This window comes from Sphingobacterium sp. KH_072 (assembly GCF_057837975.1).
This window is the reverse complement of sequence record NZ_CM174457.1, coordinates 3,881,234-3,962,962: the sequence shown is the minus strand read 5'-3', so window position 1 is coordinate 3,962,962 and position 81,729 is coordinate 3,881,234. Positions and strand designations below refer to the sequence as shown.

Annotated in this window: 73 protein-coding genes (1 of these 73 running past the window's edge); 33 read left to right on the top strand and 40 right to left on the bottom strand. The window is 42.1% G+C overall.

The genetic code is table 11. From position 1 onward, the window contains the following. Positions 1–354: 354 nt before the first annotated feature. From dxs to AC3IRT_RS17630, 4 genes are all read right to left on the bottom strand, one after another. Positions 355–2,283 carry a 1-deoxy-D-xylulose-5-phosphate synthase gene (gene dxs / locus AC3IRT_RS17645; protein ID WP_489394511.1) on the bottom strand — a complete coding sequence of 643 codons (1,929 nt, stop codon included), beginning with the start codon at positions 2,281–2,283 and terminating at the stop codon, positions 355–357. A gap of 170 nt (positions 2,284–2,453) precedes the next feature. Beyond that, positions 2,454–3,158 (bottom strand): enoyl-CoA hydratase/isomerase family protein, encoded by a 705-nt coding sequence (locus AC3IRT_RS17640; RefSeq protein WP_489394510.1) that lies wholly within the window; start codon positions 3,156–3,158, stop codon positions 2,454–2,456. Positions 3,159–3,162: 4 nt separating this feature from the next. After that, positions 3,163–4,023 (bottom strand): beta/alpha barrel domain-containing protein, encoded by an 861-nt coding sequence (locus AC3IRT_RS17635; protein WP_489394509.1) that lies wholly within the window; start codon positions 4,021–4,023, stop codon positions 3,163–3,165. After that, positions 4,013–5,164 (bottom strand): acyl-CoA dehydrogenase family protein, encoded by a 1,152-nt coding sequence (locus tag AC3IRT_RS17630; protein ID WP_489396149.1) that lies wholly within the window; start codon positions 5,162–5,164, stop codon positions 4,013–4,015. The genes AC3IRT_RS17635 and AC3IRT_RS17630 overlap by 11 nt, the downstream gene beginning before the upstream one ends. A 141-nt stretch (positions 5,165–5,305) precedes the next feature. On the opposite strand from AC3IRT_RS17630, the gene AC3IRT_RS17625 reads away from it, so the two are divergent. Beyond that, positions 5,306–6,913, top strand: coding sequence for an acyl-CoA carboxylase subunit beta (locus AC3IRT_RS17625; protein WP_489394508.1), 1,608 nt, complete (start codon positions 5,306–5,308; stop codon positions 6,911–6,913). Positions 6,914–7,176: 263 nt separating this feature from the next. On the opposite strand, the gene thiL is transcribed toward AC3IRT_RS17625, so the two are convergent. Together thiL and nadA are read right to left on the bottom strand one after the other, a co-directional pair. After that, positions 7,177–8,214, bottom strand: coding sequence for a thiamine-phosphate kinase (thiL, locus tag AC3IRT_RS17620; protein WP_489394507.1), 1,038 nt, complete (start codon positions 8,212–8,214; stop codon positions 7,177–7,179). A 21-nt stretch (positions 8,215–8,235) separates the two neighbouring features. Continuing rightward, positions 8,236–9,234 (bottom strand): quinolinate synthase NadA, encoded by a 999-nt coding sequence (nadA, locus tag AC3IRT_RS17615; RefSeq protein ID WP_489394506.1) that lies wholly within the window; start codon positions 9,232–9,234, stop codon positions 8,236–8,238. 480 nt (positions 9,235–9,714) lie between these two features. On the opposite strand from nadA, the gene nadB reads away from it, so the two are divergent. Both nadB and AC3IRT_RS17605 read left to right on the top strand, forming a co-directional pair. After that, positions 9,715–11,307 (top strand): L-aspartate oxidase, encoded by a 1,593-nt coding sequence (gene nadB, locus AC3IRT_RS17610; protein ID WP_489394505.1) that lies wholly within the window; start codon positions 9,715–9,717, stop codon positions 11,305–11,307. Positions 11,308–11,317: 10 nt separating this feature from the next. Beyond that, positions 11,318–11,845 (top strand): gamma carbonic anhydrase family protein, encoded by a 528-nt coding sequence (locus AC3IRT_RS17605; protein ID WP_489394504.1) that lies wholly within the window; start codon positions 11,318–11,320, stop codon positions 11,843–11,845. Here the strand turns inward: AC3IRT_RS17605 and AC3IRT_RS17600 are convergent. The 11 genes from AC3IRT_RS17600 to AC3IRT_RS17550 all read right to left on the bottom strand — a co-directional run bounded on the left by AC3IRT_RS17600 (position 11,842) and on the right by AC3IRT_RS17550 (position 22,224). Next, on the bottom strand, positions 11,842–13,404 hold the full coding sequence (locus AC3IRT_RS17600; RefSeq protein WP_489394503.1) for an Ig-like domain-containing domain: 1,563 nt from the start codon (positions 13,402–13,404) through the stop codon (positions 11,842–11,844). The two genes, AC3IRT_RS17605 and AC3IRT_RS17600, sit on opposite strands and share 4 nt — an antisense overlap. Before the next feature lie 204 nt (positions 13,405–13,608). Beyond that, positions 13,609–15,465, bottom strand: a complete 1,857-nt coding sequence (mnmG, locus tag AC3IRT_RS17595; protein WP_489394502.1) for a tRNA uridine-5-carboxymethylaminomethyl(34) synthesis enzyme MnmG — start codon at positions 15,463–15,465, stop codon at positions 13,609–13,611. 55 nt (positions 15,466–15,520) lie between these two features. Beyond that, a complete protein-coding gene (locus AC3IRT_RS17590) occupies positions 15,521–17,386 on the bottom strand; it encodes an ABC-F family ATP-binding cassette domain-containing protein (RefSeq protein WP_489394501.1) in 1,866 nt (621 codons plus the stop codon). Continuing rightward, positions 17,383–18,048: an NAD-dependent epimerase/dehydratase family protein gene (locus tag AC3IRT_RS17585; RefSeq protein ID WP_489394500.1), complete on the bottom strand. Its 666-nt coding sequence runs from the start codon at positions 18,046–18,048 to the stop codon at positions 17,383–17,385. Before AC3IRT_RS17585 ends, AC3IRT_RS17590 begins: the two co-directional genes overlap by 4 nt. A gap of 101 nt (positions 18,049–18,149) precedes the next feature. Then, complete coding sequence (apaG, locus tag AC3IRT_RS17580) at positions 18,150–18,536, bottom strand: Co2+/Mg2+ efflux protein ApaG (RefSeq protein ID WP_489394499.1); 387 nt, start codon at positions 18,534–18,536, stop codon at positions 18,150–18,152. Positions 18,537–18,570: 34 nt separating this feature from the next. Continuing rightward, positions 18,571–18,777, bottom strand: a complete 207-nt coding sequence (locus AC3IRT_RS17575; RefSeq protein WP_489394498.1) for a hypothetical protein — start codon at positions 18,775–18,777, stop codon at positions 18,571–18,573. Continuing rightward, entirely contained in the window at positions 18,771–18,944 is a 174-nt protein-coding gene (locus AC3IRT_RS17570) for a hypothetical protein (RefSeq protein WP_489394497.1), read from the bottom strand. Before AC3IRT_RS17570 ends, AC3IRT_RS17575 begins: the two co-directional genes overlap by 7 nt. Before the next feature lie 190 nt (positions 18,945–19,134). Further along, positions 19,135–19,872 carry a zinc ribbon domain-containing protein gene (locus AC3IRT_RS17565; RefSeq protein ID WP_489394496.1) on the bottom strand — a complete coding sequence of 246 codons (738 nt, stop codon included), beginning with the start codon at positions 19,870–19,872 and terminating at the stop codon, positions 19,135–19,137. Next, positions 19,872–20,969, bottom strand: a complete 1,098-nt coding sequence (locus AC3IRT_RS17560; protein WP_489394495.1) for a Nif3-like dinuclear metal center hexameric protein — start codon at positions 20,967–20,969, stop codon at positions 19,872–19,874. The genes AC3IRT_RS17565 and AC3IRT_RS17560 overlap by 1 nt, the downstream gene beginning before the upstream one ends. Then, entirely contained in the window at positions 20,959–21,447 is a 489-nt protein-coding gene (locus AC3IRT_RS17555; protein ID WP_489394494.1) for a hypothetical protein, read from the bottom strand. The genes AC3IRT_RS17560 and AC3IRT_RS17555 overlap by 11 nt, the downstream gene beginning before the upstream one ends. Positions 21,448–21,507: 60 nt before the next feature. Beyond that, positions 21,508–22,224 (bottom strand): SAM-dependent methyltransferase, encoded by a 717-nt coding sequence (locus tag AC3IRT_RS17550; RefSeq protein WP_489394493.1) that lies wholly within the window; start codon positions 22,222–22,224, stop codon positions 21,508–21,510. A 110-nt stretch (positions 22,225–22,334) separates the two neighbouring features. Here AC3IRT_RS17550 and AC3IRT_RS17545 point away from each other — a divergent pair, with 110 nt between their 5' ends. Further along, positions 22,335–22,940: a porin family protein gene (locus tag AC3IRT_RS17545; protein WP_489394492.1), complete on the top strand. Its 606-nt coding sequence runs from the start codon at positions 22,335–22,337 to the stop codon at positions 22,938–22,940. A gap of 88 nt (positions 22,941–23,028) precedes the next feature. On the opposite strand, the gene gcvP is transcribed toward AC3IRT_RS17545, so the two are convergent. Together gcvP and AC3IRT_RS17535 are read right to left on the bottom strand one after the other, a co-directional pair. After that, positions 23,029–25,902, bottom strand: a complete 2,874-nt coding sequence (gene gcvP / locus AC3IRT_RS17540) for an aminomethyl-transferring glycine dehydrogenase (RefSeq protein WP_489394491.1) — start codon at positions 25,900–25,902, stop codon at positions 23,029–23,031. 210 nt (positions 25,903–26,112) lie between these two features. After that, positions 26,113–26,541, bottom strand: coding sequence for a hypothetical protein (locus tag AC3IRT_RS17535; RefSeq protein ID WP_489394490.1), 429 nt, complete (start codon positions 26,539–26,541; stop codon positions 26,113–26,115). A gap of 117 nt (positions 26,542–26,658) precedes the next feature. On the opposite strand from AC3IRT_RS17535, the gene AC3IRT_RS17530 reads away from it, so the two are divergent. From AC3IRT_RS17530 to AC3IRT_RS17520, 3 genes are read left to right on the top strand one after another with little or no spacing between them, the layout of a single operon-like run. After that, on the top strand, positions 26,659–27,573 hold the full coding sequence (locus AC3IRT_RS17530) for a dimethylarginine dimethylaminohydrolase family protein (RefSeq protein ID WP_489394489.1): 915 nt from the start codon (positions 26,659–26,661) through the stop codon (positions 27,571–27,573). A gap of 3 nt (positions 27,574–27,576) precedes the next feature. Beyond that, positions 27,577–28,500 carry a citrulline utilization hydrolase CtlX gene (gene ctlX, locus AC3IRT_RS17525; RefSeq protein WP_489394488.1) on the top strand — a complete coding sequence of 308 codons (924 nt, stop codon included), beginning with the start codon at positions 27,577–27,579 and terminating at the stop codon, positions 28,498–28,500. A 45-nt stretch (positions 28,501–28,545) separates the two neighbouring features. Continuing rightward, positions 28,546–29,847 (top strand): UDP-N-acetylmuramoyl-tripeptide--D-alanyl-D-alanine ligase, encoded by a 1,302-nt coding sequence (locus tag AC3IRT_RS17520; RefSeq protein ID WP_489394487.1) that lies wholly within the window; start codon positions 28,546–28,548, stop codon positions 29,845–29,847. Positions 29,848–29,871: 24 nt separating this feature from the next. On the opposite strand, the gene AC3IRT_RS17515 is transcribed toward AC3IRT_RS17520, so the two are convergent. The 4 genes from AC3IRT_RS17515 to xseA all read right to left on the bottom strand — a co-directional run bounded on the left by AC3IRT_RS17515 (position 29,872) and on the right by xseA (position 34,714). Continuing rightward, positions 29,872–30,324: an RrF2 family transcriptional regulator gene (locus tag AC3IRT_RS17515; protein ID WP_166332774.1), complete on the bottom strand. Its 453-nt coding sequence runs from the start codon at positions 30,322–30,324 to the stop codon at positions 29,872–29,874. 68 nt (positions 30,325–30,392) lie between these two features. After that, complete coding sequence (gene uvrA, locus AC3IRT_RS17510; RefSeq protein WP_489394486.1) at positions 30,393–33,197, bottom strand: excinuclease ABC subunit UvrA; 2,805 nt, start codon at positions 33,195–33,197, stop codon at positions 30,393–30,395. Positions 33,198–33,237: 40 nt separating this feature from the next. Beyond that, positions 33,238–33,459 (bottom strand): exodeoxyribonuclease VII small subunit, encoded by a 222-nt coding sequence (xseB, locus tag AC3IRT_RS17505; protein WP_489394485.1) that lies wholly within the window; start codon positions 33,457–33,459, stop codon positions 33,238–33,240. Beyond that, entirely contained in the window at positions 33,449–34,714 is a 1,266-nt protein-coding gene (gene xseA, locus AC3IRT_RS17500; protein WP_489394484.1) for an exodeoxyribonuclease VII large subunit, read from the bottom strand. Before xseA ends, xseB begins: the two co-directional genes overlap by 11 nt. Positions 34,715–34,809: 95 nt before the next feature. Between xseA and AC3IRT_RS17495 the strand changes: the two genes are divergently transcribed. Further along, positions 34,810–36,561: a serine hydrolase domain-containing protein gene (locus AC3IRT_RS17495; protein ID WP_489394483.1), complete on the top strand. Its 1,752-nt coding sequence runs from the start codon at positions 34,810–34,812 to the stop codon at positions 36,559–36,561. On the opposite strand, the gene AC3IRT_RS17490 is transcribed toward AC3IRT_RS17495, so the two are convergent. Beyond that, on the bottom strand, positions 36,554–36,946 hold the full coding sequence (locus AC3IRT_RS17490) for an SRPBCC domain-containing protein (protein ID WP_489394482.1): 393 nt from the start codon (positions 36,944–36,946) through the stop codon (positions 36,554–36,556). The genes AC3IRT_RS17495 and AC3IRT_RS17490 overlap by 8 nt on opposite strands. Before the next feature lie 55 nt (positions 36,947–37,001). Between AC3IRT_RS17490 and AC3IRT_RS17485 the strand changes: the two genes are divergently transcribed. Further along, complete coding sequence (locus AC3IRT_RS17485; RefSeq protein WP_489394481.1) at positions 37,002–38,366, top strand: methyltransferase RsmF C-terminal domain-like protein; 1,365 nt, start codon at positions 37,002–37,004, stop codon at positions 38,364–38,366. Here AC3IRT_RS17485 and coaBC read toward each other — a convergent pair. The 3 genes from coaBC to AC3IRT_RS17470 are packed head-to-tail and all read right to left on the bottom strand — an operon-like array spanning position 38,361 to position 40,864. Further along, positions 38,361–39,584, bottom strand: a complete 1,224-nt coding sequence (gene coaBC / locus AC3IRT_RS17480; protein ID WP_489394480.1) for a bifunctional phosphopantothenoylcysteine decarboxylase/phosphopantothenate--cysteine ligase CoaBC — start codon at positions 39,582–39,584, stop codon at positions 38,361–38,363. The two genes, AC3IRT_RS17485 and coaBC, sit on opposite strands and share 6 nt — an antisense overlap. A 4-nt stretch (positions 39,585–39,588) precedes the next feature. Further along, positions 39,589–39,915 carry a DNA-directed RNA polymerase subunit omega gene (locus tag AC3IRT_RS17475; RefSeq protein WP_489394479.1) on the bottom strand — a complete coding sequence of 109 codons (327 nt, stop codon included), beginning with the start codon at positions 39,913–39,915 and terminating at the stop codon, positions 39,589–39,591. A gap of 31 nt (positions 39,916–39,946) precedes the next feature. Further along, positions 39,947–40,864 carry an outer membrane protein assembly factor BamD gene (locus tag AC3IRT_RS17470; RefSeq protein WP_489394478.1) on the bottom strand — a complete coding sequence of 306 codons (918 nt, stop codon included), beginning with the start codon at positions 40,862–40,864 and terminating at the stop codon, positions 39,947–39,949. A 216-nt stretch (positions 40,865–41,080) separates the two neighbouring features. Here AC3IRT_RS17470 and AC3IRT_RS17465 point away from each other — a divergent pair, with 216 nt between their 5' ends. Both AC3IRT_RS17465 and AC3IRT_RS17460 read left to right on the top strand, forming a co-directional pair. Next, the gene (locus AC3IRT_RS17465) at positions 41,081–41,350 is read left to right on the top strand and encodes a NifU family protein (RefSeq protein WP_489394477.1); all 270 of its coding nucleotides are present in this window, start codon (positions 41,081–41,083) and stop codon (positions 41,348–41,350) included. A 76-nt stretch (positions 41,351–41,426) separates the two neighbouring features. Further along, positions 41,427–42,086: a hypothetical protein gene (locus AC3IRT_RS17460; RefSeq protein WP_489394476.1), complete on the top strand. Its 660-nt coding sequence runs from the start codon at positions 41,427–41,429 to the stop codon at positions 42,084–42,086. Here the strand turns inward: AC3IRT_RS17460 and AC3IRT_RS17455 are convergent, their stop codons facing one another. The 11 genes from AC3IRT_RS17455 to polA form a co-directional block, all read right to left on the bottom strand. Further along, positions 42,087–43,322, bottom strand: a complete 1,236-nt coding sequence (locus tag AC3IRT_RS17455) for an FtsX-like permease family protein (protein ID WP_489394475.1) — start codon at positions 43,320–43,322, stop codon at positions 42,087–42,089. A gap of 3 nt (positions 43,323–43,325) precedes the next feature. Next, positions 43,326–43,967, bottom strand: coding sequence for an MBL fold metallo-hydrolase (locus AC3IRT_RS17450; protein ID WP_489396148.1), 642 nt, complete (start codon positions 43,965–43,967; stop codon positions 43,326–43,328). A 15-nt stretch (positions 43,968–43,982) separates the two neighbouring features. Beyond that, positions 43,983–44,741 (bottom strand): shikimate dehydrogenase family protein, encoded by a 759-nt coding sequence (locus AC3IRT_RS17445; RefSeq protein ID WP_489394474.1) that lies wholly within the window; start codon positions 44,739–44,741, stop codon positions 43,983–43,985. Between the two features lie 13 nt (positions 44,742–44,754). Continuing rightward, positions 44,755–46,158 (bottom strand): tetratricopeptide repeat protein, encoded by a 1,404-nt coding sequence (locus AC3IRT_RS17440; RefSeq protein WP_489394473.1) that lies wholly within the window; start codon positions 46,156–46,158, stop codon positions 44,755–44,757. Positions 46,159–46,373: 215 nt separating this feature from the next. Then, positions 46,374–47,756, bottom strand: a complete 1,383-nt coding sequence (locus AC3IRT_RS17435) for an OmpA family protein (protein WP_489394472.1) — start codon at positions 47,754–47,756, stop codon at positions 46,374–46,376. A 221-nt stretch (positions 47,757–47,977) separates the two neighbouring features. Continuing rightward, positions 47,978–48,988, bottom strand: coding sequence for an inorganic phosphate transporter (locus AC3IRT_RS17430; RefSeq protein WP_489394471.1), 1,011 nt, complete (start codon positions 48,986–48,988; stop codon positions 47,978–47,980). A 37-nt stretch (positions 48,989–49,025) separates the two neighbouring features. Then, positions 49,026–49,673, bottom strand: a complete 648-nt coding sequence (locus AC3IRT_RS17425; protein WP_489394470.1) for a DUF47 domain-containing protein — start codon at positions 49,671–49,673, stop codon at positions 49,026–49,028. A 67-nt stretch (positions 49,674–49,740) separates the two neighbouring features. Then, positions 49,741–50,781 carry a sensor histidine kinase gene (locus AC3IRT_RS17420; protein WP_489394469.1) on the bottom strand — a complete coding sequence of 347 codons (1,041 nt, stop codon included), beginning with the start codon at positions 50,779–50,781 and terminating at the stop codon, positions 49,741–49,743. A 56-nt stretch (positions 50,782–50,837) separates the two neighbouring features. Beyond that, positions 50,838–51,491 (bottom strand): phosphatidylserine decarboxylase family protein, encoded by a 654-nt coding sequence (locus AC3IRT_RS17415; protein WP_489394468.1) that lies wholly within the window; start codon positions 51,489–51,491, stop codon positions 50,838–50,840. A 44-nt stretch (positions 51,492–51,535) separates the two neighbouring features. Continuing rightward, positions 51,536–52,663: a toxin-antitoxin system YwqK family antitoxin gene (locus AC3IRT_RS17410; RefSeq protein WP_489394467.1), complete on the bottom strand. Its 1,128-nt coding sequence runs from the start codon at positions 52,661–52,663 to the stop codon at positions 51,536–51,538. Between the two features lie 16 nt (positions 52,664–52,679). Next, positions 52,680–55,499 (bottom strand): DNA polymerase I, encoded by a 2,820-nt coding sequence (polA, locus tag AC3IRT_RS17405; protein ID WP_489394466.1) that lies wholly within the window; start codon positions 55,497–55,499, stop codon positions 52,680–52,682. Between the two features lie 258 nt (positions 55,500–55,757). Between polA and rsgA the strand changes: the two genes are divergently transcribed. From rsgA to AC3IRT_RS17375, 6 genes are all read left to right on the top strand, one after another. Next, positions 55,758–56,696, top strand: a complete 939-nt coding sequence (gene rsgA, locus AC3IRT_RS17400) for a ribosome small subunit-dependent GTPase A (RefSeq protein ID WP_489394465.1) — start codon at positions 55,758–55,760, stop codon at positions 56,694–56,696. 93 nt (positions 56,697–56,789) lie between these two features. Further along, the gene (locus AC3IRT_RS17395) at positions 56,790–58,619 is read left to right on the top strand and encodes a hypothetical protein (RefSeq protein WP_489394464.1); all 1,830 of its coding nucleotides are present in this window, start codon (positions 56,790–56,792) and stop codon (positions 58,617–58,619) included. Between the two features lie 6 nt (positions 58,620–58,625). Further along, on the top strand, positions 58,626–59,384 hold the full coding sequence (gene map, locus AC3IRT_RS17390; RefSeq protein ID WP_489394463.1) for a type I methionyl aminopeptidase: 759 nt from the start codon (positions 58,626–58,628) through the stop codon (positions 59,382–59,384). A 26-nt stretch (positions 59,385–59,410) separates the two neighbouring features. After that, positions 59,411–61,189 carry a TrkH family potassium uptake protein gene (locus AC3IRT_RS17385; protein ID WP_489394462.1) on the top strand — a complete coding sequence of 593 codons (1,779 nt, stop codon included), beginning with the start codon at positions 59,411–59,413 and terminating at the stop codon, positions 61,187–61,189. Further along, entirely contained in the window at positions 61,189–61,875 is a 687-nt protein-coding gene (locus AC3IRT_RS17380) for a potassium channel family protein (RefSeq protein ID WP_489394461.1), read from the top strand. The genes AC3IRT_RS17385 and AC3IRT_RS17380 overlap by 1 nt, the downstream gene beginning before the upstream one ends. A gap of 75 nt (positions 61,876–61,950) precedes the next feature. Then, positions 61,951–64,440: a YfhO family protein gene (locus AC3IRT_RS17375; RefSeq protein ID WP_489394460.1), complete on the top strand. Its 2,490-nt coding sequence runs from the start codon at positions 61,951–61,953 to the stop codon at positions 64,438–64,440. Positions 64,441–64,486: 46 nt separating this feature from the next. On the opposite strand, the gene rnhB is transcribed toward AC3IRT_RS17375, so the two are convergent. Then, entirely contained in the window at positions 64,487–65,098 is a 612-nt protein-coding gene (gene rnhB, locus AC3IRT_RS17370) for a ribonuclease HII (protein WP_489394459.1), read from the bottom strand. Between the two features lie 146 nt (positions 65,099–65,244). Here rnhB and AC3IRT_RS17365 point away from each other — a divergent pair, with 146 nt between their 5' ends. The 4 genes from AC3IRT_RS17365 to fabD all read left to right on the top strand — a co-directional run bounded on the left by AC3IRT_RS17365 (position 65,245) and on the right by fabD (position 71,047). Beyond that, positions 65,245–65,985, top strand: coding sequence for a hypothetical protein (locus tag AC3IRT_RS17365; RefSeq protein ID WP_489394458.1), 741 nt, complete (start codon positions 65,245–65,247; stop codon positions 65,983–65,985). A 15-nt stretch (positions 65,986–66,000) separates the two neighbouring features. Next, positions 66,001–68,811 (top strand): TonB-dependent receptor, encoded by a 2,811-nt coding sequence (locus AC3IRT_RS17360; RefSeq protein ID WP_489394457.1) that lies wholly within the window; start codon positions 66,001–66,003, stop codon positions 68,809–68,811. A gap of 61 nt (positions 68,812–68,872) precedes the next feature. Then, positions 68,873–70,102, top strand: a complete 1,230-nt coding sequence (locus AC3IRT_RS17355; protein ID WP_489394456.1) for a M16 family metallopeptidase — start codon at positions 68,873–68,875, stop codon at positions 70,100–70,102. Positions 70,103–70,156: 54 nt separating this feature from the next. Continuing rightward, positions 70,157–71,047 (top strand): ACP S-malonyltransferase, encoded by an 891-nt coding sequence (fabD, locus tag AC3IRT_RS17350; RefSeq protein ID WP_489394455.1) that lies wholly within the window; start codon positions 70,157–70,159, stop codon positions 71,045–71,047. Between the two features lie 93 nt (positions 71,048–71,140). On the opposite strand, the gene metK is transcribed toward fabD, so the two are convergent. Further along, the gene (gene metK / locus AC3IRT_RS17345) at positions 71,141–72,397 is read right to left on the bottom strand and encodes a methionine adenosyltransferase (RefSeq protein ID WP_489394454.1); all 1,257 of its coding nucleotides are present in this window, start codon (positions 72,395–72,397) and stop codon (positions 71,141–71,143) included. Between the two features lie 272 nt (positions 72,398–72,669). Here metK and AC3IRT_RS17340 point away from each other — a divergent pair, with 272 nt between their 5' ends. The 12 genes from AC3IRT_RS17340 to AC3IRT_RS17285 form a co-directional block, all read left to right on the top strand. Then, on the top strand, positions 72,670–73,548 hold the full coding sequence (locus AC3IRT_RS17340; RefSeq protein ID WP_489394453.1) for a diacylglycerol/lipid kinase family protein: 879 nt from the start codon (positions 72,670–72,672) through the stop codon (positions 73,546–73,548). 13 nt (positions 73,549–73,561) lie between these two features. After that, complete coding sequence (locus tag AC3IRT_RS17335; protein WP_489394452.1) at positions 73,562–73,912, top strand: translation initiation factor; 351 nt, start codon at positions 73,562–73,564, stop codon at positions 73,910–73,912. A 397-nt stretch (positions 73,913–74,309) separates the two neighbouring features. Continuing rightward, on the top strand, positions 74,310–75,140 hold the full coding sequence (locus AC3IRT_RS17330) for a MotA/TolQ/ExbB proton channel family protein (RefSeq protein ID WP_489394451.1): 831 nt from the start codon (positions 74,310–74,312) through the stop codon (positions 75,138–75,140). Between the two features lie 101 nt (positions 75,141–75,241). After that, positions 75,242–75,895 (top strand): ExbD/TolR family protein, encoded by a 654-nt coding sequence (locus AC3IRT_RS17325; RefSeq protein ID WP_489394450.1) that lies wholly within the window; start codon positions 75,242–75,244, stop codon positions 75,893–75,895. Positions 75,896–75,907: 12 nt separating this feature from the next. Next, complete coding sequence (locus tag AC3IRT_RS17320) at positions 75,908–76,468, top strand: ExbD/TolR family protein (RefSeq protein WP_489394449.1); 561 nt, start codon at positions 75,908–75,910, stop codon at positions 76,466–76,468. Between the two features lie 20 nt (positions 76,469–76,488). Beyond that, a complete protein-coding gene (locus AC3IRT_RS17315) occupies positions 76,489–77,370 on the top strand; it encodes an energy transducer TonB (RefSeq protein WP_489394448.1) in 882 nt (293 codons plus the stop codon). A gap of 10 nt (positions 77,371–77,380) precedes the next feature. Beyond that, a complete protein-coding gene (locus AC3IRT_RS17310; RefSeq protein WP_489394447.1) occupies positions 77,381–77,617 on the top strand; it encodes a hypothetical protein in 237 nt (78 codons plus the stop codon). A gap of 37 nt (positions 77,618–77,654) precedes the next feature. Beyond that, positions 77,655–78,599 carry a PstS family phosphate ABC transporter substrate-binding protein gene (locus AC3IRT_RS17305; RefSeq protein ID WP_489394446.1) on the top strand — a complete coding sequence of 315 codons (945 nt, stop codon included), beginning with the start codon at positions 77,655–77,657 and terminating at the stop codon, positions 78,597–78,599. A gap of 23 nt (positions 78,600–78,622) precedes the next feature. Continuing rightward, the gene (locus AC3IRT_RS17300) at positions 78,623–80,356 is read left to right on the top strand and encodes a tetratricopeptide repeat protein (RefSeq protein WP_489394445.1); all 1,734 of its coding nucleotides are present in this window, start codon (positions 78,623–78,625) and stop codon (positions 80,354–80,356) included. 130 nt (positions 80,357–80,486) lie between these two features. Then, positions 80,487–80,852, top strand: a complete 366-nt coding sequence (locus AC3IRT_RS17295; protein ID WP_489394444.1) for an NADH-quinone oxidoreductase subunit A — start codon at positions 80,487–80,489, stop codon at positions 80,850–80,852. Between the two features lie 61 nt (positions 80,853–80,913). Next, positions 80,914–81,468, top strand: a complete 555-nt coding sequence (locus AC3IRT_RS17290) for an NADH-quinone oxidoreductase subunit B (RefSeq protein ID WP_489394443.1) — start codon at positions 80,914–80,916, stop codon at positions 81,466–81,468. Next, a protein-coding gene (locus AC3IRT_RS17285) for an NADH-quinone oxidoreductase subunit C (RefSeq protein ID WP_489394442.1) crosses the window boundary here: on the top strand, positions 81,461–81,729 show its 5' portion. It continues 229 nt past the right edge of the window; the window shows 269 of its 498 coding nt (coding positions 1–269); its start codon is at positions 81,461–81,463; its stop codon lies beyond the right edge, outside the window. Before AC3IRT_RS17290 ends, AC3IRT_RS17285 begins: the two co-directional genes overlap by 8 nt.

Sequence of the window (81,729 nt, the reverse complement as noted above, 5' to 3'; positions counted from 1 at the left end):
TCGTAAATTGTTAATAACTTGAAAACCAATGATTGACAAAAAAGCTGTTAAAAACTTTCTCTTACAACGAAGATGACAATTTTTTCTGAGCTATAAAACTAAAAATATAAAAAAAGATTAATGTCTTAATAATCAGATTATTACACATTAAAATGAGCGTTATAACTACAATTTTTGTAGTCAATATTTTTTTATTAACATCGATTTTGTATAGCTAATTTTTCTCTAAATAATTCGGCATTTCTTAGATGTTCGAAAGGCTTTGTGGAAAACTTTGGTAGTTAATAACGCGTATTTTAACCCAGAGATAGAAATTACCTCTAGGGCACTCATATTGAAAGAATTATCAAGCAATTATCCGACCAAAGTTTGGGTTTTGCGGCCAGCTGTTAGTTTATTTATTTCTTCTGCTATCGCAGTCGCATCGTAGCGGCATATCTGCCATAGTTCTTCTTGATCACCATGCTCTACAATATCATCTGGGATACCCAATCGCACCACTTGTGCTTGATAATTGTGCTCTGCCATAAATTCTAGGATTGCAGATCCAAATCCGCCCATCAAGCAACCATCTTCTACGGTGATTACTTTCTGAAATTTAGCAAAGATTTGATGCAACAGCTCTTCATCCAATGGTTTGACGAAGCGCATATCATAATGTGCGGGATGAATCCCTTCTTCGCTGATCTGTTTAAAGGCTTTGATGACTTCATTACCTATATGACCGAAACTTAGAACCGCTACTTCTTCGCCATCACAGATTTTGTGTCCCTTACCAATAGCAAGTTCTCTAAATGGTTTTCTCCAATCGGGCATCACGCCAGATCCTCGTGGATAACGAATGCTGAATGGCCCTTTATTTGGCAATTGTGCCGTAAACATCATATTGCGGAGCTCTTCTTCATTCATGGGTGAAGCAACTACCATATTTGGAATACAGCGCATGTACGCAATATCGTACGCGCCATGATGTGTTGGTCCATCTGCGCCAACCAAACCGGCTCTATCTAGACAGAATACGACATTTAAATTCTGTAACGCGACATCATGGATCACTTGATCGAATGCGCGCTGCATGAACGAAGAATATATATTACAAAATGGTACTAATCCTTGCGTGGCTAATCCGGCACTGAAGGTAACGGCATGTTGCTCTGCTATGCCGACATCAAATGCGCGATTTGGCATCGCCTTCATCATGATATTCATGGATGAACCACTTGGCATTGCTGGGGTGATTCCCATAATTGCCTCGTTAGATTCAGCCAATTCCACTAAAGTATGTCCGAATACATCTTGGTATTTCGGCGCTTGCGGCTTTTCGTAAATCGTTTTCTTGATCTCACCCGTGATCTTGTCGAACAAACCGGGCGCATGCCACTTGGTTTGGTCTTTCTCCGCTAGTGCATATCCTTTTCCTTTTACGGTCATGGCATGCAATAGCTTCGGTCCAGGGATATGTTTCAGATCTTCAATAGTCTTAGCCAATTGATTGACATCGTGCCCGTCTACTGGACCAAAATACCTGAAGTTAAGTGATTCAAAAAGATTAGCATTCTCCCACAACGTTCCTTTGATGGTTTGTTGCAATTTCTTTGCCCAGCCATATGCATTTGGTCCATTCTTAGAAATCTTCGCTAAAACGTTAACCAAATCGTCTCTAAATCGATTGTAACTTTTAGAAGTGGTAATATTGGTGAGGTAATCCTTCAAAGCTCCAACATTGGGGTCGATGGACATGCAATTGTCATTCAAAATAACCAAAATATTGGATTTTTCAATCCCTGCATGGTTGAGTGCTTCGAATGCCATCCCGCCCGTTAGTGCGCCATCGCCAATAATGGCTACGTGCTGACGATCGTGTTCTCCTTTGTAAGCAGAAGCCACCGCCATACCCAAGGCAGCAGAAATAGAGGTGGACGAATGTCCGACACCGAATGCGTCGTATTCACTTTCGGATCGTTTTGGAAATCCAGACAGTCCGCCTATAATGCGATTCGTATGAAAATTTTCTCTTCTCCCTGTTAGAATTTTATGACCATAAGCTTGGTGACCAACATCAAACACGATTTGGTCATACGGTGTATTGAGCACATAATGTAGCGCTACAGTCAGCTCGACCACACCCAAACTAGCTGCAAAGTGCCCACCATTTACCGAAACTATGTCAATAATATATTGCCGCAAATCAGAACAAACTTCCTCTAGGTCAGTCTCTTTCAATTTTCGTAAATCGGATGGGAATATAATATTCTTTAGTTTGGATCCAATCTCTATGCTCATAAGGGAGAAATGTTCAAAATAGATTACAAAGTAACAAACTTATTAACAATATACATAACTAAATGTTTCTGCTACTCAAGATGGTTCGTGGTGTTGGGGAGGTTTTAATGTATAAAGATGATGTGTAGTTTCTCTTACAAGAAACTACCTTTTTTAATTCGTTTGGCAGTTTATTTCAGCTTATCCAGCACTTGCTTTAAATATCTATAATGCTCATCCGAATGCAAATATCTCAATTTAAGAATGGATTCATATCCTGTTTTTAGTACAGATACATTGGCGTTGGCGAATTTTTCCAGCAAGTTTTGCAAGGTATCTTCCTCCAAATATCCATCGACAATACCTAATGATGCCGCTTCTTCAGCAGAAAAATAATCAGTATTCAAACACAATTGTAACACTTTCTTTTCTGGTACGACGCGAAGCAAACTTGCCATTACTTGAAACGGAAATATGCCAAGATCCAATTCAGGAAGCCTAAAACGTACTTCTGGTTTGGCCAATACATAGGTACATCCGAGTACATACAAAAATCCGCCAGCAATCACATCTCCTTCTACTACGGCGATGGAAGGTTTATACAATTTTGTTAACACTTCTCCTAAGGAGATATCTATAGGAGGAATGGCTTCATTTCTGACATCCAGACTTTCATCGCGAAATGTCTTGAGATCCATTCCGGCACAAAAAACTGGTCCTTCTGCAGAAAGCACGACGACCGTGATCTCATCATCCTGATTGATCTGCTCCACCACATGTGCTATTTCGCTAATCGTAGCAGGTGTAAATGCATTCCGCTTCGCAGGACGCGCCAAGATCAAGTGAAAAATGTGTCCTTCTTTACGGGTTTTGATGTAATGGTACGGTGTTTCCATGGCCTCAATGATGACTTATAGTTGGCTTCACTAATTCTTGAAACGCTGTAATAATAGGTTGCAATTCTTCGATCGAACTTTTCTCGAAACGTCGTAACAGCAATTCGGTCGGCATATTTCCCACCAAATTATCCTGCGCAAACGGGCATCCTCCATAACCTAAAATAGCGCCTTCGAATTTACGGCATCCGGCTTCGTATGCGGCATCTATCTTCGCTAACGCATTTTCTGGTCTGCTATGCAGATGAATACTAGGCTTTAGATCTGGAAAATGTTGGTTTACTAGATTTAACACGTCTGTAATACTGCTTGTCGTCGCTTCTGCTGTGGTATCTGCTATGGAGAAATTGGTTATGCCTATATCCTGCAATTGTTGTATCCAATGCACTACTAAATTTGCATGCCAAGGATCATCATAAGGATTTCCGAATGCCATGGAGATATAGATCAGCATTTCTTTATTACTTGCTGCTGTTAACTCCTGCATTAACTTCACGCGATCGAAGGATTCTGCTATACTACTGTGTGTATTTCGCTGTTGAAAGGTCTCGGATATAGAAAATGGATAACCCAAATAATCAATCTGATCATGTTCTAGCGCTTCTCTCACTCCGCGTTCGTTAGCGACGATGACGGATAGTTTGGTATCATTTGTTTTCTGCAAACCTGCAATTACGGCTGCCGTATCTGCCATTTGTGGTACCGCTTTCGGTGATACAAAACTGCCTACATCGAGGCATGCAAACGCATTACTAGAAAGCAGAAGATTGATATAATCGATCTTCTGCTGCACCGGAATGTGTTGTTCTAATGCCTGAATGGCATCGCGTACACAATCTATTATTTGAATATCCTTATACGACATCTTTCTTTATTTCTCGCGCGATGACCATTTTCTGAATAGCACTCGTGCCTTCTCCAATAGTACATAGCTTCGCGTCTCTAAAATACTTCTCAGCAGCAAAATCTTTGGTAAAGCCATAGCCACCATGGATCTGCACACTTTCATTAGATACTCGGACCGCCGTTTCTGATGCATACAATTTGGCCATCGCTCCTGCTTTGGTTACTTTCTCGCCTTGATCTTTCAATATAGCAGCGTGTCTAACTAGTAATTCCGATGCTTCAATCTCGGTAGCCATATCTGCTAATTTAAACGATACATCTTGAAATTCGAAAATTGGTTTGTTGAATTGCTCTCGCTCTTGTGCATATTTCAATGCACACTCGTAAGCACCACGCGCTATGCCTAATGATAATGCGGCAATGGAAATACGTCCTCCATCCAACAATTTCAACGCTTGTACGAATCCTGTGCCTATATCGCCAATCATCTGACTTTTGTGTACGCGACAATTATCGAAAAATAAACTGGCCGTTTCGGATGCACGCATACCTAGTTTATCCATCTTCTGACCGGCAGTGAATCCAGGCGTACCTTTTTCTATGATAAAAGCTGAAACGCCGTGTTTGTCTCCCTTTTCTCCTGTTCTCACCATGACGACAGCTACATCGCCCGATATGGCATGCGTGATAAAGGTTTTGTTACCATTAATCACATAATGATCGCCATCTAAGACCCCAACAGTAGACAAACCGCCAGCATCGGAACCAGATCCTGTTTCGGTAAGGCCCCAAGCGCCAATCCATTCGCCTGTGGCGAGCTTAGGAAGATATTTTTGCTTTTGCTCTTCGTTGGCAAAGGAAAGAATATGATTTGTACACAAAGAATTGTGCGCAGCAACGGACAGGCCAATAGAGCCACATACTTTGGATATTTCATCAAGAATAGCAATATATTCTTGATAGCTTAGTCCTGCACCGCCATATTCTTCTGGCACGAGAATACCCATAAAGCCGTATTCACCCAATTTTTTGAATAAATCCACGGGAAATTTTTGGGGTTCATCCCAAGCCATGATATGCGGTTTGATATGCGCCAGCGCAAAATCTCTTGCACTCTGCCTTACCATTTGTAATTGTTCTGTATCAACTGAATTTTTCATCATAAAATTTTGCTTAGGCTCACATAGGGCGTGATAAATACTTTACAAATATTATAAAAAACAAATTAAATTTTATGATATTTATACAAATTTAACAATACAACCAGTTGTAAATTAGTATTTCAGTAGATCGCATATTGTATGGAAAACTTATTGTCTGAACTCCAAAAAAAAACAGAAACACTACGTTTGGGTGGCGGTCTCAAAAAGATCGAAAAGCACCAAGCCAAAGGTAAGATGACCGCGTGGGAACGTGTAAGCTATGTATTGGATGACGATAGTGACTATGTAGAAATTGGGAGTTTTGCGGGAGAAGATTTGTATCCAGAACATGGTGGCTGCCCGAATGGTGGCGTGGTCATCGTATTGGGTTATATACAGCAAAGATTGTGCGTCGTGGTATCTAATGATGCCACAGTAAAAGCGGGCGCTTGGTTTCCCATTAGTGCTAAGAAAAATCTGCGCGCACAAGAAATCGCCATGGAAAATCATTTGCCCATTATCTACTTGGTGGATTCGGCCGGTGTGTATCTACCGATGCAAGACGAAATATTTCCAGATAAAGAACATTTTGGACGAATTTTCAGGAATAATGCGAAGATATCGTCTATGGGGATTCCGCAAATATCGGCTATCATGGGTTCCTGCGTAGCAGGCGGCGCTTATTTACCGATCATGTCAGATTATGCACTCATTGTAGAAGGTACCGGATCGGTATTTTTAGCAGGTTCGTATTTAGTAAAATCTTCCATCGGAGAAGTGATTGGTAATGAATCTTTGGGTGGCGCGACAACGCATTGCGAAATCTCAGGCGTTACAGATAATAAATATCCTGATGACAAAAGTTGCCTTGATGCTATTCGTGGTATTGTGGATAAGTTTGGTCATCAAGATAAGGCACATTTCTCGCGTATTGCGGCAGCAGCACCAGTGCATGATGCTAACTATTTGTATGATTACTTTCCGCAGGATCGGTTAAAGCCTTATGATATGCATGAGGTGTTGAAATGTATTGTGGATAAAGGTAGTCTGGAGGAATATAAAAAGGATTACGGAAAGACGATTATCTGTGCGCTAGCGCGCGTGGATGGTTGGGCAGTAGGAATTGTAGCCAATCAGCGGCAGGTTGTAAAAGCCAAAAAGCCCGGAAATGCGACGGAAATGCAGATGGGTGGCGTGATTTATTCGGATTCTGCGGATAAATCGGCTCGCTTTATCATGAATTGCAATCAGCAAAAAATTCCGCTAGTATTCTTGCAGGATGTGACGGGTTTTATGGTAGGATCACGATCGGAACAGGGCGGAATCATAAAAGATGGCGCAAAAATGGTGAATGCTATGGCGAATTCTGTGGTGCCTAAATTCACATTTATTGTGGGTAATAGCTATGGTGCGGGCAACTACGCCATGTGTGGAAAAGCGTATGATCCACGATTGATTTATGCTTGGCCAACTGCTCAAATGGCGGTGATGAGCGGCGCTTCGGCTGGAAAAACCTTGTTACAAATTCAGGAAGCTACGCTGAAAGCGCAAAATAAAGAGCTGACTGAGCAGGAAAAAGAAGCGTTATTAGAAAAGATCAATGCAACCTATCAAAAGCAGTTGAGCCCGTATTATGCAGCAGCTCGTTTGTGGGTAGATGGTGTGATTGATCCAAAGGATACGCGTAAAATCATCTCGATGGGGATAGAAGCAGCGAATCAAAATCCGACGATGGAACGTTATAATGTAGGTGTGATACAGACGTAGGGATTGTCTTCATAAAAATCAAAAAGCGGTATAATACCGCCTTTTGATTTCTATTATTATGCCTGTTACATAGACTTCAACTCAAAATGATATAGATCAGGTCGTCGTTCCTCCTCGTAATGACGAAACTTCCGTCAGCACGAACTAGTAAGGGATCGTCTTTGCGAAACCGAGGTACGAGGTTGTGGCAATCTAAAGCATTATAATAATTTATCAATCAGAAAAAGATCGCATTGCCGTGCCTCCGCGCGATGACGTGTTACCTACTTAAACGCGTTCCATCCCTGCGCTTGCAAAGGATGTACTTTTCCGGATTTAGAGATCATCTGACAACCTGCTGATGCTTCGGTCATATGGCCAATCACGGTGATATCCAACTGGTTTTTCACTTTGTCGTAATCTGCTTGCGGAATAGTGAATAACAACTCGTAATCCTCGCCTCCACTCAAGGCACAGATCGTAGGATCTAAGCCAAATTCACGTGCCGTATCGTAAGTCATTGGATCCAATGGAATTTTATCTTCATAGATCGTACAACCGACATTAGACGCTTTTGCAATATGCAAAATCTCCGATGCCAAACCATCCGATACATCGATCATTGCATTGGGTTTGATATCCAGCTGTCTCAATAATTCGACCACGTCGCCGCGCGCATCAGGTTTCAATTGACGTTCTATAATGTAATCTTTTCCTTCCAGATCGGGCTGAATATTAGGATTTTCTAAGAAAATCTGTTTCTCGCGTTCTAACAATTGCAGACCGACATACGCTCCACCCAAATCTCCAGAAACACATAATAAATCGCCTTCTTTAGCACCCGAACGGTACGTAATATCAGCCTCATCTGCGTAGCCAATGCTCGTGACAGACAGTACCAATCCTTGCTGACTGGAGGAGGTATCGCCACCAATCAGATCGATATTGTACTTGTTGCAAGCTAATAGCGCGCCCTCATAAATCTCTTCGACGGCTTCCAATGGAAACTTGGAAGACATTCCGATCGAGAAGGTGATCTGAGAAGCCGTGCCATTCATGGCATATATATCACTCAAATTGACTTGTACGGCTTTGTATCCCAGATGTTTTAGGGGCACATAGCGCAAATCAAAATGTACGTTTTCTAATAATAAATCGGTGGAAATAAGGGTTTTCTTTCCTTCGAAATTAAGCACGGCCGCATCGTCTCCAATACCTTTAATGGAGGAAGCTTGTGTTAATGTTACCGACTGCGTCAAGTGGGCAATCAATCCAAATTCTCCTAATTCCTTGATATCTGTTTTTTCGCTATTGTCAAACATAGTATTCGTGTAAAAAGTGAATTATAATCCCAGTCGTTCCGAGATTTCCAGCATGCGTTCAATGGGTTTTTGAGCACGTTGAATCACATCTGCTGGAAGTACCACTTCAGGCAATTCGTAGTATAAGCAGTTGTACAATTTCTCCAAGGTATTCAGCTTCATGTGCGGACAATCGTTGCAAGCGCACAGATTATTCGGCGGAGCCGGAATGAATGTTTTACTTGGATTTGCTTTTTGCATTTGATGCAGAATACCCGATTCGGTGGCTACGATAAATGTATCTGCCGAATTTTCAATCGTGTATTTAAGCATTCCTGATGTGGATCCGATGTAATCGGCCTGCGCTAAAATGTGATCTTCACATTCTGGATGTGCGATGAATTTGGCGGCTGGATAATCGACTCTTAAGCCATTGATTCTATCCTGCGAAAAAATTTCATGCACCATACAAGCACCATTCCACAGCACCAAATCTCTACCGGTTTTCTTTTGTACATATGCTCCCAGATTGCGATCTGGTCCAAAGATTATTTTCTGGTCTTTGGGTAAGCTTTCTACAATTTGCACCGCGTTGCTGGAGGTACATACAATGTCGGATAAAGCTTTGAGCTCTGCCGTACAATTCACATAGGTGATCACCAAATGATCAGGATATTGCTCCTTGAATTTTGCAAATAAGTGCGGTGGACAACTATCTGATAATGAACACCCTGCTTTTAAATCTGGTAATAATACTTTTTTCGCCGGTGATAAGATTTTCGCCGTTTCGGCCATGAAATGCACACCGGCGAAAAGAATTACATCTGCCTCTGTTTTAGCGGCTTGCTGCGACAATCCCAAGCTGTCGCCAATGTAATCTGCAATATCTTGAATTTCGCTTTCCTGGTAATAATGAGCCAAGATCACGGCATTTTTTTCTTTTTTCAGACGCTCGATTTCTGCGATCAAATCTATCGATGGATCGATAGGATGATCAATATATCCTTTAGCTTCCAAAACAGTATCAAACCTATTATCCATTTTCTCTTCTATGCGCTGGTGGTAATGTTTCCTATGACAGAGGAACAGGACAAAAGTAAAGAAACAATTTCAAACGAAATCCACATTCCTTTTTTTCAATAATTAATAAATAGATTTATATAAAATGATCTTATTGTTTATTAGTGTGTGGATAATGGGGATAAGTGTTTCTATTTTCATAGTGCCGGTATACTTTTTTTGGTTTATCCACACCTTATCCACAATTTCAAATATAGATTTAAGCTGATTATCAGATATCTAGTTTTAGGTCTTTTATTTTTTCCATGTGGTAATGTGAAATCTTTGTTGTTTACATTTTGTTAATATTGGATTGATGATGTGGTAATATGTTTTCACAAATAATTGATTTTGGTATAATATTGTGGAATAAAATAAAGTTTTGCTTTTCACTCCACTGTTTATAGACATGTTTTCCACATTATTTGTTAATTTGTTGGTCTATTATTACTTCGTTTACCCATGTCTGAAAAGTGTACTGATTTCTTAATTGTTGGTTCTGGAATAGCTGGTTTAAGTTTTGCATTGAAGGCCGCTACCCTGGGTAAAGTCTTAATCGTAACCAAATCTAATGAAGATGAATCCAATACAAAATATGCGCAGGGTGGCGTAGCAGTCGTTATTGATGCATCAGATAGCTTTGCAGATCATATTGCTGATACGCATATTGCGGGCGATGGTTTGTGTGATCCTGCTGTAGTAGAGCATGTTATCAAAGAGGGACCAGATCGTATTGCCGAATTGATTGCGTACGGTACTAGCTTTGACAAAGAAGCATCAGGTAGTTATGATTTAGCCAAGGAAGGTGGACATTCAGCGCACCGTATATTACATTATAAAGATATCACTGGTTATGAAATTGAACGCGCTTTGTTAGAACGTGTACATGCTCATCCTAATATAGAGATCTTCACGCATTATTTTGCGGTAGATTTGATTACGCAGCATCATGTAGGTATACATGTGGATAAACGATCTGAAGATATCTCTTGTTATGGTATTTATGCGTTGAATACAGCAACAGGTCGTGTGGAAAAGTTCCTTTCTAAAGTGACTTTGATGGCGACTGGCGGTGCGGGACATGTCTATTCTAGTACCACAAATCCTACGATTGCAACTGGTGATGGTATTGCGATGGTATATCGTGCAAAGGGTAAGGTACGTAATATGGAATTCATTCAATTCCACCCAACAGCATTGTTTAATCCAGCAGAATATCCAGCTTTTCTGATTTCGGAAGCAGTTCGTGGTTTTGGGGGTATTCTTCGTCGTGCGGATGGTAGCTCTTTTATGGAGGAGTATGATGCGCGTGGATCGTTGGCACCTAGAGATATCGTAGCTCGTGCAATAGATTTAGAAATGAAGAAATCGGGTTTGGATTATGTTTATTTAGATATTACCCATCGTAATAAAGATGCTATTTTAGAACACTTTCCAAACATTTATGAACAATGTATGCGTATTGGTGTGGATATGTGTACGGATTTCATACCGGTATCACCAGCTGCTCATTATTTATGTGGGGGAATTATGGTAGATGGCAACGGAGCAACGAGTATTCAACATTTGTACGCTTGTGGAGAATGTGCTTCAACTGGTTTGCATGGAGCTAATCGATTGGCTTCCAATTCATTGTTAGAAGCGGCAGTTTATGCACATCGTATTTTTAAAGATGTGGAAAACCTATTCGATTCTCTTTCTCATAGAACCGGTATTCCTGAATGGGATGATGCAGATACGAGTTTATCCAACGAGGATATCCTAGTAACGCACAATTTACGTGAAACGCAAAAGCTGATGAGTGATTATGTAGGTATTGTACGTTCTGATTTTCGCTTAGAACGCGCCATGCGTCGATTGGGTTTATTATATGACGAGACTGAATCCTTCTATAAGAATACCCGTTTGTCCGTAAAACTATGTGAGCTACGAAACGTTATACAAGTAGCTTATCTGGTCGTAAAATCAGCCATGGCGCGCAAAGAAAGTCGGGGTCTACATTATACAACGGATTACCCTAATCACGCCGCCGAATTACAAGATACTGTTTACTAATTTTTAGTTTATGTCAGCTATTATTTTGCCCGTAGGCGAACATGTTCCACAGATTGCATTAGACGCTTATCTAGCCCCTAATTGTACGATTGTAGGCAATGTTACTATTGGTTCACATTGCTCCATCTGGTTTAATGCCGTTATTCGTGGAGATGTTAATTATATTAAAATAGGGCGTTACACGAATATTCAAGATAATGTAACCATTCATGGAACTTACGAAAGGAATGGTACCGATATTGGATCGTATGTCAACATTGGCCATAATGCGATTGTACATGGTTGTGTCATACATTCACACGTGTTAGTAGGTATGGGTGCGATTGTGATGGATCTTGCTGTGGTGCAAAGTCACGTGATTATTGCTGCTGGTGCAGTTGTATTAGAAAACACAGTTTGCGAATCAGGCTATCTTTATGCTGGTGTACCAGCGAAGAAAATTAAGCCATTGACTGACGAGCAGTTGTCCCTGATCGATAAACTGCCACATAATTATGTAAAGTATAGTTCGTGGTTTAAAGATGAAGGTGCTATTTAACGTATATTAAATAGCACATCTATCGTCTCATTTTGTTCCCAGTTGGCTCGGATGGTAAAAGTTCTGTCTAAGTACCAAATCGGCTCTTGATTAGTCAATGTCCATACGTCAGCCGGATCCCATTTGCCATTTCTATTGCGATCCCAAATCACACGAATACTGTATTTTCCAGTTGGATATTTCCGGTAAGCCAATTGATGATTTGTTGGTAATATCTGTGATTCAAAGATCTTCTCTTTATTTTCTGAAATCAATTCGATCACGTACTGTTGAGCCGTGTCTAGTCCATTGAATGTCAAAGCAATATCTCCGTAGCTTTCGGCTTCATTCATCGTAAATTGGATTTTTTCTTCCTTATTTACTTCTTCAAAATAGCCTTGCATCGCGCCTTCCTCGAGCGTTAATTCGTAATTTCTTTTCGGTCGCCAATTGAATCTGATGTGGTACCTTTCTGGATTGATACTGTCTACTTGCAATTGAAAATTGCGGCGTGGAATAGAATCTTCTACCAGAATAATTTTCGATTTGTCTATCTGCTTTAGGGGCGTTCCAGCTGATAACTGTATGTGTTTGACACGATCTACTTTGTTGGTGATACTAAATCTTGGCGTTATGGATCTTTCTAATTTTAGATTTCTAGGTTTACGGATAACACTTGTATCCAGTACACCTGTGATATCGGACAATTCAAATTTGACAGAATCAAAATCCAAATGTGGTAAATATACACGTACTGAGTCGTTGGTTGGTGCAAATATTGGAATTGCGTCATCGTTTATAACTGCGGGATCTAAGACTCGAACGCTTGGTTGTTCTAATATTTTATTAAAGACTAGTAGTGCCATACCAGTGCTTTCTAGTTTACGTTCTAACATCCTGAAATTTTGGATAGGCCCTTTGCTTAATTCAAGATGAATTCCGCTAGTATCACGGCGAAGTACGATACTATCCTGTAGAAAACCAATCCATTCATCTGGTGAATTGTATGTTCGGTCATTGTTTTGCTCTTTAATGGCATAAATGCGATACGTATCCTCTTTTAAGTTTTGAAGTCGAAATGTGCCGGAGGTATCTACTGTTGTAAATATGGAAGCTTTTTTCTTACCAAAAATTGAATCGCGACTGGTGGGAATCAATATGACATTGATATCTTTATCTTTCTCGGGATCGAATGATTGTGTATAACCATTGCTAACGCTCCCTTCTATGGATAGGGAATCTAATTCCGGCCCCGTTGAGAAAACGTAGGTGTAATTTAGAATTGGGTTTCCTTCATTGAAATCTACTAATCCCTTACCGAGGTTGATGGTATAGGTTGTATTTTCTTCGAGACTATCAGGTAATTGAATGTGTAGATCACGTTTGCGTATTTTGTATATAGCAGGTACATCCAAATCTGGGGAAATACTAAATTCTTTCTGCTGGTTGGTGGTTTTTACAAACTCATCAAATGTAATCTGAATTTTGCGCGCCGTAAAATTGGTGGAGAAATTTGCCGGAAGTTCTGCGAGTACATTCGGCGGGATCGAGTCTTTTGGGCCACCAGTTGGTCTCGACATGTTCGCACATTGTTGAAATGCTAGCAAAATGATGCTAGCAAGTAATAGTAAAACTATGTTCTTATTTAACGTTATTATTAGATGATTTAAGAGACTTTTACGTCTTTTGGATACACTGTCCATATTTTCTAAAATATTACTTCCAGTAAGCTTTAAATACGTTGTTATAAATATTATAATAACTACCTGTAAATAAGGTAGTTATTATATATGTACCATTAAAATACTAATATCTGCTGGTGACACACCTGAAATGCGAGAAGCTTGACCTAAAGTGCGCGGCTTGACAACAGATAGTTTTTGCCTAGCTTCTGTTGAAAGTGAATTAATGGCACTATAATCAAAATCTAGATGGATCTCCTTATCTTCCATCTTCTTCATTTTATTCACGAGCTCCATTTCTTTCTCGAAGTAGCTATCGTATTTCACTTTTATTTCTGCTTGTTCAATAGTTTCTTCATCAAAATTGTTCAAAAATGCACCTAAGTTTTTGTCCGCTAAAGCTAGGGATTTGATGTCGACTTGAGGTCTGCTTAAAATATGGAATAATCTTGTTTTCTGGTTAATTGCTGTAGAACCCCAGTTTGTTAGGTGTGAATTTACTTCTAATGGTTCTGTGCTGGTGTTTCGAAGGTGTTGGACAATCTTATCCGATTTACTGATTTTCTCCTCTACCCTACTCATTCTATCATCTCCTACCAATCCTAATTTATATGCAATTGGAGTTAATCTGATATCAGCGTTATCTTGTCGCAATAATAATCTGTGTTCAGCGCGTGAGGTAAACATACGGTATGGTTCGTCTGTACCTTTAGTTACCAAATCATCAATTAGCACACCGATATAAGATTCCGATCTTTTTAAAATTAGTTCGTGTTGATCGTTGATCCTTTGGTGCGCATTGATACCGGCTATGAAGCCTTGAGCTGCAGCTTCTTCATAGCCGGTAGTACCATTGATTTGTCCGGCAAAGAATAAATGTTTTATGCGTTGTGTTTCCAATGTTAAATCTAATTGCATTGGTGGAAAGTAATCGTACTCTATTGCATATCCAGGTCTATACATTTTAGCTGTTTCAAATCCTGGAATATATCGTAATGCTTTTAATTGTACGTCTTCTGGAAGTGATGTAGAAAAACCATTAACATATATTTCTACTGTTCTAAAACCTTCTGGTTCTACAAAGATTTGATGTCTATCACGTTCTGCAAATCGATTTATTTTATCTTCGATAGAGGGACAATAGCGTGGTCCTAATCCTTTGATACGTCCTGTAAACATGGGTGATTGTTCGAATCCTGTTTTCAAGACTTCGTGAACATCAGGATTTGTGTATGTAATCCAGCAGCACCGCTTTTGTAGCGGACGTTCTACTTCGGTGTAAGAAAAGCGACCAGGGTTATCGTCTCCCCATTGTTCATCCATTTTTGTATAATCAAGACTTCGTCCATCAATACGTGGTGGAGTTCCCGTTTTCATGCGCCCGGCTTCAAATCCTAAAGAAATCAACTGTTCAGTTAATCCTGTCGCCGCTTTTTCTCCTGTTCTACCGCCGCCAAATGTTTTTTCGCCGACATGTATAACACCATTAAGAAAAGTACCGTTAGTCAATACCACAGCATCAGCGGCAATACGAATACCAAGTGATGTAATGACACCACGAACGATGTTATCCTCTACGATTAGTTCTTTAACGGTATCTTGCCATATGTCTAAATTAGGAATATCCTCCAGTTGCCAACGCCATTCTTCTGCAAAACGCATGCGATCATTTTGTGCTCGTGGGCTCCACATAGCTGGTCCTTTAGATCTATTCAACATGCGAAATTGTATAGTAGATTTATCAGCAATTATGCCGGTGTATCCACCCATTGCATCTATTTCACGTACAATTTGGCCTTTTGCAACCCCACCAATTGCTGGATTACAGCTCATCTGGGCTATTACACCCATATTCATCGTTATTAGGAGTGTTTTTGAACCTAAATTTGCAGCAACAGCTGCCGCTTCACAACCAGCATGTCCTGCGCCTACTACAATGACATTATATTTATCAAACATAATATTCTTACCTGTGTTCCACGTGAAACATTTAACTAATGTTTCACGTGGAACGTTATATTAATTCTGCTAATTCAAGCCAGCGAGAAGATTTGTTATCTAACTCTACTTTTAGATTATCTATTTTTTGAGCAATTTCGCTCAATTCTAGGTGATCTGTGACTTGTGTCAATTTGTCTGAAAGATCAGATATTTCAATTTCGGTCTTTTCAATTTCCGATTCCAGATTATTATATTCTATCTGTTCCTTATATGATATCTTGGATTTTAAAGGCTTTGACTCAACCGGTGCTACTAATTCAGGAATTTTATTTTTATTATTCTTTTCTGCTTTCAACTTTTCATCGTTCTCAAATTTGAAATCCGCATAATTTCCATTATACGTGTTAACAAATCCAGTACCATCGAATATGAATAGTTGATCGGTGAGTTTATCTAATAAATATCTATCGTGAGTTACTAATAAAAGCACGCCTGGAAAACGCTCCAAGAAATCTTCGAGTATGTTCAATGTGTCCATATCCAGATCGTTGGAGGGCTCATCAAGAATTAAGAAATTAGGATTAAGCATCAGAACACGCATTAACTGTAATCGCTTACGCTCGCCTCCACTTAATTTGGAAACCATACCAAATTGTTTTTCTGGAGGAAAAAGGAATTGAGTAAGAAGTTGTGACGCGGTAATAATACCATCTTTCCCCATATCAATATGTTCTGCCACGTCTTTAACGACATCTATCACACGCTGATTTTCGCGGAAATCCAGTCCTCCCTGCTTATAGTATCCAATGACCGTAGTTTCACCCGTAGAGATATTTCCCGTGTCGGGCTCCAGTGCTTTTGTGATTAAGTTTAGAAAGGTAGATTTACCACTTCCGTTTCTTCCCGCTAGACCAATACGATCGCCTTTCTTAAAGGTGTAAGTGAAATCTTCAATAATGGGTAACTTTTTGAATGATTTGCTAACTGAATCGATCTCCATAATTTTGGAACCTTGACGCGAAGTCTGCATTTTTAACTGCACTTTATCATGCTCCGTTGGTGCCTTAGATTTATCTTGCAAATCATAAAAGGCCTCAATTCTAGATTTAGATTTAGTTCCGCGAGCTTTAGGTTGACGACGCATCCATTCCAATTCTTTTTTCCAAAGGTTTCGTGCTTTATCTGCACTAGCAACTTGAGATAAATGTCGCTCCGCCTTCTTCTCCACGAAGTTGGCATAATCTCCTTTATATTGAAATATTTCTCCCTTATCCAACTCACGAATCTCTTGACATACATGATCTAAAAAATAACGATCGTGCGATACAATGAGTACAGTTTTATTTCCTGAAGTCAACAGTTTTTCTAACCATTCAATCGTTTCAATGTCCAAATGGTTGGTAGGCTCATCCAAAATGTAAACGTCTGGTTCATCAATCAACAACTTGGCTAAAGCCAGTCTTTTTTGTTGGCCACCGGACATCGACGAAATCTTTTTGTCGAAATCAGATATTTGTAAACGATTTAAGATAGTTTTGATCTGATGTTCATATTCCCAAGCATTTAGTGCGGTTAGCTCATCAGAGATACGGCCTAACTCATCTACATCATAGTGTTCTGATTCTATCAATCGCTCATAATCTTTAATAAGCTGCTGCTGTTTATTATCTGCACTATAAATAAAATCTTCGATCGTATTCAAATGTGCAAAGTCAGGTTCTTGCGGTAAATAGCCAATTCGAATGCCGCGCTCACTAACCACAGTACCGCTATCTGGTTGCATTATACCGGCCATAATCTTCAACAAAGTCGACTTTCCGGTACCATTGATACCTACTAAAGCTACACGATCTCCGGCTTGCATTCCGAAATGTAAATCACGAAAAAGCCAGCGATCGTGAAATGAATGACTTAATTTTTCTGTACTTAATATGCTCACGAGAGTTGTTTAATTTGTTCTGTATTATATATGTGCACACCGGGATGGTTGATCCCAGATGTTTTCACTAGGGCTTGTGCTATCGTTTGTCCTTCGACACTTCTGTATTTTTTTAACTTACCTACTAATAGCGGATTTATCAATTTGAAAATCATCGTAGCAAAGTTCTCGGCTAGTCTTCTCTCTTTGCGGTCACCTGTGATGAGAGCTGGTCGCATGATGTGTAATTCATTATAATTGAGTTCTTGGATATCCTTTTCGGTTTCTCCCTTCATTCGCATATAAAATGTAGCAGAATTAGAATCTGCCCCCAAAGCGGAGACAAAAGAAAACTTTTTAGCACCATTTGATTGACCTATCTTAGCTACTTTAAGAGGATAATCGTGGTCAATTTTGACGTAGTCTTTTTTATTGGGAGTTTTCTTCTGAGTAGATCCTAAACAGCTGAAAATGTGATGTATAGGTAGATTATTAATATGAAGATCTATGCTATCGAAATCTGCATGAATTTGGACTAAACGCTCATGTTCTAGTGGAATTCCACGACGGCTCACCGCATAGATTACATCATACGTATTTTGCTGCAATAGCATTTTAGTAGTGTGCAGACCGACGAGTCCGCTAGCGCCTAATACTAAGGCATGTGACTTTGTAGTTGACATAATATTTCAAATGTCAAAAGTACACAATAATTCGACAAGAGATTGTTAAATCCCTTTAACGATAACGCAGAAATACGTAAGATGACATTGAATTGTACTTATCAATTCATCCTGAAATCAGCGATGAGATTGAAGCGAGGAATGGCGACGGCCAAGAGTTCGTCATCGGATAATCGCCGCATCTCATAAAATCCCTGCATATAACCCATATCACTTCGCAAATTGCAACCGGAAGCATACTGATGAACTTGTCCCGGTTCAAGTATAGGTTGTTCACCAACCACACCTTCTCCATCAACTTGTTTGTGATCTCCTATCGCATCAAAAATATCCCAGTGACGTCTGATTAATTGGATCGTGTCTAGTCCTTGATTCTCTATTGTAATACGATATGCAAACATGAAATGGAGATTATCTGGATTGGAATATTCTGGCTGATAAAGAGCCTCCACCGAAATCCTTACATCTGAGGTTATTTGACTAATCATATTTTGAGGAATTAAGATGTTGCTAATGTACTAATTATTTCTTTGCACCGTACCCATAGCCGTACCCATAACCGTAGCCATATCCAGCTACACCTTTACGGATACCATTCAACACAATACCCATATTGTTTAATGTGCCTTGCTGATAGATATTCTCTATTTCAGGTAATTGTCTTCTTGTAAGTAAAGATATGGTTTGGTTTTCATGATGTTTGGTTCTAATAAGGATAGTTCTTACCAATAAATCTCGCGATCATCCGCAATATTAGATTCCCATACATGATTTACATCTTGATCTGGAGACTGAACAACGACTTGTGCCGAGCCCGCTGCAATACTATTCTCCAATTCTACAATAAAGATATCCAGGGTTGGCGCAACATAGGTGCGACGTATTTTTGTATTCATGTTCTTTATTTTTTGTTTTTCATAATACCCATACATACCATGAGGATCTCTATAGACTGAGGCAAAACTAAAACAATATTTAGTGTTTGAACACAAATTTTCCCATCCAATTTTTATTTGTAGTTTCTTGTCTACAAACGAAAAAACCCTCCAAGATTGTCTTGGAGGGCGGAAATTTTCTCATTGTATGTTACGCTTCTTCTGAGGCGATTTCTTCGTCTACAAGTATGCGTCCACAGTGTTCACATACCAAAATCTTTTTACGTTGTCTGATTTCCGACTGCATCTGTGCAGGGATTTTGTTGTGGCAGCCAGAGCAGCTGTCTCGTTCGATAGAAACAATAGCTAGCCCATTGCGAAATGAATTTCGCAACTTGCTCGAAACTTTTAAAAGACGTTCTTCGATCTTATCTTCAGAAGACTGAGCTTCTTTCAAAAGTCCGTCTTCTTCTTTTTGAGTTTCAGAAGTGATGTTTTCCAGCTCTTGTTTTTTCAAGTCCAACTCACCTTTATTGTAGTTAAGATTTCCTTCGGTAGTCTCGTACAGTTCAGTTTTATTGGTGATCTCGAATTCCGATTCGCGAATACGCTTCTCACATACTTGAATCTCTAAGCCTTGCAGCTCGATCTCTTTGGTAATAGCATCGTATTCCCGATTATTTTTTACTTCGTTTAGTTGAGTTTCGTATTTCTTGATAGCCGCTTGCGCGTCTTTAATCATGTTTTTACGTGATACGATGGAATCTTCCAATTCGTCAAGCTCACTACGGATCTTCTCATTGCGAGTTTCCAATCCCGCGATCTCGTCTTCTAGATCAGCTACCTCAATAGGCAGTTCTCCCCTTACCTGGCGAATTTTGTCAACTTTGGTATGGATCGATTGCCATGCCCATAAAGCTTTTAGTTTTTGTTCTACAGTTTGTTCCATTAAATAAAGTACTTTATCGGATTTGTCTCTGTTTCAGTCAACAGGACAGCAAAGTTAACAAATTTTTTCTGAATTAATTCCAACAATAATTCTTGCGTAAATTGTTCACTTTCATAGTGTCCTACGTCGGCTATCAAGATTTTATTTTCGGCATCGAAGAACTCATGGTATTTATAATCTGACGTGATAAACACGTCTGCACCAGAGCGTATAGCATCTTGCAACAAAAATCCGCCAGCACCTCCACAGACCGCTACGCGACTGATCGATTGATCGGGTAGTGCCGTATGCCGAATCACAGAAAGCTGTAAAGAATCTTTCAAAAACCGTAAGAAGTCTTTAGCAGGTAACGGCTCCTGTAAGTTCCCAATAGCACCTGATCCTACTTTTTGTACGGCATTATCCAGATTCAGGATATCGTAAGCCACCTCTTCGTAAGGATGAGCGGCAAACATAGTCACCAATACTTGGCGCTCGATGTGAGCGGGATACACGACTTCAATTTTCGTTTCTTCTACACGCTCTTGTTCACCCCGCGATCCTATAGTAGGATTTGCATCGTCTAACGGTCTAAACGTGCCGTATCCGGCTGTATTGAAGCTAGCTTGATCGTATTCGCCAATGTGCCCAGCACCAGCACCAAAGAGTGCTTCACGTACTTCTTCTACATGGGTGCGCGGTACGAACACAGCAAGCTTTTTCAATATATTTTTTTTCGGAGCTAATATAGAAACGGCCTCTAACTGCAGCTTTTCGGCAATTTTGGAGTTTACGCCGCCCAACACATTATCTAGGTTGGTATGTATCGCATAGAGCGCAATGCCATTCTTTATCGCTTTTATAACAGTTCTTTCCACATAATTTTGCCCCGTAAACCGTTTCAATCCTTTGAAAACAATGGGATGATGTGAAATAATGATATCGCATCCCTCGGCAATTGCTTCCTCGACCACAGCTTCTGTGCAATCTAGTGATATCAATGCACGATGTATCTCGTCATTTGGATTCCCAACGATTAAGCCCGAATTATCATAAGACTCTTGATAGCTTAATGGAGCAAGTTGTTCTAGATAGTTTGTTAATTCTTTAATCTTCATCGGGTTGTTGTTTTTGTTTCCAAGCTTCATGTTCCTGGATCAATGACTTGAACTGTACAATCTTATACCAATACGATATAAAATAGGTGATGCAAAGTATGAATGCCAGAAGTCGGATAAAGTCTGGGAAAAATGGAATGTTATAAATAAGAAACGACCACGCATAGCGATTTCCTATTTGCAAAGTGGGCATATCTTCTACAGCAACTTTACGGTCAAAAAACTCATTGTTGAAGGAATAGGCCAATCGTTTTGATACCTCGAAATTCCAAAAGATATTGAATAGCGGGACTGCCAAAAACCAAGCTTGGTTGGGTAAGATGATTTGGTTCTCTGGCTTAATTAATAATAATGTCTTGCGGACGTTGTATGCGAATAGGATCCACACCAAAAGGATGACGATCAAGACATAAATCGTCAACTGCTGCAATTCGGCAATTAATTCTGGTGATAATTCGGACATCTGTGTTTCGTTCATGTAAGTGCTGACCTCATTTCTGGAATGCAGTCGAGATCAATTCAGCTAAAATTACGGATATTATGAAGCAAAAAGGAGGAATATGGCAGGTTTTTTATAGAGGTCAATTCCTTCTAGTGTTTTCCACCGCGAGATCGGCTGCGAGATGATCTTTTCGTCCTCGCCGGTAAGATTCCAAGCGATGCACAATCGGGTTTTCGGTTGGCAGGTGCGCAATAACTCGCTCAACAACTGTTCATTACGAAATGGTGTTTCGATAAAAATCTGCGTGATGCGCTCTCGCGCAGATTCGGCTTCCAAATCCTTGATCTTACGACTACGTGCCGACTTATCAATTGGCAAATATCCTTGAAAACTAAATTGCTGCCCATTGAAACCAGAACCCATCAAAGCGAGCAAGATAGAGCTGGGGCCAACTAATGGATGAACGTATATGCCACGTTTATGCGCTTCAGCCACGATTAATGCACCCGGATCTGCTACGCCGGGACACCCAGCATCAGACATTAATCCTACATCTTTGCCAGACATCAGTCCTTTAAATAAAGCATTATAATCAACCTTATCACGCACATGCTTGCCATAATCGTGAATAATCAATTCGCTCTGCGGAATTTTAAGTCCAGCATGTTTCAAAAACTTACGTGCCGTTTTTTCGCTCTCCACGATGTACTCGTCGATCGATTGAATGACTTCCTGATGTAGTATTGTATATGAAGCTTTTTCTGCGCCTTCTGCTAGCGGCACAGGTATAAGATAAAGTTTTCCAAACGCCATGCTGCAAACTTAGTCATTTCGCGGGTAGTTTTTTTGCGTCGAGATCTGTTTCATGGAAATCTGATTGTTGTACTTGCTCATTTTTGTTATCTTCGATCAAAATTACTAATATGAAGAAAATACTACTAACGATCATTGCTAGTACTGGTTTAGCATTTTGTGCCGTATCTCAAGTTTCTTATGGCATCAAAGCAGGGCTGAATGTGCCAACATTAACTTTCTCCGCGAACAACATTAGTTACACGACAGGTGCGAGCACCAATTTTCATGTCTCTGGATTTGTCGACGCACCGATTGCTACAAATCTATCTATCCAGCCTGGTCTTTCCGTGCAAGGTAAAGGAGGGAAGTTTGATGATGAGTTAACCGCTTTTGGAGACGTTAAACTCAACTTATTGTATGTTGAAGTGCCCGTCAATTTTGTGTACTACATCCCGACTGGAGAAAGTGGTGATGTCTTCGTTGGTGCCGGGCCTTATGCCGCTTATGGTATACGTGCTTTTGGTCGTGCTGGCGGCGAATCGGATAGTGGAACCTTTAATGACGTAGGTGTTAAAAATTTCGATGCAGGATTAAACTTGCTAGCTGGCTACAGATTCAGTAATGGATTGTTGTTCAATGTTGGTTACGGATTGGGACTAGCTAACATCAGTGATGAACGTGAAGTTACAATTAAGAACAAATTCTGGCAATTTGGATTGGGTTTCCAATTTTAAATATTCTAACAGAATTTCTTTTTACATCATTACAAAAAAGGATCTGACCGTGCGGTCAGATCCTTTTTTCGTATTGGCTGAAAGTTGCTTACGCTTCAAGCTCAGCGTAGGCTTCGATCGGAGGACATGAACAGATCAAGGTACGGTCACCTTGAGACTCATTCACTCGGCCAACAGTAGGCCAAAACTTATTGTTGCGTAAATAGGCTAACGGATAAGCAGCTTGTTGACGGCTATATGGCCGATCCCAAGCATCATCAATCACTACCTGTGCCGTGTGAGGAGCGTTTTTCAACACGTTTGTTTTAGCATCCACTTCGCCAGATTCTACCAAAGCAATCTCCGCGCGAATGGCGATCAAGGCATCGCAAAAGCGATCTAATTCTGCCTTCGATTCAGATTCTGTTGGCTCTACCATCAAGGTGCCTGCTACAGGGAATGAAACAGTTGGTGCGTGGAAACTATAATCCATCAAACGTTTCGCGATGTCAGCTACCTCGATACCCACGTTTTTGAAATTACGACAATCCAAAATCATCTCGTGCGCACAACGGCCGTTTGCGCCAGCATACAATACCGGATAATGTCCTTCTAAACGTGCTTTGATATAATTCGCATTTAAGATGGCGATTTTAGTTGCGTTGGTAAGACCTTCGCTTCCCATCATCGCAATGTATGCGTGTGGAATCACCAAAATAGAAGTAGATCCATAAGGTGCTGCCGATACCGCCGTGATTCCTTCTTTTCCAGAAACGGGTACGACACGGTGATTTGGTAAGAATGGTGCCAAATGCTCGGCTACGCCGATTGGTCCCATGCCTGGGCCACCACCACCATGTGGAATACAGAATGTTTTGTGCAAGTTTAGGTGACAAACATCCGCGCCAATGAAGCCCGGACTGGTCAAACCAACCTGTGCATTCATATTGGCGCCATCCATATATACTTGGCCGCCATGTTCGTGAATCGTGTTGCAGATCTCAATGATTGGCTCTTCGAACACGCCATGTGTAGATGGATAAGTCACCATCAAAGAATGTAGGTTCTCACTGTGCTCTTCCGCTCTGGCTTTTAGATCGGCTACGTCAATATTACCTCGCTCATCGCATTTTACAACCACCACTTTTAAGCCTGCCATCGAAGCAGAAGCTGGGTTGGTACCGTGCGCAGAAGCTGGAATTAAACAAATATTGCGGTGTCCTTGTCCTTTGCTTTCTAAATAAGCTTGGATTACCATTAGACCAGCGTATTCACCTTGAGCACCAGAGTTTGGTTGGAAAGACATTTTGGCAAAACCCGTAATCTCGGCTAGCCATTGGTTCAATTCATCCAACAATTGCATATAACCCGAAGTCTGATCGACTGGTGCGAATGGATGCAAACTGCCAAAACGTGCCCAGGTTACCGGAATCATTTCCGAAGTCGCATTCAACTTCATCGTACATGATCCTAACGGAATCATGGAGTGGCACAAAGAAAGATCTTTAGCTTCCAACGATTTGATATAACGAAGCATCTCACTCTCGGAGTGGTAGCTATTGAACACAGGGTGTGTCAGGTATTCCGATTCACGCGTTAAAGCAGTTGGAATTGCTTGCTCCAATTGCTCTGTGATTGCTTCAACATCTACATCATTTGCATTTTTGCCTTTTATTCTAGCAAATACTTTTACGATAGTTTTGATGTCTTCAAATGTCGTAGTCTCGTCGATAGAGATACCCACAAACTGATCTTGGTAGAAGAAATTGATGTTGTGATCTAGCGCTTCACCTTTCAAGGTGCCTGCTTCACTAACTTCAAAACGCAACGTGTCAAAATAGTTTTTGTTAAGCTGTTTGTATCCTAAGGTTTGAATAGCTTGGTCGGCCAAACGCGTTAGGTCATGGATTCTTGAAGCAATATTTTTGATGCCTTGCGGTCCGTGGTATACGGCGTAAAAAGAAGCCATGATCGCCAACAAAGCTTGCGCAGTACAGATATTGGAGGAAGCTTTATCACGGCGGATATGTTGCTCGCGTGTTTGCAAAGCCATACGAAGTGCATAATTACCAGCAGAATCAGAAGTTACTCCGATGATCCGACCAGGAATAGAACGTTTGTACGTGTCTTTTGTAGCAAAGTAAGCCGCGTGCGGACCGCCAAAACCCATTGGTACACCAAAACGTTGGCTATTGCCTACAACGACATCAGCGCCCCATTCGCCCGGAGGCGTCAAAAGAGCCAGCGACATCAAATCTGCTGCTACCGCCGTGGTAATGCCTTTTTCGCTAGCCGCGCTAACTAGTTCGCGGTAATCAGAAACAGAACCACTAGCTGCGGGATATTGTAAAAATATAGCAAATACATCTTCTTTCAGGTCGTTTTCAGATACGTCAGTTGTTCTGATCTCGACGCCAAACGGTAAAGCACGGGTGTGTAAGACGTCTAATGTTTGTGGAAAAATGTCTGAGCTTACCAAGAAAGTACGCGCCTCTTTATTCTTGCGTGCATTGAACAACATAAACATCGCTTCTGCAGCCGCAGTCGCCTCGTCTAACAAAGAAGCATTTACGATTTCTAAACCGGTCAAGTCAGAAACCATCGTCTGGAAATTTAACAATGCCTGCAAACGCCCTTGTGCGATCTCCGCTTGGTAGGGCGTGTATTGCGTGTACCATCCTGGATTTTCAAACACATTACGCTGAATAACTCCTGGAAGCACGACATTGTAATAACCCTGTCCGATAAATGATTTGAAAACCTTGTTTTTTTCGGCGATCTGATTGACGCGTTCTAGATAAGCGACTTCACTTAATGGAGCAGGCAAACGCAGCTCTTTTCTCCGAATAGGAGCAGGCACGGTTTGCTCGATTAGCTCGTCTAAAGACGATACCCCTAGAAAGTTTAACATCTCGTCTACCTCAGAGGCCCGGGGACCATTGTGACGATCTTCAAATTTTTCGCTGTAAAATATGTTGCTCATTATTGCCCTTAACTTTTTCATTTACACTGTTCTAGCATCTATTTCGCTTGCTTGTAGCGCGATGCTATTTTATGAACCTTTTGATGGGGCAAAATTACGATTTTTATCGACGAAAAAAGAGCCTTGTAATTCATTTATTATGAACAGTATATTAGTCTACTTAAAACATATTTAAGTACCACGTACCAAACAGCTCAAAGACAAAAAACACTACAAGGATTCTAAAAATTCGATGAATTCGCGGCGAACTTTATCGTCGGTGTTTAATGAGATGCTGTGTTCTATACTATTCGACCCATTTCGGAGCTTCAAGATGTAATCGGCTCCATCGACGCAACGCCAACATTCCTGAATAGGAGTTTTCTGAAGATCAAGTTTTTTTACAAAAGAGTTCAGTTTCTCGAAAACTACTTCATCCGTTTGTTGTACTTTTTCTGCCTGCAGAGTCACACAGCTATTTTGGGGTACAGATTTACTGGTGCGATCTTTATTTATCTTTATAAGTTTAGTCGTACCGCACATACCCGCAGCCAAACTGATCTCTGCTTCTAAACCTTCTGGATTGCTGATCCATTCATCTTTAGAACATGAAAGTAGGAGGATCACACACGAAAACAAAATGATTTTACTTCTCTTCATAATTTTGATTTTTTGGGAGTTAACTGTTTTTGAAACGTAAACTGTTCAGGTATCGCTACCCAAAGGCTCAAAATAATTGCGTAAATTTAAGCGAGATGGATCCCCTAACTAGAAAGTATGTTAAAGCTTGCTATACACAATGAAACGAACCGATTGCGCTCGGTAATTTTGGGTCGAACGGATTCTAATGGGCCGACACCTACAGAAGCCGAAGCTTATGATCCCAAATCGCTGGAACATATTCGCGCAGGAACTTATCCCGCAGAAGCCGATATGGTGCACGAGCTCAGTGCCTTTCAACGTGTGCTGGAAAAATACGATGTCGAAGTTCTACGTCCTAATCTGGTAGAAAATATGAATCAGATTTTTACCAGAGATATCGGTTTTGTGGTGGATGACGTGTTCGTGAAAGCGAACATACTGCCCGATCGGGCAGATGAATGGAAAGCGATTCAAGGAATTGTGGAACAGATTAATCCGCAGAACTTGGTTTTTCCGCCAGAAGATGTACATATTGAGGGTGGTGACGTCTTAGTGTGGAATGATTATCTCCTGATTGGAACCTATACCGGTGAAGATTATAGTCAGTACAATACCGCACGAACCAATACGGCAGCGATCGCTTTTATGCAAGATCTTTTCCCGCAGAAGAAAGTAAAAGCTTTTGATTTGGTGAAGTCGATGACTGATGCGCGTGGCAATGCGCTGCACTTGGATTGTTGCTTTCAACCGGTCGGTAAGGATATGGCTATCATTTATGAAGGTGGATTTCGGAATCCCGCAGAATATCAGTTTTTGGTTGATCTATTTGGCCTAGAAAATATTTTCCAGATCACGGCTGATGAGATGTATCAGATGTTTTCCAATGTGTTTTCTATCTCGCCGGAGGTGGTAGTTTCCGAAAGACAATTCACGCGGCTAAACCATTGGTTGCGCTTACAAGGACTGCACGTAGAAGAAATACCTTATCACGAAATTGGCAAACAAGAAGGTTTGCTCCGCTGTTCTACCTTACCACTTTATAGAGATTAAAGGATGAAACAAACTACCGATACGATCTTGATGGTGCGACCATCTCAATTTCGCAAAAATGAAGATACCGCGGTCAATAATTATTTTCAGACCGCAGAAGACACGAGAGATAATACGCAAGCATTGGCTTTGACGGAGTTCAATGCGATGGTGCAGCTATTGCAAAATAATGATGTGCGCGTCGTTGTCGTTGAAGATAGCGGTAAATGGGATACGCCGGACAGCATCTTTCCCAACAATGTGATTTCCTTTCATGGGAGCAAAGCTGTGTTGTACCCCATGTATGCCGAAAATCGTCGGCTGGAACGTAACCTTAATGTACTCGGGACATTGCAAAAAGAAGGCTTGCCCTACGATCAGATTATCGATTATTCCATTTATGAAGATCAGCATTACTATTTAGAAAGCACCGGCGTTTTGGTCTTAGATCGGATCAATAGCGTAGCTTATTGTTCCTTATCACCACGGGCTAATCCCGCTTTAGTAGATCGCTTTTGCGAAGATCTTCATTATACGGCGGTAGTATTTGAAGCATTTCAACAGGTGGATGGCGATCCATTGCCGATCTATCACACCAATGTGATGATGACAGTTGGTACCACGTTTGCCGTGATTTGTCTGGATTCGATTAGAGATACTGCTCAGCGTAAAACAGTACGCCAATCGCTGGAGGAAAGCGGTCGGGAAATTATTGAAATTAGCGAGGAGCAGATGAATCATTTTTGTGGCAACATTTTAGAATTGCGTACTAAAACAGACGCTGATCCGTTGATCGTGATGAGTGAGCAAGCGTATAAGCATTTTACCGATGCACAAAAGGAAAAACTGGCCGCACAGGGTGAGTTAGTGCAGACGCCATTGTACACGATTGAGAAGTATGGCGGTGGCAGCGCGCGATGTATGATTGCAGAGATATTCCATGCATAGAACGCATCGGTTTTTTAGTTATTTTTGTTCCAAATGAACCGAGTCATGCAGATCGAACAACTCTACCAGATATATCAGCAATTTCCTCAAGTCAGTATCGATACACGGCAGATTAGCCAAGATTCCATATTTTTCGCCTTAAAAGGGGGGAACTTCAATGGCAATACTTTTGCCAAGCAGGCACTAGCCAGCGGCGCCAAATATGTCGTGATCGATGAAGTCGCTTATCAAGAAAACGATACGCAGTATATTCTGGTGGATGACGTGCTCACGACATTACAACATCTGGCCAAGCATCATCGTCAACAGCTGGATATCCCAGTGATCGGTATTACAGGCACCAATGGTAAGACCACGACCAAGGAACTAATCTACGCGGTGCTCAGCGAGAAATACCAGACATTGGCCACAAAAGGCAACTTAAATAATCATATTGGTGTGCCGTTAACGCTTTTGAGTATCGGCTCTGAGGTCGAAGTCGCGATTATTGAAATGGGCGCGAATCATGTTGGAGAGATTGCTCTGTTATCCGGATTAGCGCAACCTACGATGGGTTTAATTACCAATGTCGGGAAAGCACATTTGGAAGGATTCGGTTCTTTCGAAGGTGTGAAAACGGCCAAAGGAGAACTGTATACTTATTTGGCAGATCATCAAGGCACCTTGTTTATTCAGGCAGACAATACACATTTGCTGAGCATGGCCAATGGCAAGCATTTTAATCAAGTAATTCGATACGGCGCATCGGAAGAGTATGATGTATCTGGCAAGCTATCAACCGCAGATCCTTATTTGCAGATCGAATGGAGGGTGAATCGCGGTACTTACCAGTCTATCTCTACGAAGTTGACCGGTTCGTATAATACCGAGAATATCCTCGCGGCTATCGCGATCGGCCTCAGCCTTGGTTTGTCTGCCGATCAAATCAATGCAGGTGTGGAAAAATATACGCCACAAAACAATCGTTCGCAAGTCACCAAAACAGCACGCAATACCGTGATCGCTGATTTTTACAACGCGAATGCCAGCAGTATGGCGGCAGCGTTAGAGAATATGAAAGTCGTGACGGCCGATCGAAAAGTAATTATTCTGGGTGATATGTTTGAGATGGGAGCGGAGAGTGCTACAGAGCATCTTACTGTGATTCGACAAGCCGAAACCATCCTAGCAGATTTGAGAATTTTTGTAGGGAAAGCATTCTTTCAACAAGACAATAGGACAGATCATTTCTTCGCCACGACCGAGGAAGCGGCGGTATTTCTGCGCGAGCAACAATTAGCTGAAAGCTTTATTCTGTTGAAAGGTTCGCGCGGAATGGCTTTCGAGAAACTAATGGAAGTATTGTAGGTTGCTCTTTCGTGAGGCTCTGTATTATTGCTTTTCTTCGGGAACGTGAAGGTCTAATTCTTTTTCTTTGTTAATCAGGGCGGCAATGCTGGTATCATTCAAAATCTGTAGCATGGCATTGCGCACATCGGTGAATGTATCGCGAATGCCACAAACGCGCTCTTCCATACATTCGTCGCAAGAACGATAAAAGTTAAGACTAACACAAGGTAGCAAAGCGATCGGTCCGTCAATCAAACGCATGACTTGAGATAAGTAAATATCTTCTGGAGACTTATTCAAGCTATAGCCACCACCAGCACCCTTTTTGGAATACAACATGCCCGCATTACGCATCTCCAATAAGATTTGCTCTAGGAATTTTTTAGGAATACGTTCCTCATCAGCAATCTTGACGATTTGCATTGGATCCTTCCCGTAATTTCTTCCTAAAAGCATGAGTGCCTTAATAGCGTATTTTGTTTTCTTCGATAGCATAGCAGCTCAGATAATCTAATATTTGTCCAAAATTACGAAAAAATATCCGTTTGCATCGTGTTATCCACTTATGCCTTCGGCAAATGATCCTTTAGGAATTGACCTGTGTACGATTTTTTGCAATTCACCAATTGTTCGGGCGTACCTGCAAAAACCAATTCTCCACCTAGCTGACCACCTTCTGGGCCGATGTCTATCACCCAATCGGCTGATTTGATCATGTCCATATTGTGCTCAATCACTAAGATACTATTGCCCAGCGCAATTAGCGCATCAAAGGATTTTAATAATTTCAGAATATCGTGGAAGTGCAAACCAGTGGTTGGCTCATCAAAGATAAATAAGGTCTTCTTGCTATTGTTGCCCTTGATCAGGAACGACGCTAGCTTGATCCGCTGTGCCTCGCCGCCCGAAAGTGTACTCGAAGATTGCCCTAGTTTTACATAACCCAAACCCACATCTTGTAATGGTTGCAGTTTAGCAATCACTTTGGGTTGATCAGCAAAAAACACCAAGGCTTCATCGACGCTCAGTTCCAATACCTCCGATACATCTTTCTCCTGATAGCGCACATCCAATACATGTTGCTTGAAGCGTTTACCACTACAAGCTTCGCAAGGCAAAACGATATCGGCCATGAATTGCATTTCGATCTTTACTTCTCCATCTCCTTGGCAGACATCACATCGGCCACCTTCTACGTTGAAGGAGAAAGCTGCTGGTTTCAGACCGCCCGCTTTTGCTGCTGGAAGACCAGCATACAAAGCGCGTACTTCGTCCCAAGCTTTTACATACGTCACCGGATTAGAGCGTGAAGATCGGCCAATTGGATTTTGGTCTACCATTTCCACTTGCTCGATACGTTCGATATCGCCTTCAATGGCGTCAAATAAACCAGTCTGATCTCCAGAATAATTTCCTAAGTTTTTTTGTAAAGCAGGGTATAGGATACGCTTTACCAAAGACGTTTTACCCGAGCCTGATACGCCGGTTACTACCGTAAATACATGCAATGGAAATTCGACGTTAATACCTTGTAAATTATTCTCGCGCGCACCCAAAATGCGGATAGCATCATTCCATTTGCGGCGTGCCGCAGGAACTGGAATAGCCATGCTGCCACTCAGGTATTGTCCTGTCAGACTTTTCTTATCGCTGATAATCTGGTCATAATTACCGGCAAATACCAGTTCGCCACCATTTATTCCGGCTTCCGGACCAATATCGATCAGGTAATCCGCTGCTTCCATCATTTCCTGCTCGTGTTCTACGACGATCACGGTATTTCCGACATCGCGCAGCGATTTCAAGACGCTGATTAGACGTTGCGTATCGCGCGGGTGTAAACCGATACTCGGCTCATCCAACACGTAAATAGATCCTACAAGCGAACTCCCTAAGGAAGTAGCCAAGTTAATGCGCTGTGATTCTCCACCAGACAAGCTATTGCTCAATCGGTTCAACGTGAGGTATCTTAAACCTACATCGCACAAAAATTTGATGCGGTTACCGATCTCTTCCAGCAAGCGTTTCGCGATCTTTTGTTCCTGATCGGAAAGGGAAAGCCGATCAAAAAATACTAAGGCCTCATCGATCGGTAGCAACACGATATCGGTAATGGATCTGTCTGCGATCTTCACGTAGGTTGCGTCTTTGCGCAGGCGCGAACCGTGGCATTCTGGGCAATCTGTCTTTCCGCGGTAGCGCGAAAGCATGACCCGATATTGAATTTTATACGTCTGCTCTTCGAGTTCTTTGAAGAAATCGTTTAATCCTCGAAAATGCTTATTCCCCGTCCAGAGCACTTCTTGCTGCGCTTTGGTAAGCTCGTTGTACGAGCGGTGAATCGGGAAATCGAATTTTAAGGCTGTTTTTACCAAGGCATCGAGCCACACGCTCATTTTTTCGCCGCGCCAAGGGGCAATAGCACCGTCGTAGACCGATTTACTTTTGTCGGGAACGACTAGGTCTGGATCAATGCCAATGACTTTCCCGTAACCCTCACATCGCTTACAAGCTCCATACGGATTATTGAAACTGAAGAAGTTTGGCGAAGGCTCTTCGAAGGTAATGCCGTCCAGTTCGAATTTGTCTGAATAGGTTTGGCGCGTGCCATCAATATCTACAATACAATTGCCCTTTCCTTCAAAAAAAGCCGTTTGTATCGAATCTGCCATCCGGTTTACCGTATCTTCTTCGCCATCCCAGCGGATGCGATCGATCACGATTTCTACATCTTCCGAGCCAAAGGCAGCATTGCGGATGCTGCTATCTTCCAGTAGCGCTTCGATCTTGTGCATGGCGTCTTTGTAAAAGACACGTACAAAACCTTTTTGAAGTAAGACGGATAATTCCTCCTTTAGCTTACGGCCATTTAGGGGAATGAGCGGACAAAAAATGGTAAAGGTGCTGTCATTAGCACGGCTCGTCAAATCAGAAACAATGGAAGTCACCGAATCTTTAGTCACTTCGCGGCCAGATACCGGCGAAAAAGTGTGTCCGATCCGAGCAAACAATAATTTTAGGTAATCGTATATTTCTGTGGACGTACCTACCGTAGATCTCGGATTGCTGGTGATGACTTTTTGCTCAATGGCGATCGCTGGTGCAATGCCTTTGATGTAATCTACCTCCGGCTTATTCATCCGACCCATAAATTGGCGCGCGTAAGACGAAAGACTTTCGACATAACGTCTTTGCCCATCTGCGTACAGCGTATCAAAAGCTAGCGAGGATTTACCAGAACCAGACATTCCAGTAATGACAACCAGCTTATTTTTCGGGATATCGACATCAATATTTTTTAAGTTATTGACCCGGGCTCCCTTGATTAAAATGTGTGATTTCGCATCGTGCGCAGACTTCTTTTGCATAGATCGCAAAATTACACAAAAACTAAGTAATATCCACTAGTTAGTCCTCTTGGCTTTCCGTTTGGTCATCGGCCAATTTGGCGATCAATTGCTGTACTTCGTCCTCGCTACGAGTGAGTTTCGCTCTACATACCGCAATCAGTTCAGAAGCGCGTCTGATCTTTTCGGAAAGGCTGTCGATATCAATATCGCCAGATTCCATATCTACCACGATCTGTTGCAACTCCGCAAAAGCATCTTCATACGTATAGTTATTCTCCATGAGTCATGTCGTTTATGGTACTCGTAAAATGTCCGTCCAGCACTTGGGTTGCGATCACATCGCCAACTTGCAGATCTTTTGTGCTTTGTACCGCTTTGCCATTAATCCGCGTAATGCTAAATCCACGTTGGAGCAGGCGCTTTGGATCCGATAGTTGGATCAGCTGCGAGATGTGCTGCAAAGTCGTATGCTGTTCGCGGATTTTCTGTGTGCTGGCACGCGCCAAGCGGTGTTGGATATCTTCTAAGAGCAATCGGTGTCTTTGCAAAGGCTGTTTGCTCTGCCAATTCAAGGCTTTCGAGATTTGTTTGAGCGCATCTTTTTCGTATTCAAATCTCCGTAATGCTCCATCTATTGTTCGTGTGACTAATTGATCGAGGGGGATCGCAAAGTCGTGAAAACGGTGTAACAGAAAATCGGCCAACTCGCTTGGCGTAATGGCATTTTTATATGAAACTAATTCAGAAATCGTTTCGTTGGTAGAGTGCCCAATGCCTGTAAGCACTGGTAAAGGGAAAATACAAATCGCTCTCGCCAACTGATAATTGTTGTAGCTCGAAAGGCCAACCTCGCCACCACCACCCCGGATAATAGCGACCGCGTCGTATGATTCTGCGCGCTCAGCAATATTGGCCAATTGCGCAATGATCGAAGGAATGGATTTATCGCCCTGTAATAAGGCCGGAAATAAGGACATTTCCAACCGATATCCCCACGGATTCTGATTAATGATTTTGTTGAAATCCGACAAGCCTTTACTGGTTTCTACCGAAATAATGGCCAATCGCTTGGGTAACCGAGCTAGTTTAAGATGCTTATTGAGATGAAATACACCTTCGACTTGTAGGCGGCGCAGACTTTCTTTTTTCTCCTTCTCTAGCTCGCCCAACACGAAAGCTGGATCAATGTCTACGATACGTAAACTGAAACCGTAAAGCGGATCGTATGAAATCCCTGCCTGAAACAAAATCGTGATCCCATCGCGCAGCGGTTCTTGCAACAACTCCAAAAATTGCTTGTTAATGCGTGCAAAGTCAGATTTCCATAAAATGGAACGCATTTCGGCGACCACCTTGCCGCCTTTCTTTTCCACCAATTCTGGATAAGCGTGCCCGGAATGAGAATAATGGTTGAGCTTATTCATCTCCGCCTTGATCCAATAAAGGCTCTGGTAGCGATCGCTGATAGTTTTTTGGATACTTCGAGAAACCTCGAGTAAGGAAAAAACAGTTTTATGATCGATTGATTCAGGCATCTAGTCAAACATAGATAAAAATGCCTTGAAATGCAATGGCGCAAAATTAGGCATTATGCTTATCTTGGTTAACACGATCAGCAAATAGTACCGCCATGAAAAGCAGCCGCACGATTTCCTCCATTCTTAAGCTATTATCTGTCCTTTTGGGATTTGTGTTTGTCATTTTGTACGCAGCGCCTGTCGCTGCTAACGAACCGCCGGTCACTAATCGCACCGAGCTATTAGCGGACAGCAAAAACCTTTTGCCAATTGGAGATCTTTCTAAACAATCTTTAGTGATCATTACGCCTTCCACCAAAAAATACGAAGCGTTTATTCGGCAAGCAGAGCGATATGCCCCGATGGCAGCCTTTTCGTTTGCTGCTCTAGGCTCTGTGGTAACGCAATCACAGGTTATTTTAGTTGTTGCCGAACGAAGTGAGTTGCGTAGTGATATCCTATCCAAACTGCGCACTTACGCAGCAAAAGGGCAAACTATTGCATTCTGTGAGATAGGAGGTAGCAGTTTTAATCTTCCGGCTGGATTGACGGATAATATGATTCATCTGCGTAATCCTGCTAAAACACCATCCGCTCAGCGTGATTTGGCGATGTCCGTTTTTGGCGGCTTGCCGATTACTTCTGGGAAAAACAAACGTGCCCAAACGCGACTGCAATATGATGATGGCCAAGTTAAATCTTGGGGGCTTGATCTGGTGAAAATGACCAAAAATATTGATGCGATTGCCGAGGAGGCGATGAAAGAGCGAGCTACGCCAGGCATGGTGGTGATTATTGTCAAAAATGGCGCGGTGTTGTTAGAAAAAGCGTACGGGCATCATACGTATGATAAATCGCAGCGCACCACTTCAAATGATATTTTTGATCTGGCTTCCGTTTCCAAAATCGCAGCCACCACGCCATTGATTATGCACTTGTACGAAACGAAGCAGGTGCAGTTGGATAGCACTTTGGGATTTTATCTGCCGGCAGCGCGCCGGAGCAAAAAAGCAAAAACGAGCATACGAACGGTGCTATTGCATGAAGGTGGTTTTGAGCCTTACATTCCTTTCTATCGTGATCTTAAACCGGGAGATGTGCAGCGCGAAGCTTCAGTTACGCATGGTGTGCAAATGGCCGATCACGCTTTTCTCCGCAACGGATATTATGAACAAGTGATGTGGCCCAAAATGCTGGCTTCGCCCATCAAGGATGCTGGTAAATATGTCTATTCAGACATTAGCATGTATGCCATGAAAGAAGTGGCCGAAAAGGTGACGAATGAAGGAATAGAACCATATCTACAAAAATGGCTGTACAGCCGAATTGGTATGCAAACAACGGGCTACAATCCGAGAAAGCGCTTTCCTAAAAATCGTCTAATTCCTACGGAAAATGATACCACTTTTCGCAAGGAGTTGTTGCAGGGCTATGTGCATGATCAAGGTGCAGCGATGGCGAATGGCGTAGCAGGCCACGCTGGTTTGTTTGCTTCTGCCAATGATCTCGCCATTTATGGGCAAATGTTATTAAATCGGGGAACTTATGGCGGCGTGCGCTATTTCCAGCCAGCGACGGTCGACTTATTTACTTCGCGGCAATCACTCACTAGTCGGCGCGGATTAGGATTCGATCGCTATGATATGGATGCCAGCAAGGCGTATCCTTCTCAATTGGTGAATGAGTCAGTTTACGGACACACAGGCTTTACGGGTACTTGTGTGTGGATCGATCCAAAGAATCAATTGGTATATATATTCCTGTCCAATCGGGTATATCCTGACGTGTCCAACAAATTGTATGACCTCAACATTCGTAGCCGCATACAAGATGCGGTGTACGAGACGATCAACGAAGCTAGATAGTATCGTCGTCGTTGTAAAACTCCACTAAGCTCCGCATATACACATCATTCCAGCCGTCTACAATGTCGTCGTAAGCATCTTCGGGAATGTTGGCATGCTGCAATTCAAGTGAGGTTCCTTTTTTATGCGGGTGCAATTTGATGGTGACAACTGATTGATCATCTTGCTCGCCGAAATACCATTCTTGTACAATCTTTTCGGCAGGGATTAGTTCTAGAAACCGCCCGGTAATAGCGCCGTCCCACATAGAAAATTCACCATTTGGTCGTGCATCAATCGTTACGATGTCACCCGTCCACAGTCGTATGGTGGTTTCTGTTGTGAGGGCTAGATAAACTTCTTCCGGTGTAGCTGCTAAGGTGTAGTATTTCTTGAAATGCTTCATTAGGCAAAGATAGGTCAATATTTATGATTTGTGTTTTTTATCCTAACTTTGATGTATGAGTAACTTCCTGCCCAACGAGCTGATCAATCGGTTAAATGAAGAGCCTGAGTTTAATATGCAAGCTTTTCTAAAGGTGCATGAAAATGAACAGAAAATCTCCTCCATTCGGGTAAACCCAGCAAAATTGTCCGATCCTACATCCATTTTGTCGATTTCGGAGCGCGTGCCATGGTGCGATCTTGGTTATTTTTTGGATAAAAGACCGATCTATACCTTAGATCCTCTTTACCACGCAGGGGCTTACTATTCGCAGGAAGCAAGTTCCATGTTTTTGGCCTTTGCGATACAATCGCTCGGGTTAGATAGCGCGCGACTCGTTGCATTAGATTTGTGTGCGGCACCAGGCGGTAAATCTACCTTACTACAATCGTACCTTTCTGAAGATTCTTTGCTGGTTTCTAATGAAATCATTAAAGCGCGCGCCAATATTCTAGAAGAAAATAGCATGAAGTGGGGCGGCGTGAATGTGGTAGTTACCAATAATGATCCGGTATCTTTTGGGCGCTTACCTGGTTTCTTTGATTTGTTGGTTGTGGATGCGCCTTGCTCTGGCTCGGGTATGTTTCGCAAAGATCACGACGCGATCGATGAATGGTCGGAAGCGAATGTGAAGCTCTGCGCAGACCGACAACGAAGAATCTTGGCAGATACAATAGTTGGTTTAAAAACAGATGGCTACCTTTTTTATTCTACCTGCTCTTATTCTCGCGAAGAGAATGAGGCGATAGTCCATTGGTTGATAGAAGAATTTGATTTGATCTCGATATCTCTTGTTCCGCCTGCGGAATGGGGAATTACCACAACAAAAGCAGACGATGTGTCTGGATATCGTTTTTACCCACACGAGGTAAAGGGCGAAGGCTTTTTCTTTGCCATTCTGCAAAAGAAAGGCGAGCAGTCGACTTTCAGTAGAAAGAAGATCAAATCAGAGAAAAATAATGCCCCCAAAGATGAGTTGCGCAAATGGATCGATGATGAAGGGCTGTATGGTTTTCTGCACAACGATCAGCTACATGCTTTTCCTAAAAAGTATGAAGTAGAGCTGGAAGCTATACAGAAGATGTTGTACTTAAAGAATGCAGGAACGCGGCTGGGGAAATGGACAGGGCGTGAACTAATACCTTCGCATGATTTAGCATTGAGCACACGCGTGCGTACAGATATTGCTGGGGTAGAACTAGATCGAGAAACGGCGTTGCAATTTCTTCGCAAAGAAAATCTGGATGCAACTGTAAATGATTCTGGAAAGATAGGTTGGTTATTAGTGCGATATCAAGGCGTGAATCTCGGGTGGATTAAGGCAATGCCCAGTCGAATCAACAACTATTACCCCAAAGAGTTGCGAATCTCGAACTTATAGGGAATTGCGGTGCGCTAGGATGCGCACACAAATATCGGACGCTACGGCATCTTTGCTCTTCAGCTCGTAACGATGTTCCTTTCCATTTCTTTCGATGATAGTAATGTGGTTGGTGTCTGTTGAAAATCCTGCTCCAGCATCATTAGTAGAATTCAAGACAATGAAATCTAGATTTTTGCGGGCTAATTTGCCTTTTGCATTGGCCAATTCATCATTGGTTTCCAAAGCAAATCCGACCAAAGTTTGTTGATCCGTTTTTTGCTGACCCAAGGTCGCTAAGATATCCGTGGTGCGTTTGAGCGAAAGCGAGAATGCATCCTCTTTTTTCTTGATCTTTTGATCTGCGTATTCGTTGGGCGTATAGTCGGCCACGGCGGCGCTCATCACCACAATTTCAGAAGATGCAAAGTGATCCTGACAGGCGGCCAACATCTCGGCTGCCGAGCGCACTTTTATAATATCTACACCTTGTGGTACGATCTCATGCGATGGACCAGAAACTAAGGTAACGGCTGCACCTAAATCGCGTAATCGTTTGGCGATAGCGTAACCCATTTTGCCACTGGAGTGATTGCCGATGAATCGTACTGGATCGATCGCTTCATAGGTTGGTCCAGCAGTGACTAAAGCCTTAAGATTGGTGAAGGGCTTGTCGCCTCTGTGCTGTTCGGTTGATTGCTGTTTTTGTAAGAAATCAATGATGTCTTCTGGTTCGGCCAATCTTCCTTCGCCCGAAAGTCCGCTGGCCAATTCTCCATTGCCCGGAGGGATAATCTGATTGCCGTACGATTGAAGTAGTGAAATATTGCGTTTAGTTGCGGGATGTTTCCACATGTCGAGATCCATTGCGGGAGCAATGTAAACTGGGCATTTTGCGGAAAGATAGACCGCGGTGAGCAGATTGTCGCAAAGGCCATTTGCCATTTTGGCCAGTGTATTGGCCGAAGCAGGCGCGATTAATAGCAAGTCTGCATCAAGACCAATCTGCACATGATTGCTCCATTCTCCGGTTTTCCGATCGAAATATTCAACAAGAACAGATTGCTTGGATAAGGTAGCCAGCGTGAGCGGAGTGATAAACTCGGTGGCATCAGGGGTCATAATCACACGTACGGAAGCGCCTTCGTGGATCAGTAATCGGACAATAAGGGCAGATTTGTATGCGGCAATACTGCCGCATACGCCCAATACAATATTTTTGCCCTGCAAAGAAGACATGAAATTATTCTTGCTCTTTAGCAGGATTTCTGAAGTACACTTTATCGTGCAAAAAGTCGTCTATCGCTACCAAACTTGGTTTTGGTAAACGCTCATAGTGCTTCGAGATCTCAATTTGCTCTCTGTTTTCAAATACTTCTTCTAGGTTGTCGCTACTAGTTGCAAACTCTGCTAGCTTACCGCTCAACTCTTCTTTGATATCTACTGAAATCTGATTAGCACGTTTGCTTATCACTACGATAGACTCATAGATGTTATCAGTACCGGTATCCAAATCGCGTAAATCGCGAGTAACGGTAGTATTAGGGACAGTTGATGAATTATGACTCATAGTTTGATCGTATTTTCGTGTTGTTATTATTTTATTGTGCTTCGTTGGCGCTAGCGGCATCCGGACCGCCTGCTATACCAAGCTCCTCTTCATGTTTTTTTCTAGCCTCGTTCATTTGATCAGTCTGTTTGACTGCAAGAACGATTTTGCGTTCAGCGCTTTGACGTAATGTTTCGAGCTCTTTGACGTATTTGCTCTCAGGATAGTTTTGGATGAAACTCTGATAATAATCGATAGCATCATTGTAACGCGCTTCTTGGCGGAAGAAAGCACTATGCTCAGCAAACATGTACTGAGAGCGAACGATCAAATACTCAGCCTCTTCTGCATACTTGGTGTCAGGATACTGTCTGAGCATACTTTCGAAAGCGATAACGGCTGCTCTAAAGTCTGCTGGTTGTGCCATGTTGTAATACAATTTGGCATTATCGAAAGCTTTTTTCTCTAACTTATTACGAAGGTTTTGAATTAAATCAGACGCTTCTTCGCCGCGCTCAGATTCCGGATATAAATTCACGAATAACTGTAGCTCATCAATGGCTTTATACGTGTTTTCTTGATCCAAATTCGTGCGTGGCGAATCAATGTAAAAGCAATATGCCGACATAAAGCGACATTCTTCAGCGCGTGCGCTGTTGGGATAATTCTGCGCAAATGTCTTAAAGTGATATCGAGCTGATATGTAATCCTTCATACGGTATGCGGTATACGCCGAGTAGTAACTCAAATCTTCCGCCTCCGCACTTGCCCGATATTTGTTTAGTAAGTCGGTAAAAAGTATGGAAGCCTTTGAATACTTTCCAGCTTCATAATACTTGACCGCTTCTAGGTACTTCATCTGGATATTGTTACTGGCACGCAACCTCTCAAAGCGACTTTTACAAGCACCAAGACCCAATACCAGCACCGTGCCGAGACAAAAAAACCAGATACGTTTATGTGAAAACATTTTGCAAATATACTTCAATTCGTACTAATAATCAATTTATTTTTCGAATCTAAGGTAATTTAATAAAGTACACAAAGCATTTAGGTATCACCTATTTAACATTCTTTAACTCCGTAAAAACTTTAGTCATTACAGTGTTTTATTAAACCACCGATACGTAGCTGTTTAGATAAAATTGACTATCTTTATACCATAATTATAATAGTTAATAGTAAAATGACTTTACACGAGCGAGTTGAGCAGGCATTAGATACCATCAGACCTTATCTAGAAACAGACGGGGGGAATGTGAGTGTGGAAGAGATTACTGCAGATAATGTTGTGAAGCTGAAATTATTGGGTGCATGTGCTAATTGCGCCATGAGTATCATGACATTTAAAGCAGGTTTGGAGCAGGCTATTAAAAAGGCTGTTCCGGAGATTGTTTCTGTTGAGGCGGTTAATCTAACTGATATGGACGATCCAAACGCGACCACACCTAATTAATTTATCGTTTCCCGCTATAGACCTGATTAACACATTTTAACAACACTACCTATGGTGATTGTTTATTTTTGTGCATATGATTAAAGGGCTTCCATTTTTATTAGTTTGTATCTGTGTGCTGACAGGTTCTTTTGCTTATGCGCAGAAGAGAGAGATTGTGCAATTTTCCGGCGTAATTACAGCTACAGGTACGACGATTGAAGTGCCTTATGTAACCATCATTAATTCTAGCTTTGGGAATCAATTATTTATTGCCAACCACGAAGGTTATTTTACATTCGTAGCACACAAGGGAGATGTAATCGCCTTTTCGTCCATAGGTTATAAGCCGATGAAAATTACTGTACCAAATGACATTTCTGGGGATAAATATAGCCTCAATATTGAAATGGAAAGTTTGGTGGAAGAGCTTCCTATTGTCTCGATTGGTCCGCCGCTTCCATGGGCGAGTGTAGAAGAGTTTACCATGGCTTTTTTAAGCCTAAATGGAACAATGGACGAACATTTAAACGCGCGTAGAAATCTCACTCCAGAAGCTTTAGCAGCGATTTCTGCGATTTTGCCACGCAGTCCAGAAGAGATGCAGAGCTTTGATGGGCGAATGAACCATGTGCAGATGAACAATTCGGGTATGCGGCAAAATGCTACAACACCATTTCTAAACCCATTTGCTTGGGGAAGCTTTATCAACCAGATAAAAAATGGTGATTTTAGCAGAAAACGCTTAAAATACTAGCTATTCTTCGTGTATTCCTACCGATCCAAATCGCTTGATGCTTAATTTTGATGCAGCATACGAAATCAGTATAGAAGAAAGCATCACGGTAAAAAAGATCAGTGCAAAGTCCATATAACGTACCTCCACAGGATAAGCATCAAAAAGGGTCTGTCCGCCAGTACGTACAAATCCGTATTTGATCTGTAACAAACAAAAAGCAATTCCCAGCCCAATACCAATTACGCTGCCCAGCAGTGCAATAAGAATACCTTCAAAGAAAAATATGCGCTGAATAAGGCTAGCATCTGCCCCAAAGCTTTTCAAAACTTGAATATCCTTTTTCTTATCGATCACTAACATGGTCAATGAACCGATGATATTAAAGATGGCGATTACGCCAATGATGGTCACGATAAAGAATACAATCCACTTTTCCGAACTAACTGTTTTATATAAGGTAGGGTTTTGCTGCTGGCGATTTTTGACGATGAAGTCTTCGCCCAACTCTTTCTGTATGGATCGCTGTACTTTATTGACACCAGCCGGATCTTGTAAGAAAAGTTCAATAGCTGACACACGGTTTGGTTCACTTAACAAGTCTTTTGCAAAGCTTAGTGAGGTAATGACAAGGTCGTCAAAGCCCGGTTGGAATTTCATAACACCTGTTGGTGTGATCCTTCTTACGTTAATCTCATCCATTGGGTTGAGGTTACTCACCTGTGGATTGATGTTTTTCTTCGGAATGTATAATGCAATAGCATTATCAAACTCCTTGTAAGAAATCTGTAAATTGGTTTGTACCTGAGCACCTATAATGGCGAAATTAGTACTGTCTGCTTGTACCTTAAAGTCGCCAAACAACAACATCTCTTCCGTTGCCTGCGTGTGCAAACTTTCTTGTTCCACGCCTTTGATTCGGCCTACAAATTGTTGATTGCCATATTGCACCAGCACGCGATCTTCCAGAATTTCGCTATATGATTTGATATCATCATTCGAGCGCAGCTCTTTAAAAATAGCACCCTCGGCATCGAATACTTTTCCAGCTGTGGGCTCAATACGCAGATCGGGTGAGAACACGCTGTACTGTGATAAGATAAACTGCTCCATGCCATTGTAGAAGGAAAGTACAATAACCAAAGCGGCACTACTCACGAGCACTCCCACTACGCTAATAGAAGAAATGATATTGATAGCGTTTACAGACTTTTTGGAAAAGAGATATCGCTTCGCGAAGAATAAAGGCAACTTCATGAATTAACCTTGGATGAAAGGGTTTGAGGTCTTTTCAAAGCCGATTGTAGTAGTCGGGCCGTGGCCAGGATAAACCGTCGTCTCATCAGGCAAGCTGTAAATTCTTTCTTGAATACTTTGCAATAGTTGCGCATGGTTTCCTCCGGGAAGATCCGTGCGGCCAATGCTATTGCGAAATAAGACATCGCCGCCGATCAAAAAATTATGCTTAGCAGAATAGAAGCAAAGGTGTGCAGGTGAATGACCAGGTGCTAAAATAGCTTCCAAAGTTTCATCTCCCAACGCAATGATATCCTTATCGGATAGAAATCGCTCAGCAATCGGTGCCGCGTCGTAATTAAAACCCATCTGTGGTGCATAATTCTGCACTTCTAGCAAAACAGGGATTTCGCCTTCATGAAATTGCGCCAGTAACCCAAAGTTGTCATACACAAATTTGTTGCCCAAGACATGATCCACATGGCAGTGTGTGTTCAATAGCAAAATCGGCTTAAGTCCATTATTACTGATGAAAGATAGAAAGTGTTGTTCTTCCTGCCTGTTGTGCATACCCGGATCTACAATAATACAGTCTTTCTGCTCATTGTAAAGAACGTACGTATTCTCTTGATAAGGATTGTAAGTAAGGGTTTCGATTGCTATCATCTTCAAAAATAGAAACTATTTCGCCTGCTGCCAAATCTCCCAATTCTTATCTGCTTGTAGGATCAGCATCTCCAAACCATTTTTGGTTACAGCTCCTTGTTTGCGTCCTTGCTTTAAGAAAAGTGTTTCCTCCGGATTATAAATCAAGTCGTAGAGGTAGTGATCTTTTCCGATAGCATAATAAGGAATAGGAGGACAAGCTTCTACATGTGGGAACGTACCCAGAGGCGTGCAATTGATAATCAAACGATGTTCGGCGATCATTTCTATCGATAATTCATCGTAGCTAATAGCGGAGTCCGATTTGGTTCTGCTCACTAGCTGCGTGACGACGCCAAGTTTTCTCAGTACATATAGCACCGCTTTGGCGGCTCCTCCATTGCCCAACACCAAAGCCTTACGATGTTTTTCTGAATTCCAATATTTTTTTAAAGATTCCTCAAATCCATATGCATCTGTATTGTAACCGACTAGCTTCTTTTGACCTGCCGGTAGATGCTGTATCGTGATGCAGTTTACTGCGCCAATGTCCCTAGCTTCCTCCGATAATTCATGCAAGTATGGCATCACTGTCTGCTTGTACGGAATAGTTACGTTGCAACCAACAAAATCCGTATTTTCTTCCGTATATAGATTCGGAAAATCTTCGATGTTCGGGATAGGATACAAATCGTAATCTATTCCCACAATATTTTCCTTTTCCATCTTCTCCACATAATACTTCTTGGAGAAAGAATGCCCCAAAGGATAGCCAATCAGGCCAAGCTTCTTCATATATAAAAGGATCTTATCCGGTGTATTTCTTTATTAATTCTAAAATGACTTGGTTGCCTTCCAACTGTGGTAAGTATTCGAATATCACGTACGCTTTATCCGGATCTTTGGTCAGGGCGATATCCAAGAAGTTTAGCGCTTCATTCAAATTTCCATTTGCAATAAGATACGCCACCGTACGATAATACAACAAAGCTTCATCCGGATTGCATTTGATACCTTCAGCCATGGATTCAATTGCCGCTTCCAGTTTTCCCTGCTCAAATAATAGCGAAGAATAATCTAGCCAAGCTTCGGCATCCGTAGGATTTAGTTCTACGACGCGAGAATAAGCATATTCCGATTCTTCGATCTGATGCAGCTTGTAACGTGCATCCGCGATTGCAAACCAGAAGTCTGGATTTTCCTCGTCTATTTCTAACGCTTTCTTGTAGTAATAAAGCGATTCAAAATATCGACCTTCAGAATCAAGCGTTACGCCAATCCCAAACCAAGCATCGGCGTGTAGCGTATCCAGTTTGACTGATTTTTCATAATACTCCCGTGCTTTCGTCATTTTGTCGAGTTTCTCATAGCACTCTCCAATGGCACAAAAGGTTTCGGCACGCGGACTTTCGAATTCAAACGTATGCTTGAACACATCTATAGCTTCCCGATAACGCTCCATATTAATCAAGGCATTGCCTTTGTCCAGATAGGCTGGAGAAAACTTCTCCTGTATTAATATCGCGTAGTCGTACGCATCAATGGCTTCTTCGAATTTCCCTAAATGATGGAAGGCATTACCTAAGTTGTACCAAGCCACGAAAGAATAGGGGTCACTATCAATGTATTTTTGATAAAAGGAAATACTTTCTTCTAAGCGCTCTAGTCGATCGTAACATTCTGCAATCGCGTAGAGGGCATCAGAATTTTCATTATTGAGGCTCAATGTTTTTTTGAAAAACTGAATAGCTTTAGACAAATCATTATTTGATTGATGCATCTGTCCAATTTGAAAATAGATGTCGTCTTTAGAATCACTGAGTTCCAGCGCACGGTAGAAGTTTTCTTCCGCTCTTGCAGAGTCACCGTAAGAAGCAAATACCGCTCCTTTGATCAGGTAAATTTCTGATTCGGATGGCTCTAATAACTCCGCTTTTTCCAATGCTTCTAGCGCAAGCGAAAGCTGTTGCATACTGAGTAGCAATTGCGCTTTGCGAATAAAGAAGTTGGTCTCGAAAGGATGTTGGTTCAGGGCAAACTCTGCGACTTGCAACGCTTTTACAGGATCATTTTTCCCGATGTAATATTCAATGATTCCTTCAAAAGCAATCGTGTCAAAGAAGTACTGATCTTCGTTGCGAAGCATTTCCTCATACCGATCCACTGAGTGCTTCTGTTCTTCGGGCGATCCGAAGTCAAAATTTTCTTCCATAGTACAGTATCTCCTAATGGTTGACAAAGCAACGTTAATCCGTTGCGTTGAAATGAAGATAAACGTTTTCGGGCTCAAATTATCCCGATTGTTTTCCACATTTACACATTAGACTGTAAACGAGTCATTTTGTTTAATGTTGGAAATAATAGAAAACAGAAAAGCCGACTCGCAAGAGTCGGCTTTCTTATGTTGATAATTATACTTTCGTATGATTATTTTTTGATCTCAACACGACGGTTTTGAACGCGACCAGCTTCAGTATCGTTAGACGCTACTGGGTTAGACTCGCCTTTACCTTCTGCAGTTACTTTAGCAGCAGCAACACCTGCATTTACTAAGTACTGTCTTACCGCGTTAGCACGATCTTTAGAAAGGTTTTGGTTGTATGCTTCGTTACCTTCAGCAGATGCATAACCATCTAATTTTACAGATCCGTTAGTATCACGTAGTTCTTTCGCTAATCTATCAAGAGTAGAGTAAGATTCAGTTTTCAATACAGAGCTATCAAATTCGAATTGAATTGGAGCTGCGTAAGAACCTGTCGCTACGTTGTTGATAACTTGTGGCTCTGGGAATTTGATTGGACATCCAGCACCATCTACTTGAGTTCCAGCAGGAGTGTTAGGACATTTGTCAAATTTATCAGATACACCGTCACCATCAGAGTCTTTGCTCAATTGATCAACAGTACCTTCTAAAGTAGATACGCGTTGTTTCAAAGCTTCAACTTCGTTTCTCAACGTGTTGTCTTTCAACTCATCGTAAAGAGCCGCAACTGGGTTAGCAAAAGTCAAGTTCTCTTTGTCGCGTGAACCTAGAGTGAACTCTAAACCACCAGTAACTGTAGAGAATTTTCCTTTGTAGTCAGTACGAGCTGGTCCGTAGAATCTGTTATCATCCGTGAAGTTCATGGTGTAACCTAAGTTCAAGGCAACAACTTCAGATAATTTGAATTTCGCACCAACACCTACTGGAATGAATCCAGAAAGTTTGTTTTTACGATCTCCTGTAGATTCACGATCTCCGAAGATTTCAGAACCCCAGTTTCCTTCGTTGTTATAAACTTCAGCACCTGAAAAGTCGTTGTTTGCGAATTGTACTGGATTAGATGCCAATACTCCCAAACCTACTTTAGCGTAGAAGTTTACTGCGTTTTCTCTGCGCATGAAGTCGATAGTACCCAATTGGAATACACCGTTCAAGCTACCAGACCAGTCAACGTTAACCTCAGCAGAACGAGCTCCTAAGCCATTCTCGATAGCAGGGCCAGAAGCATCAGCATTGAAAGTTTTGATACGACCACGGTTACCTTCCAATTCTAAACCGAATAGGTGAGAGAATTGTTTACGGATAGTCAAACCATAGTACTCACCAACACTGTTTTGGAAGTAACCAACTTTTTGACCGAAAGCGTTAGATCCGCCAGTCAAAACGTTAGGTGCAGTGATACCACCGTGAACACCGATAGACCAAGTTCTGTATTGAGATCTTCCACCGAATACAGTTGGTTGTTGAGCCTGAGCAACTTCAGCAAAACCGAAAGCGGCTACTAAAGAAGCTGCAACAGCTGTTTTTTTAATTGTAGAATAGTTCATACTCTTGTTTTTAAGGTTATTGAATTTTTAATTGTTTCTATTTAATCCCAATTGATCATCTCTCTTACAAGAACGATGCCAAAACTTTTTTTTGCATCTGTGAATTTGTAAAATTCTATCCTATGGGTATTGTGCCGTAAAAATACGTTAATACAAACGATGTTTCCAAATTTTAAAAGAAAAATTTCTTCTAAATGGAGCAAATATTTTTTTCGACTATTCTAAACGATGTAATGGATGATCGCAAAAGTGATTCCTCCTAATACCGCACTAACTGGAATAGTAAGAACCCAAGCCCACAAAAGGCTGATGGTAACACCCCAGCGAACTGCAGAAACGCGTTTTACCACGCCAACACCAATGATCGCACCAGTAATGGTGTGTGTGGTAGAAGCAGGAATACCGAAATGCTCTGTAATACCTAATGTCAATGCACCAGCACTTTCCGCACTAACACCTTCTAATGGTGTTACCTTAGTAATTTTCGTACCCATGGTTTTTACAATCTTCCACCCGCCGCTCATCGTACCTGCAGCAATGGCCACATAACACGATAACGGCACCCATTCTGGCATGGACTCAAAATTCGGAATCACCTGTTGAGCGATCAGCGCCGTAGCGATAATACCCATCACCTTTTGTGCATCATTACCACCGTGGGCGAAGCTCAAAGCACCAGAAGATATCAATTGAAATATCTTAAACCATTTCGAGGCGACTGCTGGTCTTGACTTTTTGGCCAGATTAATAATTATTAAGGTAATGATGATAGAGATCGTCATACCAATTACAGGGGCAAGCACGATAAAGGAAATGATCTTCGCAGTAGCACCTAAGTTTACGGCATCTAAAGGATTCGCACCTTGAATAAGGGCGAATGCCATACCCGAACCTGCAAAACCGCCAATTAAGGTGTGCGATGAACTAGAGGGAATACCATAATACCACGTAAATAAATTCCAAGATATGGCCGCTACCAAACCAGCGAAAATCACTTCCAGCGTGATGTATTCTTCTAAGACGGTTTTCGCAATGGTATTAGCTACCTTGTGATCTGTAAAATAAAAGTAGGCGGCAAAATTAAATAGGGCTGCCCACAGTACTGCTACGAAAGGCGTTAACACTTTCGTCGAAACGATGGTTGCGATAGAGTTCGCGGCATCATGAAACCCGTTGATATAATCAAACGCGATTGCTAATATGACAACGACGACAAGTAATGTAGTAATCATGTACTATTTGTTTTCTTTGTAAAGTACGCTCTGCTAATTACGCGTTTTTAACTAATATACTCTCCAATACATTGGATACATCCTCGCATTTGTCTGTGGCCGTCTCCATCGAAGACAAGATCTCTTTGTGCTTGATTAGGATGATGGCGTCTTTCTCGAATTCAAATAACTCGGCTACCGCTTTTTCAAAAATGTAATCAGCTTTATTCTCTACGCTATTGATGCGTACACAAGAGTCTGTAATATTTCTGACGTTTTTGATGTCTTTTAATTCATATACCGCTTTGGCCACATGCTCTGTTGCTTCGATCAGCAATTCGGCCAATTCTTTCATGGCTTGTGTTGGGTTTTCTACTTTATACAAATCCATCCGGTTAGAGGCTCCATGAATATAATCGGCCACATCGTCTAATGAACTTGCTAAAGAGTGAATATCCTCACGATCGAACGGGGTAATAAAGTTTTTGCCCAGTTCCAAATGGATTTGATGCGTGATATCGTCTCCACGATGCTCTAGATCTTCGATTTTCTTTGTCAACGTCTTACGCAGTACTTTGTCTGTAGTATTGACAGATTCATTGAGAACCTTAGCCATTTCGATCAGGTTAGAGCCTGCTTGCTCGAAAAGAGGAAAGAATTTTTTGTCCTTAGGAACGAAAAAATTGAAGATATTACCTAATGCCATATGATGTGATGTTTAAGCCTACAAAAGTATGTAGCTAATGTTAAGTTAATGTTAAGTTTCTTTGTTTTTATCCGTTAGTCAATTTTGCCTTTTGCAGTGTAAATGAAAAGGTTGTCCCAATTCCCTCTGTACTGCGTACATGTACACTTTGCTGATGCGCTTCTACAATGTGTTTTACAATGGATAGGCCTAATCCAGAACCACCAATATCACGGGATCGACTTTTGTCTGTCCGATAAAATCGCTCAAATACACGAGCTAAATTTTTCTCCTCAATACCATGGCCATTGTCGGTCACTTCAACTAATATCTGCTCAAATAGCGGGCTGGTTTTGATGGTTGTCGTACCACCTTGGTTTCCGTATTTGATGGAATTTTCCACTAAATTGATTAAGACTTGCTGAATTTTCTTTTTGTCGGCCTTCACAAAGATCTGTTGTGTAGACTTGTTGGCCATCTTCAGCGATATGGCGCTACTTTTTGACTTATCCTCTAAGTATTCGATTGTATCGTTGATGAGGTCATTGATATCGAAACGTTCGATATTGAGTACGACGGCGCCAGATTCTAATTTGGCAATTTCATCAAGATCACTAATAAGATAGCTTAGTCGGTCGATATTTCTGGAAGCTTTCGCAAGGAAGTTCAACGCCATGTCAGGATCTTCTTCCATCACGCCGTCTTGCAACGTTTCGATGTATCCCTGTACTGCAAAAAGTGGGGTTTTGAATTCGTGTAATGTATTAGAAAGAAATTCTTTTCTAAACTTGGCCTGTTCTTTCAGTCGGCCGATCTCCGACATTTTTTGGTTGGCCCAAGCAGATACTTCCTGTTCGGCCTCGGCAATCGGATTTTCTGGGCGATAAGGGCCAAGCGCCTCCTTCAGATCTTTACCCAACTTGAGGTTGGTAATCAGTTTATACAGATTATGGATTCGATCGTTGATAGAGCGCTCCAGCACGGTGCTGATAATCAGGTAGCTTGCCACAAATACGGCTGTAGCTATGGTCGCGGGACGCTTCCACTCTGGCATGAAATACAACAGGATACCCAAAATGACACATGCAAAGGAGAATGAGACAAAGAAGGATATCTGTCTAAAGGTCATAAGGACTTTTTTGAGTTTATAAAACCCAAATATACAAATGCTTTATTAAGGAATTGTTAAAGGCGCGCTAAAGTCGTTTTGCCGCCGACGACCTTATCACCAATCTTGACATCGATCTGCGTGCCAATGGGCAGAAAAAGATCGACACGAGAACCAAATTTGATAAAGCCAAACTCGGTACCTTGTTCCACTTGATCGCCTTCATTCACATACCAGACAATTCTGCGCGCTAGAGCCCCAGCAATTTGTCTAAAAAGAACTTCTACACCATTCTCTTGCTTTACTACAATGGTCGTACGCTCATTATCCGAAGAGGATTTGGGATGCCATGCGACCAAAAATTTGCCGGGATGATATTTAAAGAATGAAACCAATCCAGAGATCGGGCTTCTGTTGATATGTACGTTTACCGGCGACATAAAGATAGAAACCTGCAAACGACGGTCTTTGAAATATTCGTTCTCTTCAGTTTCTTCAATCACAACCACCTTGCCGTCTGCTGGACAAAGAATTGTATTTGCAGACTGTACTATAGTGCGTGTCGGACTACGAAAGAATTGTAGAATAGTGAGGGTTAGAAATGCAGATAACAGGTAGAAGAACCATTTAACGTACGTATTGGCGTCGTAATAGTTGGCTACGGCATTCACAATAAAACAAAAGAGAATGACTAAAGCTAAACTGGTGTATCCTTCTTTATGAAATTTCATGTTGATATCTGATTAATTCCCGCAAAAGTAATCTTTTTGTCTAATTATTCGTGCTCCAATTTTCGTTCAATGCGATTCGTCTGGAATTGTAGGCTTTTATCGAGCGCCATAGACATGGTGCCGTATACCGTGATCGTATCATCAATGTATTCTCCATCTTTAAAGGATGGGACATAAAATGGAATCGTTTCGACTACTTTTTTAAAGCCGTCGTTTATTTCGTTGGGTAGTGGTTTCACAATCTTGGTACCACGTGGGGTGCCATCTTTACGCACACGAACTTCAAAGGCAAAATCTGTCGTCGTTGGATTTTCCATCTGCACTAATTGGAAAGAAGTGCGCAGATATTCTGCGAGATAAACGGTAAATCCAGTAAAATCATCGTAGGTGCATTGTTTAAAGACCAAAGTTTCTGCCCGATAGAAGTTGTCGTAAGGCAAAATTCCATACACTGGCGTAGTATATTCGGCGTCTTTGAATGCGTCATAACCTCGTAGCAAAACGCCATCTCGATAATATTCCTCGGCTGCAAATTCTTTTTGTTTCGCTTCTGGATTTTCAAAGTGAACGTTCCACGCGCCATTCGGTAAACCATCTTTGATGCGGCCGCTCATTGAATAGAAGCCAAATCCATATTCAGAAAATCCGTCTATTGGATTGCGAAATTCATATCGGCCATCGCCCTGCTTCACGCTTAATCTTCCACGGCGATCCCATTGCGATACAATGCGCGTAGTAGAATCAGAAAAAGAAACGCTCAAGAAGGGTTTACCATCAGGATAATAGTAATTCCAAAAGCCGCCCGGTTGGTTGTCTTTAAACGTTACTTCCCATTTTATTTGCCGATTCGGATGATAAGCAACGAAAGCACCATGTTTTGCACCTTGTGTGTATGCACCTGTCAATAAAAGAGTTCCATCTGCACTGTAATCAGCAAATTTGCCGTCGAATTTATTGGTCGCGCGATCAAACCCTGCACGTCGTTCAATAGATTTGAACTCACAGTTTTTATCCACCAAAAAGTAGTTTTGGTCATAAAAGAAATGAACTTCATCGGCATCGATCCGCTCGAAAAAGACATTGCTGATCGAATCTTGTGCAGTCGCTGTAGACAAAGTCGCCAATATCGATAGACAGAATACAAGTAATGTAAATGTGTTCTTATGTTTCATTTTAAAATATGAAATGCTAATGTGCTTCTAACCAATTGCTTCCTTCGCCGATCTCTACTTCCAACGGAACTTCCATGGTGATCGCAGTCTTCATTCGGTGACTGATGATTTCTTTAAATGCGCCCACTTCAGACTTCGGAACATCAAACACCAACTCATCATGTACCTGCATGATCATCTTTCCTTTTAAGCCTTTTTCCAAAATATCCTGATGGATATGGATCATGGCGACTTTAATCATATCTGCGGCAGAACCTTGAATAGGCGCATTAATCGCGTTGCGTTCGGCGAAGCCGCGCACGGTCATATTTGCCGAGTTGATATCTCGTAAATAACGTCTGCGTTTCAGAATTGTTTCTACATAACCATTTTCTTTGGCCGTCTCAATCGTTTTGGACATATAGTCGCGGATACCGCTGTATTGTGCAAAATATTGATCGATGATCTCGGCCGCTTCTTTTCTAGAAATCTTCAAGTTTTGCGAAAGGCCAAAAGCCGACTGCCCGTAGATAATCCCGAAATTAACCGCTTTGGCATTACGACGTTGATCGGAGGTGACATCTTCTAGTGCAATTCCATATACGCGGGCCGCCGTAGCGCGGTGGATATCTTGATTCTTTTGAAATGCTTCCATCATGTTGGCATCTTTACTGAGTTCGGCCATCAGGCGCAGTTCAATCTGCGAATAATCGGCAGAAAGCAAGACGTGATCCGCATTGCGCGGAATGAAAGCCTTGCGCACTTCGCGACCGCGCTCGGTACGGATAGGAATGTTTTGCAGATTTGGATTTGTCGAACTCAAGCGGCCAGTTGCAGCAACCGCCTGATTGTACGAGGTGTGAATCAGCCCTGTTTCTGCATTAATCAGTGTTGGTAAAGCATCTACATAGGTAGATTTTAGCTTTTGCATCTGCCGGAAGTCCAGGATATCCTGGACGATATCCGATTTATCGGCCAAAGCTAACAACACGTCTTCGCCCGTCTTATATTGACCGGTTTTTGTTTTCTTTGCTTTCGGGTCTAGTTGTAGTTTATCGAACAGCACTTCTCCAAGCTGTTTTGGTGATGCAATGTTGAACGTAATGCCCGCTTTTTCGTAGATCGAAGCCTCTATTTTGGCCACCTCTTTCTCCAAACCTTTCGAAATAGTTTTCAATGTATCTACATCGATCTTGACACCATTTTGCTCGATCGAGGATAGCACATACACCAAAGGAAACTCGACTTCCCTTGCCAATTTCTCGGTGGCACTATCTTGCAATAGCGGTTCAAAAATCTCCTTGAGTTGCAGTGTGATATCGGCATCCTCGCTGGCATATTCTTTTATTTTCTCGATCTCTACATCGCGCATCGATCCTTGTTTCTTGCCTTTAGCACCGATGAGCTCGGTGATAGATACCGGCGTGTAGCTCAAATACGTTTCGGCTAGCACATCCATGCCGTGGCGCGTATCTGGATCGATGAGATAATGCGCCAACATCGTGTCAAACAATTCTCCACGAAGGTGCACATCGTATCGCGACAGCAACAAAATATCATATTTTATATTTTGTCCGATTTTACTAATGGATGGATCTTCGAGCACCGCCTTGAATGGCGCAATCACGGCTAATGCTTCATCTCTATTCGCTGGCGTAGGTACGTAATAAGCGATGCCTTTTTCCAGAGCGAATGACATACCTACGATCTCGGCAGAAAGCGCATCGAGACCAGTCGTTTCTGTATCAAAAGCAAATTCCTTGCTCTTGGATAATAGTTGCACCAAGTCCGCTTTTTTCTCTGGCGTATCCGCCAGATGATACGTGTGTGCTATCGTATGAATACTATGCTCTGCCACGGTCGGTTCAGATCCTGCGGTAGGCATAGCTGGAAATCCAGATTTGGCTGCGCTAAAGAGATCCATCTGTCCGCTGGACTTTTTGCCATCGGCGTCCGTAATCGTGAAATCATCACCAAAAACCCGCTTTCCTAGCGTTCTAAATTCAAGCTCTGCAAATAATGGTTCTAGCAGCTCCTTATTTGGTGCCGTGTATAGTAAGGCAGCTTCATCCAATTCCGTTGGCACATCGAGTAAAATGGTAGCCAATTTTTTAGAAACCAAACCTTGCTCCGCAAAATTCTCTACATTCTCTTTCTGTTTGCCTTTTAATTTATCGGTGTTGGCAATTAGTCCTTCGATGCTTTTATATTCTTGGATCAGTTTCTTGGCCGTTTTTTCGCCGATTCCTGGTATTCCCGGAATGTTATCCACCGCATCACCCCAAAGGCCCAAAATATCGATCACTTGTAAAGGATCGGTTATTTCCCATTTTTCTAAAATTTCAGGTACACCAAGCACCTCTGCGCCATTGCCCATGCGAGCAGGTTTGTAGATAAAAATATTATCGGACACGAGCTGGCCAAAATCTTTATCGGGCGTCATGCAGTACACGGTAAAGCCACTTTGCTCTGCACGCTTAGCTAGCGTACCAATGATATCGTCGGCTTCGTAACCATCTTTGGTGATAATAGGGATATCAAAACCTTCTATAAGGCGAAAAATATAAGGAATAGAAGCGGCCAAATCCTCTGGCATTTTCTCGCGTTGCGCTTTGTATGCTTCAAAATCCAGATGACGCTGCGTCGGAGCTTCCGTATCGAATACGACCGCAATGTGCGAAGGTTGCTGATTCTTCAACACTTCTAACAAGGTGTTGGTAAACCCCATGATCGCACCCGTGTTCAGACCGTAAGAAGTAAGACGGGGGACTTTGTTTAACGCAAAATAGGAGCGGTAAATCAGCGCCATGCCATCAAGAAGAAACAGTTTTTTATCGCTATTATTTGAGGAGCTCATACTAGATTTTTAAAAATTCGAAGCGTAGCAAATATACTTTTTATTTTATTAGAACCGTGGGTTGGGGCGGATAATTGGCACGTTCGAATATCCGCATCTATGCGGTGCAGAAACGGATATTTGCCGATAAGGCAATCTTTCTTACATCGCTTTTCGTAACTTTGTATAAGCAGATTAAAAAAGCGACAAACCATCGGATGGCATACCTGATCTGTTGTGGGAGTACGCATGATAAAGAATAACGTAGTATAGAGCGAAATGATAAATCGAGGTGTTTTAAAAGGTCTGGTAACGAAATCTACAGGAAGTTGGTATCAGGTACTCGGTGAGGATAACGAGCGCTACGAATGTCGTATCAAGGGAAAGTTTCGTATTAAAGGTATCAAAACTACCAATCCGATTGCAGTAGGAGATCGCGTTACGATCGAGCTAGAGCAAGAAGAAGGATATGCGGTGATTACGACACTAGAGCCGCGAAAGAATTATATTATTCGTCGCTCCATCAACCTTTCTAAGCAAACGCAGATTATCGGTGCCAATTTAGATCAAGCATTGCTGGTGGTCACGTTGGCTTCGCCGCCAACTTCCATGGGTTTTATTGATCGGTTTCTGGTCACAGCAGAAGCATATAGCATACCCGCCGTGTTGGTGTTTAATAAATTAGATCTTTTTAGTGCCGAAGGATTGGAAATTCTGCACGACTACAAATCCATTTATACGAATATTGGTTATACCTGTTTGGAAGTTTCTGCTTTAGAAGGTACGAATCTCACGTCGCTTCACGAGCTGCTGCAAGACAAGATTAGTCTCGTTTCTGGTCATTCTGGTGTCGGTAAATCGACCTTGATTAATGCCTTGATTCCTGATGTTAATCTGAAAACCGGACAAATCTCTGCTTGGTCCGACAAAGGCAAACATACCACCACCTTTGCCGAGATGCTCGATTTGCCTTTTGGTGGTAGCCTCATCGATACACCAGGAATTCGTGAATTGGGTGTGGTAGATATCGAACCACAGGAGCTTTCGCATTTCTTTCCGGAAATGCGTGCGCTGATGAATCAGTGCCGATTCAATAATTGCAGACACATTAATGAGCCTGGCTGTGCCGTGATGGAAGCCGTAGAAGAGGAGAAAATTGACTTGTCGCGTTACGAAAGTTATCTAAGCATCTATCACAATGAAGATTCGCGACATTAACAAGCTGTAAAATAAATTTCTACAAGAAAAACATAGATTCAATTCCTTTGTTAAGCAGAAGACTTAGTTAGTAAATTTGATCAAATACAATTTATGAAACCTATTTGGAAGTGGATCATTGGTATAGTTGGTGCGATACTCGTGATTGTGCTGGGAGCCGCTTGGTATCTCAGTAATAACTATAAGCCTATCTTAGAAGGTAAATTAAAAGAAATTATTTCCGAATCGTCGGATGGCCTATATACGCTGGAATACGATGAGCTAGATCTCAATGTGGTGCTCGGAAACGTGACGTTGAAAAATGCGGTATTGGTGCCTGATAGTGCCGTATACGAACAGTTGATGACCGCAGAAAAGGCGCCGGATAATCGTTTTCATATCGCGTTGGATGAATTGAAGATTCGTCGTTTTGGTTTGATGAACCTTTTGCTTAATAAAAAGTTGAGCATCAGTTCTATTGAATTGGCGACGCCCAAAGTGCATATGATTAGCCAGCCACATGCCTATAATGATACGGTCAAAAATGAGCAACCGAAAACGTTGTACGAACAGATCAAGGATGACCTTTCGTCGATTGCGGTCGATAAGATAGACTTCACAAATGTGAAATTTAGTCATACAAAAATTTCGAACGGAAAGCGATCGACCATGGAGTTGGATAGCGTGCAGTTGCACATTAGAGACGTATTGATCGATGAGCATTCCGAACAAGATTCTTCCAGACTATTTTATACGAAGCTAGTGGACTTATCCTTGCCAGGATTTGAATACGATTTGCCAGATGGTTTTCATCGGGCCAAGTTCGATCATCTCCAGTTGAATACTCAAAATCGCAGTTTATTTGTGAGCAAGGTTTCATTCGCTCCGCGAATGAGTAAAAGTGAGTTTTTCAGAAAGAAAGGGAAGAAAACCACCATGGCGATCATGATGGTAGACAGTCTGAGCTTCGAAGGTTTGGATATTGCGCGCTTGATTGACGATCAGAAAATCTACGCTCGTGAAGCGAAGCTCAAGAATGGCTCTGTATCATTATACATGGATCTGCGCTATCCATCTACGCCCAAATCACAAATCGGGAATTCGCCCCATCAGCAGATTATGAAGCTTAAGCAAGCTGTACAAGTGGATACGGTATATATAGAAAATATTGATGTCTTGTACGGAGAGACCAGTAAGAAATATAATCAAGAGGGTATTATCACCTTTAATAATGCGACGGGTGTAGTTACCAATGTGACTAACGACACTACTATATTGCAGAAAGATAAGTTTATGCGAGCCGATCTTCGCGCGAAGATTATGAATTCGGGCAATATACATGTTATCTTTGGCTTTGATATGTTGAGCAAGAATGGCGCGCATACGTACAAAGGTAGCTTGGGCGCGATGAAAGCAACGGCATTCAACCGTATTATAAAGCCGTTGGTAAATGTAGAGATTAGTTCAGGCAATATTCGAAAAGTGAGCTTTGATATGGCCGGAACAGATTACCGGAACTGGGGTGATTTTCGTTTCGATTACGATGATTTGAAGATCAAGATATTGGGTAGCAAAGATGAGGAAGGCAAGCGATCCAGCAAAGGTATTCTATCCTTTCTAGTGAATCAGATCATCATCAATGATAGTAATCCAGACGCGAACGAAGTGTACCACAAAGGTACTGTGGAGTATAAAAGAGATCCTACGCATTCGTTCTGGAAGACATTGTGGCAGAGTTTGCTAGATGGTATCAAACAAACAGCGGGAATTAGTGCAGAGCGTGAAGCTAAATTAACGCAGGCAGGACGCAAATCACAAGAAGCTGCAACGGGGGTAAAAGGTGCTGCGCAGAGAACCGGTGGATTCATCAAAGGCTTGTTTAGTAAAAAGGACAAGGATGAGGCGGATAATAAAAAAGAAGAAAAAAAGGAAAAATCAAAATAGCAACCTATGTCGATAACGAATGAGCAGGAGCTGAATGGGATGAAAAAGATTAGCGAAGTGGTCGCTCTTACTTTGAAAGAGATGATTGCTTTTGCAGCGCCAGGGATGTCTACCAAAACATTAGACAACCATGGGCGAGATATTCTCGAATCGTATGGTGCAGCATCTGCCCCATTCAAAACCTACGGTTTCCCAGGTTGGACTTGCATCAGCGTAGACAAAGAATTTTGTCACGGTATCCCGTCCGATCAGCGTATTCTGCAAGAAGGACAATTGATTAATATTGACGTTTCGGCCGAATTGAATGGATTTTGGTCTGACAATGGCAGCTCATTCGTAGTTGGCAATGTCCCATCGGAGCACGATAATTTATTACAAGCTTCTCGCGAAATACTACACGAAGCTATTGCACAGATCAGCAGCGGTGTGCGCATTTCAGATGTGGGCGAGTTAATGGAGAAATCAGCAAAAAGTAGGGGATATCGCGTGATTAAAAACCTGACGGGACATGGTGTAGGTAGAAGCCTGCATGAAGCACCGCACGAGATTGCTAACTTTCGGGACCGATTCAACCGCGAGAGATTTAAGAAAAACACGACCGTAGCTATTGAGACATTTATCTCAACAGATTCGTCGGAAGCGGTGACCTTGAAAGATGGTTGGACGATGGTCGGAAACAAAGGTGGTTACATGGCACAGCATGAGCATACGATATTAGTAACGGGTGGCAAGCCGCAGATTCTGACTTCGAGTAACGGCGTGTAAATAGAGGTTCTGTTCGGGAAATACCTATGTCTGAACTACTCCAATATATTGTTAGGTATAAGGCACAGGCTTTAGATAGCATTCAATTTTATCTAAGCTTTTTTTGTACGGCGATCATCTTGTTGCATATCGGTTTTGTTCAAGATCTTTTCTGGGCGAATATGCTTGGCCAATCATCGATTGGCCTATTCTATGCCCTTTTTTTTCTAGAATTTATTCGTCTTATTGCCAGTGTATTCGTGCTAAAAACAATTAATGCGACGCACTTTTCCAGTATCTTTCTGAGTGTTTATATGCTCTATGTTATTTTTGTGCGGCATGTTGATTGGGATGGCGAAGTAGATTTTGCACGCGATGAATGGGCTTTTCTTGCTGTAGCTCTTGTTTTCTTAACGCAATTGTCTAAAAATAGCCTGTTTTTAGACAAGTTATATTTCAATCCCACTATTTTATTTGTCAATAGCTTTTTAGCCCTCATTTTACTGGGTACGGTATTGCTCATGTTGCCACGTACATCCGTTGGCGCGCCATTGGCATTTATTGATGCCTTTTTTATGTCGACTAGCGCGGTATGCATTACCGGATTGCAGGTCACGAATATTGCCACCCAGTTTTCCTTCTTCGGCCAGTTTGTGGTCTTGCTGCTGATCCAGATTGGCGGACTAGGCATCATGACTTTTACCGGCTTTTTTGGTTACTTTTTTTCGGGTGGATTTTCGTTCAAAAATCAATTGATGTTTGGCGAAGTGCTGGGAGAGAGCAAACTGAATGAGGTGATTAAAACACTCCTGATGATTATCTTCATCACGTTTTTACTAGAAGCAACCGGAGCGTTCTTATTATTCTTTTCGTTGGATGCTGGTCAGTTTCCACATCTTGGTTACCGCTTGTTCTTTGCGGTTTTTCATGCTATTTCCGGATTTTGTAATTCTGGATTTACGCTGATCGATGGCGGGATGTCCGGCAATGTTTTCCGGTTCAATTATCCATTTCAGTTGGTGCTGTCGAGTATGTTTATCTGTGGCACATTGGGCTTTGGAGTCATTCACAACTTTTACACCTATACCAAGAAAATGGTTACGAGCTTTGTAGATAGATTTATCAGGCGTCGTCGCGTAATACATAAGGCACACAATTTTTCATTCACACATAGGTTTGTTGTGTACTGCAATGTTATTGTGATAGTCTTAGCGACGGTATCCTTTTTTGCATTAGAATATCAGCGTACGTTAGCGGCAGATGAAAGTATTTGGGGAAAGATGACTACCGCATTCTTTATGGCGAACTCCGCGCGGACCGCTGGATTCGAAACGATAGGTGTCGGTTTGTTGTCTATGCCGACCTTAATCATGTCGGTAACATTGATGTGGATCGGATCTTCGCCCGGCTCTACGGGCGGCGGCGTGAAGGTAACGACTATTGCGGTAGCATTGCTCAATGTCGTGTCGCTCGCACGAGGGAAAGAATCTATCGAAATTTTTGGTCGACGCATCTTGCCAGAATCAGTGAGCAAAGCTTTTGCCATCATATTGCTCTCCATACTTTGCATTTTGCTCTGCTTTATTTTTCTCAATGTGACGGATGGCGATCTTGATACGACCGCCTTATTGTTTGAATCCATTTCAGCGTATACTACCTCTGGTCTGAGTTTGGGCATTACTACCGAGCTGAGCTCGGCGGGCAAGCTTGTGGTCATGACGACCATGTTTGTTGGTCGAGTCGGCATGCTGACGCTTTTGGTTGCATTTATCAAAGACTCGTCTAAGAAGAATTATATTTACCCATCAGAAAAGCTGTTATTTTAATGAAGTACATCGTATTAGGACTCGGACATTTTGGAAGATCATTGGCCATACGGCTCACGGAGATGGGACATGAAGTGATTGGCGTAGATGTAAAATTGACTTTGGTAGAGCAATTTAAAGATCGCATCACCCACACGGTTTGTCTGGATACTACGGATCGTGAATCAGTACGATCATTACCACTTAAAGATAGCGATGCGGTGATTGTGGGGATTGGTGAAGATGGTGGAGCTTCTATATTAACGACCGCTTTGCTCAAGCAACTTCAGGTAAAGCGCATCATCGGGCGGGTTATTTCTGATCTGCAAAAAACGGTTCTGGAAGCGATGGATATCGCAGAATATGTGATGCCCGAGGAAGAGGCAGCCACACGATTGGCCATGCGGCTAGACAATATAGATATTGTCGATTCCTTTCAAGTATCCGACAGATACAGCATTATCGAAACGAAAGTGCCGGCTAAGTACGTTGGCCTAACCTTGCAAGAAGCGAATTTGACCAACAAATATAAAGTCATTGTGCTCACCACACTGCGTGATCAGATCGGCACCGCGCTCGGTCAAAATCGGCTTAAACGAGAAGCTACTGGGATCGCCAAGTCTGATACGATGCTGCAAGAAGGCGATGTGTTGGTGCTTTTCGGAGAAATGATGGATATTATGCGCTTGATTCGTAAGGGGGAATAGCTGGAAATACTTCCTTGTATTTTAAAATATTTATATATTTTTGACCCTTAATCGATAATTAATCCAAAAGCGCGCATGAAAAATTGGTTTAAGGAGAATGCCTCCCACCTCACAATTATAGCGATACTCGTCTTACTCGTCTTTTTCTATTTCACGCCGGTTTGGCAGGGCAAAACATTAGCTCAGTCGGACGTCGTGCAAGCAGCTGGTGGCCAAAAGGAGATGTTTGACTTCAAAGCAAAAGATGGGAAAGCACCTTTGTGGACGAACTCGATGTTTGGCGGTATGCCTGTTTACCAAATCTGGTTAGGGCACGAAGCCAACGTCACGACTTATATTTCTAAAGCGCTGCGCGCGGTATTTCCTCCACCAGCAGACATTTTATTGCTCTATCTTTTAGGTGGATATCTATTGTTTAGTGTACTCCGGCTCAAACCTTGGTTAGCCGCGGTCGGTGCCGTTGCACTGGCTTTCTCGTCGTACAATATGATTTATATCGAGGCGGGCCACATGAACAAGGCTTACGCAATTGCTTACATCGCGCCGATTATTGCGTCCATCATTTTGTGTTATCGCGGTTCGTGGCTCTGGGGCGGCTCCTTGTTGGCGCTTTTCATGGCGTTAGAGATTCGCACCAATCACATACAAGTTACCTATTATCTTTTCATCACTTTATTGGTGTTAGTCGGTTTTGAGGTTTATTACGCCATTCGCGACAAAAAGTTAAAGCAATTTGCACAATCTACTGCGGTGCAGTTGGGCGCGGTGCTTGTTGCGGTGCTCGTGAATGCCACGGTACTTTTCCCGACCTACGAATACAGCCAGTTGACTACGCGTGGCAAAGCCAATTTGACGAGTTCGGAAAATGGTGGTGGCACAGAATCTGGTCTTACCAAAGAATATGCTTACGGTTGGTCGCAAGGCGTGGGAGAGAATATTACTTTCTTGATTCCAAATGCGTATGGTGGCCGTTCGGGCGGTGTGTTGGATAAGAATTCTAACGTAGCCAAGTTCGTTAAAGGCCTGAATGTTCCAGAGGCACAAGCCGAGCAGTTTGCGCAATCTATGCCTACGTATTGGGGTGAGAAGATGTTTACCTCTGGCCCTTGGTATTTTGGTGCAGGTGTGATCTTCCTTTTTATTTTAGGAATCGTCATCGTCAAAAACAAGTATAAATGGTGGTTGGTATCTGCAACGGGCTTAACTATTTTCTTGGCCTTTGGAAAGCATTTGCCTTTCATTTCGGATCTGTTCTTCGATTATTTCCCGATGTACAACAAGTTCCGGGCGGTAGAATCCATTTTGGTCATCCCGTCGGTCTTGATTCCTATTTTGGCTATTCTGGCCATAGATCAAATCATTAGCCGTGCGGCAGAAGTCAAGAATTTAGATAAAAAACTACTCTACACTGGCGGTGGTGTAGCGGCGCTTTGTTTGCTGATCGCGTTAATGCCAGATCTATTCCTCAATTTCCGCTCATCTACGCATCAGCAATTAATTGCAACTTACCAACAACAAGTAGGCGATGCGGCCATGGGCAATGAAATCGTCAATGCTTTATTGAAAGACCGTGCGGCCATCGCTAGCGCGGATGCTTGGCGTTCTTTGTTTATTGTACTGATTACGTTTGGAGCTGTTTGGTTCTATATCAAGAAGAAAGCTTCGCTTACCATTATGTTGGCCGTAGTTGGATTAGTGACATTGGCCGACTTATGGACGGTAAACAAACGCTATTTAAACGACGAATCGTTCAATAGTCCGGCAGCATTGCAAGATCATATGCCGAAGCGTGAGGTAGACGACCTAATTTTGATGGATAAAGATCCATCGTACCGTGTATTTGATTTGACGACCAGTCCATTCCAGGATGCGCGCCAATCGTATTACCACAAAAGTTTAGGTGGCTACCATGCAGCGAAGCTGATGCGTTTTCAGGAAGTATTGGAGCACCAGTTTGATGGTGCTATCAATGAAGATGTATTGGATATGTTCAATGTACGCTATGTCATTAGCCGAGACGCCAAAAATAATTCAGAGCGTATCCAACGACGTAGCTCTGCGGCCGGCAATGCGTGGTTTGTTGATCGCATTACTTTCGTAAAAGATAATAACGAGGAAATGAATGCTTTGGATAGTTTTGATCCGCGCAAAGAAGCATTTGTCAACAAAGAATTTGAGGACAAATTAAAAGCAACACAATTGGGCAATAGTGCCAATGCACAAATCAATTTGGTTTCTTACCATCCAGATACGATGCGTTATGAATATACAGCACCACGCGATGCATTTGCTGTATTCTCCGAAGTGTATTACGAGAAAGGCTGGAAAGCGTATGTAGATGGCGAAGAAGTGCCGATCATTCGTGCCGATTATATCTTACGTGCATTGCAGCTTCCTGGCGGCAATCATCAGGTCGAGTTCATCTTCGCGCCACAGTCTATGAAAACCAGCACCATATTATCTACGATATTCTCTATCGTATTGGTATTAGGTATTGGGGTGGCGCTCTTCTGGCATTACCGCAGAAAAAATCAGACGGCTAAAGTCGTTATCAATCATAAATAGCGATCTTATCGCACCATAATACGGAGCGGACAAGATTGCAAAACCTTTAGAATAACCGAAGTTGCGGATCGGTTACTCTAAAGGTTTTTCTATGATGCGGGGTTAGCCCCAGCTGAAGGATAGCGTTACGATGTTTGATAGTAGGATAGCCTTTGTTGCTGAGCCAGTCATAATCCGGATGCTCCGCAGCCAGCTGTTGCATGTACTCGTCTCGATACGTCTTGGCGAGTATAGATGCTGCCGCAATAGATAGGTACTTTCCATCTCCTTTTACGATACACGTATATGGTATGGTTTGATAGGGCACAAATTTATTGCCGTCCACGATGATGTAATCGGCTGGTACATTAAGCATATCCAATGCGCGATGCATCGCTAAATACGACGCCTGATGAATGTTGATTTTATCAATCTCTTCTGCGGAAACCGACGCTACCGCAAAGTCCAGCGCTTCCTGTTCGACCACGGTGCGCAGCTCCAAACGTTTCTTCTCTGATAGCTTCTTAGAATCATTGAGCACCGGATTATAGTAATCTACCGGAAATACCACTGCGGCAGCAAATACTGGCCCCGCAAGGCAACCTCGTCCAGCTTCGTCGCAACCAGCTTCGCGTAAATCACTTTGATAATAAGATAATAAGGGAATAGGAACGTGCATAAGCCACAAATTTAGTGATTTATGTAACTTCTATGTGATAAAATCCCATTTACACTTATTTACACTCCTAATGATTTCTTTTGTGAAAGATTTTGTTCTTTCCGTTACGTATTTTCGCTGCGCCAAAAACAAAAGATTATGACCCCATGAAGACGTTTATTGCAATCCATATCCTATTGTTTTCTGTTTGCGCGGCTTTTGCACAAGCAAGAAAATCTGAGATTAAACTGATCTCTGGTATCGCCGTGGAGGTAGATGGGCAGTTGGACGAGTGGCATGAACACTTAAACTCGGTAGGAGATGTAGAGCCACTTTGGTCTTACGCTATCGGGTATGATGATAAAAATCTCTTCGTAGCCGTCAAAGTGATCGATCCGGTGCTTCAACTGGAAGCGGCAGCACATGGCATATCCGTGATGATTAATCCGGAAGGTAAAAAGAAGGATGGAATGCAGCTGCTTTTTCCGGTTCCGGATGCAGAAACCATTCGGTCGATGCTAGAGACAGGAGATTTTTCATCTACACATGTCCGCTCCTCTCTGATAGCGCGTTCTCGTGGATATAAGGTCAACGATTTCCCAAAAATAGTAGATGGGTTATTGTCACTCAATAATACATACGGTCTACAGGCAATTGTAAAAATTGATGCGGCAGATCATTTGGTATATGAGTCCGTGATTCCACTCGACCAACTTGCGCTAGGCACAGTGGCCAAACCTATTGCTATACAGGTAGCTATCCAAAATCGTTGGAGCCAAGCACCTACATTGACGACGCGTAGCCAACAGGCCAGCGCATCGAGAAGGCAAAGCGCTCCGGCACGCGTAAAGTCGCCCTATAAAGGTAAAACCGAAGTGTGGGTCGTTGATCAGCTTCCTCTTAAATAAGTACATACAGAATTTATGCATAATTTCAAGATCATTTACATAAGCCTATTGGTTCTAATTGCCCAATTTGGTTACGGACAGACAGGCAAAACCGTACAAGGAATGCTGCGCGACACAGAGGCCAGACCAATCTCTGGCGCGACGGTTAAGTTGACTTCGGCTCAGGATTCGATGGTCATAACATCGAGTGCTGCCGGTATTTACAACTTTGATCAAGTCAAAGCAGAACAATTTCAAATCACGGTTAGCAGTCTCGGTTTTGACACGTATTCCAAAGATTTTGAATTTCCTTCTGGACAGCAGAAAATGTTTATTCCCAGCTTTGTGCTCGAAGTAAATTCCAACTTGATTGAAGAAGTCGTGATCTCTGGCGTACTGACCGTGCAAGTAAAAGGCGATACGGTAGAGTATTCTGCTCAAGGGTTGAAATTGCGTGAAGGTGCTGTCGCAGAAGACGCCTTAAAAAGATTACAAGGCGTAGAGGTGGATAAAGATGGAAACGTTACCGCACAGGGTGAATCTGTGACACGTGTGCGTATCAACGGGAAGGATTTTTTTGGCGGTGACGTAAAGACCGCAACAAAAAATCTTCCAGCCAATATCATTGATAAGATTCAGATCGTGGATGATTATGGTGATATGGCCAATATTACAGGTAATCGCACGGGCGATTCAGAAAAAGTATTGAACATACAGATCGATCCTAAATACAATAGCGGGTGGATGACCACATTGCGCGTGGCAGGCGGTACGGAAGATCGCTTCCAGACGACGGGCATGTTGATGGGGATGACCAATAAGACGCAAGTTTCCGTTCTGGGAAACTTAAATAACCTGAATGCTTCGGTCTTTGACTTTCAGACCACGGGAGGAGGTGCCAGAAACCGCACAGGTGGTGGAGGTAGACCTGGAGCTGGACAGTTTGGAAACAACCAGGAAGGAATTACAGAGACCAGTTCTATCGGGGTAAACGTTCGTCATGATTTCAGTGATAAGTTCAAAGTATACGGAAGTTACTCCTTCGAGCGTAACGATAACAATACGTTGTCCAACACATTCAGGGAATATATTGGATTGAATCAAACAGAGGAGGAAGAGGCCAACAATAATAATATAAGAGCAAACCACCGTTTTGAAACCAATATCGAGTGGAACATCAGCGATAAAGATTATATCAAGTTGACGCCGCAATTCGGATTTAACGACAATGCTACTAACAATATGGCAACTTCTATCTTGTTTAGAGATTCGTTACTAGACAATAGTCAGCTACAGAATACATTATCGAACTCTACAGCGCCACGGTACAACATAAGTGGTTTGTACAACAGGAGGTTGAACGATAAAGGCCGAAATTTCTTTATCAATTTTAACATAGATAATTCTGTCACTACACGCGATCTCAACGAAGCATTGGAACGCCTTGTCTATGACCCTGCAAACCAGCAAACTCCGGTCAACGAAATTTATCAGCAGGTTATTCAGGATGTGCAAAACAAAAGCTGGAACGGAGGAACATCGGTATCTTATACCGAGCCACTGACGGATAAAAGCAAGATCGAAGTTACCTACGATTATAACATCAGCGACTACGATAATTCTGACCGACAGCGCGCGGTAGATCGGGATGATAATCCCATTGACGGACTTCCGGGTTCTAACTACAACTATGCCTACGATTATTCGTTCACTACCCATCGGGCTGGAGCCAGCTACATGTTTGAGAACGAAAAAGTCAAATACTCCTTTGGAGCGGCGGTACAACCGTCTCTATTGCGTGGAGATGCCTTTAGTATGAATGACGCAGCCGTTATTAATCGGACGAACCTCAACTTTGTTCCTATTGCGCGTTTTGAATACAAATTTTCACGTCAGTCGAATATTTCGATGAGTTATTCGGGGAGAGCTACAGAGCCAACAGTCACACAGATTTTGCCTTTTGAGGTAACCCGCAACCTGATGACCACAACCGGTAATCCCAATCTGGATCCAGAATTCCGCCATCAATTGCAGTTTCGTGTCCGCGCTGGAGATGTGCAAAAAGGAAAAACTTTCTTCGCGGTCTTGCGTACCGAATTGATCAATGACCGAGTGGTGACTATGAACAAGCGATTCAGCCGACCGGGAGAGGGTATGTACCAATTTGTTGATTACAAAAACGAAACCGATCCGGTATATAGCGTCAATGCATTTTACCATTTTGGCCGGTCGTTAAGCGATAAAACATATAACATCATGTATATGGGTGGTGTGAATTACAATAAGAACGTATCTTATTTGGCCACTGATTCTTTGGTAGCATTGGAAGATTACCGGAAGAATATTGCGAATAATATTGTCCTTACCCAAAACTTATTCTTCCGCTATACGCCATCCGAAAATTTAGAGATCAACCCAGGTGTACGCTTTTCGTACAACATAACGAACGCGTCTCTGCCAGAGTTTGACGCGCCGAACATCACCACGATAGCACCCTCGTTGATTGGCTCGGTCAACCTAGGCCCTAATACGATTTTTGGTGCAGATCTATCCAAGTCGTTTAATCGCGGTTATGCCAACAATGCCAATCCTTTCATTATTAACAGTTATCTTGAACACCGTTTCTTGAAAGGACAGCGAGGAGCCTTACGTCTACAAGGATTTGATTTGCTGAACCAACAGATTAACCTGAACCGTTCTGTAGGAGAGGTGTTGACGGATTCGCAGACAAATCGCTTAGCACGGTATTTTTTACTCTCGTTTACGTTCCGCTTTCAAAAGTTTGCATTGGGATCACCTAGTGAAGGTGATGGATCGTCCAGAGGTATGCGTCGTCCGCGGATGTAGGCAATACCACAAATTTTATTTATAATCGTACCTTTGCGTGCACTTCTTAGTAAAGCAATGTATGGGGTATCATTTAATGCGATTAGACAATGGAATACGTGTGGTGTTGAACCAACAAGCGTCTACCATCACGCATACCTGTCTGATTGTGAATGTCGGTTCTAGAGATGAAGAAGCCGGAAAGTTTGGTATGGCGCATTTTATCGAACATTTATTGTTCAAGCAAACCGCCCGTCGTAACACCAACCAAATCCTTCATCGTCTCGAATCTGTAGGCGGCGACCTGAACGCCTATACTACTAAAGAGTATACTTGTATCCATGCATCCGTTTTGCGGCCATATTTGAGTCGTGCGCTGGATTTGTTTGAAGATATCACCTTTCATTCCACGTTTCCGGAAGCCGAATTGGTGAAAGAAAAAGGCGTGATCTTAGATGAAATGGCGTCCTATCTAGACAGTCCGGAAGAATCCATTATGGACGATTTTGATGATTTGCTTTTTGCAGGCACAGGGTTAGGGCATAATATTCTCGGACTCGAAAAGGATCTGCTCTCTATTACCCAGCAAGATGTAAGAGATTTTATCGCGAACAACTACACGGGCGAAGATATTGCCATTGGTATCTCTGGCGATTACACGCAGAAAGAGGTGGAGCGGATGGTCAATAAGATTTTTACTTTTCCATTGCGGGCATCCCGCAATAAAGCAGCAACACTACCAGCACTACCCGCGCCGACGCATGAGGTGGTTTATAAACCGATCAACCAAGTGCATTATGCCTTGGGTGTGCCTGCTTACGGTATTCACGATTCTAGAAAGACAACCTTAATGCTACTCAATAATATGCTTGGTGGTATTGGTATGAGCTCTATTTTGAATCTTTCGGTACGAGAGAAGTATGGTATTGCCTATACGATAGAATCCAGCTATGCTATGTATGGCGATACTGGTATATTTAGCATCTATTTGGGTACAGACGAAGAAAAGATCGAACGCGCGACGCGACTGGTGCGCAAGGAGCTGAACAAGTTGGCGGCAAAGCCGATCAGTGAAAGCACATTGAGCAAAGCAAAGCATAAATTTAAAGGTCAGATAGCATTGGCTGAAGAGAATAGAATGAGTGTGATCATCGCCGAGACAAAAAACATACTGGACTATAACACCATCATTACTTTAGATGATGTTTTTCAGAACCTTGATTCGGTGACGACCACCAACATACATGAGGTAGCTTTGGATTTGTTCGATCCAGATCGGATGACGTCGTTGTCCTTCTCGCCAGAAGATTAGATAGTGATTGCTTGACAGTATAATTAACGAATAAAAAGAATCAATAACATTTATATGAAGACAGCGTATATTTTTCCAGGTCAAGGCGCCCAGTTTGTTGGGATGGGGCAAGAGTTGTATCAACTGAATGAGGATACGAAAGCCTTATTTGAGCAGGCCAATGATTTGTTAGGCTTCCGAATTACGGATATTATGTTTTCTGGAACAGACGAAGACCTTAAACAAACCAAGGTGACGCAGCCGGCTATCTTTTTACATTCTGTAATCTTGGCAAAGGCATTAGGCGAGCATTTTCAACCCGCTATGGTAGCTGGGCATTCCTTAGGCGAGTTCTCTGCACTAGTAGCAGCAGGTGCTTTATCTTTTGAAGATGGCCTTTTATTGGTTTCCAAACGTGCAAATGCCATGCAGGCAGCTTGCGAAGCACAACCTTCGACGATGGCAGCGATCTTGGGCTTGGAAGATGAAGTAGTAGAGCGTATCTGTGCCGAGATTGAAGATGTAGTTGTTCCGGCGAACTACAATTGCCCCGGTCAATTAGTGATTTCTGGTTCTATTGAAGGTGTTGATAAGGCTTGTTTATTGCTTACCGAAGCTGGCGCAAAACGTGCGTTGAAACTCAACGTGGGTGGTGCATTCCACTCTCCATTAATGGAGCCTGCGAAATTAGAGTTGCAGAAAGCGATTGAAAGTACGAACATTCAGGCGCCGATCTGTCCGATCTACCAGAATGTAGATGCCAAAGCATATACAGATCCTGCAGAGATCAAAGCGAATTTGATTGCTCAGCTTACCGGAGCAGTACGTTGGACGCAAACTGTACAACATATGCTGAATAATGGAGCAGAAAACTTCGTAGAAGTCGGCCCAGGAAATGTGTTGCAAGGATTGGTCAAGAAAGTCAACAGACAGGCAGCTACATCTGCTGCGAGTTTGGAAGCATAATTATAAAGATAGGCCTGTTTAGCGAATAGCTTACACGCAAAAGGGCTGTACATCATGTACAGCCCTTTTGTTTTATATATAGCATTCAACTTATTATAAGTTAAATGCTTGCTTTACTTTATCTACATAGTCTAGTTTTTCCCAAGTAAAGAGATCCACTTCCACTGTTTTCGTTTCGCCGGTGCTACTTTCAAATGTTTTAGAAACCGTCACAGGCGTACGACCCATGTGCCCGTAAGCGGCTGTTTCCGAATAGATTGGATTGCGTAAACCCAGACGTGTTTCGATGCCATATGGCGTCATGTCGAATAGTTCACCGATCTTCTCTGCAATAGCGCCATCGCTCAATCCCACTTTGCTCGTACCATAGGTGTTGACATAGATTCCCATTGGGTCTTTTACACCGATGGCATACGAGATTTGAACCAAAATTTCATCTGCTAAACCAGCCGCTACCAGATTTTTTGCGATATGACGTGTTGCATAAGCAGCAGAGCGGTCTACTTTTGAAGGATCTTTTCCAGAGAATGCACCACCGCCATGAGCTCCTTTTCCACCGTAGGTATCTACAATGATCTTGCGACCAGTCAATCCGGTATCACCGTGCGGTCCACCGATTACAAACTTTCCAGTTGGATTAATATGGTATTTGATATGATCTGTGAAAAGCGGCTGTAGCTCTTCTTTTAACTGCGCTTGTACGCGAGGAATCAAGATATCGATCAGATCCTGCTTAATCTTTTGCTGCATCGCTACCTCGTCGCTATCGAAATCGTCGTGCTGTGTAGAGATCACGATCGTATCAATGCGCAATGGCTTGTTGTTCTCGTCATATTCTAACGTTACCTGCGCTTTTGCATCCGGACGTAGGTAAGTGATTTGCGTATTCTCGCGACGTAGTTCTGCTAATTCGTACAGCAGGCGGTGCGACAGATCCAATGCCAACGGCATAAAGTTTTCCGTTTCGTTGCTGGCGTAGCCAAACATGATGCCCTGATCTCCAGCGCCTTGATCTTGTTTGGTTTGCCGCTCTACACCTTGATTGATCTCATTAGATTGCTCGTGAATCGCCGATAAGATGCCACAAGAGTTGGCCTCAAACATATACTCCGACTTGGTATACCCAATGCGCTGAATCACCTGACGGGTGATCTTTTGCACGTCTAAATAGATGTTAGATTTAACTTCTCCTGCTAATATCACTTGGCCGGTAGTGACTAAAGTTTCAATAGCCACTTTGGAATCTTGATCCCAGGCAAGAAAGTTATCAATTAAAGCATCCGAAATCTGATCGGCAATTTTATCGGGGTGACCTTCCGAAACAGATTCGGATGTAAAAAAATATCCCATGAGTCTTACTTAAACTTTAAATAATTAACGATTTGTAGAGAATGCGGACAAGGTGTTAAAGCATTATTCGAATGGTTTTAGCACTTTTTTTCTGTGGTTGCAATCTCTTTGTCTATCTCGGACGAGATAAAAACGCAAATCAATCCACTTTTTTGTTGCTGCAAAACTACGACTCTTAATTGTATTTGTGAAATGCAATCTAGCATTCGTCCAAATAATAGATTATAATGACAATATTTTTAGCTTATCTTTATAATCCGTAACGAAAATCGATGAATACAAAAAAGAAGATCCTGTTTGTGATCAATCCCATTTCGGGAGGCAAGCGAAAGACGGCATTTAAAAAGCAGATTCTCGACACGCTGGACTTGAGTAAATTTGAGCCTACCTTTCAGCAGACGGATCATGCCGGGCATGCACACGAACTGGCCAAACAAGCAGTTCTTAATAAGTACGACGTCGTCGTTGCAGTAGGTGGTGATGGTACGATTAATGAAATTGGATCCGCATTAGCTGGCACCGACACGCCGTTGGGCATTATTCCTGAAGGTTCTGGAAATGGTTTGGCTCTCTATTTAGGTATACCATTGCATGAAGCGGGAGCAATCCGTCGTATCAATCGTTTTGATATGATGACGGTAGATACCGGTCGTGTGAATGACAGGTTTTTCTTTAATGTAGCAGGAGTCGGATTCGATGCTTCTGTTAGTGATAAGTTTGCCACCGATTCTACACGCGGACCAATAGGTTACTTGCGAACGGTGATGAATTTGCTAGGCTCTTATCGACCCAAGAAATACCAGCTTACAATCGATGGCAAATCGTATAATCGCGAAGCGTTTATGATTAGCGTAGCCAATTCACCACAATTTGGCAATAATGCGTACATAGCACCCAATGCCTCCGTTACGGATGGATTGATCGATGTCTGTATTGTACATAAGTTTCCATTGTACTTGTTACCGATGATGGTATTTCACTTGTTTAATAAGTCTGTCGATCAATCAGAGTATGTGGAAATTATCCCAGGCAGAATTATCAGCATCGATTCGGAAGATATAGGCCCTGTGCATGTAGATGGTGAGCCGCTGGCACTCCAAGCGCCACTAAAATTTACTGTGCAGGAAAAATCCTTAAAGATCATTTGTTAGTATATAGATAGACATGGCGAAGCAAAAGAAGCAACAATATGAGGGAGTCGTATATTCTACGGCCGACGATTTTAATTTTAGCCCGTTCGGTGAGTTGGCGATACAAGAAACGTTACCAAATCAGCAGCAGCAATTGCGCGTAGGCTTGGATCGGAAATCGCGCAAAGGAAAGGTCGTTACAATCGTCGAAGGTTTTAAAGGCCAAGAAAGTGATTTGGAAGCACTTGCTAAGCAATTAAAACAACGCTGCGGTGTAGGCGGAGGAGCAAAAGATGGCGTAATTCTGATTCAGGGAGACTTCAAGCAAAAGCTTATCGATTTGTTAAGTGCTGATAACTACAAAGTTAAAGGTTTTGGCGGATAAAATATCTGTTTAAACACAATAGTATATCAGAAACATCGTTAATAGTAGCACGTGTAATCTATATATGAAAATCGATGAGTAAACACTTACTTAATTTTAACAATTAATAATTTGATAATTTGCATATGAGAAAAAAAATACCTTTCATTGCAAAACCAAAATCAAAATGGGTCTACTTTGGTTATTGAAATAGGATAAAAAAAAGAAAGAGGACTGCTGGATCTATTTCATTACAGATATATTGGAGTAATTTTATGGAATTGTGGCACGGGAATTTTATTTTTATCATAAAATAGTATATTTGTTTTGAGGTACATCAGTAAAACGACTTATTTCTTATTAAAATCTTGAATTAAACTATAATAATTAACAACAGTAAAATCTAAAAATTAGTAAAATGGCAAACGCACCAAAAACAACAAGTCCTGCTAAACAAGAGGGAGGAAATTCGGGTAATTTATTTGCAAGTTTAGCGATTATCATATGTTTGATAATTGGTTATTTAGTTTATCAGTTTGTGATGGGATCACCAAGTAACTTTATTGACGGAGATCCAGCAAACCAACCTTTGCCAGGAAATTATTATGGTATGGTTTACCATGCGGGTTATGTGGTACCGGTTCTTTTAGGCTTATTCTTAATGGTATTTGTATTCTCTATCGAGCGCTTCATTGTAATTGGTAAAGCTTCTGGTACTGGAAACGTAGGTAACTTCGTGCAAAAAGTACAAGGCTTATTGAGAGCACAAAACATCGATGCAGCAATCTCTGAGTGTGACAAACAAAAAGGTTCTGTAGCGAATGTAATCAAAGCGGGCTTGTTGAAGTACAAAGATGTTCAAGCTAACCCAGGACTAGATGCAGAAAAATCTGTATTGGCAATCCAAAAAGAAATTGAAGAAGCAACTACATTAGAAATGCCAATGTTGGAGAAAAACTTAACAGTACTGGCAACATTAGTGTCTATTGGTACATTGACAGGTTTGTTAGGTACAGTAACAGGTATGATCAAGGCCTTCTCTGCACTAGCAACAGGTGGTACACCAGATTCAGCTAAATTGGCGAATGGTATCTCTGAGGCCCTAATCAATACGGCAACAGGTATTGGTACATCTACCATTGCGATTATCTTCTACAACATTTTGACTTCTAAAATCGATACATTGACTTACTCGATTGATGAGGCAGGTTTCTCTATCGTACAGACTTACGCTGCAAACCACAAGTAAGATATATGATGAAATTATTTTAGATTTCTTTATGGAATCTAAAATAATTAATCATCATTAAGAGGTAGTGAGTTAAGTAAGTAATTTTAAAGAAGACAGAAATGGCAAAAGCAAAAGTAAAAAGAGCAAGTACATCCATTGACATGACAGCCATGTGTGATGTGTCATTCTTGCTTCTTACCTTCTTCGTATTGACGGCTACGGCACGTCAACCGGAGACATTACAAGTGGATACGCCAGCCTCTACTGTGAAAGAAAAACTAGTTGGTGACAACATCGGCATGATTACAGTAGGTGATGATGGTAAGATTTTCTTCGGATTGAAAGATCCCGAGATTCGTCGCGAGACCTTGAAGAATGTTGGCGCAAAATACAAAGTCAATTTTTCTGAAGAGGAATATGAAAAGTTTATTGCGGCAGACGATTTTGGTGTGCCAATCCGTTCGTTAAGACAACTACTTTCGTTACCTAAGAGCGAACAAACGGTGGAGATTCAGCCCGGTATTCCGGTAGATTCGACAGAAAACGAGTCAAACGAACTTTACCACTGGGTGCAGCAGGCAAGATTAGCAACTGTAAAGGTAAATCGCGATCGCGAAAATGACCAACGTGATTTCGTGAATCCGGGACCAATGCAGGTGGCTATCAAAGCAGATGCGGAAGAAAAATACGCAGTAATGAATTTGATCATCGAGACGCTGAGAAACCAAAAGCAAAACAAATTCAGTTTTGTAACCGGTTTGAGAGCGGAATAAGAAAATAGGAAAATGGCAGAATTAAATCAAGATTCCGGCGGCGGCAAAAAAGGCGGCAAAGTAAGGTCAAAGAAAAACGGTGGAAAGGTCGATTTGACCGCCATGGTGGATCTAGCATTCTTATTGATTACGTTCTTTATGTTGACGACATCACTAAACACGCCGCAGGCGATGGATGTAGCGATGCCGGATAAAAACAAAGATCAAAACGAGCAAAATCCAGATATTGATATCGCAGATAACCGCTCAGTGACGCTATTATTGGGATCCGATAACAAGTTAGTATGGTATTATGGCCAGCTAGCAAAACCGATTACCGCGCCTACCGTGGTCGATTATAGTGCGGAAGGTCTTCGCAAAATATTGATCGAGAAAAAAGCGCAAGTGCCTAAGGTAGCAGGTGGTAAGGATCTAATTGTAGTAATTCGCCCGAGCGATCGATCTGTTCAACGGAATCTCGTCGATGTTTTAGATGAAATGAAAATCGTGGATATTAAGCGTTTTACGATTTCGAAGATCAAAGCAGAAGAAGTATCTGTTTTGGAGTCAAACGGAATCTATAACAACAATTAATCCCGTATAAATAGAAAGATATGTTTGGATCTAAACTAGATTTGTTCAAGAAGGAGTGGCTAGAAGTCGTCTTCGAGGACAGGAACAAAGAATACGGCGCTTATGAATTGCGCAAGAATGCTTACAAAGCAACCAATATGGGTTTGCTAGCAATAGTCTTGATCGTGACCATCATTAGCTTACCCAAAGTATTCGGCTTTAGTTACTTCCCCGCGGGAGAACCCAAAGAAGAAATAGAATATACAGAGGTAACACTGGAGGATTTGGATATTCCAGAGCCAGAGGAAGAGGAGGAAGAACCGATTGAAATCGAAGAAACTCCGCCTCAAAAAATCGCGGAAGAACCACCAGCACAAGACCTTATTCGTTTTCCGGATGTCAATGTGGCTGATGCCAAAGATGTAAAGGAAGAGATCGTTTCTCAAGAAGAAATTAAAGAGAAAAATGCTACTCCGGCACGTTTAACCTTAAAAGGAACTCCAGGAGCTACTGGTGTACCAACAGGTGAATTTGGTCCGAAAAAAGTAGAAGGCGCTATTACTGGTAGTACAAAGGGTGATCCTGATGGCGACGCAGATCCAAATAAGATCTTTACGTCGGTAGCGGTAGAGCCAGAGTATCCAGGAGGTATGGCAGCATTCCGTAAGTACGTGGAAACGAGTTTCCAATATCCTTCAGGTGCGATCGATGCCGGTGTTAAGGGAGCTGTTGAATTGACATTCGTTGTCGAGAAAGACGGATCACTAACCGATATCAAGGTATTGAAAGATTTAGGATATGGAACCGGTCAGGCAGGTGTAAACTTGTTGAAACGTTCCAAAAAATGGAAACCAGGTATTCAAAATGGTCGCCCAGTACGTGTTCAATATAGATTACCAATCTCGTTGAACTTACAAAACTAATAATATACTCATGTCGGAAAATCGACGTATATCAAATTACAGACGGAAATCGCCCACACAGCGATTTCTGTCTATTTTAGGGCTGGCGATGTTCTTCTTTTACTTCGCCTTAGGTTTGGTAGTGATCTTCTGGGAAGAGCTTCCTATGCAAATCGATCCTACCTATCGAAAGCTTTTTGGAGGTCTGCTCATCGTGTACTCATTTTTACGATTTGCTAGGCTTTGGCAGAATAATTTTAGAGATTAACATTAATCCTTTTTTATTTTCTAATCTTATATTACAAATGGCAAATTATTTGAACATATCATTATTTTGCGCAGCATTCTTAGGATTAGCTGCTTGCACCAATAACTCTGGAGATGGAAGTGGGCAAGTTGCGGAGACTCCATTAGCTGATGATAGGAATGATATTCTGACGGGTAGCATGACCGTTATTGTAGACGAATCTGTGGCAGAGCTGATGGAAGAGCAATTGGATGTTTTTCGGTCGTCATACACCAACACAAAAGTGAATTTGGTAAAAGATGCCGAACGTCCAGCGATCAACCGATTGCTCAATGGCGAAGGAAGTATCGCTGTGTTGAAGCGTAAGCTAACGGAAGCCGAAGCCAAAGGATTTACACAGCGTTCTATCAAGCCACGTATTTTTGCGGTCGGATACGATGCTGTTGTTTTTGTAACCAATGCACAATCTTCGGATTCCACGATCAGTTATACCCGTATCGGCACTCTACTTAGTGGAAATGCTAAAGACGGAAATAGTTTGGTATTCGATAACATAAATTCTAGTTCGTTACGTTTATTAAAGGAAGTGACGAATGTGGATAAGGTGAGCGCAGCACAGGTTACAGCCGCAGGTTCTCCAGTAGAAGTTTTGAATATTGTGCAAAACAAGTCAAATACAATTGGTGTTTTAACCTTAAATCAGTATTTGGCACAGAGAGATTCATTAGGCAGTCGCAATAAAATTCGTATATTGAGCGTAAGTAAAAAGGATAATGGTGTTGCTTATCGTCCTTCACAAAGTACGTTAGGCGATGATACCTACCCTCTGAAGCATGAGTTCTTTGTGTTGAATTATCAACCAAATATGGGTTTGGGAATCGGCTTTTCGGCCTTCCTAACCGGCGATCGTGGCCAGCGTGTGGTATTGAAGTATGGGCTTTTGCCTTTCACAATGCCTGGTCGGCAGTTGATCATTCGAGACGAAGCAAATTTTAATAGGTAAACAACAAGAATTAGGAATAGATTATGACAAAAAGAGAATTATTTTTAGGACTATTAATGGCCGGTGTAGCGGGCGGTGCCAGTGCACAGAAGTTGAAGGATGCGCAGGATGCTATGCAAGTCGAGCAATATGACAAAGCTAAAACCATATTGCAGGAGTTGATTCAAAAGAAGCCTAAAGATGCGGATAACTACTTTTATCTAGGTCAAATTCATTTGGTGAATGATAAAGTAGATTCTGCTCAAATTGTATTTCAACAAGGAGCTGCAAGCAATCCGAAGGATGTATTAAACACCGTAGGATTGGGTTCAGTTGATTTGCAAAAAGGTGATAAGGCTGCGGCAGAAAGCAAATTCACACAAGCTACTTCTAATTTAGGTAAGAAGGATTATTTGCCTTTGTATTTCACAGGTCGTGCCTACATTGCGGCACCAACGCCAGATTACACAAAAGCGATTGAATACTTAACGCAAGCAAAAGAGAAAAATGCGAAGGATGCAATGATTCCTAATGCATTAGGTGATGCTTATGCTGGATTGCGCGAAAGTAATCAAGCGTATATTAGCTACCGTGATGCGTTGAGTTTGGATGAAAGCTTAATCGCTCCAAAAATCGGACAAGCTGTAATCTCTCGTTGGGCGCAAGCTTATGATGTGGTTATCGAAGATTTGAACAACTTAATCACTGAAAATCCAACATACGCGCCATTGTACCGTGAGCTAGCTGAGACGTATTACTACTCTTCACTAAAAGCGGCGGAAGAAGATTACCGTGAGATCAACCAAAAAGGTTTAGATGCGTACAAAAAGTATCTAGAAGTTTCTGGAGACCAATCTATCGACGCACAAGTTCGTTATGCCGATTTCTTGGTATACACGGGTAACTACGAAGAGTTAAAAACAGTAGCTCAACGCTTAAGCAGCATTCCTGGTGTCGATCCAAAAGTGTACCGTTACTTGGGTTATATCACATTCTTGCAAGAGAAAGATTATGCGAAAGCAAGCGAGTACATGGACAAGCTTTTTCAAGAAGTAGATGAAAACAGATTGATTGGGCGTGACTTTTTGATTGCTGGTCTTGCTGCCGTATCTAATGGAGACGAGGCGAAAGGTTCTGAATTACTAAAAAAGGCGGTAGAAAAACAAGGTGAAGACGAGGATTTGGATTCAGAAATTGCGGAAACTGCTTTCGCGAAATACCAAGACGGAGAGCAAGACATCGCGATGAAAATCTTTGCAATTCCTGCGGCTAATCCAGAGTCTGATTACTACTATGACTCTAATTACTATTTGGGTACTACAGCGTATACCGAAGGATCTAAATTGTACATTGGTCAAGGTGGTGAGCCAGAAGATAAAGGTGCAGCTAACTTAGAGGCGGCTAGACCATATTTAGAGAAAGCGATCAAAGCCTTCGAAGTAGTCTTGGGAGCTAAGAAACCAGAAACTATCGAGAAATACCTAGTAAACGCGATGTATTTCAAAGGACTTTCAGAGCTAGCATTAGATAACTTGCAGTTTGATCCTGAGGCACATCAAGGTTTATTTGTTCCTACATTCGAGCAATTAGCAGCTATGTTGTCAGAAAAAGCAGAATTGCCTGATGCGCAACGCGGATATCTAGTAGATGCTTACAACTACTTAGGATACCACACCTATTTCAAAGGTGACATGGCAAAAGCAAAATCATATTTCGAAAAATCTTTAGCGATTGATCCAGAAAATGAGACAGCAAATGCATTCGTTAGTCAAATGTAATTGACGACATTTAGATACATTCTAAAAGGGCTGATATTTATATCAGCCCTTTTTTTTTACCCTTTATTTTTATATATTTGATAGAGAGAAGATAAGGGGATTCTAACACGATTATAATACAACATTGCCAATGGAAAATACGCCATTTGACTATGTACCTATATTAATTCAACTTGCTGTGGCCGCTGGCTTCGGTATTACCACGATTATTGGTACACATCTGTTGGGGCCGAAGGTGCGCACCGCGAATAAGCTTACATCATTCGAATCTGGTGTGGAGGTCGTGGGCAACGCAAGACAGCCTTTTTCCATCAAATATTTTTTGGTGGCGATACTCTTTGTCATCTTCGATATTGAAGTAATTTTCATGTATCCATGGGCAGTGAATTTCCGAGAATTTGGATGGGAAGGCTTAGTGCAGATGTTTGTTTTCATGGGCTTGTTGCTGCTTGGCTTCATATACATACTGAAGAAGAAAGCATTGGACTGGGAATAGTTCGGACTATTCTACCAGTGTCAAGTATAAAATCCTCAGTTTATAGAAAGGAATTGAATAAATGAGTGAAATAACATTAGCCGATCGTCCACCGGGCGTGGAAGGATCCGGTTTTTTTGCAACTACATTAGATAAGGCAGTAGGATTGGCGAGAGCCAATTCATTGTGGCCACTTCCTTTTGCGACATCTTGTTGTGGAATTGAGTTTATGGCTACGATGGGATCCACTTACGATTTAGCGCGTTTTGGCGCCGAACGGCCAAGCTTTTCGCCGCGTCAGGCAGATATGTTATTGGTGATGGGAACCATTGCTAAAAAGATGGCACCCGTGCTTAAGCAGGTTTACATCCAAATGGCAGAACCCAGATGGGTTATTGCAGTTGGTGCATGCGCATCCAGTGGCGGTATATTCGATACATATTCTGTGTTGCAAGGAATAGATGAAATCATTCCGGTAGATGTATACGTGCCTGGTTGTCCGCCAAGACCTGAGGCGATCTTAGATGGGGTTATGCGTTTGCAGGATCTCGTAAAAAATGAATCGCTAAATCGCAGAAATACGCCGGAGTACAAAGCATTGTTGGAAAAGTACGGTATAGAAACAGATAATGGATAGACTAAATAATCAACAACTGCTACAGCAGCTTGCGGATCGCTTTGGGGCTGATATCAATCGCCCCGAAGAACCATATGGCTTGCTGACCATTCATACTAGTAAAGAACGTGTTTTGGAGGTGTTGGGGTTTTTGAAAGAGTCTGTTGGATTTATTTACCTCACTGATATTACCGCAGTACATTATCCAGAAGGTGATAATACCTTTTCTATTGTGTACCATGTGCATAATCTCGTAGAAAATGTACGCGTGCGGATCAAAGT

Bases quoted from the DNA above. Each gene is read 5' to 3' on its own strand.
- AC3IRT_RS17625 (WP_489394508.1), top strand. From the start codon at position 5,306: ATGGAAAACTTATTGTCTGAACTCCAAAAAAAAACAGAAACACTACGT.
- AC3IRT_RS17470 (WP_489394478.1), bottom strand. From the start codon at position 40,864: ATGTTTTCACATAAACGTATCTGGTTTTTTTGTCTCGGCACGGTGCTG.
- rsgA (WP_489394465.1), top strand. From the start codon at position 55,758: ATGATAAATCGAGGTGTTTTAAAAGGTCTGGTAACGAAATCTACAGGA.
- AC3IRT_RS17635 (WP_489394509.1), bottom strand. From the start codon at position 4,023: ATGTCGTATAAGGATATTCAAATAATAGATTGTGTACGCGATGCCATT.
- thiL (WP_489394507.1), bottom strand. From the start codon at position 8,214: ATGTTTGACAATAGCGAAAAAACAGATATCAAGGAATTAGGAGAATTT.
- AC3IRT_RS17385 (WP_489394462.1), top strand. From the start codon at position 59,411: ATGTCTGAACTACTCCAATATATTGTTAGGTATAAGGCACAGGCTTTA.
- AC3IRT_RS17550 (WP_489394493.1), bottom strand. From the start codon at position 22,224: ATGGCGTTTGGAAAACTTTATCTTATACCTGTGCCGCTAGCAGAAGGC.
- AC3IRT_RS17415 (WP_489394468.1), bottom strand. From the start codon at position 51,491: ATGAAATTTCATAAAGAAGGATACACCAGTTTAGCTTTAGTCATTCTC.
- nadB (WP_489394505.1), top strand. From the start codon at position 9,715: ATGTCTGAAAAGTGTACTGATTTCTTAATTGTTGGTTCTGGAATAGCT.
- AC3IRT_RS17310 (WP_489394447.1), top strand. From the start codon at position 77,381: ATGTCGGAAAATCGACGTATATCAAATTACAGACGGAAATCGCCCACA.
- AC3IRT_RS17545 (WP_489394492.1), top strand. From the start codon at position 22,335: ATGAAGAAAATACTACTAACGATCATTGCTAGTACTGGTTTAGCATTT.
- AC3IRT_RS17520 (WP_489394487.1), top strand. From the start codon at position 28,546: ATGCAGATCGAACAACTCTACCAGATATATCAGCAATTTCCTCAAGTC.
- AC3IRT_RS17495 (WP_489394483.1), top strand. From the start codon at position 34,810: ATGAAAAGCAGCCGCACGATTTCCTCCATTCTTAAGCTATTATCTGTC.
- AC3IRT_RS17530 (WP_489394489.1), top strand. From the start codon at position 26,659: ATGTTAAAGCTTGCTATACACAATGAAACGAACCGATTGCGCTCGGTA.
- AC3IRT_RS17515 (WP_166332774.1), bottom strand. From the start codon at position 30,324: ATGCTATCGAAGAAAACAAAATACGCTATTAAGGCACTCATGCTTTTA.
- AC3IRT_RS17570 (WP_489394497.1), bottom strand. From the start codon at position 18,944: ATGAATACAAAAATACGTCGCACCTATGTTGCGCCAACCCTGGATATC.
- AC3IRT_RS17300 (WP_489394445.1), top strand. From the start codon at position 78,623: ATGACAAAAAGAGAATTATTTTTAGGACTATTAATGGCCGGTGTAGCG.
- AC3IRT_RS17305 (WP_489394446.1), top strand. From the start codon at position 77,655: ATGGCAAATTATTTGAACATATCATTATTTTGCGCAGCATTCTTAGGA.
- AC3IRT_RS17560 (WP_489394495.1), bottom strand. From the start codon at position 20,969: ATGAAGATTAAAGAATTAACAAACTATCTAGAACAACTTGCTCCATTA.
- metK (WP_489394454.1), bottom strand. From the start codon at position 72,397: ATGGGATATTTTTTTACATCCGAATCTGTTTCGGAAGGTCACCCCGAT.
- AC3IRT_RS17290 (WP_489394443.1), top strand. From the start codon at position 80,914: ATGAGTGAAATAACATTAGCCGATCGTCCACCGGGCGTGGAAGGATCC.
- AC3IRT_RS17340 (WP_489394453.1), top strand. From the start codon at position 72,670: ATGAATACAAAAAAGAAGATCCTGTTTGTGATCAATCCCATTTCGGGA.
- AC3IRT_RS17565 (WP_489394496.1), bottom strand. From the start codon at position 19,872: ATGGAACAAACTGTAGAACAAAAACTAAAAGCTTTATGGGCATGGCAA.
- AC3IRT_RS17605 (WP_489394504.1), top strand. From the start codon at position 11,318: ATGTCAGCTATTATTTTGCCCGTAGGCGAACATGTTCCACAGATTGCA.
- AC3IRT_RS17330 (WP_489394451.1), top strand. From the start codon at position 74,310: ATGGCAAACGCACCAAAAACAACAAGTCCTGCTAAACAAGAGGGAGGA.
- AC3IRT_RS17490 (WP_489394482.1), bottom strand. From the start codon at position 36,946: ATGAAGCATTTCAAGAAATACTACACCTTAGCAGCTACACCGGAAGAA.
- AC3IRT_RS17535 (WP_489394490.1), bottom strand. From the start codon at position 26,541: ATGAAGAGAAGTAAAATCATTTTGTTTTCGTGTGTGATCCTCCTACTT.
- coaBC (WP_489394480.1), bottom strand. From the start codon at position 39,584: ATGTCTTCTTTGCAGGGCAAAAATATTGTATTGGGCGTATGCGGCAGT.
- AC3IRT_RS17420 (WP_489394469.1), bottom strand. From the start codon at position 50,781: ATGACCTTTAGACAGATATCCTTCTTTGTCTCATTCTCCTTTGCATGT.
- AC3IRT_RS17360 (WP_489394457.1), top strand. From the start codon at position 66,001: ATGCATAATTTCAAGATCATTTACATAAGCCTATTGGTTCTAATTGCC.
- AC3IRT_RS17335 (WP_489394452.1), top strand. From the start codon at position 73,562: ATGGCGAAGCAAAAGAAGCAACAATATGAGGGAGTCGTATATTCTACG.
- AC3IRT_RS17555 (WP_489394494.1), bottom strand. From the start codon at position 21,447: ATGAACGAAACACAGATGTCCGAATTATCACCAGAATTAATTGCCGAA.
- AC3IRT_RS17295 (WP_489394444.1), top strand. From the start codon at position 80,487: ATGGAAAATACGCCATTTGACTATGTACCTATATTAATTCAACTTGCT.
- AC3IRT_RS17320 (WP_489394449.1), top strand. From the start codon at position 75,908: ATGGCAGAATTAAATCAAGATTCCGGCGGCGGCAAAAAAGGCGGCAAA.
- xseA (WP_489394484.1), bottom strand. From the start codon at position 34,714: ATGCCTGAATCAATCGATCATAAAACTGTTTTTTCCTTACTCGAGGTT.
- AC3IRT_RS17460 (WP_489394476.1), top strand. From the start codon at position 41,427: ATGATTAAAGGGCTTCCATTTTTATTAGTTTGTATCTGTGTGCTGACA.
- AC3IRT_RS17445 (WP_489394474.1), bottom strand. From the start codon at position 44,741: ATGAAGAAGCTTGGCCTGATTGGCTATCCTTTGGGGCATTCTTTCTCC.
- polA (WP_489394466.1), bottom strand. From the start codon at position 55,499: ATGAGCTCCTCAAATAATAGCGATAAAAAACTGTTTCTTCTTGATGGC.
- AC3IRT_RS17375 (WP_489394460.1), top strand. From the start codon at position 61,951: ATGAAAAATTGGTTTAAGGAGAATGCCTCCCACCTCACAATTATAGCG.
- AC3IRT_RS17435 (WP_489394472.1), bottom strand. From the start codon at position 47,756: ATGAACTATTCTACAATTAAAAAAACAGCTGTTGCAGCTTCTTTAGTA.
- apaG (WP_489394499.1), bottom strand. From the start codon at position 18,536: ATGATTAGTCAAATAACCTCAGATGTAAGGATTTCGGTGGAGGCTCTT.
- AC3IRT_RS17485 (WP_489394481.1), top strand. From the start codon at position 37,002: ATGAGTAACTTCCTGCCCAACGAGCTGATCAATCGGTTAAATGAAGAG.
- AC3IRT_RS17630 (WP_489396149.1), bottom strand. From the start codon at position 5,164: ATGAAAAATTCAGTTGATACAGAACAATTACAAATGGTAAGGCAGAGT.
- AC3IRT_RS17465 (WP_489394477.1), top strand. From the start codon at position 41,081: ATGACTTTACACGAGCGAGTTGAGCAGGCATTAGATACCATCAGACCT.
- uvrA (WP_489394486.1), bottom strand. From the start codon at position 33,197: ATGCAAAAGAAGTCTGCGCACGATGCGAAATCACACATTTTAATCAAG.
- ctlX (WP_489394488.1), top strand. From the start codon at position 27,577: ATGAAACAAACTACCGATACGATCTTGATGGTGCGACCATCTCAATTT.
- AC3IRT_RS17430 (WP_489394471.1), bottom strand. From the start codon at position 48,988: ATGATTACTACATTACTTGTCGTCGTTGTCATATTAGCAATCGCGTTT.
- AC3IRT_RS17380 (WP_489394461.1), top strand. From the start codon at position 61,189: ATGAAGTACATCGTATTAGGACTCGGACATTTTGGAAGATCATTGGCC.
- AC3IRT_RS17640 (WP_489394510.1), bottom strand. From the start codon at position 3,158: ATGGAAACACCGTACCATTACATCAAAACCCGTAAAGAAGGACACATT.
- AC3IRT_RS17585 (WP_489394500.1), bottom strand. From the start codon at position 18,048: ATGTCAACTACAAAGTCACATGCCTTAGTATTAGGCGCTAGCGGACTC.
- AC3IRT_RS17365 (WP_489394458.1), top strand. From the start codon at position 65,245: ATGAAGACGTTTATTGCAATCCATATCCTATTGTTTTCTGTTTGCGCG.
- mnmG (WP_489394502.1), bottom strand. From the start codon at position 15,465: ATGTTTGATAAATATAATGTCATTGTAGTAGGCGCAGGACATGCTGGT.
- AC3IRT_RS17455 (WP_489394475.1), bottom strand. From the start codon at position 43,322: ATGAAGTTGCCTTTATTCTTCGCGAAGCGATATCTCTTTTCCAAAAAG.
- nadA (WP_489394506.1), bottom strand. From the start codon at position 9,234: ATGGATAATAGGTTTGATACTGTTTTGGAAGCTAAAGGATATATTGAT.
- gcvP (WP_489394491.1), bottom strand. From the start codon at position 25,902: ATGAGCAACATATTTTACAGCGAAAAATTTGAAGATCGTCACAATGGT.
- AC3IRT_RS17410 (WP_489394467.1), bottom strand. From the start codon at position 52,663: ATGAAACATAAGAACACATTTACATTACTTGTATTCTGTCTATCGATA.
- fabD (WP_489394455.1), top strand. From the start codon at position 70,157: ATGAAGACAGCGTATATTTTTCCAGGTCAAGGCGCCCAGTTTGTTGGG.
- AC3IRT_RS17475 (WP_489394479.1), bottom strand. From the start codon at position 39,915: ATGAGTCATAATTCATCAACTGTCCCTAATACTACCGTTACTCGCGAT.
- AC3IRT_RS17440 (WP_489394473.1), bottom strand. From the start codon at position 46,158: ATGGAAGAAAATTTTGACTTCGGATCGCCCGAAGAACAGAAGCACTCA.
- AC3IRT_RS17315 (WP_489394448.1), top strand. From the start codon at position 76,489: ATGTTTGGATCTAAACTAGATTTGTTCAAGAAGGAGTGGCTAGAAGTC.
- dxs (WP_489394511.1), bottom strand. From the start codon at position 2,283: ATGAGCATAGAGATTGGATCCAAACTAAAGAATATTATATTCCCATCC.
- AC3IRT_RS17325 (WP_489394450.1), top strand. From the start codon at position 75,242: ATGGCAAAAGCAAAAGTAAAAAGAGCAAGTACATCCATTGACATGACA.
- AC3IRT_RS17600 (WP_489394503.1), bottom strand. From the start codon at position 13,404: ATGTCGAGACCAACTGGTGGCCCAAAAGACTCGATCCCGCCGAATGTA.
- xseB (WP_489394485.1), bottom strand. From the start codon at position 33,459: ATGGAGAATAACTATACGTATGAAGATGCTTTTGCGGAGTTGCAACAG.
- AC3IRT_RS17425 (WP_489394470.1), bottom strand. From the start codon at position 49,673: ATGGCATTAGGTAATATCTTCAATTTTTTCGTTCCTAAGGACAAAAAA.
- AC3IRT_RS17450 (WP_489396148.1), bottom strand. From the start codon at position 43,967: ATGATAGCAATCGAAACCCTTACTTACAATCCTTATCAAGAGAATACG.
- map (WP_489394463.1), top strand. From the start codon at position 58,626: ATGTCGATAACGAATGAGCAGGAGCTGAATGGGATGAAAAAGATTAGC.
- AC3IRT_RS17355 (WP_489394456.1), top strand. From the start codon at position 68,873: ATGGGGTATCATTTAATGCGATTAGACAATGGAATACGTGTGGTGTTG.
- AC3IRT_RS17395 (WP_489394464.1), top strand. From the start codon at position 56,790: ATGAAACCTATTTGGAAGTGGATCATTGGTATAGTTGGTGCGATACTC.
- rnhB (WP_489394459.1), bottom strand. From the start codon at position 65,098: ATGCACGTTCCTATTCCCTTATTATCTTATTATCAAAGTGATTTACGC.